General features: G+C 72.3%; 81 protein-coding genes and 1 pseudogene (1 of these 82 only partly in view). 38 read left to right on the forward strand and 44 right to left on the reverse strand.

The window, feature by feature from the left end; genetic code table 11:
• On the reverse strand, window positions 1-724 hold the 5' portion of the coding sequence (locus ACGFRG_RS13560) for a VOC family protein (protein ID WP_361433027.1). 65 nt of this gene lie to the left of the window's left edge; the window shows 724 of its 789 coding nt (coding positions 1-724); it begins with the start codon at window positions 722-724; its stop codon lies off the left edge, out of view.
• Window positions 725-1,041: 317 nt separating this feature from the next.
• Between ACGFRG_RS13560 and ACGFRG_RS13565 the strand changes: the two genes are divergently transcribed.
• Window positions 1,042-1,689: a TetR family transcriptional regulator gene (locus tag ACGFRG_RS13565; RefSeq protein ID WP_067162989.1), complete on the forward strand. Its 648-nt coding sequence runs from the start codon at window positions 1,042-1,044 to the stop codon at window positions 1,687-1,689.
• Window positions 1,690-1,790: 101 nt separating this feature from the next.
• Here the strand turns inward: ACGFRG_RS13565 and ACGFRG_RS13570 are convergent, their stop codons facing one another.
• Window positions 1,791-2,351: a nitroreductase family deazaflavin-dependent oxidoreductase gene (locus ACGFRG_RS13570; RefSeq protein ID WP_393263671.1), complete on the reverse strand. Its 561-nt coding sequence runs from the start codon at window positions 2,349-2,351 to the stop codon at window positions 1,791-1,793.
• A complete protein-coding gene (locus ACGFRG_RS13575; protein WP_393263673.1) occupies window positions 2,348-3,592 on the reverse strand; it encodes an acyl-CoA dehydrogenase family protein in 1,245 nt (414 codons plus the stop codon). The genes ACGFRG_RS13570 and ACGFRG_RS13575 overlap by 4 nt, the downstream gene beginning before the upstream one ends.
• 186 nt (window positions 3,593-3,778) lie before the next feature.
• Between ACGFRG_RS13575 and ACGFRG_RS13580 the strand changes: the two genes are divergently transcribed.
• The 4 genes from ACGFRG_RS13580 (at window position 3,779) to ACGFRG_RS13595 (ending at window position 8,336) form a co-directional block, all read left to right on the forward strand.
• Window positions 3,779-4,948 carry an acetyl-CoA acetyltransferase gene (locus ACGFRG_RS13580; RefSeq protein ID WP_393263675.1) on the forward strand — a complete coding sequence of 390 codons (1,170 nt, stop codon included), beginning with the start codon at window positions 3,779-3,781 and terminating at the stop codon, window positions 4,946-4,948.
• Window positions 4,949-5,225: 277 nt separating this feature from the next.
• A complete protein-coding gene (locus tag ACGFRG_RS13585; RefSeq protein ID WP_393263677.1) occupies window positions 5,226-6,008 on the forward strand; it encodes a 2OG-Fe(II) oxygenase in 783 nt (260 codons plus the stop codon).
• Window positions 6,009-6,016: 8 nt separating this feature from the next.
• Complete coding sequence (locus tag ACGFRG_RS13590; protein ID WP_393263679.1) at window positions 6,017-6,724, forward strand: tRNA-dependent cyclodipeptide synthase; 708 nt, start codon at window positions 6,017-6,019, stop codon at window positions 6,722-6,724.
• Window positions 6,725-6,860: 136 nt separating this feature from the next.
• Entirely contained in the window at window positions 6,861-8,336 is a 1,476-nt protein-coding gene (locus tag ACGFRG_RS13595) for an MFS transporter (protein ID WP_393263681.1), read from the forward strand.
• Here ACGFRG_RS13595 and ACGFRG_RS13600 read toward each other — a convergent pair.
• Window positions 8,311-8,754 (reverse strand): Zn-ribbon domain-containing OB-fold protein, encoded by a 444-nt coding sequence (locus ACGFRG_RS13600; protein ID WP_393263774.1) that lies wholly within the window; start codon window positions 8,752-8,754, stop codon window positions 8,311-8,313. The two genes, ACGFRG_RS13595 and ACGFRG_RS13600, sit on opposite strands and share 26 nt — an antisense overlap.
• A 342-nt stretch (window positions 8,755-9,096) precedes the next feature.
• On the opposite strand from ACGFRG_RS13600, the gene ACGFRG_RS13605 reads away from it, so the two are divergent.
• The 4 genes from ACGFRG_RS13605 to ACGFRG_RS13620 all read left to right on the forward strand — a co-directional run bounded on the left by ACGFRG_RS13605 (window position 9,097) and on the right by ACGFRG_RS13620 (window position 14,244).
• Window positions 9,097-10,236, forward strand: coding sequence for a flavin-containing monooxygenase (locus ACGFRG_RS13605; protein WP_393263683.1), 1,140 nt, complete (start codon window positions 9,097-9,099; stop codon window positions 10,234-10,236).
• A gap of 239 nt (window positions 10,237-10,475) precedes the next feature.
• On the forward strand, window positions 10,476-12,701 hold the full coding sequence (locus ACGFRG_RS13610) for an acetate--CoA ligase family protein (RefSeq protein WP_393263685.1): 2,226 nt from the start codon (window positions 10,476-10,478) through the stop codon (window positions 12,699-12,701).
• Between the two features lie 71 nt (window positions 12,702-12,772).
• Window positions 12,773-13,570 carry an enoyl-CoA hydratase/isomerase family protein gene (locus ACGFRG_RS13615; protein WP_393263687.1) on the forward strand — a complete coding sequence of 266 codons (798 nt, stop codon included), beginning with the start codon at window positions 12,773-12,775 and terminating at the stop codon, window positions 13,568-13,570.
• A 77-nt stretch (window positions 13,571-13,647) separates the two neighbouring features.
• The gene (locus ACGFRG_RS13620) at window positions 13,648-14,244 is read left to right on the forward strand and encodes a flavin reductase family protein (RefSeq protein WP_361433060.1); all 597 of its coding nucleotides are present in this window, start codon (window positions 13,648-13,650) and stop codon (window positions 14,242-14,244) included.
• 51 nt (window positions 14,245-14,295) lie between these two features.
• Here ACGFRG_RS13620 and ACGFRG_RS13625 read toward each other — a convergent pair whose 3' ends face one another.
• Entirely contained in the window at window positions 14,296-15,183 is an 888-nt protein-coding gene (locus ACGFRG_RS13625; protein ID WP_361433003.1) for a sigma-70 family RNA polymerase sigma factor, read from the reverse strand.
• A gap of 107 nt (window positions 15,184-15,290) precedes the next feature.
• Between ACGFRG_RS13625 and ACGFRG_RS13630 the strand changes: the two genes are divergently transcribed.
• A complete protein-coding gene (locus ACGFRG_RS13630; RefSeq protein ID WP_393263689.1) occupies window positions 15,291-16,052 on the forward strand; it encodes an SDR family oxidoreductase in 762 nt (253 codons plus the stop codon).
• Between the two features lie 177 nt (window positions 16,053-16,229).
• Here the strand turns inward: ACGFRG_RS13630 and ACGFRG_RS13635 are convergent, their stop codons facing one another.
• Window positions 16,230-16,934, reverse strand: a complete 705-nt coding sequence (locus ACGFRG_RS13635; protein ID WP_393263691.1) for a hypothetical protein — start codon at window positions 16,932-16,934, stop codon at window positions 16,230-16,232.
• 27 nt (window positions 16,935-16,961) lie between these two features.
• The gene (locus ACGFRG_RS13640; protein WP_393263693.1) at window positions 16,962-18,257 is read right to left on the reverse strand and encodes an MFS transporter; all 1,296 of its coding nucleotides are present in this window, start codon (window positions 18,255-18,257) and stop codon (window positions 16,962-16,964) included.
• Between the two features lie 294 nt (window positions 18,258-18,551).
• On the opposite strand from ACGFRG_RS13640, the gene ACGFRG_RS13645 reads away from it, so the two are divergent.
• The gene (locus tag ACGFRG_RS13645) at window positions 18,552-19,544 is read left to right on the forward strand and encodes a helix-turn-helix domain-containing protein (protein WP_361432993.1); all 993 of its coding nucleotides are present in this window, start codon (window positions 18,552-18,554) and stop codon (window positions 19,542-19,544) included.
• 38 nt (window positions 19,545-19,582) lie between these two features.
• Here ACGFRG_RS13645 and ACGFRG_RS13650 read toward each other — a convergent pair whose 3' ends face one another.
• From ACGFRG_RS13650 to ACGFRG_RS13660, 3 genes are all read right to left on the reverse strand, one after another.
• Window positions 19,583-20,632 (reverse strand): Zn-dependent alcohol dehydrogenase, encoded by a 1,050-nt coding sequence (locus ACGFRG_RS13650; RefSeq protein WP_393263695.1) that lies wholly within the window; start codon window positions 20,630-20,632, stop codon window positions 19,583-19,585.
• A complete protein-coding gene (locus ACGFRG_RS13655) occupies window positions 20,629-21,765 on the reverse strand; it encodes an acyl-CoA dehydrogenase family protein (protein ID WP_361432988.1) in 1,137 nt (378 codons plus the stop codon). The genes ACGFRG_RS13650 and ACGFRG_RS13655 overlap by 4 nt, the downstream gene beginning before the upstream one ends.
• Before the next feature lie 437 nt (window positions 21,766-22,202).
• Window positions 22,203-23,114 carry an SDR family NAD(P)-dependent oxidoreductase gene (locus ACGFRG_RS13660; protein WP_361431430.1) on the reverse strand — a complete coding sequence of 304 codons (912 nt, stop codon included), beginning with the start codon at window positions 23,112-23,114 and terminating at the stop codon, window positions 22,203-22,205.
• An 85-nt stretch (window positions 23,115-23,199) separates the two neighbouring features.
• On the opposite strand from ACGFRG_RS13660, the gene ACGFRG_RS13665 reads away from it, so the two are divergent.
• Window positions 23,200-24,126: a cyclase family protein gene (locus ACGFRG_RS13665; protein WP_393263698.1), complete on the forward strand. Its 927-nt coding sequence runs from the start codon at window positions 23,200-23,202 to the stop codon at window positions 24,124-24,126.
• Window positions 24,127-24,449: 323 nt separating this feature from the next.
• Here the strand turns inward: ACGFRG_RS13665 and ACGFRG_RS13670 are convergent, their stop codons facing one another.
• From ACGFRG_RS13670 to ACGFRG_RS13680, 3 genes are all read right to left on the reverse strand, one after another.
• Window positions 24,450-24,965, reverse strand: a complete 516-nt coding sequence (locus tag ACGFRG_RS13670; protein WP_361431425.1) for an ATP-binding protein — start codon at window positions 24,963-24,965, stop codon at window positions 24,450-24,452.
• Window positions 24,966-25,414: 449 nt separating this feature from the next.
• Window positions 25,415-26,299, reverse strand: coding sequence for an acyl-CoA dehydrogenase family protein (locus ACGFRG_RS13675; protein WP_393263700.1), 885 nt, complete (start codon window positions 26,297-26,299; stop codon window positions 25,415-25,417).
• Window positions 26,299-27,432, reverse strand: a complete 1,134-nt coding sequence (locus tag ACGFRG_RS13680) for an acyl-CoA dehydrogenase family protein (RefSeq protein WP_393263702.1) — start codon at window positions 27,430-27,432, stop codon at window positions 26,299-26,301. Before ACGFRG_RS13680 ends, ACGFRG_RS13675 begins: the two co-directional genes overlap by 1 nt.
• 161 nt (window positions 27,433-27,593) lie before the next feature.
• Here ACGFRG_RS13680 and ACGFRG_RS13685 point away from each other — a divergent pair, with 161 nt between their 5' ends.
• On the forward strand, window positions 27,594-29,132 hold the full coding sequence (locus ACGFRG_RS13685) for an AMP-binding protein (RefSeq protein ID WP_393263704.1): 1,539 nt from the start codon (window positions 27,594-27,596) through the stop codon (window positions 29,130-29,132).
• A 200-nt stretch (window positions 29,133-29,332) separates the two neighbouring features.
• Here ACGFRG_RS13685 and ACGFRG_RS13690 read toward each other — a convergent pair whose 3' ends face one another.
• Window positions 29,333-29,707, reverse strand: coding sequence for an STAS domain-containing protein (locus ACGFRG_RS13690; protein ID WP_361431414.1), 375 nt, complete (start codon window positions 29,705-29,707; stop codon window positions 29,333-29,335).
• A 230-nt stretch (window positions 29,708-29,937) separates the two neighbouring features.
• Between ACGFRG_RS13690 and ACGFRG_RS13695 the strand changes: the two genes are divergently transcribed.
• Together ACGFRG_RS13695 and ACGFRG_RS13700 are read left to right on the forward strand one after the other, a co-directional pair.
• Window positions 29,938-30,519 carry a sigma factor gene (locus ACGFRG_RS13695; protein WP_361431411.1) on the forward strand — a complete coding sequence of 194 codons (582 nt, stop codon included), beginning with the start codon at window positions 29,938-29,940 and terminating at the stop codon, window positions 30,517-30,519.
• Window positions 30,520-30,626: 107 nt separating this feature from the next.
• Entirely contained in the window at window positions 30,627-31,778 is a 1,152-nt protein-coding gene (locus ACGFRG_RS13700) for a zf-HC2 domain-containing protein (RefSeq protein ID WP_393263777.1), read from the forward strand.
• A 4-nt stretch (window positions 31,779-31,782) separates the two neighbouring features.
• Here ACGFRG_RS13700 and purU read toward each other — a convergent pair whose 3' ends face one another.
• Window positions 31,783-32,634, reverse strand: a complete 852-nt coding sequence (gene purU, locus ACGFRG_RS13705) for a formyltetrahydrofolate deformylase (RefSeq protein WP_361431405.1) — start codon at window positions 32,632-32,634, stop codon at window positions 31,783-31,785.
• Window positions 32,635-32,744: 110 nt separating this feature from the next.
• The gene (locus tag ACGFRG_RS13710; protein WP_393263707.1) at window positions 32,745-33,182 is read right to left on the reverse strand and encodes a hypothetical protein; all 438 of its coding nucleotides are present in this window, start codon (window positions 33,180-33,182) and stop codon (window positions 32,745-32,747) included.
• Between the two features lie 182 nt (window positions 33,183-33,364).
• Here ACGFRG_RS13710 and ACGFRG_RS13715 point away from each other — a divergent pair, with 182 nt between their 5' ends.
• On the forward strand, window positions 33,365-34,702 hold the full coding sequence (locus tag ACGFRG_RS13715; RefSeq protein WP_361431403.1) for an ABC transporter substrate-binding protein: 1,338 nt from the start codon (window positions 33,365-33,367) through the stop codon (window positions 34,700-34,702).
• 138 nt (window positions 34,703-34,840) lie between these two features.
• Here ACGFRG_RS13715 and ACGFRG_RS13720 read toward each other — a convergent pair whose 3' ends face one another.
• Both ACGFRG_RS13720 and ACGFRG_RS13725 read right to left on the reverse strand, forming a co-directional pair.
• Window positions 34,841-36,412 (reverse strand): hypothetical protein, encoded by a 1,572-nt coding sequence (locus ACGFRG_RS13720; RefSeq protein ID WP_393263709.1) that lies wholly within the window; start codon window positions 36,410-36,412, stop codon window positions 34,841-34,843.
• Between the two features lie 193 nt (window positions 36,413-36,605).
• A complete protein-coding gene (locus tag ACGFRG_RS13725) occupies window positions 36,606-37,988 on the reverse strand; it encodes a transcriptional regulator (protein ID WP_361431398.1) in 1,383 nt (460 codons plus the stop codon).
• Between the two features lie 327 nt (window positions 37,989-38,315).
• Between ACGFRG_RS13725 and ACGFRG_RS13730 the strand changes: the two genes are divergently transcribed.
• The 4 genes from ACGFRG_RS13730 to ACGFRG_RS13745 all read left to right on the forward strand — a co-directional run bounded on the left by ACGFRG_RS13730 (window position 38,316) and on the right by ACGFRG_RS13745 (window position 42,442).
• A complete protein-coding gene (locus tag ACGFRG_RS13730) occupies window positions 38,316-38,993 on the forward strand; it encodes a bifunctional DNA primase/polymerase (RefSeq protein ID WP_361431395.1) in 678 nt (225 codons plus the stop codon).
• A 55-nt stretch (window positions 38,994-39,048) separates the two neighbouring features.
• The gene (locus tag ACGFRG_RS13735) at window positions 39,049-39,876 is read left to right on the forward strand and encodes an ABC transporter ATP-binding protein (RefSeq protein WP_361431461.1); all 828 of its coding nucleotides are present in this window, start codon (window positions 39,049-39,051) and stop codon (window positions 39,874-39,876) included.
• Complete coding sequence (locus ACGFRG_RS13740) at window positions 39,873-41,498, forward strand: transporter (protein ID WP_361431392.1); 1,626 nt, start codon at window positions 39,873-39,875, stop codon at window positions 41,496-41,498. Before ACGFRG_RS13735 ends, ACGFRG_RS13740 begins: the two co-directional genes overlap by 4 nt.
• Window positions 41,499-41,602: 104 nt before the next feature.
• Complete coding sequence (locus ACGFRG_RS13745) at window positions 41,603-42,442, forward strand: polysaccharide deacetylase family protein (protein ID WP_393263712.1); 840 nt, start codon at window positions 41,603-41,605, stop codon at window positions 42,440-42,442.
• 40 nt (window positions 42,443-42,482) lie between these two features.
• Here ACGFRG_RS13745 and ACGFRG_RS13750 read toward each other — a convergent pair whose 3' ends face one another.
• A complete protein-coding gene (locus ACGFRG_RS13750) occupies window positions 42,483-43,364 on the reverse strand; it encodes an alpha/beta hydrolase (RefSeq protein WP_361431389.1) in 882 nt (293 codons plus the stop codon).
• 638 nt (window positions 43,365-44,002) lie between these two features.
• Window positions 44,003-44,695 carry a metal-dependent transcriptional regulator gene (locus ACGFRG_RS13755; RefSeq protein WP_361431387.1) on the reverse strand — a complete coding sequence of 231 codons (693 nt, stop codon included), beginning with the start codon at window positions 44,693-44,695 and terminating at the stop codon, window positions 44,003-44,005.
• Between the two features lie 161 nt (window positions 44,696-44,856).
• Between ACGFRG_RS13755 and ACGFRG_RS13760 the strand changes: the two genes are divergently transcribed.
• Window positions 44,857-45,612: an SIS domain-containing protein gene (locus tag ACGFRG_RS13760; protein WP_361431386.1), complete on the forward strand. Its 756-nt coding sequence runs from the start codon at window positions 44,857-44,859 to the stop codon at window positions 45,610-45,612.
• 147 nt (window positions 45,613-45,759) lie between these two features.
• On the opposite strand, the gene ACGFRG_RS13765 is transcribed toward ACGFRG_RS13760, so the two are convergent.
• Window positions 45,760-47,142 carry a PAS domain-containing protein gene (locus ACGFRG_RS13765; RefSeq protein WP_393263714.1) on the reverse strand — a complete coding sequence of 461 codons (1,383 nt, stop codon included), beginning with the start codon at window positions 47,140-47,142 and terminating at the stop codon, window positions 45,760-45,762.
• Between the two features lie 272 nt (window positions 47,143-47,414).
• Between ACGFRG_RS13765 and ACGFRG_RS13770 the strand changes: the two genes are divergently transcribed.
• Window positions 47,415-47,795 (forward strand): VOC family protein, encoded by a 381-nt coding sequence (locus tag ACGFRG_RS13770; RefSeq protein WP_361431380.1) that lies wholly within the window; start codon window positions 47,415-47,417, stop codon window positions 47,793-47,795.
• A gap of 127 nt (window positions 47,796-47,922) precedes the next feature.
• Here the strand turns inward: ACGFRG_RS13770 and ACGFRG_RS13775 are convergent, their stop codons facing one another.
• Entirely contained in the window at window positions 47,923-49,023 is a 1,101-nt protein-coding gene (locus ACGFRG_RS13775; RefSeq protein WP_361431378.1) for a citrate synthase 2, read from the reverse strand.
• 305 nt (window positions 49,024-49,328) lie between these two features.
• Between ACGFRG_RS13775 and pdxH the strand changes: the two genes are divergently transcribed.
• Window positions 49,329-50,018 carry a pyridoxamine 5'-phosphate oxidase gene (pdxH, locus tag ACGFRG_RS13780; RefSeq protein ID WP_393263717.1) on the forward strand — a complete coding sequence of 230 codons (690 nt, stop codon included), beginning with the start codon at window positions 49,329-49,331 and terminating at the stop codon, window positions 50,016-50,018.
• Between the two features lie 244 nt (window positions 50,019-50,262).
• On the opposite strand, the gene iscB is transcribed toward pdxH, so the two are convergent.
• From iscB to ACGFRG_RS13795, 3 genes and pseudogenes are all read right to left on the reverse strand, one after another.
• Window positions 50,263-51,609, reverse strand: a complete 1,347-nt coding sequence (gene iscB / locus ACGFRG_RS13785; protein ID WP_393263719.1) for an RNA-guided endonuclease IscB — start codon at window positions 51,607-51,609, stop codon at window positions 50,263-50,265.
• 563 nt (window positions 51,610-52,172) lie between these two features.
• Window positions 52,173-52,295: a hypothetical protein gene (locus ACGFRG_RS13790; protein ID WP_393263779.1), complete on the reverse strand. Its 123-nt coding sequence runs from the start codon at window positions 52,293-52,295 to the stop codon at window positions 52,173-52,175.
• Between the two features lie 37 nt (window positions 52,296-52,332).
• Window positions 52,333-52,503: pseudogene (locus ACGFRG_RS13795) on the reverse strand (kinase); the annotation flags it as partial.
• 23 nt (window positions 52,504-52,526) lie between these two features.
• Here ACGFRG_RS13795 and ACGFRG_RS13800 point away from each other — a divergent pair.
• A complete protein-coding gene (locus ACGFRG_RS13800) occupies window positions 52,527-52,811 on the forward strand; it encodes a hypothetical protein (protein ID WP_393263721.1) in 285 nt (94 codons plus the stop codon).
• Between the two features lie 52 nt (window positions 52,812-52,863).
• Here ACGFRG_RS13800 and ACGFRG_RS13805 read toward each other — a convergent pair whose 3' ends face one another.
• Genes ACGFRG_RS13805 through ACGFRG_RS13840 form a run of 8 tightly spaced genes read right to left on the reverse strand, consistent with a single transcriptional unit; the run spans window position 52,864 to window position 62,978 of the window.
• On the reverse strand, window positions 52,864-53,454 hold the full coding sequence (locus ACGFRG_RS13805) for a TetR/AcrR family transcriptional regulator (protein ID WP_361431366.1): 591 nt from the start codon (window positions 53,452-53,454) through the stop codon (window positions 52,864-52,866).
• Window positions 53,451-54,185: an enoyl-CoA hydratase family protein gene (locus ACGFRG_RS13810; protein WP_393263723.1), complete on the reverse strand. Its 735-nt coding sequence runs from the start codon at window positions 54,183-54,185 to the stop codon at window positions 53,451-53,453. Before ACGFRG_RS13810 ends, ACGFRG_RS13805 begins: the two co-directional genes overlap by 4 nt.
• Entirely contained in the window at window positions 54,182-55,774 is a 1,593-nt protein-coding gene (locus ACGFRG_RS13815) for a 4-coumarate--CoA ligase family protein (protein WP_393263725.1), read from the reverse strand. Before ACGFRG_RS13815 ends, ACGFRG_RS13810 begins: the two co-directional genes overlap by 4 nt.
• 20 nt (window positions 55,775-55,794) lie before the next feature.
• Entirely contained in the window at window positions 55,795-56,946 is a 1,152-nt protein-coding gene (locus ACGFRG_RS13820) for an acyl-CoA dehydrogenase family protein (RefSeq protein WP_393263727.1), read from the reverse strand.
• Window positions 56,943-58,853 (reverse strand): biotin carboxylase N-terminal domain-containing protein, encoded by a 1,911-nt coding sequence (locus ACGFRG_RS13825; protein ID WP_393263729.1) that lies wholly within the window; start codon window positions 58,851-58,853, stop codon window positions 56,943-56,945. Before ACGFRG_RS13825 ends, ACGFRG_RS13820 begins: the two co-directional genes overlap by 4 nt.
• 8 nt (window positions 58,854-58,861) lie before the next feature.
• Window positions 58,862-60,463: a carboxyl transferase domain-containing protein gene (locus ACGFRG_RS13830; RefSeq protein ID WP_361431356.1), complete on the reverse strand. Its 1,602-nt coding sequence runs from the start codon at window positions 60,461-60,463 to the stop codon at window positions 58,862-58,864.
• Window positions 60,460-62,184 (reverse strand): acyclic terpene utilization AtuA family protein, encoded by a 1,725-nt coding sequence (locus tag ACGFRG_RS13835; RefSeq protein ID WP_393263731.1) that lies wholly within the window; start codon window positions 62,182-62,184, stop codon window positions 60,460-60,462. The genes ACGFRG_RS13830 and ACGFRG_RS13835 overlap by 4 nt, the downstream gene beginning before the upstream one ends.
• A complete protein-coding gene (locus ACGFRG_RS13840) occupies window positions 62,181-62,978 on the reverse strand; it encodes a TIGR03084 family metal-binding protein (protein ID WP_393263733.1) in 798 nt (265 codons plus the stop codon). The genes ACGFRG_RS13835 and ACGFRG_RS13840 overlap by 4 nt, the downstream gene beginning before the upstream one ends.
• Window positions 62,979-63,272: 294 nt before the next feature.
• Here ACGFRG_RS13840 and ACGFRG_RS13845 point away from each other — a divergent pair, with 294 nt between their 5' ends.
• On the forward strand, window positions 63,273-63,803 hold the full coding sequence (locus ACGFRG_RS13845) for a DUF6879 family protein (protein WP_393263735.1): 531 nt from the start codon (window positions 63,273-63,275) through the stop codon (window positions 63,801-63,803).
• A gap of 24 nt (window positions 63,804-63,827) precedes the next feature.
• Window positions 63,828-64,676, forward strand: coding sequence for a helix-turn-helix transcriptional regulator (locus tag ACGFRG_RS13850; protein ID WP_361431347.1), 849 nt, complete (start codon window positions 63,828-63,830; stop codon window positions 64,674-64,676).
• 114 nt (window positions 64,677-64,790) lie between these two features.
• On the opposite strand, the gene ACGFRG_RS13855 is transcribed toward ACGFRG_RS13850, so the two are convergent.
• Both ACGFRG_RS13855 and ACGFRG_RS13860 read right to left on the reverse strand, forming a co-directional pair.
• Window positions 64,791-65,735 (reverse strand): DMT family transporter, encoded by a 945-nt coding sequence (locus tag ACGFRG_RS13855; RefSeq protein ID WP_393263737.1) that lies wholly within the window; start codon window positions 65,733-65,735, stop codon window positions 64,791-64,793.
• Between the two features lie 152 nt (window positions 65,736-65,887).
• Entirely contained in the window at window positions 65,888-68,752 is a 2,865-nt protein-coding gene (locus ACGFRG_RS13860) for an FAD-binding and (Fe-S)-binding domain-containing protein (protein ID WP_393263739.1), read from the reverse strand.
• 120 nt (window positions 68,753-68,872) lie between these two features.
• Between ACGFRG_RS13860 and serC the strand changes: the two genes are divergently transcribed.
• On the forward strand, window positions 68,873-69,991 hold the full coding sequence (gene serC / locus ACGFRG_RS13865; protein WP_361431456.1) for a phosphoserine transaminase: 1,119 nt from the start codon (window positions 68,873-68,875) through the stop codon (window positions 69,989-69,991).
• A gap of 59 nt (window positions 69,992-70,050) precedes the next feature.
• On the opposite strand, the gene ACGFRG_RS13870 is transcribed toward serC, so the two are convergent.
• Window positions 70,051-71,034 (reverse strand): WD40 repeat domain-containing protein, encoded by a 984-nt coding sequence (locus ACGFRG_RS13870; protein ID WP_393263741.1) that lies wholly within the window; start codon window positions 71,032-71,034, stop codon window positions 70,051-70,053.
• Between the two features lie 69 nt (window positions 71,035-71,103).
• Between ACGFRG_RS13870 and ACGFRG_RS13875 the strand changes: the two genes are divergently transcribed.
• From ACGFRG_RS13875 to ACGFRG_RS13885, 3 genes are all read left to right on the forward strand, one after another.
• Window positions 71,104-71,784 carry an SGNH/GDSL hydrolase family protein gene (locus tag ACGFRG_RS13875; protein ID WP_361431454.1) on the forward strand — a complete coding sequence of 227 codons (681 nt, stop codon included), beginning with the start codon at window positions 71,104-71,106 and terminating at the stop codon, window positions 71,782-71,784.
• Between the two features lie 106 nt (window positions 71,785-71,890).
• Window positions 71,891-72,511, forward strand: a complete 621-nt coding sequence (locus ACGFRG_RS13880; protein WP_393263743.1) for a Uma2 family endonuclease — start codon at window positions 71,891-71,893, stop codon at window positions 72,509-72,511.
• Between the two features lie 69 nt (window positions 72,512-72,580).
• Window positions 72,581-73,579 carry an aldo/keto reductase gene (locus ACGFRG_RS13885; RefSeq protein WP_393263745.1) on the forward strand — a complete coding sequence of 333 codons (999 nt, stop codon included), beginning with the start codon at window positions 72,581-72,583 and terminating at the stop codon, window positions 73,577-73,579.
• 153 nt (window positions 73,580-73,732) lie between these two features.
• Here ACGFRG_RS13885 and thpR read toward each other — a convergent pair whose 3' ends face one another.
• The 3 genes from thpR to ACGFRG_RS13900 all read right to left on the reverse strand — a co-directional run bounded on the left by thpR (window position 73,733) and on the right by ACGFRG_RS13900 (window position 76,253).
• On the reverse strand, window positions 73,733-74,308 hold the full coding sequence (gene thpR / locus ACGFRG_RS13890) for an RNA 2',3'-cyclic phosphodiesterase (protein ID WP_393263747.1): 576 nt from the start codon (window positions 74,306-74,308) through the stop codon (window positions 73,733-73,735).
• A gap of 123 nt (window positions 74,309-74,431) precedes the next feature.
• Entirely contained in the window at window positions 74,432-75,778 is a 1,347-nt protein-coding gene (locus tag ACGFRG_RS13895; protein WP_361431444.1) for an MFS transporter, read from the reverse strand.
• 31 nt (window positions 75,779-75,809) lie between these two features.
• Window positions 75,810-76,253 (reverse strand): MarR family transcriptional regulator, encoded by a 444-nt coding sequence (locus ACGFRG_RS13900; RefSeq protein WP_361431441.1) that lies wholly within the window; start codon window positions 76,251-76,253, stop codon window positions 75,810-75,812.
• Window positions 76,254-76,365: 112 nt separating this feature from the next.
• On the opposite strand from ACGFRG_RS13900, the gene ACGFRG_RS13905 reads away from it, so the two are divergent.
• Window positions 76,366-76,566, forward strand: a complete 201-nt coding sequence (locus tag ACGFRG_RS13905) for a ribbon-helix-helix protein, CopG family (RefSeq protein WP_361431439.1) — start codon at window positions 76,366-76,368, stop codon at window positions 76,564-76,566.
• Window positions 76,567-76,575: 9 nt separating this feature from the next.
• Here ACGFRG_RS13905 and ACGFRG_RS13910 read toward each other — a convergent pair whose 3' ends face one another.
• Complete coding sequence (locus ACGFRG_RS13910) at window positions 76,576-78,024, reverse strand: NCS2 family permease (RefSeq protein WP_361431436.1); 1,449 nt, start codon at window positions 78,022-78,024, stop codon at window positions 76,576-76,578.
• 224 nt (window positions 78,025-78,248) lie between these two features.
• Between ACGFRG_RS13910 and ACGFRG_RS13915 the strand changes: the two genes are divergently transcribed.
• The gene (locus tag ACGFRG_RS13915; protein WP_361431434.1) at window positions 78,249-78,521 is read left to right on the forward strand and encodes a DUF2530 domain-containing protein; all 273 of its coding nucleotides are present in this window, start codon (window positions 78,249-78,251) and stop codon (window positions 78,519-78,521) included.
• Window positions 78,522-78,639: 118 nt separating this feature from the next.
• On the forward strand, window positions 78,640-81,057 hold the full coding sequence (locus ACGFRG_RS13920; RefSeq protein WP_361431432.1) for a cation-translocating P-type ATPase: 2,418 nt from the start codon (window positions 78,640-78,642) through the stop codon (window positions 81,055-81,057).
• 424 nt (window positions 81,058-81,481) lie between these two features.
• On the opposite strand, the gene ACGFRG_RS13925 is transcribed toward ACGFRG_RS13920, so the two are convergent.
• Window positions 81,482-84,589, reverse strand: a complete 3,108-nt coding sequence (locus tag ACGFRG_RS13925) for a sacsin N-terminal ATP-binding-like domain-containing protein (RefSeq protein WP_361434105.1) — start codon at window positions 84,587-84,589, stop codon at window positions 81,482-81,484.
• Window positions 84,590-85,134: 545 nt separating this feature from the next.
• Window positions 85,135-86,049: a DUF3027 domain-containing protein gene (locus ACGFRG_RS13930; RefSeq protein ID WP_361434103.1), complete on the reverse strand. Its 915-nt coding sequence runs from the start codon at window positions 86,047-86,049 to the stop codon at window positions 85,135-85,137.
• A 292-nt stretch (window positions 86,050-86,341) separates the two neighbouring features.
• Here ACGFRG_RS13930 and ACGFRG_RS13935 point away from each other — a divergent pair, with 292 nt between their 5' ends.
• The 4 genes from ACGFRG_RS13935 to ACGFRG_RS13950 are packed head-to-tail and all read left to right on the forward strand — an operon-like array spanning window position 86,342 to window position 89,703.
• Window positions 86,342-87,694, forward strand: coding sequence for an MFS transporter (locus ACGFRG_RS13935; RefSeq protein ID WP_361434101.1), 1,353 nt, complete (start codon window positions 86,342-86,344; stop codon window positions 87,692-87,694).
• A gap of 27 nt (window positions 87,695-87,721) precedes the next feature.
• A complete protein-coding gene (locus ACGFRG_RS13940; protein WP_361434099.1) occupies window positions 87,722-88,216 on the forward strand; it encodes a DUF2771 domain-containing protein in 495 nt (164 codons plus the stop codon).
• A gap of 1 nt (window position 88,217) precedes the next feature.
• On the forward strand, window positions 88,218-88,859 hold the full coding sequence (locus tag ACGFRG_RS13945; protein ID WP_361434097.1) for a futalosine hydrolase: 642 nt from the start codon (window positions 88,218-88,220) through the stop codon (window positions 88,857-88,859).
• Window positions 88,852-89,703, forward strand: coding sequence for a 1,4-dihydroxy-6-naphthoate synthase (locus ACGFRG_RS13950; protein WP_361434095.1), 852 nt, complete (start codon window positions 88,852-88,854; stop codon window positions 89,701-89,703). The genes ACGFRG_RS13945 and ACGFRG_RS13950 overlap by 8 nt, the downstream gene beginning before the upstream one ends.
• 81 nt (window positions 89,704-89,784) lie before the next feature.
• Here ACGFRG_RS13950 and ACGFRG_RS13955 read toward each other — a convergent pair whose 3' ends face one another.
• Complete coding sequence (locus ACGFRG_RS13955; protein WP_067162767.1) at window positions 89,785-90,168, reverse strand: cold-shock protein; 384 nt, start codon at window positions 90,166-90,168, stop codon at window positions 89,785-89,787.
• Window positions 90,169-90,348: 180 nt separating this feature from the next.
• On the opposite strand from ACGFRG_RS13955, the gene ACGFRG_RS13960 reads away from it, so the two are divergent.
• A complete protein-coding gene (locus ACGFRG_RS13960) occupies window positions 90,349-90,600 on the forward strand; it encodes a hypothetical protein (protein WP_361434093.1) in 252 nt (83 codons plus the stop codon).
• A 16-nt stretch (window positions 90,601-90,616) separates the two neighbouring features.
• Here ACGFRG_RS13960 and ACGFRG_RS13965 read toward each other — a convergent pair whose 3' ends face one another.
• The gene (locus ACGFRG_RS13965) at window positions 90,617-91,249 is read right to left on the reverse strand and encodes a haloacid dehalogenase-like hydrolase (RefSeq protein ID WP_361434091.1); all 633 of its coding nucleotides are present in this window, start codon (window positions 91,247-91,249) and stop codon (window positions 90,617-90,619) included.
• Window positions 91,250-91,380: the final 131 nt, after the last annotated feature.

The following is a 91,380-nucleotide window of genomic DNA, read 5'->3' on the forward strand; positions in this document are numbered from 1 at the left end:
CCATGCGCCCGTACGGGATGTCGAACGGCTCGGCGGCGATCCGGCCGCCCAGGTTGACGCAGGACGCGGCGCTCGCGTCGCAGTCGCCCACCGCGAAGTAGACCAGGAAGTGGTCGGGCATCTCCGCCGGGAAGCTGTCGCCCAGCAGACTGCGGCCGCCGAACGCGGTGTCGGGGCCGGGCTCGGCGCCCGCCGGGGACCAGGTGCGGAAGTCCCCGTCCGTCCCGTCCAGATCCTGGCCCTCGAAGCCGAAGACCGCCTCGTAGAACGCGTCCGCGCGCGCCGGGTCGCGCGCGTAGACCTCGGTCCAGCAAAAAGCGCCCGGCTCGCCCGTCTTCTCGAAGCCGGTGTGGCTGCCCGCCTGCCAGAGCCCGAAGACCGCGCCGCCGGGGTCGGCGGCCACCGCCATCGTCCCGTACGGAGGAACCGCGACCGGGTCCGTCACCAGCTGGCCGCCCGCCGCCCTGATCCGCACGGCCAGGGCCGCGGCGTCGGGGGTCGCGAAGTAGACGCCCCAGGCGGTGGGCATACGGCCGTCGCGCTTGGGGACGAGGGCGGCCACGCGCTTGTCGCCGCTGAACGCGTTCGTGTAGAAGCCGTACTTCTCCTCGGCGTCGTCGTCGAACGTCCAGCCCATCAGCGCGCCGTAGAAGCGCTTGCCCGCCGCGAGGTCGGGCAGCGTCACATCGGCCCAGCACGGCGCGCCTTCCGGAAATCCGCCCATGCGCCTGGTTCCTTCCTGGGGTGGCCCGGCTTCAGGTGCCTGTCACGCCGTGCCTCTACGCGGCGAAGTTAACGGCCCCTCCCCCGTATCGCAGCGGCATTAATCGAACACGCGATCTACTCCGCGACCACTTTAGCCGCCTACGCCCTTTTCCCGTACGGGTTGTCCACAGAACATGTCCACAGGCTGTTGATAACACCATTCGAGTGGCGGACGCCCTCTCGAACCGGCGGCCCGCTCACCGCCCCCGTCAACCCCCGGCCCCCATTTGCAGTCGGCCGAATCGCGCTCCGATCACCCCTCGGTAAGCTGACGGCATGACAGGACAAGTACGCACCGTCGACGGCCGCGTGGCCGGCCGACGCGGCCAGGCGACGCGGCAGAAGCTGCTCGACTGCCTCAGCGAGATGCTCAGCTCCTCGCCGTACCGGGACGTCAAAGTCATCGACGTGGCCCGGAAGGCGGGTACTTCACCCGCGACCTTCTACCAGTACTTCCCGGACGTCGAGGGCGCCGTCCTGGAGATCGCGGAGGAAATGGCCAAGGAGGGCGCGGCGTTGACCTCCCTCGTGGAGGGCCGCTCCTGGGTCGGCAAGGCCGGCTGGCAGACAGCGGAGGAACTGGTCGAGGGATTCCTCGACTTCTGGCGCAAGAACGACGCGATCCTGCGGGTGGTGGACCTGGGCGCGGCCGAGGGCGACAAGCGGTTCTACAAGATCCGCATGAAGATCCTCAACTCCGTGAACAACTCCCTTACGGACGCGGTGAAGGAGCTCCAGTCGAAGGGCAAGGTCGACAAGGACGTCAGCCCCGCGGCGATGGCGGGCTCGATCGTCGCGATGCTCGCGGCGGTGGCCTCGCACCAGAAGGGCTTCCAGACCTGGGGCGTCAAACAGGCCGAGCTGAAGCCCAACCTTGCGCTGCTCGTGCATCTGGGCATCACCGGCAAGAAGCCTACGAAGTAGGCGAAGCGGCCGATGCGGCAGTAGGAGCAGCAGCGATCACCCCGGCGCGCACACGGACGGCCGCGCGGTGATCCCCGGGGGCCTTTCACCCCCAAGTCCTGTCACGCCGGCGGTGGTTCACCAAGGTGAGCCCCGCCGGCGTTCTCCTGTCCGGACACCAGCCCGGCCTCCCGCCCGACCAGCCTGAAGAGCCGGATCTCGCGCTCGACACGGGCCTGATACGCGGCGTACGGCGGCCAGAACGCCAGCACGGCCCGCCAGGCGTCCGCCCGCTCCTCCCCCGCGAGCAGCCGCGCCCGTACGGGAATGTCCCACCCCCTCCAGCTGATCGAGGCGTCCGGGTGGGCCAGCAGGTTGGCGGTCCAGGCCGGATGCCCCGGGCGCCCGAAGTTGGACCCGACGAGCAGCCAGGTGCCACCCTCCTCCGGCATACAGGCGAGCGGAGTCGTGCGCACAAGCCCCGACTTGGCGCCGCGCGCGCTGAGCACCACCCCGGGCAGCATCCGCGCGCTGGGCAGCACCCGGCCCCGGGTGAGCCGGTGGACCGCGCGGTCCATCGCCGGGACGACGTGGGGCGCGACCTTCGCGAACGCGCGCGTGGCGGACACCTTCTGGACGAGGCGGGCGGCGAAGCCCGTCGACGGCCGCCCCGCCGCCCTCACAGGGCCGCCCTCGCGCGCGTGGCCGTCGTGAACAGGCCCGCCCCGGCCGCCGCGTGCGCGCGCAGTGCGTGGACCGGGCCGAACAGCAGCTCGTCGCAGGCCGCGCGCTTGAAGTACAGATGAACCTCGTGCTCCCAGGTGAAGCCGATGCCGCCGTGCAGCTGGATCGCCTCGGCGGCGCTCGCCCGCAGCGCCTCCAGGGCCTGGGCGAGCGCCAGGCCACCGGCGGACGGGTCCCAGGTCGCGTAGTACGCGGCCGAACGGGCCGCCTGCACCTGGACATACCGGTCGGCCAGGCGGTGCTTGACCGCCTGGAAGGACCCGATGGGGCGCCCGAACTGCTCGCGCTCCTTCACATACGCCACGGTCCGCTCCAGCGCCTGCGCGGCGGCCCCGACGGCCTCGGCGGCGAGAGCGCAGGCGGCGGTGCGGCCGGTGTCGGCGAGGGCGGCGAGGTGATCGCGCCCGCCCGCCGACCCTCCCGAACCCTGCGACCCTCCCGAACCCTCCGCGCCCTCTGCCCCCTCCCCGCCCAGCAACTCCGCTTCCACATCCCTGAGTTGCACCCGCGCCTGCGCGCGCGTCTCGTCGAGCGCGGTCCTGCGCACCCGGCGCACCCCGGCGGCGTCCGGCCGTACGAGGAAGAGGCGGGCGCGGCTGCGGGCGAAGCCGCCGGTGTGGGCGGCGACGACCAGGAGGCCGGCGGTGTGGCCGTCGAGGACCTGATCGGCCTCGCCGTACAGCCGCCAGCGCCCGTCCTCGGTCCGGCGCGCCTGTACGCCACCGGAGCGCCCACCGCCCGCCCAGTCACCGTCGGCGTTCTCGCCGGTCAGGCCGAGGGCCAGGGCGAGGCTTGCGCCCGGGACCACGAGGGTGGCGGTGAGCTCGCCCCGGGCGAGAGCGGGCAGGTGGGCGCGTTTCTGCGGCTCGGTCCCGAGGGCCAGGAGCAGGGGTGCGGCGAGGGCGGCGGTGGCGAGCAGGGGCGAGGGCAGCAGGGCGCGGCCGGTCTCCTCGCAGGCGAGGGCGAGTTCGGCGGGGCCGCAGCCGACTCCGCCGTACTCCTCGGGCACCGCGAGCCCCGGCAGCCCGAGCTCGGCGGAGAGCCGGTGCCACAGGGCCGTGTCGTGGCCGGGGGCGGTGCGCACGGCGGCCTTGACCTCGTCCGGGCCGCAGCGCTTGGCCAGCAGATCGTGGAGGGTGCGGCGGATCTCCCGCTGCGGCTCGGTGAAGTCGACGTCCATGGGCGGTCACTCCTCCCGGAGGCGGGCCGCTCCGGCGCGGTGCGGGGCGGCGCGGAGGTGGCCCGGCTCGACTCGGCGAATCGATCTGACGGTACATCAGCTTCACTCGCCCGACCCCCGCCGACGAGGCATCGGATTCCCTCGTCCGGCCCCCGCCGACGGCGCATCTGATGTACCGTCAGATTCATGGCTGGAGCCTTCCCCCGCAAGGTCGCCGTCGTCGGCGTGGCCCTCTCCGACACCGGCCGCGTGGACGACGTGACCCCGTACGCCCTGCACGCCCAAGCCGCCCGCCGGGCGCTCGCCGACTCCGGGCTCGACCGGAGCGTCGTCGACGGCTTCGGCTCGGCGGGCCTGGGCACCCTCGCGCCCGTCGAGGTGGCCGAGTATCTGGGGCTGCGGCCCACCTGGCTGGACTCGACCGGCGTCGGCGGCGCCACCTGGGAGGTCATGGCCGCGCACGCCGCCGACGCGATCGCCCTCGGGCACGCCGACGCCGTCCTGCTGGTGTACGGGTCGACGGCCCGGGCCGACATCAAGGCCGGGCGGCGCACGTCCAACCTGTCGTTCGGCGGGCGCGGACCGCTCCAGTTCGAGGTGCCGTACGGGCACACGCTGATCGCCAAGTACGCGATGGCCGCGCGTCGCCACATGCACCAATACGGCACCACCGTCGAGCAGTTGGCGGAGGTCGCCGTGCAGGCGCGGGCGAACGCGGCCACCAACCCCGACGCGATGTTCCGCGACCCGATCACGGTCGACGACGTGGTGTCCGGCCCGGTGATCGCCGACCCGTTCACCAAGCTGCACTGCTGCATCCGGTCGGACGGCGGGTGCGCGGTGCTGCTCGCGGCGCAGGAGTACGTGGCCGACTGCGCCAAGTCGCCTGTGTGGGTGCTGGGTTCGGGGGCGGCGATGTCGCACACGACGATGTCGGAGTGGGAGGACTTCACCGTGTCCCCGGCGGCGGTGTCCGGGCGTATCGCCTTCGAGAGGGCGGGAGTTCGGCCCGCCGACATCGACATCGCCGAGATCTACGACGCCTTCACCTACATGACGCTGGTCACCCTCGAAGACCTCGGCTTCTGTGCGAAGGGCGAGGGCGGCGCGTTCGTGGAGAAGGGGCGGCTGCTGCGGGACGGTTCACTGCCGGTCAACACCGACGGCGGCGGCCTTTCCGCCTGCCACCCCGGGATGCGCGGCCTCTTCCTGATCGTCGAGGCGGTGCGGCAGCTTCGCGGGGAGGCGGGCCCGGGGCAGGTCCGCAAGGCCGACGGCCGCCTTCCGGAACTGGCCGTGGCGTCGGGTACGGGCGGCTGGTTCTGCTCGTCGGGAACGGTCGTCCTCGGGCGCTGAGCGCCGCGCGCCGGGTGCGGCGATTCGGCCGCGGACGACCGCCGACCGGACGGCCGGGCGGGTCCCAATGAGCCGTCGAATTGCCGCAGGCGTTTGGATCGCAACAACAGAGTCTCGGCCGGAACGGCTCGTTCCGGCCATCCTTCTTTACGTCTGCATTGCACGGGACAGAGGGCGGTTGACGTGGCCGACAAGAAGCATGTGTAGTTGCCACGTAACAACGCGGGGCGATCAGCTAAACCGGTCGTCCGCTCTTTTCCGTATTCAGAAGGCAGGCATGACCCTTATCAGGCGCACCACGGCACGACAGTTCTCGCACGAGGACATTCTCGCTCTGGTGGAAGGAACGGCACTGGGCGTACACATACCGGGCTTCATACCCCCACAGGCGCTGGCGTCGGCACGCGAACAGCTCTTAGACCACCCGGACCGGGGCGGGCTCAGCCAGGACACCGCGTTCAAGCGCATCGGCTTCGCCTACTCGGAGATCAGCGACGAGGCCTCGCGCGACCAGTACCACTCGGAAGCCCGGGCCAATATCCAGCGGATGCGCGATCTCTTTTCCCCGTACGCGTCGCCGAGTGATGTATTCCGGGCGCTGGTCGAGGAGACCTGGAAGCCCGGAGCCAATCTGCTGAACATCAATGGGCGCAAGGCGTTCATCGGCATCTGCCGCTACCAGGACAAGGACGTGGACCTCAATCCGCACACCGACGCCCTGGAGCGCAATCTGCCCGCCGAGCACTCCGTCGAGCAGTTGGCGCAGCTCTCGGCCAATATCTACGTCAACATCCCGCAGACCGGCGGCGAGCTGGAGCTGTGGGGCACCGAGCCGGGCGAGGACGCGTACAACGAGCTCAAGGGCGAGCGCGTCTGGGGCCTGGAGCGCGAGCTGCTCGGGCCGCCCAAGGAGGTGATCAAGCCGTCGCCCGGCGATCTGCTCCTGCTCAACCCCCGCCAGATCCACGCGGTGCGCCCGTCCGGCGACGAGCCCCGCATCACCCTCGGGCACTTCCTCGGCTACTACGGCGCCGACCGCCCGCTGGCCCTGTGGAGCTGAGCGCGGCCATGAGCACCTACACCATCGACGGCCGTACGAAGGCGAACTTCGGCGAGGCGGCCAAGCAACTGACCCTCGCCGACACCCGGGCCGTTCTCCTGGTGAGCGTCGGCCAGCGTTACCACGAGGGCGATAAACTCCGCGCCACCGTGGAACTCGTGAACCGCAGTGGATTCGCGCATCTGACCATCGCGGTCGCCGACACCCTGCAACGCACCAACAATCTCGGCATCTCGCCCGAGGACGCCTACGCCAAGGCGCTGCGCGAGGGCGACGAATGGCTGGAGCGCAATGACAAGACGCTCGGCCAACTGTCCGTACCGCATGAGGTGTTGCGCTGGGACGAGGCACTGGAGGATCCCGACTACGCGGGATTCAGGCAGCGCGTCGAGCACGCCTACGAGAACGATCCGCGCTATCGGCAGGCAGTCGACGCCACCATCGGTAAATTCGTCGACCGGCTCACTCTCCGGGATCCGGGCGCGGACACCGAATTGGCGTTCCGGCGGTGCCGGGAATATCTCATCGAGGAATGCCCCATCATCATGCCGATGTGGGCGCATCAGGGCTACGACCACATCATCTATCCGCAGCCGATGACGGTCGCCATGGCCGACACCCAACGGCTCTTCGTCACCGAGGAATTCCCGGGCAAGGGCGGCTGGCTGTCCTTGAGGTTCAAGAAGCGGGCGGCGGCTCCCGAGCAAGCCGCCTGAACCCTTCGCCAACGCCACTATCCGGTATAGAGGACACGACACTGTGACGCCATCAACGACGCCATCGACCAAGGCAACGACTTCGACGGCTTCGACGAATTCCGCACCCGACCGCAAATGGTGGGCGTTCGCCGGGGTGAGCCTGATCAGCTTCCTCGGCTGCATCGACCTCACCATCGTCAACACCGCCGCCCCGCAGATCCAGGCCGACCTCGGTGCGTCCGTCACCGATCTGCAGCTCATCGTCAACATGTTCATCGTCGCCCTGTCGATGTTCATGGTGACCATGGGGCGGCTCGCCGACACCTACGGCCGACGTCGTGTCCTCTATATCGGCACCGTCGCCTTCGGACTCGCCTCGCTGGGGGCCGGGTTCGCCACCACGACCGGCTGGCTGATCGCCTTCCGGTTCCTGCAGGGCGCCGCCGGGGCCATCCTGTACACGTCCACCGGCGCCATCGTGCAGAACGCGTTCCCCGAGTCCCAGCGCGGCCGCGCGATCGGCGCGCTGTACGGGGTCAACGGCGTGGGCCTCGCCATCGGGCCGCTGCTCGGCGGTGTCATCGTCTCCGCCATCGGCTGGCACTGGGTGTTCTGGATCAACGCCCCGCTGATCGCCCTCGCCCTGGCGCTGTGCTCGTTCAGCGTGCGCGAGTCGCGCAACGAGGAGGCGACGGCGGGCGTCGACTGGCCGGGGCTCGTCCTGATCAGCCTCGGCATTCCCTCGGTGGTGCTCGCCTTCACCCTCGGCGGCACCTGGGGCTGGTCCAGCGGCCGCACCCTCGGGCTGCTCGGCTTCGCACTGGTCGCGCTCATCGCGTTCTACGCCGTGGAGCGCCGCGCCACCGACCCCATCATCAGCTTCGGACTCTTCCGGCACCGGGCGTTCCTCGCCGCGATCGTCTCCGACTTCGCGCTGGCGTGCTTCTACACCACGGTCCTGTTCCTGCTGCCGCTGTACCTCAACGAGGTGCGGGGATACGGCGGTTACGCCACCGGCGCGATGCTGCTGCCGTGCACCGCGGTGATGGCGGCGCTCTCCCCGTTCGTGGGACGGCTGACCGACCGCTTCGGGCCCAGGAAGCTGCTGATCGCCGGGTTCGGCGCGTTCACCGTCTCGGCGCTGCTGCTCACCCGGATCAGCGCGGACGCCTCGCTCGCCTTCCTGGTGGTGGCGCTGGTCGCGATGGGCCTCGCCTGGGCCTGTGTGCTCGGCCCGGCCACCGTCTCCGCCCTGTCCTCGGTGCCGGAGCGGCAGGCCGGACTGGCGATGGGCTCCTCCTGGACCTTCCACAACCTCGGCGGGGCCATCGGTCTCGCGGCGGGCATCGTCCTGTACCGCTCGCAGGCCGACTCCAGTCTCACCTCGGCGCTGGCCGACCGGGGCGCGGCCACCGGCTCCTGGACCAAGGACGCGGTGGCCGACCCCGAGCGCGCCACGGAGCTGCTGCGGTCCCACACCTCGCTGGGCAACGCCGAGATCACCGACGTGTTCGACCGGATGTTCACCCACGGCACCCAGGCCGCGATGTGGATGGTGGCGGCCACCTCGTTCGCCGCCCTGCTCGTCCTGAGCCTGCTGAGCCTCACCGGTCGGCGCCGGACCGCCTGATCCGCGAGGGGGTCGGGCGGAACACCGGAACGGCCACCCCGTCCCCCTCCCGGCGGAACGCCACCTCCAGCGGCATCCCGACGCGGAGTTCGGCCTCCTCGCACTCCACCACCTCGGTCATCATCCGCACCCCCTCCACCAGGTCCACCACCGCCGCCGCGTACGGGACCCGGGCGTCGAAGGGGGGCAGGTCGTTGCGGTGGACCACCGACCAGGTGTACAGCGTGGCGCGGCCGCTCGCCCGCTCCCAGGCGACGTCCTCGCTCCAGCAGTGGGGGCAGAACTCGCGCGGGTAGTGATGCGCCCGCTCGCACGCCGCGCAGCGGCGGATCAGCAGACGGCCGGCGGCCGCCGCGTCCCAGTACGCGCGCGTGAAGGCGTCGGTCTCGGGCACGCTCGCGTCGGGGAACGGCATCATCGGCATGGGCATCAGAAGAGTCCGATCGTGTGGTCGGGTGACCAGGTCTGTGGACAAGTTTCAGGATCAGGCCGCCCGCCGGCGCCACGGGGGCCGGGAAACCCGCGGATCGCGTCCATCCGCGGCCCCCTCCCCTGATTCTGACGGTACGTCAGTTCAGCGGACACCGACGGCTCGCGCAAGGGTGCGCGCGGCGCCCGCCCTTCGCGGCGTCGCGCACACCGTCCGGCCACCACCCTCCCACCCCCCGACCACCGTGGACTGCGGAGCGTGATCGATTCGTAACCGATTCAGATCTTGACCGAGACCCATCAAGTAGCTGCGCCGTTACGCTCAGCTGTCATGGCCACCAACGACCCCACTCGTCCTGTGTACGTCATCGGAGGCGGCCCCGGCGGGCTCGCCGTCGCTGCCGCGCTGCGCGGCAGGGGCGTACGGGCCGTCGTCCTGGAGCGGTCCGACGTCCTCGGGTCCTCCTGGCGCCGCCACTACACCCGCCTTCACCTGCACACCACCCGGCGGCTCTCCGCGCTGCCGGGCCTCAAGATGCCGCGCGCGTTCGGGCGCTGGGTCTCCCGGGGCGACCTGGTGCGCTATCTGGAGAAGTACGCCGAGTTCCACGAACTGGAGACCGTCACCGGTGTGGAGGTCTCCCGTATCGAGCGGGCCGACGGCGGCTGGCTGCTGCACGCCACCGGCGGGCGGCGGCTGACCGGGCGGGCGGTCGTGGTGGCGACCGGGTACAACCACACGCCGTATCTGCCCCAGTGGCCCGGCGCCGACACGTACACCGGCGAGCTGCTGCACGCCGCCCACTACCGCGACCCGGCCCCGTACGCGGGCAAGGACGTCCTGGTCGTCGGCGCCGGCAACACGGGCGCCGAGATCGCGGTCGACCTGGTCGAGGGCGGGGCCGGGCGGGTGCGGCTCGCGGTGCGGACCGCGCCGCACATCCTGCGCCGCACCACGGCGGGCTGGCCCGCCCAGGCGTCCGGCATCCTGGTGCGGCGACTGCCGGTGCCGGTGGTGGACCGGGCCGCCGACGCGGTCCGCCGCCTGTCGGTGCCGGATCTGTCGGAGAAGGGGCTGCCCCGGCCCACGAGCGGCCTCTACGCGCGCGTGCGCGAAGGCGCGATCCCCGTGCAGGACGTCGGCCTGATCGCCGCCGTGCAGAGCGGCCGGGTGGAGCCGGTCGCGGCGCTGGAGTCGTTCGAGGGCGCCAAGGCCGTCCTCGCCGACGGCACAGTGCTCTCCCCCGAGGTCGTCGTCGCGGCCACCGGCTACCGGCGCGCCCTGGAGGGCCTGGTCGGCCACCTCGGCGTGCTCGACGGCCGGGGCCTGCCCACCGTGCACGGCCGCCGCACCGCGCCCGACGCCCCGGGCCTGCACTTCACCGGGTTCACCAACCCCATCAGCGGCATGCTCCGCGAGCTCGGCATCGACGCCCGCAAGATCGCGAAGGCGATCGCGAAGGCGCCCTGACACCCCGGGCCGCCCTCGCCGTAGTTGGCGCAATGCCGACGGGTATCCGGCACCCGGGCGGGTACGGGATCCGTACCCGGCGGGACCTCCGCGTGTTCCGGAGCCTTCGGTGAGCCTTCGCAGCCTTTGCCCGCACGACGGTTCCTGACTGGTCGTCAGGTCTGTAATCTGACTATGCGTCAGTTACTTGCCAGTTACGCAAGAGCCATGTTGGCCATCGACCAGGAGCGGGCGGAACGATGCTTGGATCGACTCACGGCACCCTCACGACCGACTTCCGCGCACGGGTGGTCGCCTGCGGCGAACAGCCCAAGAACGGCGCCGTCCACGGCACGGCCGCGGCCGAAGGCGACCTGGACGTCAGCGGCCGCCCGCTGTACGCACCCGTACCCGACCTGGACCGGTTCTTCCGGCCCGAGTCGCTGGCCGTGATCGGCGCCTCCGACGCCGAGGGCCGCCCCAACACGGGAATCACCCGCCAGCTGATCGCCTGGGCCGAGCGGGTCGGCGCCCGGGTCCACCCCGTACACCCCTCACGCGACCGTGTCTTCGGGCTGACCTGCGTGCCGTCCGTCGCGGACCTGCCCGAGCAGGTGGACCTGGCCGTGCTCCTGGTCGCCGACCCGCTGCCGCTGATCGACGAACTCGCCGAGGCCAAGGTGAAGTTCGCGGTCGCGTTCGCCTCCGGGTTCGCCGAGACCGGCGAGGACGGCGCCGCCGCGCAGGCGAGACTGGCGGCCGCCGTGGCGCGCTCCGGAATACGGCTGCTCGGGCCGAACACCAATCTCAACGCCTTCGAGCGCTTCCGCGACGACCTCGACGGTCCCGCGATCGCCCTGATCACCCAGTCCGGCCACCAGGGACGCCCGCTCTTCGCCCTCCAGGAGCTCGGCATCCGCCTCTCCCACTGGGCCCCGACCGGCAACGAGGCCGACCTCGAAACCGCCGACTTCATCTCCTACTTCGCCGAGCGCCCCGAGGTCGGGGCCATCGCCTGCTACCTGGAAGGGCTCAAGGACGGGCGCTCCTTCCTGCTCGCCGCCGACCGGGCGGCGCGGGCGCGGGTGCCGGTGGTCGCGGTCAAGGTCGGCCGCACCGAGACCGGCGCGCGCACGGCCGCCTCCCACACCGGCAAGCTGACCGGCGCGGACCAGGTGGTGGACGCGGCGATGCGGCAGTACGGCGTGATCCGCGTCGACGGGCTCGATGAACTCCAGGACACCTCGGCCCTGTTGGCGCGGGCCCGCAAGCCGGTCGCCGACGGGGTCGTGGTCTATTCGATCTCGGGCGGGACGGGCGCGCACTTCGCCGACCTCGCCACGGCGGCGGGCCTCAGCCTGCCTACTCTCTCGGACGCCAAGCAGGCCGAGCTGCACGAGTGGATACCGTCGTACCTGAACGTGGCCAACCCGGTCGACAACGGCGGCCACCCGGTGGGCGACTGGCGCGGCCCGAAGATCATCGACGCGATCCTCGCCGACCCGGCGGTGGGCGTGCTCATCTGCCCCGTCACCGGCCCGTTCCCGCCGATGAGCGACAAGCTGGTGCGGGATCTGGTGGACGCGGCGGAGCGGACCGACAAGCTGGTGTGCGTCGTGTGGGGCTCGCCGGTCGGGACCGAGGCCGCCTACCGCGAGACCCTGCTCGGCTCCTCCCGCGTCGCCACCTTCCGTACGTTCGCCAACTGCGTCGGAGCCGTACGGGCCTACCTCGCGCACCACCGGTTCACCGCCGCCTACCGCTCGCCCTTCGACGAGGCCCCGCGCGTGCCGTCCCCCTCGTTCCGCAAGGCGCAGGCGCTGATGCGGCCGGGCCGGCAGCTGAGCGAGCACGCGGCGAAGCAGCTGCTGCGGGCGTACGGGATCCGGGTGCCGCGCGAGCAGCTGGTGACCAGCGCGGCCGCCGCCGTACGAGCGGCCGGGCAGGTCGGCTATCCCGTGGTGATGAAGGCCTCCGGCACCCGCCTCGCCCACAAGACCGAACTCGGCCTGGTCAAGGTCGGGTTGACGTCGGCGAGCCAGGTCCGCGACGCGTACCGCGAGCTGACCGACATCGCCCGGTACGAGGAGGTCGACCTGGACGGCGTCCTGGTCTGCCAGATGGTGGCGCGGGGCGTGGAGATGGTCGTCGGCGTCACCCACGACCAGTTGTTCGGCCCGACCGTGACGGTGGGCCTCGGCGGGGTCCTGGTCGAGGTCCTGGGCGACGCGGCCGTGCGCGTACCGCCGTTCGGCGAGGAGCAGGCCCGCGACATGCTCGCCGAGCTGCGCGGCCGCGCCCTTCTCGACGGAGTGCGCGGCGGACCACCGCTCGACGTCGACGCGCTGGTGGAAGTGGTGCTGCGGGTGCAGCGCATGGCGCTGGAACTGGGCTCGGACATCCACGAGCTGGACATCAACCCCCTGGTCGTCCTGGAGCGCGGGCAGGGCGCGGTGGCGCTGGACGCGCTGGTGGTGTGCTCGTGAGCGCCGCCGCGCCCGAGGGCTCTCCCGACGGCTCTCCTGGGGGACTTCGTCCCCCCGTACCCCCCACGGACATGGTCCTGCACACCACTGACAACGGCGTCTCGTGGATCACGCTCAACCGGCCAGAGGCGATGAACGCCGTCACCTGGGACCAGCGCGAACGCGTGATCGCCCTGCTCGCGGAGGCCTCGGCCGACCCAGCCGTGCGGGCGGTCGTGCTCACCGCGACGGGCAAGGGGTTCTGCGCGGGGGCGGACCTGCGGGGCGCGGGGGCGGGCGGGGGCTCTTCCGAGGGCGGTGAGCGCGTCCCCGGTGACGTTGCCCGCACCATCCGGCTCGGGGCCCAGCGCCTGATCGCCGCCGTGCTCGACTGCGAGAAGCCGGTGATCGCTGCCGTCAACGGCACGGCGGCCGGCCTCGGCGCGCATCTGGCGTTCGCCTGCGATCTGGTGCTCGCGGCCGAGTCGGCCAGGTTCATCGAGGTGTTCGTACGGCGTGGGCTCGTCCCGGACGGCGGCGGCGCGTATCTGCTGGCCCGGCTCGTCGGGCCGCAGCGCGCCAAGGAGCTGATGTTCTTCGGGGACGCGGTGCGGGCGGTGGACGCGGAGCGCATCGGCCTGGTGAACCGGGTGGTGCCCGACGCCGACCTCGCCGCCGTCGCCGGGGAGTGGGCCCAGCGCCTGGCCACCGGCCCGACCCGGTCGATCGTCCTCGCCAAGCAGCTGGTGAACGCGTCCCTGGACAGCGACCGTACGACCGCCTTCGCGGCGGAAGCGGCGGCCCAGGAGATCACCATGACCACCCAGGACGCCCAGGAGGGCGTGGCCGCTTTCGTGGAGCGCCGAACGCCCGAGTACCGGGGCCTGTGAGGGTTTCCGGGGCGGCTCCGAGGGTTCCAATCTGACGAACCGTCAGGTTCAATGAAAAGGTGATGGGACACGAAGGGATGGCGGCGACCGTCGTCCGATACCTGCGGTCCGTCGGCGCGGCCGCCACCGCTGTCGCCGAGCCCGTCGAAGCCCTGCCCCGGCCCGCGTTACGGGCCGTGCGCGACGGGGAGCGGCCGCCTGTCGACCCCGCCGAGTTCCGTGGCGTACTGGGCCACTTCGCGACCGGCGTCACGGTCGTCACCGCGCACGACGACGCCGGGCCCACCGGCTTCGCCTGCCAGTCCTTCGCCTCCCTCTCCCTCGACCCGCCGCTGGTGGTCTTCATGGTGGGGCGTACGTCGACGACCTGGCCGCGCATCGCGCGCGCGGGCGTGTTCTGCGTCAACATCCTGGGCGCCGAACAGGGGCCGCTGTGCCGGGCGTTCGCGGTCAGCGGCGCCGACAAGTTCGCGGGCGTCGGCTACGACGCGGCCCCCGTGACCGGCTCCCCGCGCCTGCACTCCGTACCGGCGTGGGTCGACTGCCGGATCCAGACCGTGCACACGGGCGGCGACCACTTGATCGTGGTGGGCCGCGTGGAGGCGCTTGGCGGCACGGCGGAGGGTGAACCGCTCCTGTTCCATCGGGGCAGGTTCGGGCGGTTCACCCCCTAGCGGTTCACCCCCTGGCGATACACCGCTTTACGGGCCGACGCCTCAGACGCCTCAGACGTCGAGTACGGCGACCTCGGTCTCCGCGATGCGGTCCGGGTCCGCGACGACCTCGATGCCGGTGATCACGTCGTCCACGATCGTGAAGCGGAGCACGATGACCAGACGGCCGTACGGCGCCATCGCCAGGCCGACCGAGCCGTCGACCAGGGCGAGCCCGGTGTACTGGGCCCGGCCTATGGCGGCCATCGCGGCCTTGGCCACGGTCTGGGCGCCGCCGAGGACGACGGGCGCGGGGGTGGGGCCGACCCAGCGGTCCGCGTTCAGCACCACGTCCGGGTGGAGCAGGGTGACCAGCGCCTCGAAGTCCCCGCCGCGCGTGGCGGCCAGGAAGGCGTCGACGACCGTACGCCGACGGGCCAGGTCGGTCGCGGGCGCCGGGCTGCTCCCCTTGACCCGGCGGCGGGCGCGGCTGGCCAGCTGGCGGGCGGCGGCCGGGGTGCGCTCGATCATCGGGCCGATCTGGTCGAACGGTACGGCGAACATGTCGTGCAGGACGAAGGCCAGCCGCTCGTCCGGCGCCAGCGTGTCCAGCACCACGAGCAGCGCCAGGCCCACCGACTCGGCCAGCACCGCCTCCTGTTCGGGGTCGACGCGCTCCTCGGGACCCGCCGCCCGGTCGGCCACGGCGGCCCCTTCGTAGGACTCCTCACGCCGTGACCTCCGCGCGCGCAGCACGTTGAGACATACCCGGGCCACCACCGTCGTCAGCCACCCGCTGATGTTCTCGACATCGCTCACATCGGCCCGGCTGACGCGCAGCCAGGCGTCCTGCACGGCGTCCTCGGCCTCGCTCAGCGAGCCGAGCATCCGGTAGGCGACCGCGCGCAGATGTGCCCGGTCGGCCTCGAAACGCTCGGCCGGCAATGCGTGCTCGTCCATCGTCACATTCCTCAATCGGGGCGTGTCAGAAAAGCAGAACCCCGAAAACGTACCGACCACGACCGGACGCGCGACGCCCCCGGTCCGCACAACTCCCGGAGAACGCAATGACGTCAACGATCCTGGTCACCGGCGGCACCGGCACCCTCGGCCGGCACATCGTCCCGCTGCTCGGCGACGCCGGCCGCAAGGTGCGGGTGCTCACCCGGCACGGCCGCGAGGCCGCGGACGGCGTCGAGTACGCGACCGGCGACCTGCTCGCCGACGAGGGCGTCGAGGAGGCGGTGGCCGGGGCCGACGTCGTACTCCACCTCGCGGGCGGCCCCAAGGGCGACGCCGAGGCGACCGCCAACCTGACGCGCGCCGCCGCGCGGGCCGGGGTGGGGCACCTGGTGTACATCTCGGTCATCGGGGCGGACCGGGTGCCGCTGGGGTGGTTCAGGTCCAAGCTGGAGGCGGAACGGGCGGTTTCCGGGTGCGGGGTGCCGTGGACGACGCTTCGGGCCGCCCAGTTCCACGACCTGGTGCTGACCATGATGGAGAAGATGGCGAAGCTGCCGGTGGTTCCGGCGCCGGGTGTGCGGCTTCAGCCGGTCGACTCCCGGGAGGTCGCCGCCCGCCTCGTCGAGCTCGCTCTCGGCGCACCGGCCGGTCTTGTCCCCGACCTGGCCGGGCCCGAGGTGTACGGGATGGGTGAGCTCTGCCGCACGTATCTGAAGGCGGTCGGCAAGCGGCGGGCCGTGCTGCCGGTGCCGATGCCGGGGCGGGTGGGGCGGGCCTATCGGGCCGGGGAGAACCTGTGCCTCGACGGGACGGCGGTGTTGGGGCGGCGGACTTGGGAGGCGTTCTTGGCCGAGCGGGTGGGGTAGCGAGTTCGGGTGCGGGCCGGTGGGGGCTGGTCGCTCCCCCAAGTTCTCGACTCCGCTCGAACAGGGGGCACCCCCATCGCGGCGGAGCCGCACATGTCACAGCCCCGCGCCCCTTGTAGGGCGCCCGGTGCCGAAACGCGCGTGTACGGCGCACCCGTAGCCGGACCGTGTGCGTGCTCACCAGTCCTTCGCGCTCAGCTGCTTACCCTCCCGCGTCACCACACTCACCGTGCCGTGGTCGCCGTACACCTCTGTGCGCCAGGTCGCGAAGACCTCGGCCACCCGGTCCGCGGCGTAGGTCGCCTCGGGGCGGAAGTCGGTGGTCACCACGGCCACCGCCATGTCCGCCTTGCCCGCGATGCGTACGCGTACGTCCGTGACCGAGCCGAGTTGGCCGTCGTCCGCCTTGGTGGCGTGGGCGGTGTAGTACGCGAGGAAGTCCTTGGTCATACCGAACCACCCCGCCTCCCCGCACGGCCCGGCCCCGTCCGTGACCTGCCCGTCGGTGGGCGGCCCGGGAGTGCCGGTGTCCTGGTCGGTGGGCGGGCCCGGGGTGCCGGTGTCCTGATCGGTCGGCGGGCCGGGCGTGCCGGTGTCCTCGTCCGTGGGCGGCCCGGGGGTGCCCGTGTCCTCGTCCGTCGGTGGGCCCGGCGTGCCCGCGCCGTCGTCCGTCGTCTCGTCCGTGGTCTCGTCCGTCGTGCCGGACGCACCGCAGTTCGTCGGGGACGCCGAGGTCCGGACCGGGGACGGGGGCGCGGCGCCGGCGGCGCCCGCGTCCGCGCGTTCCGTGCCGCAGCCCGCCAGCGCGGCGCAGGCGAGCAGGCCCGCGAGCAGGCGTCCGGTCGAGCGGACCGTCCCCGTACGTATCCTCTGTGTCCGCATGCGCGCACCCCCTCCCTCAAGAGGGGATCACGCGACCGCGGGTTCCGGCAAAGACGGGGTCCGGGAGCCGGGGCGGCGGATGACCAGGGCCATCAGCGCGGCCACGGCGCACAGCGCGCCCGAGCCGTACCAGACCATGTCGTACGAGCCGAAGGCGTCGCGCGCCAGGCCCCCGAGGAAGGCGACCACGGCCGCGCCCACCTGGTGGGAGGCGAGCACCCAGCCGAAGACGATCGCGCTGTCGTCGCCGTAGTGCTCACGGCAGAGCGCGAGCGTCGGCGGGACGGTGGCGACCCAGTCCAGGCCGTAGAAGACGATGAAGAAGAGCATCGGCGGGTGGATGGAGGGCGCGAGCAGCATCGGCAGGAAGAGCAGCGAGATGCCGCGCAGGGCGTAGTACGTGGCGAGCAGACGGCGGGACTCGAAGCGGTCGGTCAGCCAGCCGGAGAAGATCGTGCCGGCCACGTCGAAGACACCGATCACCGCGAGCAGTCCGGCGGCGGCCGTCACCGGCATCCCGTGGTCGTGGGCGGCGGGCACGAAGTGCGTCTGGATCAGGCCGTTGGTGGACGCGCCGCAGATCGCGAACGTGCCCGCGAGCAGCCAGAACGGTCCGGTGCGCACCGCCGAGACGAGCACCTTCACGGCGCGGCTCGCCGCCCCGGAGACGGGCGCGGGCTTCTCGACATACGTGTCCGAGCCGTACGGGGCCAGGCCCACGTCCGCCGGGTGGTCGCGCAGCAGCAGCCACACGAACGGCACCACCGCGAGCGCGGCGAGCGCGACCGTGATCGCGGCCGGACGCCAGCCATGGTGCTCCACCAGCCAGGAGAGCACCGGCAGGAAGATCAGCTGCCCGGAGGCGGAGGCGGCGGTCAGGATGCCGGTGACCAGGCCGCGGCGGACGGTGAACCAGCGGTTGGTGACGGTCGCGGCGAACGCCAGCGCCATCGATCCGCTGCCGAGGCCGACGAGCAGGCCCCAGTAGAGCATCAGCTGCCAGGCGGAGTGCATGAAGACGGTGAGCCCGGACCCGGTCGCGATCACGGTCAGGGCGACCGCCACGACCCGGCGGATACCGAACCGGTCCATCAGCGCGGCGGCGAAGGGCGCGGTGAGCCCGTACAGCGCGAGGTTCAGGGACACCGCCGCGCCGATCGTCCCGCGCGACCAGCCGAAGTCGTCGTGCAGCGGATCGATCAGCAGCCCGGGCAGCGAACGGAAGGCGGCCGCGCCGATGATCGTCACGAAGGTGACGGCGGCGACGAACCAGGCGCGGTGGATACGGGACGGGCGGCGGGCAGCCACGGTTGTCTGGTGCATGCCACCCAGCTTCCCGGCGGCGACCGGCACGAACGAGTGGCCGGATGGCCACGGTTCGCAGGGATCGGGCCAAGCACATCGACACAGCCCCGCGCCCCTGATGAGGGCCCGAAGGGCCCACCAAGGGGCGCGGGGAACTGCGCGAGCAACCAAGCACGGTCCGCAGACAAACGACTCCCCTCGGAGAGTTTCGGGAAGGGGCGGGGTGGGGGAACTCACCCCGCCCCCGGGAATGCCGCACCCCACCCACGGACTTGTCCGTCACGCACGCCCCCTCGGAAGGAGCCGCCGCCCATGCCGAACCCCCGCCCCCACCGCGTAGTCGTGCTCGCCCTCGACGGACTGCTCCCCTTCGAGCTGGGGATCCCGCAGCGGATCTTCGGGCGGGCGCGGGCCCAGGACGGGGCGCGGGAGTCGCTCTACACCGTCACCACCTGCTCGATACGGCCGCCGGGGCCCGTCCGGACGGACGCCGACTTCGCCGTGCTCGTCGAGAACGGGCCCGAGGCGCTGGCCGAGGCCGACACGGTCGTGGTGCCCGCGTCGCACGAGCTCGGGCCGGTGTACGAGGAGGGCGTGCTCACGCCCGAGCTCGCCGACGCCCTCGCGCGCGTACGGCCCGGCACCCGCATGGTCTCCATCTGCACCGGCAGCTACGTACTGGCCGCCGCCGGATACCTCGACGGGCGGCCCGCCACCACCCACTGGCTGCACGCCGAGCACTTCCAGGAGCTCTTCCCGTCCGTGGACGTCGACCCGGACGTCCTGTTCGTCGACGACGGGGACGTGCTGACCTCGGCCGGGGTCGCCGCCGGGATCGATCTGTGCCTGCACATCGTGCGGCGCGACCACGGCGCGGCGGTCGCCAACGCCGTGGCGCGCAGCACGGTGGTGCCGCCGCACCGCGACGGCGGCCAGGCCCAGTACATCCAACGCCCGCTCCCCGAGCCGCAGGTGGCGACCACCACCACCGCGCGGGCCTGGGCGCTCGGGCACCTGGAGGAACCGATCCAGCTGCGCGACATGGCCGAGCAGGAGGCCATGTCCGTACGGACGTTCACGCGCCGGTTCCGTGAGGAGACGGGCCTGAGCCCGGGCCAGTGGCTCACCCAACAGCGCGTGGAGCGCGCCCGGCACCTCCTGGAGTCGAGCGACCTGTCGGTGGACCGGATAGCGCGCGCGGCCGGATTCGGCACGGCGACCTCGCTGCGCCAGCATCTGCAGGCCGCGCTCGGTGTCCCGCCGACGGTCTACCGGCGTACGTTCCGGGCCGGAGCGCCCACCTGACGCGCCCGAGAGGCTTCCCCAAAGGCTCCGCGAGGCGATCAGAACGTCAGCACCCCCCGCGCCACCCGCCCCTGCCGCGCGTCCTCGACCGCCTTGGTGAAGTCCTCGACCGCGTACACCTCGGTGACCAGCTCGTCCAGGAGCAGGGCGCCCGAGCGGTAGAGGTCGGCGTAGCGCGGGATGTCGCGCTGGGGGCGTGAACTCCCGTACCGGCAGCCCAGGATGGACTTGTCGAGGAACATCGCGGCCGGTGCGAACGTCGCCTCGGCCGTGGGCGCGGGCATGCCGAGCAGGACCGCCTGGCCGCGCCGGTCGAGCAGGTCGACGGCGCTGCGGACGAGCGCGGGGTGGCCGACGCACTCGAAGACGTTGTCGGCGCCGGTCGGCAGCACCTCGCGCACGCCGTCCGCCGACGGCAGGAAGTGGGTCGCGCCGAACGTGCGGGCGGCGCTCTCCTTCGCCGGGTTGGTGTCGACCGCGACGATCGTGCGCGCGCCCGCGATCCGGGCGCCCTGGATCACGTTGAGGCCGATGCCACCGGTGCCGATGACCACGACGGTGTCGCCGTGCTCGACCCGCGCCCGGTTCAGTACGGCCCCCACGCCCGTCAGGACCGCGCAGCCGATCAGCGCGGCCGAGGTCAGCGGCACGTCGTCGGGGATCCGCACCGCCTGCACGGCCTTGACCACCGTGCGCTCGGCGAACGCGGAGTTCGCGGCGAACTGGTGGACCGGCTCCCCGCCGCGCGAGAACGGCCGCCCGGGCCGTCCGATCGCCCTGCGGCACATCGTGGGCCGCCCCCGGTCGCAGTCGGCGCAGGCGCCGCAGTTGGCGAGCGTGGAGAGCGCCACGTGGTCGCCGGGCGCGACATGGGCGACGCCCTCGCCGACCGCCTCCACCACGCCCGCGCCCTCGTGGCCGAGCACCACGGGCACGGGGAAGGGGATCGTCCCGTCGATCACGGAGAGATCGGAGTGGCAGAGCCCGGCGGCGGCGATCGCCACCAGGACCTCGCCGGGCCCCGGGTCCCGTATCTCCAGATCGTCGACCACCCGCGCCCGCACTCCGTCGAACAGAACACCTCTCACTGACCCCGGGCCTCCCTCGGCAGGCCGAGCACGCGCTCGGCGATGATGGTGCGCTGAATCTCGTCCGAGCCGCCGTAGACGGTGTCGGCCCGGGAGAAGAGGAACGCCCGTTGCCGCGCGTCGAGTTCGTAGGGACGGTCCTCGCTCCAGTCGTACGGGCCGAGGGCCGCCTCGGCGCCCCGTACGGCCATCGCGAGCTCGCCCAGGCGCTGGTGCCAGCCGCCCCAGAGCAGCTTGGCGACGCTGGGCGCGGCGGCGTCCGGCCGCCCTCCCAGGGTCCGCAACGCGTTCCAGCGCATGACGCGGAGCTCGGCCCACTGCCGTACGAGCCGTTCGCGCAGCACGGGATCGACGCCGCGTGCCGCGTCGCGCAGAACCCTCTCCAACTCCTCGGCGAATCCGATCTGTTGGACGAGCGTCGACACTCCCCGCTCGACCGCGAGCAGCCCCATGGCGACGCGCCAGCCGTCGCCGTCGCCGCCGACGACGTGGTCCGGTCGTACGTGTGCCCCGTCGAAGAAGACCTCGTTGAACTCGCTCGTCCCCGTCATCTGCCGGATCGGGCGGACCTCGATCCTGCCCGGCTGGTCCATGGGGACGAGGAGGAAGGAGAGCCCGTGGTGGCGGTGCGAGCCCGGTTCCGTGCGGGCCAGGACGAAGCACCAGTCCGCGTCGTGCGCGTGCGAGGTCCAGATCTTCTGGCCGGTGACGCGGTACGCGCCGGTGGCGTCGCGGGTGGCTTTCGTGCGTACGGCGGCGAGGTCGGAGCCGGCGCCGGGTTCGCTGTAGCCCTGGCACCAGAGCTCCTCGCCGCGGGCGATGGCGGGCAGGAACCGGTCCTTCTGCCGGCTGCTGCCGTACGCGATGAGGGTCGGGGCGAGCAGGTTCTCGCCGATGTGGCCGAGGCGGGGTGGGGTGTGGGGGGTGCGGGCGTATTCCTCGGCCCAGACGACCTGTTGGGTGAGGGTGGCTCGGCGGTTGCCGTGCGCCTCGGTCCAGCCGAGGCCGATCCAGCCGGCTGCGCCGAGCGTGCGCTCCCATTCGCGGGGCGTCGGGTCGGGGGGATGCGCGTCCAACCAGGCCCGCGCGTCCGCCCGGAACGCCTCGTCCTCTGCGGAGAACCCAAAGTCCATACGATCGCCTCCCGTTCCGGAAATTTCCCCCACCCCGCCCCTCCCCGGCTGTGACATTTTGCGGCTCCGCCGCGTGGCTCCGGCGGTTGTCGTTCGGCTGCGGGTGGGTGGGGGTTGCTCGCGCAGTTCCCCGCGCCCCAAAAAGCGGGCCGTCGGTTGTGTGCGGGCTGTCTTGGGCTGGTCGCGCAGTTCCCCGCGCCCCTTGATGGGCCCTGCGGGCCCTCCTGGAGATGGGCCCGGAGGGCCCTCTTAGGGGCGCGGGGAACTGCGCGAGCAACCCAGCACGGTCCGCAGACGAAACCGGGGTCCCGGGCGGAGCCCCAAGCGGGGTGCAGGGGGCGGAGCCCCCGCCCGGGGGTCCGGGGGCGTAGCCCCCGGGAGACCACCTCCGCCCCCACCCACCCCCGGAGGGTTGAGGGAACGGGCGGGGTGGGGGCTCAGCCGTTTGGGCGGTCGCCAGACCTCGCCGCCCGCTCCATCTCCTCCAGCCGCGCAAGCAGCGGCATCGGATCCACCCCCACCGTCCCCGGCAGGAATTCCGCGATCCGGGACGGAGTCCACGCGCCCTCCACATACCCCGCCCGCACCTCCCGCGGCTGCGCCCACACCGCGATCTTGGGCCCCGCGACCGTGTACACCTGCCCCGTGATCCCCTCCTCGCGGGCGCGTTCGCTCAGCAGGTAGACCACGAACGCCGCCACGTCCTCCGGCGAGCCGATCTCGGTCAGCTCCATCGGCACGTTGGCGGACATCCGCGTACGGGCCACCGGCGCGACCGCGTTCGCCGTCACGCCGTACTTGTGCAGACCGAGCGCCGCACTGCGCACCAGCGAGATCACCCCGCCCTTCGCGGCGCTGTAGTTGGCCTGGGCCACGCTGCCCTGGTGGTTGCCGCTGGTGAAGCCGATCAGGGTGCCCGAGCCCTGCTTGCGCATCACCGCCGAGGCGGCGCGGAAGACGGTGAAGGTGCCCTTGAGGTGGGTGGCGACCACCGGGTCCCACTCCTCCTCCGTCATGTTGAAGAGCATGCGCTCGCGCAGGATCCCCGCCACGCACACCACCCCGTCCACCCGCCCCCACCGCGCGAGCGCGGTGTCGACGATGCGCTGGCCGCCCGCCATCGTCGAGATGTCGTCGGCGATGGCGACCGCCTCGCCGCCCGCCGCCTCGATCTCCTTGACCACCGCGTCCGCGACCGTACTGCTCGGCTCGGCGCCCTCGACCGAGACGCCGTAGTCGTTGACGACGACCCTGGCCCCCTCGGCCGCCGCCGCCAGCGCCACCGCGCGGCCGATGCCGCGCCCCGCGCCGGTCACGGCCACCACCTTGCCTGCCAAGAAGTTCCCCATGCCGGCCCCTTCCCGCGGTTTCTGACGGACCGTTAGATTTTATGGCCCGGCGGACGCCGGAAGACAAGCCCCGGGGAGGACTCTTATGCCGATGCCCGCCGAGTTCCACGAGATCGCCAAGCGCGTGAACAACTGGGGGCGTTGGGGATCAGATGACGAAATCGGGGCACTCAATCTCGTCACCGACTCCGTCGTCCGCGACGCCGTCGCCACCGTCCGCACCGGGCGCCGCATCCCGCTCGCGCTGCCCCTGGAGCAGAACGGCGTGCAGACCGGGCTGATCCCCGGCCGGGTCAACCCGCTGCACACCATGGTCCAGATCAACCAGCAGATCTTCGGCCCCGGCACCGTCGCCACCAGCGACGACGTCGTCACCTTCGGCCTGCAGGCGGCCACCCACTGGGACGCGCTGACCCACGTCTCGCACTCCGGCCGCATCTACAACGGCCGCCCCGCCGACACCATCACCGCCCACGCGGGCGCCGAGTTCAGCGGCATCGACAAGCCCCGCCACATCCTCTCGCGCGGCGTGCTGCTCGACGCGGCCCGCGCCCACGGCCTCGACCGGCTGCCCGGCGGCCACGCCGTCACCCCCGAGGACCTGGACGCGGCCGAGGACCTGGCCGGGGTGACCGTGCGCGCGGGCGACATCGTCCTCGTACGCACCGGGCAGATCCAGCTCTGCCTCGGCGGCGACAAGCACGGTTACGGGTTTCCGTCGCCGGGGCTCTCGATCCGTACGCCCGAGTGGTTCCACGCGCGCGATGTGGCGGCCGTCGCCAATGACACGCTCACCTTCGAGATCTTCCCGCCGGAGATCGAGAACCTGTGGCTGCCGGTGCACGCCCTCGACCTGGTCGAGATGGGCATGCTTCAGGGGCAGAACTGGAACCTCGAAGAGCTGTCCACGGCCTGCGCGGAGGAGGGGCGGTACGCGTTCCTGCTGTCGGCGATGCCCGAGCCGTTCGTCGGCGCCACGGGGACGCCGGTCGCGCCCGTCGCCGTTCTCTAGCGGAACCGATGGGGAAAGCGATACGGACCGAGGCGTGATCCGACATCCCTTGCCCTCCACGGGTGGCGGCGCGTCATGCGCACCCCGAGCACGGCACGGCGGCCGCCACCCGGCTCCGCGCGCATGCCCAGCTCCTCATGCCCTGAAGAGCGTTGCCCTGAGCCGACGCCGAGCCACGACCCGCACTCGCCGAGGAGAACCAGGACCGACCCGCAGCGGAACATGGACCAGTCCATGCCCTCGGCGTCCCCTCGCGACGAATCGCTCATCCAAGGGTGATCAGAGCACCACTACGCGTCAACACCTAGCGAAAGCTTTGTCGCTTACGCCCGATTTGTGACGGCGCACGACGGCTCATACACGCCCGGCTCGAACGCCCCGCCCGCGAGCTCCGGCGCGCCCCGGTCGGCCTCACAGCCGCCCCCCGCGCCACAGCCCCGGTCCACCTCGCACCAGATCGACTTGCCCGCGCCCTCCGGCTGCCAGCCCCAGCGGTCGGCGAGGCCGTCGACCAGCTCCAGGCCGCGGCCGTTGGTGTCGTCCCCGTCCGCGTGGCGCGGCCTGGGCGCGCGTGCGCTGCTGTCGGCCACCTCCACGCGGACGGTTCCGCCGTCGGCCGGCCCGCCGACGGGACCGAAGAGCATCCGCAGCACGGCCGGACAGCCGGTGTGCACCACGGCGTTGGTCACGAGCTCCGAGATCAGCAGAATCAGGGTCTCGGCGAGCGGCTCGTCGAGCCTTATCCCGGACCCGGCCAGCCGCGAGCGGGCCCATCTGCGAGCGCGCCCCACCTCGGCGGGGTCGGCTCCGACCTCCAACTGAACCTGAAGCACCTGCACCGCTCACACCATCCGAACCGGCGGACACATCGCCTCGCGCCTCGTGAAGCTCACAGAACGTGATTTCCGTACGAGACAGCATGGTTGACGTACAGTCACCGCAACAAGCGCTTCGGGCATATTCCAGCGCGAAGGAGTACGCGTGGTGCATACTGTGCGACGCACATTGCGGGGGGTCGAACAAGGGCACGCTGGATGCCTGGGGGATCGCACCCAACGGAGGGTACCCGAGGGCGGCCCCGACTCCGGGCTGTGACGAGTCCCTTGAAGGACACAACCCGATATCGACGCTCGGTGACGATCCATCACCCTTCGGCCAATGCTCCGTCAGACTCCGGCCACGACCGCGTGTATCAGCGCTTCCGGACGCCTTACGAGACACACCGTATCGCCTTACGAGACACGCCGGTTCGCCATCCGGGGCGTCCCGCGAGACACGCCGTTCCGTCCTACCCGACCCCGGTCGCCGACTCCTCCAGCGCCCGCGCCTGAAGTTCGAGCGCGAGCGCCGTGGGAGGCCATCGCTCGCGCCGCACCCACGCCCGCTTCAGATGCAGATGGACGTCCGCCTCCCAGGTGAAGCCCATCCCGCCGTACACCTGAAGGCAGTCGCGCGCGCACTCCACGGCCGCCTCGTCGGCGAGCAGCTTGGCGCCCACGGTCTCCACCGGATCCCCGGTGACGGCGGCGGCGTAGACGGCCGCGCGCGCGACCTCCGTACGGACCAGCATCTGCGCGCACAGATGCTTGACGGCCTGGAACGCGCCGATGGGCTGCCCGAACTGCTCGCGCTCCCGGGCGTGTTGGACCGCCATCTCGGTGGTGCGGCCCGCGCTGCCGAGCTGTTCGGCGGCGGTGAGCAACGCGCTCTCCGTGCTGCCGCCAGCGCCCTCGCCCGCCAGTCGGTGCAGGGGGGTGAGCGGGTCGGCCGAGCGGACGGGCTCGGCACCGGCCGCGTCTCCCCGTACGACGTCGGCCTCCGCCAGCCACTCCACCAGGACCCCGTCGAGCGCGGCCACCACCGTCTCGCCCTCCGCCGCACCTTCGACGGCCCCCGCCGCCAGATGCGTGGCGATCAGCGGCCCGGGCAGCAGTGCCCGTCCGGCCTCCTCGAAGAGCAGTACGGCCTCGGGCAGCCCGAGACCGACCCCGCCGTCCTCCTCCGGCAGCCGCAGCGCGAAGAACCCGGCCTCGCCGAGCGCCCGCCACAGCCCCCGGTCGAGGCCGCCCCCGTCGACGGCGCCACGCAGCGCCTCGCGGTCGAACCGCCGGGCGAGGAGCGCGCGCAACCCCGACCTCAAGGCCCGCTGTTCGTCCGTGAGTTGGAAGTCCATCAGCGCCCCTTCGGCAGGCCGAGGATCCGCTCGGCGACGATGTTCCGCTGGATCTGCGAGGTGCCGGCGGCGATGGTGTACGAGAGGGAGGACAGACGCTCCAGGCTCCACGGGCGGTCCAGGTCGAGCGCGTCGGGGCCGAGGACGGCGGCGGCGGCTTCGTACAGGTCCTGGCGCGCGTGTGAGTAGCGGAGTTTGAAGACCGAGCCGCCGACGCCGGGGGCGCCGCCGATACGCTCGGACTCGCTGACGTTCCACTGGATCAGCCGCCAGAGCGCGCCGAACTCCGCGTACATGCGGCCCAGTCGGCGGCGGATCACCGGGTCGTCCCAGCTGCCGTTCTTGCGCGCCTCGGCGGCGATCTCCGTGAGCACCCGGCGGCAGGCGACGACCTCGCCGACGAAGGCCGTGCCCCGCTCGTACGACAGCGTCACCATGGTCACCCGCCAGCCGTCGTTCTCGGCGCCGACCCGGTTGGCGAGCGGAACGCGCACCTCATCGAGGAACACCTCGGCGAACTCGGCCGACCCGGCGAGGGTGCGCAGCGGACGCACGGTCACGCCGGGCGCGTCCATCGGCAGGGCGAGCCAGGTGATGCCCCGGTGCCTGGGCGCGTCCGGGTCGGTCCGTACGAGCAGTTCGCACCAGTCGGCGACCTCCGCGTGGGAGGTCCAGATCTTGGCGCCGGTCACCACGTACGCGTCCCCGTCCCGCACCGCGCGCGTGCGCAGCGACGCCAGGTCCGAGCCCGCGTCCGGCTCGCTGAACCCCTGGCACCACACCTCGTCCCCGCGCAGCACCGGCGCCAGCCACCGCGCCCGCTGCTCGGGGGTGCCCTCGGCCGCGATGGTGGGGCCCGCGTGCAGCAGCCCCACGAAGTTCGCGCCGACATAGGGCGCCCCGGCCCGCTCGGTCTCCTCCAGGAAGATCAGCCGCCGGGTGGGCGAGGCGTCCCAGTGCACGTCCGCGTACCCGGCGTCGTACAGCGTCCGCTGCCAGCCGGTGTCGTACGCGCGCCGCCCGGGCCAGTCCGAGGGGTCCGGCCGGTCCGGCAGCCCCGGCAGCACGGCCGCGAGCCAGTCCTTCAGACGGGCCCGGAACTCCTCGTCCTCGGCGCTGTACGTGAGGTTCACCGGCGCCCCCTCATGGGCTCGTCCGCTACCTGATGGACCGTCAGATACCAGGCTAGCCGCGCGCCTATGGACCGACAAGCGGTGCGGGCCTACGCTCTCGGCACGATCTGACGATCCGTCAGTTACGAGGTCCACGTTTCCGGGAAACGAGGAGAACGGCGATGACCGACACCGCACACGTCGACACCGCACACGAGCTCGGCGCCTCCCGCACGCTCTGGGAGCTCGTCGAGCGCCGCGCCGCCCTCACCCCCGACCGTCCCGTATTCCTCCAGGACGGCCTCCAGGACGACCTCCGGGGCAACCGCGTCCTGACCTTCGGCGGGCTGCGCGAGCGGGGTGAGCGGGTGGCGGCCGGGCTGTACGGGATGGGGGTGCGGGCCGGGACCGTGGTGGCGTGGCAGCTGCCGACCCGGATCGAGACCGTGCTGCTGTCGTTCGCGCTGGCCCGGCTCGGGGCCGTGCAGTCACCCGTCATCCCCTTCTACCGGGACCGTGAAGTGGGGTTCGCGCTACGGGAGTCGGGGGCGGAGTTCTTCGCGGTGCCGGGCGTGTGGCGCGGGTTCGACCATGCCGCGATGGCGCGGCGGCTGGGGGCGCGGGGGGTGTTCCCGGCGTACGACGTGCTGCCGGACGGCGATCCGGCCGTGCTGCCGCCGCCGCCCGCCTCCGGCACGTCGGTGCGCTGGATCTACTGGACCTCGGGGACCACGTCCGCGCCCAAGGGTGTGCTGCACACCGACCGTTCGCTGCTCGCGGGCGGGTCGTGTCTGGCGCACGCGCTGCGGCCGTCGGCCTCGGACGTCGGCTCGGTGGCGTTCCCGTACGCCCATATCGGCGGGCCCGACTACACCGTGATGCTGCTCCTCTACGGCTTTCCCGCCGTCCTGTTCGAGCACTTCGCGCTGCCGGACGCGCTGGACTCGTACCGTCGGCACGGTGTGACCATCGCGGGCGGGTCGACCGCGTTCTACTCGATGTTCCTCGCCGAGCAGCGCAAGCGGCCGGGGGTGCCGATCATTCCCACGTTGCGGCTGCTCGCGGGTGGGGGTGCGCCGAAGCCGCCGGAGATCTACCACGCGGTGGTACGGGAGTTGGGGTGCCGGCTGGCCCATGGGTACGGGATGACCGAGGTGCCGATGATCACGATGGGGTCGCCGGACGACACGGCGGAGGATCTGGCGACGACGGAGGGGCGGCCGCCGGAGGGGATGGAGATACGGATCGTGGACGGGGAGGTGCGGTTGCGGGGGGAGGCGGTGTGCCGGGGGTATCTGGATCCTTCGCATCACGCTTCCGCGTTCGACGCGGACGGGTTCTTGATGACCGGGGATCTTGGCCATCTGACCGCGAGCGGGCATCTCGTGCTTACGGGGCGGCTTAAGGACGTCATCATCCGCAAGGGCGAGAACATCTCCGCGAAGGAGATCGAGGATTTGCTGCATCGGCATCCGGGGGTGGGGGATGTGGCGGTGGTGGGGGTGCCGGATCCCTCTCGGGGGGAGCGGGTGTGTGCGGTTGTCGAACTGCGTGCGGGGGCTTCGGGGTTGACCCTCGCCGGGGTCGTGGCGTTTTTGCGGGGGGAGGGGCTGGCCACGCACAAGTTGCCGGAGCAGTTGGAGGTGGTGGATGCGTTGCCGCGTAATGCCGCGTTGCGGAAGGTGTTGAAGTATGAGTTGCGGGAGCGGTTTGGGGGGTGACGGGTTGTGTGCCGGGTGCGGGTTGTGTGTGGCTGGTCGCGCAGTTCCCCGCGCCCCTGGGGGTATGGGGCTGATGTCTCGTCTTCGCGTGCGGGCCGTCCTGGGTTGCTCGCGGCCACGCGGCGGAGCCGCAAATCGACACAGTCCCGCGCCCCTGAAAGCGTGGGTGACCCTCGACGTAAGCGAACCCCGGCGTCGCCTCACGCCGACAGTGGTTCGGCCTCGTCTGTCGCCGCTGCCTCCACGTCGCCGTACACCTCGAACAGGCGGCGGACGCCCAGGGCCGCCAGGACTCGGTTCACGTGGGAGCCGTCCACCGCTCCCCTGGCCGGGAGGATCAGGCGGAGCCTGCCCTGGCAGGAGCGGATCAGGCGGCGGGAGGCGATGAGGACGCCGACGCCGCTGGAGTCGCAGAAGAGCACTCCGGACAGGTCCAGGACCAGGTCGCGGCGGCCCGCCGCCACCGCCTGGTGCACGGCCTGGCGTACCTGCGGCGCCGTCACCAGGTCCAGTTCGCCGCGCACGCGCACCACGGCCCATCCGCCCTGCTCGGTCTCGTTCACCATCAGCGTCACGCGTCCGGACCTCTCTGTGCAGTCGGCCCCCGTCCGTCCCTTGCGCGACTGCCCGGCCGGGGCCGTACGAAACCCCCCGCGCCCTACCACGACCAGCCCTTTCGGGAGCGCACTTGCCGCAAACGAGCGCGTCTTTCGGACCCCCGCACTACATTCGAAGGGACACGAGTGCACAGGGGCACGGACAAAAGGTACGGAACGGGCAACACGGCACACGGTTGGGGAGCCGCATGGCGAAGGACGCACCACCGCGCTGGGATCGCAGGATGCAGCAGCGACTGGCGCGCGGCGAGGCGGCCGCGCTCGGCGAGCTGTACGACCGGTTCGCCTCGCTCGTGCACAGCCTGGCCCACCGCGTCCTCGGTGACGAGTCCGCCGCCGACCAGATCACCCGCGAGGTGTTCGGTTACGTCTGGGAGAACCCGGACGCGTACGACCCCAAGCAGGGTTCCATGCGGTCCTGGGTCGCCAAGCTCACCCAGCGCCAGGCCGTACTGCGGCTGCGCCAGTCCGAGGCGGCGCAGTACGCGGAGCGCGGCGGCGGCTCCGCCGAGGAGCTGGAGGCGAAGGTCCTGCGCGCCTCGGCCGCCGCCCGCGCCGACTACATCGTGACGTCGATGCCCGCACCCCTGCGCCAGGCCCTCGAACTCGCGTACCACGGCCGCCGCGACTACCGGCAGGCCGCCGCCGACCTCGCCATCACCGAGGACGAGGCCCGGCGCAGACTGCGGCTCGGGCTCCAGCTGCTGTCCACCGCCAACACCCGTCCGCCGGAGGGCGCCTCGCCGCCCGGTTACGGACGTGCCCGGTGAACGGGCCGGTGGAGCAGGGACCGGCGCTGCCCGACGACGAGAACGGCACGCCGCGCATACCGCCACCGCGCCGCGCGGCCGACGACATCGAGGAGCTGCCCCCGGCCATGCCCGAGCCGATGCCGACGCGGGCCCCCGAGCCGGTGCGGGCCGAGCCCGTCGTCCGCTCGCACGCCGTGCTCAAGTCCCTGCTCGGGGCGTGGGCGCTGGCCGCGTGCTCGACCGAGGAGACCGAGGCCGTCGAGGCGCACCTCACCGAGTGCGCGCCCTGCGCGGAGGAGGCGCTGCGGCTGCGGGACGCGGTGGGGCTGCTGCACACCGACCGCAGCCTCGACCTGGACCCGCTGCTGCGCTCCCGGGTCCTGGAGAACTGCCTGGGCCGCCGCCCGGCCCGTATCCCGGTGCCGGACTGGGCCGCTCCGTACGACGCGGAGACCGCCCGCCTGGACTCGCTGCTCAATGACTTCGGCGAGGCGGAGTGGCACGCGCCGGTGCGGCTGAAGTGGTTCGAGCACGAGCGGCAGGTGAGCCGCCGCACGACGGTCGCCGGGGTGATCGGGCACCTGATGGCGGTGGACGGGCTGGTCGCGGCCGCGCTCGGCCTGGAGGACCCGGCGGGCGCCTCGCTGCCGGCCGGCCCGACCGCGCGCACCGAGGCGTTCTGGACCGCCACCAGGTTCCCGCTGACGCGCGCGGTGCGCGAGCCGTGGCGCGAGCACAGCCACACCCTGATCCGCACGGTGTCGTTCGCGGGCCGGGGCGTGGCCGAACTGGACGTCCCGTACGGCGAGTTCGCCCTGCCGCTGCGGGACGCGTTCCTCGACCGCGCCTTCGAGTGCTGGATCCACGCGGGCGATATCGCGGACGCGGTCGCCTACCCGTACGAGCCGCCGTCCGGGGCGCATCTGCACAAGATGATCGACCTGGCGGCGCGGATCCTGCCGAGCGCGCTGGCGGCCCGCCGCCGCGCGGGCCTAGCGGCTCCGGCGCGCGGTCTGGTGTCGGCCGGAGCGCCGGGCCGTTCGCTGCGCCTGGAGATCGAGGGCGCCGGCGGCGGCGAGTGGTTCATCGCGCTCGACTCCCCCGCCGCCAAGGGCTCGCCCGACCACGCGGTGGCCCATATCGCCCTGGACGGCGTGGAGTTCTGCCGCCTGGCGGCAGGCCACATCCCACCGGATGACGCGGCGGTGGGTCGCCGAGGCGACCGGGAGGCGGTCAGGGATGTCCTTTTCGCGACGGCGTCACTGAGCAGGCTGTAGTTCGCTACGCGAAAACGACCGTACGCCGACCGTTGAGCAGGATCCGATGCTCCGCATGCCACTTCACGGCCCGCGCCAGCGCCTGGCACTCCACGTCGCGGCCGATGGCCACGAGCTGGTCGGGGGTGACCTCGTGGCCGACCCGCTCGACCTCCTGCTCGATGATCGGGCCCTCGTCGAGGTCCGCCGTCACATAGTGCGCGGTGGCACCGATCAGCTTCACCCCGCGCGCGTGCGCCTGGTGGTACGGCTTCGCGCCCTTGAAGCTCGGCAGGAACGAGTGGTGGATGTTGATGATCCGGCCGCTCAGCTGCTTGCAGAGGTCGTCCGAGAGGACCTGCATATAGCGGGCGAGCACGACGAGCTCGACGCGCTCCTCCCGTACGAGATCGAGCAGCTGGCCCTCGGCCGCCGCCTTCGTCTCCTTCGTCACCGGAATGTGGCGGAAGGGAATGTCGTACGAGGACACCAGCTCGGCGAAGTCGGTGTGGTTGGAGACCACTGCCGCGATCTCCACCGGCAGCGCGCCGATCTTCGAGCGGAACAGCAGGTCGTTGAGGCAGTGGCCGAACTTGGAGACCATCAGGACGATCCGCATGCGCTCGTCCGCGCGGTGGATCTGCCAGTCCATCTGGAAGGAGTCGCCCACGGCCGCGAAGCTGGCGCGCAGCTTCTCCACCGTCACCGGAGCCTCGGCCGAGAAGTGGACGCGCATGAAGAAGAGACCCGAGTCGCGGTCTCCGAACTGCTGACTGTCCTCGATATTGCAGCCGGTGATGAAGAGATAGCTCGACACGGCGTGCACGATGCCCTGTTTGTCCGGGCAGGAGAGCGTGAGGACGTACTGGTCAGTCATCCAGGCAGGATGCCACAAGCGGCCGGTCCCCCCGGTCACCGCTCAGGATGCGGACCCGTACATGGACGTACGCGAGGTACGAGGCGTACGCCACGTCCGTGACGGGCGGCTCACGCCGAGCGCGTCAGGATCCGCAGGACCTCCAGCGAGCGGGGCGCCGCGTCCGGGTCGTCCGCGTCGTTCACCGCCAGCCGCACATGCGCCTCGCGGGCCGCGCGGACCGCCTCCGGCCAGGCGTGGTGGGCCAGGAACGCCGAGATCGGCGCGTCCGCCCCCACCTGGTGCATGATCCGCAGCACCCGCAGCACCGCGACGTCCACCAGCGCGGCCTCGCCCGAGTCGCGGAAGACGGTCCCGACGTACTTCTCCGCCGACCAGTTGTCCAGCCAGGTGTCCTCGACCAGCCGGTAGACGGCGTCGGTGATGTCCCCGTACCCCTCCCGCCCGGCCAGCCAGGTGTCCTGGTGGAAGGACTCGTCGGAGAGCATGTGCAGCGCGGAGCGCACGTTCGCGCGCCAGCGCCACCACGGCATGTCATTCAACGGCATGCCGCCCATGGTGGAGGAGCGACGGCCGCGACGGGAAGAGCTGGCTGAACCTTGCTGCACGCGTTCGATCGTACGTTCCCCTTGTTCGGGGCGCCCGAGGCCCCCGTAATTCACCTGCGCGTCACCCAGCGTTGACCAATGCCCACTGTGCCGTTACCCATGAGGCGGAATTGTGCAGGGACATGACCGGATGGCGCAGCTCCTCCTCCTCCCGCCCCTGGAAGTCCGTGACGGCCGTCTTAGCCGTCGCGTCAACGGCGGCCGGGGCCGCGCTGTTCTCCGGCTGTGGCGCACTCCCTGGAGCCGCGGGGGGCTCCAGGGAGCCTGTCACCGTGATGACCTGGGCCCCCGAGGGCACCCGTGCGACCAATATGCCCGGAATGCCGTCCATGGCGAAGGCGTACGCGCGCTGGGTCAACGCGCGCGGCGGCATCGACGGCCACCGCCTCCAGGTGGTCACCTGCAACGAGCAGAACACCGCGACCGGCGCCGCCGAGTGCGCGCGCCAGGCCGTCAAGGAGAACGCGGTCGCGGTCGTCGGCTCCTACAGCCAGTACGGCCGTGCCTTCATGTCCCCGCTCGAAGCCGCCGGCATCCCCTACATAGGCGGCTACGGCGTCTCCGACGAGGAGTTCTCCAGCGCGCTCTCCTACCCCGTCAACGGCGGCCAGGCGACGCTCCTGGCGGGCAGCGGCAAGCAGTTGGCGCTGTGGTGCGACAAGGTGGCGCTGGTGCGGCCCGACACCGTCTCCGGCGACCTGCTGCCCGAACTCCTCAACGAGGGGCTGTCCCCCGGCCATCGCCGCCAGGCCGCCGACATCCGCACGGCCGACGACGCCGGCGACTACACCCAGCAGGCCCAGGACGCGCTCGTGAAGGCCGGGGCGGACCCCGCACTGCCCGACCGCATCGGCAAGAAGGCGGCCGCCGACCGGGCGCGCAAGGGGTGCGTGACGGCGGTCCTCGGCGATCACACCGAGACGTTCTTCGACTCCTTCCGGCGCGTGGAGAGCGACGACCAGAAGGTGCAGGTCGCCTCGGTGCTCGGCTCGGTCGGCCAGCCGCTGGTGGACCGTACGGGCGGCAAGGACGGCCCGTTCGAGGGCGCGTACGTCACCGGCTGGTACCCGGAGGCGGGCGACCCGCGCTGGGAGCCGATGAAGCAGGCCATCCGGGAACAGGCGTTCCGGGACGAGACGATCAACGCGGCGGACGCGGGCGTCGAGACGACCTGGATCGCCTACACGGTCCTCAACAGGGTCATCGAGTCCCTGGACCAGAACGACATCGCCGCGCACGACCTGATCCGCGCGCTCAACAAGGGCGTCAGCGTGGACACGGGCGGGCTGACGCCGACGCTGCGGTGGAAGTTCGAGGACATGCTGGCCGCGCCGGACTTCCCCCGGATCGTCAACCGGGACGTGACGTTCCAGGTGGTGCGGGACGGGCGCCTGGTGGCCGCGAAGAAGGGCTTCACGGATGTGAGCGCCACGCTGGAGGATGCGTCGGTCCGGAGCTGACGCGCGCCGTCCGTACGGGTCGGCCGCGACGGCCCGTACGGACGGGAGCCTCGCGGCCCGGCGCTTCGGCCGGAAGCCTCGGAGCCGGAAGCCTCGGAGCAGGGAGCCTCAGCGCCGGAAGCCTCAGAGCAGGGAGCCTCAGAGCTGGGCCGACGAGCGCTTCGTCAGGCCGTACTTGCCCGCGATGGCGTTCCACAGGCCCGACGCCTGCTGCTTGGCGATGGTGGCCTCGCCGCTGGCGCGGTCGCCCTGGGCCTCCTCCGCCGTGTGGCGGGAGTGGCCGTGCTTGCAGCCCTTGCCCTTGCCGTTCTGGTCGGCCCAGCCGGCGTAGTGGTTGTCGGCGGAGGCGGACGCCTGCCACGCCTTGGTGAGCTGGGCGGTGAGCTTGGCGTTGTTCGGCAGCTTGTCGACGGCCACCTTCTGGAGCCGGGTGACCAGGTCGCCGCGCTGCTTGGCGGCGTCGCGCAGCGTGGACGCGGCGACGTCCAGCTTGTCGCAGCTGCGGATGTTGGAGACCGCGCCGATGACCGCGTCGCGGCTGTTGTTGCTGTCGGCCAGGAGCTTGTCGAGCTCGACGGCCTGCGCCTTGGCGGGGTCGTCGCCCGGCTTGGCACCGCCGTCGGTGCCCGCGGTCGGCGTGGTCGCGGCGATCGGGGTGTTGCCGTCCTTCTTGCCGTCGTCGCCGCCACCGCCGCTGAGGAGGTACCCGGCGCCGAGTCCGACGACCGCGAGGCCGACGCCGACGGCGGCGATGACGCCGAGGCGCGAGCGGCGCCGGGGCTCGTCGTCGTAGGAGTCGTACGCGTACGCGTCGCCGGGCGGGGGCTGCTGCTGGTACTGCTGCGCCGACGGCGGGGCCTGGAAGTGCGGCGGCTGCGACTGCGGCTGCACCTGGACCGAAGGAGACGTGCCGAACCGGCCCAACTGCTGGGTCTCGCCGCCGCGTTGGGGCTGCTGCGGCCCGTCGGCGCGGAAGAGGCTGTCGAACTCGGCGGGCGGCTGCCGCTCCCCGGGCGCGCCCGGGCGTATGCCGTACGGGGCGTCCTGCGGGGGCGCGGGGACCGGCGGGGCGGCCGACGCGGCCGGGACCGGCGGCAGGTACTGGGTGGCCCCGTCGCCGCCGGGGGCCTCCGGCGGCAGGGCGCCCGGGGGCGCGGCGGGCACGGGCGCGAGGAACTGGGTGGCCTCCGCGCCGCCGGGGGCCGGGGGCACGGGCTCGATGAACCGCGTCGCGTCCGAGGCACCGGCCGGGCCGGGGACGGGGGCGATGTACTGCGTGGCGTCCGAGGCGCCGGCCGGGGGCGCGCCGATGTACTGCGTCGCCTCCGAACCGCTGTCGGCCTGCGGCAGGGGCGCGATGTACTGGGTCGCCTCCGAGGCGCCGGCCGGGGGCGGGCTCAGGTACTGCGTCGCCTCCGAACCGCTGTCGGCGTGCGGGACGGGCGGGATGTACTGGGTCGCGTCCGTGGTCTCGGCGGGCAGCGGCTGGGCCCAGACGGTCGCCGGTCCCTGCGCGGGCGGACCCTGCGGCGCCGGGGCCTGCCCGGGCCGGTCCGGGCCCCACGGCTGGCCCCAGGACTGCCCGGCGGGCGGGGCCGCCTGCGGGGCCGGGGGCCAGGGGGCGGATCCTTCGGCGGGCAGCACGACGCCCTCGTGTGCGGGCCGTGCAGCGGGCAGCTGTGGCTCGTCACCCTGTCGGCTCTGCGTCACCGGGGACTCCTACGCGTGGGATCTACGGAACGTCGGGTCACGCTACCGGGTCCCCCCGTCGGGGTGCCACGCCCACCCGTCCGGGGACGTCCGGCGTGCTCCCCGCGGTTCCCACCGGCGCGCTCCCCATGCCGACTTGTGCCCCCGCTCACATCGACGCGAGCCGCGCCCCGTTCGGGGCGCGGCCCCCGCCTCACGCCGCCTGCATCTCCAGGCGCGCCCCGAACTCCCGTACCGAGGGCTCGTCCGCGTACGGCTCCAGGCGCTGCTGGAGGTCGTCCAGATAGTCCGCGCCCCGGTTGGTGCGCAGGGTGGCCAGCAGGTCCACCGCGCGCGTGCCGGTGGCGCAGGCCAGTTCCACCTCGCGCTGCTGCACCTGTGCGGTGGCCAGCAGGACAAGACCGATCGCCCGGCGCCGGGCGCGGGTCTCGGGGTGGCCCGCCAGCGACTCCTCGGCCCGCCGTGCCGCGGCCTCGGGCTGGCCGAGGTCGCGGTGGCAGTGCGCGAGTTCGTCGGAGAGGTAGGCGTGGTCGAAGTGGGCGATCCAGGACGGGTCGTCGCCGGAGTCCGCCGACGCCGCCTCCATCGCCGCGAGCGCCCGCCCGGCCACGGTCTGGCAGGTGCGCGCGTCGCCGAGGAGCGCGTGCCCGCGTGCCTCGGCGGCGAAGAACATCGCCTCCGCGCGCGGGGTGACCCGGCCCCGGGATCCCTCCTGGGCGGCCCGGGCCAGCTGGGCGATCTCGCGCGGGTTGCCCAGCTGCGCCGCGAGGTGGCTCATGGAGGCGGCGAGCACGTAACCGCCGTAGCCGCGGTCCCCGGCCGCCTGGGCGAGCCGCAGGGCCTGGATGTAGTAGCGCTGGGCCAGGCCCGGCTGGCCGGTGTCGACGGCCATGTAGCCGGCGAGCTCGGTGAGCCGCGCGACCGCCGCGAACAGCTGGCGCCCGACCGTCTCGCGGTAGGAGCCCGCGAGCAGCCCGGAGACCACGCTGTTGAGGTAGTGCACGACGACCGGGCGCACATGCCCGGAGCCGAACCGGTGGTCGAGCTCGACCAGCGCCTCGGTCATCGCCCGTACCGCGTCGACGTCCGCGACCCCGACCCGCTGCCCGGCGCTCCGCGCGACCTGCGCGTCGGCCCCGGTGATCAGCCAGTCGCGGCTCGGCTCGACCAGCGCGGAGGCGGCGACCGTGGAGCCGGTCAGGAAGTCGCGGCGGCCCACGTCGCTGCGCCACAGCTCGCAGACCTGCTCGATGGCGCCGAGGACGGTGGGCGAGAACTGCAGGCCCACCCCCGTCGCCAGGTTCTTGCCGTTGGCCATGCCGATCTCGTCGATCGTCACCGTCCGCCCGAGCTTGCGCCCGAGCGCCTCGGCGATGATCCCCGGCGCCCGTCCCCTGGGCTGCTGGCCACGGAGCCAGCGCGCCACCGATGTCTTGTCGTAGCGAAGGTCGAGCCCGCGTTCGGCGCCGACCATGTTGACGCGCCGGGCGAGACCCGCGTTGGAGCACCCGGCTTCCTGGATGAGCGCCTGCAGCCGTTCATTGGGCTGGCGGGCGACTAGAGGCCTGGCTGCCATGTGAACCCCCTGAAGCGGCAGTTGATCACTCCCGTGATCACTGCCCTGCGAAAAGGCAGAGAATGCGAAGGAACCGAAGGAAAGCGATGGAACCCGGAAATGCACGGGAAATCGGACGACTTGTCGCATGAGTGGACGAGCCGTCGTACTTCTGTGGCATTGCCTTGTTTCTGTGGGATCCCCCCGCATGTGCCTACCCGCGACGAGAGGTGCGACCTCGCGCGCGCCCCCGTCCATGCACCCATGCGCCCCGGATGCAGGATCGATGCTCCTGCGCCGCCCGCCGCGCGCCCGTAACCCGAGGTGGTGGTGGTAGTTGAGTTCTGCGTGGAAGAGACCATCACAGGCACGGAAGCCGCACAGATCCCCAAGCAGCGCGGCGACCAGCTCCTCGACAGCGCGGTGCGGTACGCGGAAGAGCGGCACTGGGACGTGTTCCCCGGCACCTGGCTGGAGGCGGCCGAAGGCGTCGAGCGCTGCTCGTGCGGCGACGCCGCCTGCCCGTCGCCGGGGGCGCACCCGTCCCGGCCGGACTGGGCGACCCAGGCCACCGGGAGCGCCGTCGCCGCGCGCCGGCTGTGGTCGAAGCAGCCGAAGGCGTCGATCCTGCTGCCCACCGGACGGACCTTCGACGCGATCGACGTCCCCGAGTCGGCCGGGTTCCTGGCGCTGGCCCGGATGGAGCGGATGGAGCTCACCCTCGGCCCGGTCACCTGCACCCCCGACCGCCGGATGCTCTTCTTCGTGCTGCCCGGAGCCGGGGTGAAGGTCCCCGACCTGGTGCGCAAGCTCGGCTGGACGGCGGCCTCGATCGACCTGATCACCCGGGGCGAGGGGCACTACGTGGCGGCCCCGCCGACCCGGGTCGGCGGCCATGGCGCGGTCCAGTGGGCGCGGCGCCCCACCCCGGCCAACCGCTGGCTGCCGGACGCGGAGGAACTGATCAGTCCGCTTGCCTACGCCTGTGGGCGCGAGGCCGCCGCCGCCCGGGTGCGCCACTCGTAGGCTGGTCCCCGTGGCCGTACGGACAGACGTACGGACGGGGACGAAAGGCAGCACCATGCCGAACCAGACATTCGGTGACTCTTCCGCCACCGCGGGCGGTGTACCGGGCGCGCCGCCCGCTGTCCGGGTACGGGGCCTGTGGAAGCGTTTCGGCGAGCAGATCGCCGTGGCCGGGATCGATCTGGAGCTCCCGGCGGGGAAGTTCATCGGCCTCGTGGGGCCCAACGGAGCCGGCAAGACCACCACGCTGTCGATGGTGACCGGGCTGCTCAGGCCCGACATGGGCAGCGTCGAGATCGGCGGCCACGACGTGTGGCGGGACCCCGTCGCCGTGAAGGCCCGGATCGGCGTGCTGCCGGAGGGGCTGCGGCTCTTCGAGCGCCTCTCGGGACGCGAACTGCTCGCGTACACCGGGCGGCTGCGCGGGCTGCCCGGCGCCGAGGTCGACAAGCGGGCCACCCAGCTCCTCGACGTCCTGGACCTGGCGGGCGCCCAGCACAAGCTCGTCGTGGACTACTCGACCGGCATGCGCAAGAAGATCGGGCTCGCGGCGGCCCTGCTGCACAACCCCGAAGTGCTGTTCCTGGACGAGCCGTTCGAGGGCGTCGACCCGGTCTCGGCCGCCACGATCCGCCGCGTCCTGGAGCGCTACACCGCCTCCGGCGCCACCGTCGTCTTCTCCAGCCACGTCATGGAGCTCGTGGAGTCGCTGTGCGAGTGGGTCGCGGTGATGGCCGCCGGACGCATCCGCGCGCAGGGCACGCTCGCCGAGGTGCGGGGCGGCGCCGACTCCCTGCAGAACGCTTTCCTCGAACTCGTGGGCGCGGGCAGCTCGAACGCCGGCGACGCGCTCGACTGGCTCGGCGGCGGTGCGGCCCGATGAGCGCCCCGGCAACGACCACCCCGGCGACGGCCGCTCCCGTGGGCACGGTCCCGCTCACCCCCGTCTTCGTACGGCTCAAACTCTCGCTGCTCAAGAACGGGCTGCGGCAGTCCGGCGGGCGCCGCACCGCCTACATCGTCTCGGCCGTGCTCGCGCTGCTCTTCGCGGCCCTCCAGCTGATCGGCCTGCTCGCGCTGCGCGGCAACGCCCACGCGGGCACGGTCGCCGTGCTCGCCACCGCCGTCCTCGCGCTCGCCTGGACGGTGATGCCGCTGTTCTTCCCCAGCGGCGACGAGACCCTGGACGCGACCCGCCTGGTGATGCTGCCGCTGCGGCCGCGCCCGCTGATCGTGGCGCTGCTGGCAGCCTCCCTGGTCGGCATCGGGCCGCTGTTCACGCTCTGTCTCACCCTCGGCTCGGGCATCGCGGTCGCGCACAGCGCGGCCGCCGCGGTCGTCGCGGTCCTCGCCGTGCCGCTGACGATCCTGGTGTGCGTGGCGCTCGCGCGGACGGTGGCGGCGGCCAACACCCGGCTGCTCACCTCCCGCAAGGGCCGCGACCTCGCGGTGCTCAGCGGCCTGGTGATCGCGGTGGGCTTCCAGTTCGTCAACTTCGGCATGCAGAAGCTCGGCGACTCCGGCGGCCTCTCCGCGCTCGACCCGGCCGCGAAGGTCGTCCGCTGGGTGCCGCCGGCCGCCGCGATCGGCGCGGTGGACTCGGCGAGCCAGGGCGCGTACGGCCGGATGGCGCTCCAACTCCTGCTCACCGCCGCCGCGTTGGCCGCCCTGCTGTACGCCTGGCAGCGCTCGCTCACCCAGCTGATGACGACCCCGGACGGCTCCACGCTGCGGCCGGACGCCGCCCGCAAGGAGTCCCGGCCGGGTCTCGCCGGACTGCTGCCGCAGAACCGCACGGGCACCGTCATGCTGCGCACCCTGCGGTACGTGTGGCGCGACCCCAAGACCAAGGCGTCCTGGATCACCTCGCTCGCCATCGGCCTCATCGTGCCGGTCTTCAACGCCCTCCAGGGCCACGGCTCGGTGTACTTCGCCACCTTCGGCGCGTTCATGCTGGGCGCGCAGATGTACAACCAGTTCGGCCAGGACACCTCGGCGTTCTGGATGGTCGTGCAGACGATCTCGGGCTCCCGGGACGCCTATCTGGAACTGCGGGCCCGCGCCCTGGCGATCCTCCTGGTGACCGCCCCGTACACGGTCCTTGTCGCGGTGGTGACGGGCTCGCTGACCGGCCGGTGGGACGCGTTCCCGGAGGCGCTGGGGCTCTCCTTCGCGCTGCTCGGCGCGATGCTGGCGACGGGCGCGTTCGCCTCGGCGACGTTCCCGTACTCGATCCCCCAGGACAGCCGCAAGAACGTGGCGCCCGGCCAGGGCGGCATCGCCTTCCTCGCCATCATGGGCGGCATGATCACCAGCGGTCTGCTCTGCCTGCCGATGATCGCCCTGACGATCTGGGTGCATGTCTCCCAGCGCGGCGCCCTGTGGACGCTGCTGCCGGCCGGTGCGCTCTACGGGGTGCTCATCGCGTACGCCGGGCTGCGCGCGGCCGCGCCGCGCACGGCGAAGCGGCTGCCGGAGATCCTGCTCGCGGTCAGCCGGGGCTGACGCCCGTCCCCGCCGGGCCGCCTTCGTGGCCCGGCGGGGCCCCCGGTCACTCCGCCGGGTGACGTCCGCATGCGCGCCGGGACGAGCCTGGGTAGATCTTTTGTGTGACCGCGTATCGACTGTCCCCGAGAGCCCTGATCGCCGGGCTGGCCGCCTCCATACTGCTGTTCGGCGTGGGCTGCGCCACCGGCGAGCGGGTCGCGGACGCGCCGAAGGCCGACGCCGCACAGCATGTGCACGAGGGCGACGAGAGCCCCGCCTTCCACGACCGGGCCGAAGCCCAGGGCCCGGGCCCGCTGCCGTACACCCCGCTGTGCCGCGCGGCCAAGTGCATCGCGCTCACCTTCGACGACGGGCCCGGCCCGTACACGGCCTCGCTGCTCGACATACTCGGCAAGGAAGGCGTGCGGGCGACGTTCTTCCTGGTCGGCGACAAGCCCGTGCACACCTATCCCGATCTCGTACGGCGGATCGCCGCCCAGGGCCATGTGATCGGCAACCACACCTGGACGCACCCGGTCCTGACCGGGCTGCCCGAGGCCGAGGTGCTGCGCCAGCTGAGCCGCACGCAGTCGGTGATCCAGCAGCTGACCGGCCACAAGCCCACACTGATGCGGCCGCCCAAGGGCCTCACCGACACCCGCGTCACCGGCGCCACCCGCGCGCTCGGGCTCTCCCAGATCCTGTGGAACGTGACCGCGACGGACTACCACAACCGCACCACCGAGCTCGTACGCAAACTCGTCCTGGAGCGGGCCCGGCGCAACGGCGTGGTCCTGCTGCACGACGTCCTGCCGTGGACCGTGCCCGCCGTGCCCGGGATCATCACGGGCCTGCGCGCCGCGGGCTACACCCTGGTGACGGTCCCCCAGCTGTACGAGAACATGCAGCCGGGCGAGCAGTACCCGGTGTGGGCGACACCCGCGCCCAAGCCGCACAGCTGACGTCGCGCCGGGCGCCGACCGCCCTACGCCCGGCGGCTGTTCAGGGCGACGACGGGACCGGGTGCCCGGCCGTCTCCTCCAGGAACGGCTCGACCACCTCGCGCCAGCCCTCCGGCCGGTCGTAGTGGACGAGATGGCCGGCGTCGGCCACCTCCGCGTACTGCCCGAGCGGCAGCACCCGGACCATCTCCTGGGCCTCGGCCCGGCCGAGCTCGCCGTCCAGGCCGCGCACCACGAGCGCCGGGCAGCGCACCTGCGCCAGCTCCTCCCAGTGCGCGTCGTACACCCAGGTCGCGCGGGTGCGCAGCATCTGGCGGCGGGAGAAGAGGGGGCGCCAGCCGTCGGCGCGCTCGGCCATCACCTCGGCGAAGAAGTCGCCCCGGGCGGGAGTGGGCCGCTCGACCCAGGGATCGTCCTCGCCGAACCACTTGCGTACGTCCGCGAGCGTCGCGAACGGGACCGGCCAGGACTTGAACCAGTCCTCCCACTCGCGCTGGGAGGCCGCGCCGAGCGACGAGGCGCGCATGTCGCAGATGACCAGGGCCCGTACGAGATCGGGGCGCTTCGCCGCGAGCTGCCAGGCGGTGAGGGCGCCCATGGAGTGGCCGACGAGGGTGACGGGGGCCAGGCTCAACTGTTCGATCGCGGCCTCGGCGTCCGCCACGTACGCCTCGCGCGTGAAGGGGCCTTCGGCGGGCTTGTCACTGCGGCCGTGGCCGCGCTGGTCGAGGGCGATGGCGCGGTGCCGCTCGGCGAGCCAGCGGGCCGTGGCCGCCCAGTGCGCCGCGCGGCCCATCAGCCCGTGGAGCAGCAGCACCCCGGGCGCCCGGTCGGACTCCCGGAGGCCCTTGGGCGGGTCCGCGAACTCCCAGGCAGCGAGGCGTACGCCATCGGATCCCGTCACGTCGATGCGTCGCACCATGTGTCCTGGCACCCCCTTCAGCCCCGAGCTCCGAGGTCAGTTCACGGCAGGGTATCGAACCTCTATTCGAAAACTGGCGTCTCTCGCGCAACACCCCTCGTTCGAGTGACCGGACTCAAGGATTGACGGCCCGCGCCGAGGGGAGATCTTCTGCGGGAGGCGGGCGGCCATCGGGAAACCGGACGGCCGACCCGAGGGGGCTGACCCCGAGAGCTCGGGGCTCCGGGTCAGCACCGGGGAGGGCAGGCCCCGGCGCCGCAGGGCGCCGGGGCCCTCTGCGTCACGGCTCTGCGTGTTCGGGCCTTCTGCTTCCGGGCCCCGCGCGCACCCGCCGAAGACAGGAGCAGCCGGGATGAGCCGCACGATCCCCTCACCTCCCCGGCCGTACACCCTTCAGGTCATATGCCTCAAGACAGCCTGGCACGCGATCCGCCCGACCGCTGCCGTTCCGACCGGAAATCGTGGGCACGCGCCCAGGACCGGACACCTACTCAACTCCCTTGCGCCCCAGGGGAAACGGGGGCGGGGCCGGGAATCACTCCCCGGCCCCGCCCGACGCACACGGCTTGTCGTACGCGCCCCACCGCTCGATCACGTACGTACGCGGCCCACGACCCCGGCCACGTACCCCTCGCGGCCTACCGCTTGGCCACGAAGACGTGCGCCGCCACGTCCGCGCCCAGCTCGGCCGCCTCGCCGCTGCTGCCGACCAGGACGCCGCCCGGGGACGCGGTCACGCTGACCACGGCGCCCGGCTGCACGCCCGCGCGGCGCAGCGTGTACATCAGCTGCGCGTCCGTCTGGATCGGCTCGCCGATCCGGCGCACGACCACGGTCATGCCGTCGGCCGTCGCCTCCAGCTCGTTCAGGCTGATGATCCCGTCCTCCAGGAACGCGTCGGCCTCGGCCTTCTCGCCCAGCTCCTCCAGGCCCGGGATCGGGTTGCCGTACGGCGACTCGGTCGGGTGGCGCAGCAACTCCAGGACGCGGCGCTCGACCGCCTCGCTCATCACGTGCTCCCAGCGGCAGGCCTCGGCGTGCACCTGCTCCCACTCCAGGCCGATCACGTCGACGAGCAGGCACTCGGCGAGGCGGTGCTTGCGCATCACCCGGGTCGCCAGGCGGCGGCCCTCGTCGGTCAGCTCCAGATGCCGGTCCCCGGCGACCTGGACCAGGCCGTCGCGCTCCATGCGCGCGACCGTCTGGCTCACCGTCGGCCCGCTCTGGTCGAGACGCTCGGCGATCCGGGCGCGCATGGGGACCACACCCTCTTCCTCAAGTTCGAGGATGGTGCGGAGATACATCTCCGTCGTATCGATCAGTCCGGACATACGTGCCCCTCGGATATTTCGTGCGCTGGCCCTGCCCCAATTCTGACGCATAGCACTGACAACCGTCCCGTTCCCGGGGAGCGCCGTATTGACAGGGGAATGGTCCAGACCGCAACGTGATCCGCGGCACGGACACTCCCGCCACCGGAAAGGGCCCAGCGATGAGCGAGAGCAAACTGGCCGGTCAGTTCTTCGACGCCGCCATCGGGCTGCTCCAGCGGGTACGGGACGAGGAGGCCGGGAACATCGCCGCCGCCGGGACCGCGATCGCCGACGCGGTCGCCTCGGGCGGCCGCCTCTTCGCCTTCGGCGCGGGCCACTCCTCGCTGCCCGCCCAGGACGTCGTCTACCGGGCCGGCGGACTCGCCCTGATGAACCTGCTCGCGGTGCCCGGCACCGTCGGCGTCGACGTCATGCCCGCGACCCTCGGCTCCGCCCTGGAGCGCGTCGACGGCCTGGCGAGCGCGGTCCTGGACTCCAGCCCCGCCCGGCCCGGCGACGTCGTCGTGATCATCTCCCTGTCCGGCCGCAACGCGCTGCCGGTCGAGATGGCCGTGAACGCGCGCGCCCTGGGGCTCAAGGTCATCGGCGTCACGTCGGTGGCGTACGCCGAGGGCACGAAGTCGCGGCACGTCTCCGGCACGTTCCTGCGCGACCACTGCGACATCGTCCTCGACAGCAAGATCGCGATCGGGGACGCGGAGCTCACCCACGAGGGCGTCGAGGCCCCGTTCGGACCCGCCTCGACCGTGGTCACCAGCGCGCTGATGCAGGCGGTGATGGCGGCCGCCGCCGAGTCCCTGGCCGAACGCGGCATCGAGCCGCCGCTGCTGCGGTCGGGGAACGTGGACGGCGGGCACGAGTGGAACGGGCGGGTCATGGCGGAGTACCGGGACCGGATCTTCTTCCGGCCGTAGCCTGCCGGGCCGTCCACAGGGTGGGGACGGAGGGGCTCGGCCCGACGGACCACCTCTCGGCGGGGCCGAAGGACTCAACCCGGCGGACCGCCTCTGCGACCGGGCCCGCAGGGCCGACGCCGGCCCCCGCCACCGGTGACCCGCCGCTCAGCCCCCCAGCGCCTCCCCCAGGTCCAGCGACACCGCCACCCGTACCGCCAGCGTCTCCGCGTACACGGCGTCCGGACGTTCGAAGGCCGGGCGGATCGGGCCGCGCAGGAACGTGAGGACCCCCAGCGTGCGGCCCCGGCTGCGCAGGACCGTGCACAGCGCGTGGCAGGCGTCCGGCGGCCACTGGCGCTCCCGCGCCCAGGACGCCGCCCCCGCGCCCCCGCTCGCCCGCACCGAACCGACCCGGTCGAGCGACTGCAGGGCCGGGTGGCCCGGCGCGTACCCGACCGGGATGCCGCCGCCCGCCACCTGCGCGACCGGGCCCGGCTCGTTCGCCGGGGACGCCGCCATCCGCAGCAGCCGGTCCTCGCCCACCACCAGATCGAGCAGCGCGTGATCCGCGAAGCCCGCGAGCGCGAAGTCCAGATACGACGTCGCCGCCTCCACCGGGTCCTCGCACTCCGCCGCCGCGCGCGACGCCCGGTACAGCTGGTTCCAGCGGAACCGCAGCCGGTCCGACTCCTGCTCGGCGAGCTTCGCGTCCGTGACGTCCTGGAACAGCCACGCCACCCCGAGCGGCACCGGCTCCTCCGCCAGCGGCGAGGCGAGCCGCAGGAACCCGCTTCGCCAGCAGCGCCGCCGCTCGCCCTCGGCCGTCCGCAGCGTCACCCACAACTCCGTCGGCGACGTCGGCGCGCCCTCCGACAGCACATGGTGCAGCGCGCCCTCCAGCTCCTCGACGCCCCGCACGATCAGCTCGCCCAGCGGCCGCCCCAGCACCGTGACCCGCCCGGTCCCGAGCGCGCGCGCCGCGTACGCGTTGACGACGGTGGGCCGCAGGTCCACATCGACCAGGACCACACCCCAGGACCCGTCCTCGAACAGCGCCTCGCTCAGCGCGATCGAGCGCTCCAGGTCGATCTGCGCGTGCACCTCGCTGAACGCGCAGTACACCCCGGCCGGTTTGCCGTCCCCGCCGCGCACCCCGGCCGACTGCGTCCGTACGAGAACGCGCCCGCCGTCCTTCTTCAGCAGCGCGAACTCGTGCACCTGGCGGCCCGGCGCGTCCATGGCGGCCATCAGCCGCCCCTCCACCTCACCGGCGTCCGCGGCCCGCACCGCCCACCCGGCGAAACCCTGCCGCCCGACCGCCTCCTCGGCGCTCCAGCCGAGGATCCGCTCGGCCTCGCGGTTCCAGTGCGTCACCGCGCCGCCCGCGTCGAACGCGCACAGCGCGGCGTCCATGCCGTCGAGCAGCGCGGCGAGCAGATCGCCGCCGTGCTCGGGTTCGGCCGTCGGCGGGCCGCCGGGGCCGCCGCCCTCCCGGTCCGGTTCGTCGGGACCGAGTGCGTTGGTGGTCTCGCTCCGGGAAGCACTCATCCTGGCACCCCCTGCAGGACGTGTCGCCGCGTCACACCGACGCACCGACGCGCGTCAGATCATTCAACTGGAACGTGACGCATCCCACACCGAGTTCGGGGAAATCACTTCACGGGAGGGATCGTTTTCCGTCGCGGAAACGATTCACGTGCCCACGCCCAGGGCGTTTCGCACGCCCGCGCACCTCCCCGTCCGGCCGAGCCCGTTGATCGCCTGGAAGGCCGGAAACAAACGTCTTTCCAGACCCGTCCGCCGCGCACATAGTGACGCCCATGACCTCTCTGATACGCCATGTGACGTTCGACTGCACCGACGCGTACCGCCTGGCCACGTTCTGGGCCGCGGTCCTCGACGGCAGCCTCTCCGACGAGGACTTCCCCGGCGACCCCGAGGCCCTGGTGACGGCCGGGTCCACGGCCCTGCTCTTCGTCACGGTCCCGGACACCAAGTCGGTCAAGAACCGCGTCCACCTCGACGTCCAGCCCGAGGACCGCACCCGCGACGAGGAGGTCGCCCGCCTGCTCGCGCTCGGCGCCACCATCGCCGGCGACCACCGCCGCCCCGACGGCACGGGCTGGGTCACGATGGCCGACCTGGAGGGCAACGAGTTCTGCGTGGAGCGCAGCGCGGCGGAACGGGCGGGCACCCGGTAGGCGCCCGTACGCGCGCGTGGCGCCACCCCCGTCCCCGGGGCGGCGCCACGCGCGCGTACGACGTCCGTACGGAACAAGCCGGTACGACGGTCGTACGGATCAAGGCCGCACGGCCACCCGACGGGCCTCAGCCCACGATGCCCTCGTACCCCTCCACCGCGCGCGGGTCGCGCGGGCCCGGGCCGATGTAGCGGGCCGACGGGCGCACCAGGCGGCCCGTCCGCTTCTGCTCCAGGATGTGCGCCGACCAGCCCGCCGTACGGGCGCAGGTGAACATCGACGTGAACATGTGCGCCGGGACCTCCGCGAAGTCCAGCATGATCGCGGCCCAGAACTCGACGTTCGTGGCCAGTACGCGGTCGGGGCGGCGGGCGTGCAGCTCCTCCAGGGCGGCCTTCTCCAGCGCCTGGGCGACCTCGAAGCGGGGCGCGCCCAGCTCCTGGGCGGTGCGGCGCAGCACGCGCGCGCGGGGGTCCTCGGCGCGGTACACGCGGTGCCCGAAGCCCATCAGGCGCTCGCCCTTGTCGAGGGCCTTCTTCACGTACGCGGTGGCGTCGCCGGTCCGCTCGATCTCCTCGATCATGCCGAGGACGCGCGAGGGCGCGCCGCCGTGCAGCGGCCCGGACATGGCGCCGACCGCTCCGGAGAGCGCGGCGGCCACGTCGGCGCCGGTGGAGGCGATGACGCGGGCGGTGAACGTCGAGGCGTTCATGCCGTGCTCGGCGGCCGACGTCCAGTACGCGTCGACGGCCTTCACGTGCTTCGGGTCGGGCTCACCGCGCCAGCGGATCATGAACCGCTCGACGATGGACTCCGCCTTGTCGATCTCCCGCTGCGGCACCATCGGCAGCCCCTGCCCGCGGGCCGACTGGGCGACGTACGACAGCGCCATGACGGCGGCGCGCGCGAGGTCGTCGCGGGCGGTGCGCTCGTCGATGTCGAGCAGCGGCTTCAGCCCCCACACCGGCGCGAGCATCGCGAGCGCGGACTGCACGTCGACGCGGATGTCACCCGAGTGGACCGGGATCGGGAACGGCTCGGCCGGCGGCAGGCCCGGGTTGAAGGCGCCGTCGACGAGCAGGCCCCAGACGTTCCCGAACGACACATGGCCGACCAGGTCCTCGATATCGACGCCTCGGTACCGAAGGGCGCCCCCCTCCTTGTCGGGTTCGGCGATCTCGGTCTCGAACGCGACGACTCCTTCAAGTCCGGGTACGAAGTCGGACATCAGGCGGCTCCTCATGATGCGAGATGATGCGAGCGACAGCAGCGGAACGGGTCGGGCAGGGGGCGCCCCTTCCCCCGTGATGCCCCGTGCGGCGGCGAAATCACCCACCGGGTCGTAGGGGGGCCACAGTGGCCCAGCGGAGAGTTTGGCGGGTTCGACGGGTGCGGGGAAGCGTGACATCCGGCACACTGCCCCATTTGCCGCGCGAAGGGTTGACGACCCTCCGTGCCGGGAAAACTGACACGCCGTGCCATGGATGGAGCACGCCGGACGACGACCGCCGTGCCGTCGACAGATCCGGCCGGATGACACCCCCGCCCCCGACGGGGGTGCGGCAGGATGACGCCGTGACCGACCACGACCCCGCCGCCATGCGCCGCCAGTACCGCACGACGCTCCTCGACGAGGCGGACCTCGCCGCCACCCCCATGGCCCAGTTCGCACACTGGTTCAAGGAGGCCGTCACCGCCGGACTGCACGAGCCGAACGCCATGGTCGTCGCCACGGCGACCCCCGACGGCCGCCCGTCGACCCGCACGGTCCTGCTGAAGGCGTACGACGAGCGAGGCTTCGTCTTCTACACGAACTACGCCTCCCGCAAGGCGCGCGAGCTGGCCGCGAACCCGCACATCTCGCTGCTCTTCCCCTGGCACCAGATCGCCCGCCAGATCATCGTCACCGGCACGGCGGCCCCGGTCCCGCGCGAGGAGACCGAGGCGTACTTCCGCACCCGCCCGCACGGCTCCCAGCTCGGCGCGTGGGCGAGCGCGCAGTCGACGGTGATCACGTCACGGGACGAACTCACCCTCCAGTACGAGGAGTTGTCGTCCCGCTACCCCGAGGGCACCGAGGTCCCGGTCCCCCCGCACTGGGGCGGCTACCGGGTGACCCCCGAGACGGTCGAACTCTGGCAGGGCCACGAGAACCGCCTGCACGACAGGCTGCGCTACGTCACGGAGGCCGGCGCCTGGCGAGTGGAACGCCTCAGCCCATGAGACGTCCGGTCCGGGCATGCAGAAGCCCGCGGGCTCGGGTTCCTCCGAAGAGGAGCCGGCCGGACGTACCGGCGAGCCCGCGGGTCGGTGACTGCTGGGAATTCGGCCGGCGGTCAGCCGGCACCGCACAGAGTGCGACGACGGGCCGCTAGCCCGCAGTCACCTCACGCGTCCGGTATGAAATCACTTCCGGATCACCTCCTCTCGTGTGTGCTCGAAACACTAAGCAGCACGTTGACGGAGCTCAACTGATTTTCGGTGTCTCTTTTTTCGAGGCGTAGGCGTAGCCGTCCGCCCTTTGGAGAAGCCGGAGATTGCGGTGCAGGACGTTGAAGCGGCCCGCCGATGTGGTGAGGCTGTGCTGGCCTCTGGTGCGGACGGAGACGCGTCCGGTCCAGGTGCCCTTCCATCTGCCGCTGGGCATGATGGCTCGTACGAGATCGCCGGTGATGAATCCGTGGTGCAGCTTGGCGCGTGGCCGTTGCAGGCGGGGGAAGCCGAAGCGGTCCGGGGTCGTGCGGGCGTATGACCCACGCCCGGTCGCTTTGATCACGTGGATCTGGTGCGGTACGCGGACGATCACGTCTCCCTGTTCGTGGTCGAGGGGGCCGACGCAGAGCGCGTCCAGTGTGTGGGTCTTGGTCAGCCTCATGGCGTTCCGGTTTCCCTTCGTGCCACGGCCGGACCAGGTGTGTACGGGCACACCGAGCACGCCGAGGGAGTCGGTGAGCTGCTGGCGGGTCGCGTTCACCGCGGCAGCGTCCCGGAGGGGCGCCTTCGTGTGGCTGAGGATCTCCGCGAGGCGGGCGGGGTCATGCGCGAGGAATTCCTCGATGGAGCGGGACCCCTTTGCCTGATTGCAGCCGACACACGCAAGCACCAGGTTGGACACGCGGTCGGATCCGCCGTGGCTGCGTGGGCGAATGTGATCGATGTTGAGTGCCACGCCGGCGGTGCCGCAGTACGCGCAGGTTCGGCTCCATAACTCGCGTAAGTATTCGCGGACGTCGGTTCCGGCGAGGAGGCCCTGTTGGTACTCGACACCGTGGAGCGGCTTCCCCACGCTCATCACGTGCATATCGAATGCGACCGACTCGATGTGGATCTCGGCGACTGGGGCGTAGCGGCACAGTCTCCGGACGGTCGAGACGGTGGTGTCGACGCGGTGCCGTAGCGATGGCGGCAGCCAGCCTTCGCGATAGGTGCGGTTGGCGGAACGTCGGGCCCTGTAACGGCAGTTGTCCGATCGACGTCGGCGCCGGTAGCCCGCGCGTTGCTGCATGCAGCGGTGGATCTGGTCACCCCGGTGCTGGAGTTCGGCGGAGACGAGCCCTCGGCGGACCGTGACTGTGGGGCCGCCCCGCGCCGCCTCCTTCCGTTCGTCGGTGAGGCACAGGCCGGTGCCTTTCGAGCCGGGGTCGACGCGTAACTGCACTCCGTCGATCTCCGAGTCGGCGAGGCTCCGGTCCCGCAGCCGAATGGCGAAGGGAGCCTGCCGGGCCACGACCGCCCGACCCTTGGCCAGGAGCTCGCGGGCGCGGGCAGGATGGCACGGCATGAGCGGTTCGCCGCCCTTGGCCAGGACGAACACTCGCCCCGCGCCCAGACCCCAATGGGGAACGTCACCGTCCCCGCTCTCTACCGTCACCGCCGAAGCGGCGGATCCGGTGTGACGCCGACGGGGCTCGGTGCGGGCCCTGCCGGTCTCCCCTCGCCCATGTCTCCTGCCGGTGCCCCGCGCTGCTGCGAGGTGTCCGTGAGCCGTTTCGTCCCTGCTCCCAGGGGTGTCTGCTCTCACGGATTCCAGAGCGGGCTGCTGAGGAAGCACAGCCCGGTGGGTCGGCTCGCCTGCGGGAAACGTAGTCATCGGAGGGCACCTGCCTTGATCGAGTGATCGTGATGACTGGAGCTGTTCACTCGGAGCCCCGCCAAGAGGCCCGGGAGCGAGTGATCTCCCTTCTTCGTGTTCAAGAGACGCTAGCCGTCTCCGCTCGCCCCCATCGCCGCGATCACTGCAATAGCGCACAAACGTGTGATCACGCCGCGAACGTCGAACACTTGGCTACGATCCGTGTTAGTAGAGATGCCGCATACCGTGCGAGCCGCCCGCCCCGGCCCTCGTCCACCCACTGGACCGGTCCGTACCGTCCCGCTCTACGAGCGTTCGGTGAGCACCTCCGCCAGGCGGTCGGCGAATACGGTGAGCCGGTTCAGTCTCGGTCCGCTGCGGGCGATGCGAAAGCCGCTCGCGGCCGGCACGCAGGATGTTGCGGGCATGGAAGTCGCCATGGATGAGGGTGTCCGGCTGGCTGCGGCCCAACTCCCGGACTGTCGCCACGGCGGCATCCAGCACCCGACGCGGCAACGCATGCGTCAACTCCTCGGCGTCCTTGCACAGCTGCTCCTTCCAGGCGTCGGCCTGCTCACGCGGCCGGGGCAGGCCGGGCGGTGCGGGGACGGCCAGGCGGCGGTAACGGGCTTTCACAGCCCGGTATTTGGAGTACGACGATGCGCCGCACCGTGACCACCGTCCTCGCCGCCGCTCTGCTCGCCGGTGGCACAGCCGTCACCGCCGCCCCCGCTCAGGCCACCACCGGCAAGGTCGTCGCCGTGGCCAGTGGGCCGATCACCTGTGAGCCGGCGAAGCTGCGGCAGCAGGCCGCTCAGCCCGACCGGAAAGCCGACGGGCTCAACGCGCTGGGCGACCACGCGGCCGCCGCCAAGACGCATCAGCAGGCCGAGGACCTGCGCCGGAAGGCCAAGGCCTGCGAGGATGCCGAGAACAACGCGTAGGGAGTGAAGGGTTGGGGGGGCTCAGCTCCCCCAACCCCCTAGGCCCCACCCCTCACGCCAGGGCCGACTCCACCAGCCTCGACCACTGCGCCACGACCCGCTCCCTGCGCGCCCCGTCGTCCGTGAGCAGGTTCGCCAGGCCCAGGCCCCGGGCCATGTCGAGGAGGCCCTGGACCGTTTCGCGTACGCCCGGGACCGACTCGTCCGCGCCCAGCAGTGAGATCGCGATGCGGTGCGACTCGCGGCCCACCCTCGCCTCCAACTCCCGTACGCGCGCGTGTAGTTGGGGCTCGTTCGAGGCCGCCACCCACAGGTGCAGGGCCGCGCGGAACAGTGGGCCCGTGTAGAGGTCGACCAGGCGGGCGACCACCGTGGGGCGGTCCGTGGGGCCCAGGGCCCGCAGGGCCGTGGAGCGCTCTTCCGCCACGTACTCGACCGCCGCGGTGAACAGGTCCTCCCGGGTCGGGAAGTGGTGTTGCGCGGCGCCGCGCGAGACTCCGGCCCGTTCCGCCACCACCGAGACCGTCGAGCCCGCCCAGCCGCGTTCGGCCAGGCAGGCCACCGCCGCCTCCAGGAGGCGCTGCCGGGTGGCCCGGCTGCGGTCCTGCTTCGGCTCTTTGGCCGAGGCCGCGGCGGACGTCATCGCACCCATTGTGGATCCCGTCGTTCCAGGAACGCCGTCACGCCCTCCTTCGCCTCGGCCGAGGCGAACAGGGCCGCCGAGCGCGCGCTCAAGTCTTCCGTCCAGCGGTCGAACATCTCCACCACCGTAGCCGTGACCAGCGCCTTCGATGCCGCCAGGCCCCCCGGGGATGCCCTTCGCAGCCCCTCCAGGATGGGGTCCAGCGCCTTGTCCACATCCTGCGCCGACTCCGTCAGCAGGCCCGCCCTCGCCGCCTCCGCCGGGCCGAAGCGCTCCCCGGTGAGGTAGTAGCGCGCCGCCGCCCTCGGGTCCATGCGCGGCAGCAGCGGCATGGAGATCACGGCGGGGGCGAGCCCGAGGCGGGACTCGGTGAAGGCGTACGTGGACTCCGGGCCCGCCACCGCGATGTCGCAGGCGCCGAGCAGCCCGAGGCCGCCCGCCCGGACATGGCCGGTCACCCGCGCCACGACCGGCTTGGGCAGCTCCACCACCGCCCGCATCAGCGCCACGAACGCGGCCGGGTCCGGCGGTGCCTTGAGGTCGGCGCCCGCGCAGAAGGTGTTGCCGGTGTGGGTCAGCACCACCGCCCGTACGTCGGGGTCGGCCGCGCAGCCCGCCAGCGCCTCACGCAGCTCGCCGACAAGACCGGCCGACAGGGCGTTGCGGTTGGCGGGCGAGTCGAGCGCCAGTGTGCGCACGCCCCGGTCCTGCGCAACCTCTATGTACGTCACGCCTCACCCTTCTGACGGTCCCTCAGCTCGCGCCGCAGGATCTTTCCCGTCGACGCCCGGGGCACCTGCCCGATGAACTCCACCCGGCGCACCTTCTTGTACGGCGCCACCCGCTCGGCCACATACGTCATGACCTCGTCCGCCGTCAGGTCCGGCGCTGCGGGCGCGCGGACCACGTACGCGCACGGCACCTCCGTGCCGTCCTCGTCGTACACCCCGATCACCGCCGCGTCCGCGATCGACGGATGGGTCAGGAGCAGGGCCTCCAGCTCCGCCGGGGCGACCTGGAAGCCCTTGTATTTGATCAGCTCCTTCACTCGGTCGACGACGAACAGCCAGCCGTCGGCGTCCACTTGACCCACGTCCCCTGTGTGCACCCACCCCTCCGCGTCGATCATCGCGGCGGTGGCGTCGGGGCGGCCGAGGTAGCCCTTCATCACCTGCGGGCCCCGGATGGCGATCTCGCCGGGCTCGTCGACGCCCACGTCCTTGCCGGGGTCGTCGAGGGAGAGGAGGCGCATCTCGGTGCCGGGCAGCAGTTTGCCGACCGAGCCCGGCGGCGGGTTCGCGGCGGCGAGCGGGACGACGTGGGTGCCGGGCGAGAGTTCGGTCATGCCGTACGCCTGGCGCACCGGCGGGAGTTCGAGGCGGGCCGAGCAGGCGGCCGCCAGCTCGGCGTCCAGCGGGGCGGCGGCGCTCACCACGTACTCCAGCGAGGACAGGTCGTACTGCGCCACCGCGGGGTGTTTGGCCAGCGCGAGCACGATCGGCGGGGCCACGTACAGGCCCGTGATGCGGTGGCGCTCGATCGCCGCCAGGAACTGGTCGAGGTCGAAGCGCGGCAGCACCACGACCGTGGCGCCGTACCGCAGCGGCGCGTTGAGCAGGGCGGTGAGGCCGTAGATGTGGAAGAAGGGGAGGACCGCGAGGATGCGGTCGCCGGGCTTCATCGGGAACACCGGGGCGAGCTGCGCCAGGTTGGTGGCGATGGAGCGGTGGGTGAGCATGACGCCCTTGGGGACGCCGGTGGTGCCCGAGGAGTAGGGCAGTACGGCGATGTCCTCGCCGGGGTCGATCGACACCCCGGGTTCGGGCGCTGTGGAGGCGAACATGTCGAGGACCGAGCGGTGGCCGTCGGCCCGGTCGCAGACGAATATCTCGGCTATGGACCCGCTGAGTTCGGCCGCCCGGCGGGCCGTCTCCAGAAGTGGCGCGATCGTGACGATCCAGCGGGCCGAGGAGTCGGCGATCTGTTGGGCGAACTCCTCGGCCGTGGCCAGCGGGTGGACGGTGGTCACCGACGCCCCGGCCCTGGTGGCGCCGTAGAACACGGCCGGGAACAGCACCGAGTTGGGGCTGTGCAGGGCGAGGACGTCACCCTTGGCGAGCCCGGCCTCGGCGAGCGCGGCGGCCACCCGGCGGTGCTGGACGTCCAGCAGGGCGTACGAGACGGACGTGGCGCCCGTCGGGTCGGTGCCGTCGATCAGGGCGGTGGCGTCGCCGTGCCGGGGCACGGCGTGCCCGAGGACCGCCTGGTGGATGGGTTCGTCGACGGCCGGAACGGCCGGGTACTCGCTGTGGAAGACCATGGGGGCACGTCCTAGTACGGCTAGTACGACTTGGGAAGCCCCAGCGTCTGATGCGAGACATAGTTGAGGATCATCTCGCGGCTGACCGGCGCGATCCTGGCCACGCGCGCCGCCGTGACGAGCGCGGCGAGCCCGTACTCGCGGGTGAGGCCGTTGCCGCCGAGGGTGTGCACGGCCTGGTCGACGGCCTTGACGCAGGCTTCGGCGGCCGCGTACTTGGCCATGTTGGCGGCCTCGCCCGCGCCCGCGTCGTCGCCCGCGTCGTACAGCGCGGCCGCCTTCTGCATCATCAGCCGGGCGAGCTCCAGCTCGATGTGGGCCTGGGCGAGCGGGTGGGCGATGGCCTGGTGGGCGCCGATGGGCGCCTTCCACACCTGCCGCTCGCACGCGTACGCGATCGCCTTGCCCAGCGCGTAGCGGCCCATGCCGATCGCGAAGGCGGCGGTCATGATGCGCTCGGGGTTGAGCCCGGCGAAGAGCTGGAGCAGGCCCGCGTCCTCGTCGCCGACCAGGGCGTCGGCGGGCAGCCGCACCTCGTCGAGAACGAGCTCGAACTGCTTCTCCTGCGCCTGGAGTTCCATGTCGATCCGCGAGCGCCCGAAGCCGGGGGCGTCGCGCGGGACGATGAACAGGCACGGCTTGAGGCTGCCGGTCCTCGCGTCCTCGGTGCGGCCGACGATGAGGGTGGCGTCCGCGATGTCGACGCCGGAGATGAAGACCTTGCGGCCGGTGAGGATCCAGCCGCCGGTCTCCGCGTCGCGGCGGGCGGTGGTGGTGATGCGGTGCGAGTTGGATCCGGCGTCGGGCTCGGTGATGCCGAAGGCCATGGTCAGCGAGCCGTCGGCCAGCCCCGGCAGCCACTTCTGGCGCTGCTGGTCGGTGCCGAAGCGGGCGATGACCGTGCCGCAGATCGCGGGCGAGACGACCATCATCAGGAGCGGACAGCCCTCCGCCCCCAACTCCTCCAGAACTATGGAGAGTTCCGTCATCCCGCGCCCTCCGCCGCCGTACGCCTCGGGGAGGTTCACGCCGAGGTAGCCGAGCTTGGCGGCCTCGGCCCACAGCGCCTCGCGGTCGTGTCCCCGGCCGTGCCGCCGGCCGAGCGCGGCCACGGCGGCCCGCAGGTCCTGGTGCTCCTGGCTTTCGACGACACTGCCTTTGACTGGGCTCATGACGGCTGGTCCTCCTGTGCGACGGTTGCGTCCTGGACGACGGCGAGCAGGGCGCCGACCTCGACCTGGCGGCCGGGGACGGCGTGGAGCGCGGTGAGCGTGCCGGCGGTGGGGGCCGTGACGGGGTGGGTCATCTTCATGGCCTCCAGCCACAGCAGCGGCTGCCCCGCCCGCACCCGGTCCCCCTCGGCGAGCCCGTCCGCGACCCGGACGACGACGCCCGGCATGGGCGCGAGCAGCGATCCGGGGGCGACGAGTTCGGCGGGGTCGGTGAAGCGGGGGTGTGCGGTGAGGGTGTACGCGCCGGATGCGGTGTCGACGTACACCTGGTCGCCGTGGCGCGCGACCGCGAAGTCCCGTACGACCCCGTCGACTTCGAGGCGTACGCGGCCGGGCTCGGCGCTCTCCAGGCGTACGCCGGGGAAGCCTTCGGCGACGAGCCCGTCCCGGGTGAGGCGGTAGCGGATCTCGTGCTCGCCGAACCGCTTGACCTGCGGCTGGGAGGGAAGGTTGCGCCAGCCGCCGCCGAACCGGGAAGCGCTCCGGGAGGCGTCGGCCAGGGCTGCCGCGAGCGCCGCGCAGGGCTCGCCCTCGCGCGGCTCGGTGAGGGCGCTCAGGTGCCGGTCGTAGAAGCCGGTGTCGAGGCGCCCGGCCGTGAAGTCCGGGTGGCGCAGGGTGCGTACGAGCAGGTCGCGGTTGGTGGTGGGGCCGTGGACGCGGGCGCGCTCCAGGGCGCGGGCCAGTTTGCGGACGGCGGCGGCGCGGGTCGGGGCGTGCACGATCGCCTTGGCGAGCATGGCGTCGTAGTGGACGCCGATGGTGTCGCCGTCGTCATAGCCCCGGTCCAGGCGTACGCCCGGGATGTCGAGGCGATGCAGGACGCCGGTCTGCGGGGTCCAGCCGTGGGCCGGGTCCTCCGCGTAGAGCCGGGCCTCGACCGCGTGCCCGGACGCCTGGGGCGGCTCGGCGGACAGGGCGGCGCCCTCGGCGACCTGGAGCTGGAGCGCGACCAGGTCGATCCCGAACACGGCTTCGGTGACGGGGTGTTCGACCTGGAGGCGGGTGTTCATCTCCAGGAAGTACGCCCGCCCACAGGCGTCGACCAGGAACTCGACCGTGCCCGCGCCCCGGTACGACACGGCCCGGGCGGCGGCCACGGCGGCGGTGCGCAGCCGGGTGCGCAGCGCCTCGGGCAGCCCGGGCGCGGGGGCCTCCTCGATCACCTTCTGGTGGCGGCGCTGGAGGGAGCAGTCGCGGGTGCCGAGCGCCCAGACGGTGCCGTGCGCGTCGGCCATGATCTGGACCTCGACGTGCCGCCCGCGCGTGAGGTACGGCTCGGCGAACACCTCGCCGTCCCCGAAGGCGGACCGGGCCTCGGCGGATGCGGCCGCCGACTCGGCGGGCAGGTCTTCGAGTTCACGTACTACTCGCATACCGCGCCCGCCGCCGCCCGCCGCCGCCTTCAGGAGGAGCGGGAGGTCGGCGGCGGTGGCCTTCGCCGGGTCGACGGGGGCGAGCAGCGGCACTCCGGCGGCGGCCATCAGCTCCTTGGCGCGGGTCTTGGAGGCCATCGCCTCGATGGCGGCGGGCGGCGGGCCGACCCAGGTCAGGCCGGCGGCGACGACCGCCCGGGCGAAGTCGGCGTTCTCGGAGAGGAAGCCGTACCCGGGGTGCACGGCGTCCGCGCCCGCCGCGAGCGCCGCCTTCACGATCAGGTCGCCGCGCAGATACGTCTCGGCGGGCGCGGCCCCCGGCAGCCGCACCGCCGCGTCCGCCGACCGTACGTGCGGGCTGTGCGCGTCGGCGTCGGAGTACACGGCGACGGTGGAGATGCCCAGCTCACGGCAGGTGCGAAAGACCCGGCAGGCTATCTCGCCCCGGTTGGCCACAAGGAGTGAAGTGATCATCTGGGGGCTCACATCCGGAAGATGCCGAAGCCGCCGCGGGCGCCTTCGACGGGGGCGGTGTGGACGGCGGACAGGCACAGGCCGAGGACGGTTCGGGTGTCGCGGGGGTCGATGACGCCGTCGTCGTAGAGCCGCCCGGAGAGGAACATCGGCAGCGACTCGGCCTCGATCTGCTGCTCGACCATGGCCCGCAGCCCGGCGTCCGCCTCGTCGTCGTACGGCTGCCCCTTGGCCTGCGCCGAGGCGCGCGCGACGATCGACAGCACCCCCGCCAGCTGCTGCGGCCCCATGACGGCGGACTTGGCGCTCGGCCAGGCGAAGAGGAAGCGGGGGTCGTAGGCGCGCCCGCACATGCCGTAGTGCCCGGCGCCGTAGGAGGCGCCCATGAGGACGGAGAGATGCGGCACCTTGGAATTGCTGACCGCGTTGATCATCATCGCCCCGTGCTTGATGATCCCGCCCTGCTCGTACTCCTTGCCGACCATGTAGCCGGTGGTGTTGTGGAGGAAGAGGAGCGGGATGTCGCGCTGGTTGGCGAGCTGGATGAACTGGGCGGCCTTCTGCGACTCGGCGCTGAAGAGGACACCCTGGGCGTTGGCGAGGATGCCGACGGGGTAGCCGTGCAGGGCGGCCCAGCCGGTGACCAGGCTCGTCCCGTACAGCGGCTTGAACTCGTCGAAGTCGGACCCGTCGACGATCCGGGCGATGACCTCGCGCGGGTCGAACGGGGTCTTCAGGTCCGCCGGCACGACCCCGAGCAGCTCGTCCTCGTCGTACTTGGGCGGGTCATACGGGGTGGACGGATCCGGGTGCGCCTTGCGGTGGTTGAGGCGGGCGACGATGCGCCGGGCCTGGCGCAGGGCGTCGTGCTCGTCGACGGCGTAGTGGTCGGCGAGCCCGGAGGTGCGGGCGTGCATCTCGGCACCGCCCAGCGACTCGTCGTCGCTCTCCTCGCCGGTGGCCATCTTCACCAGCGGCGGCCCGCCGAGGAACACCTTCGACCGCTCCTTGATCATTACGGTGTGGTCGGACATCCCGGGGACGTACGCGCCACCGGCGGTGGAGTTCCCGAACACCACGGCGATCGTCGGGATCCCGGCGGCCGAGAGCCGGGTGATGTCGCGGAACAGCGCGCCGCCCGGGATGAAGATCTCCTTCTGGGAGGGCAGATCGGCGCCGCCGGACTCGACGAGGCTGATGCACGGGAGCCGGTTGGCGTACGCGATCTCGTTGGCGCGCAGCGCCTTCTTCAGCGTCCACGGGTTCGAGGCCCCGCCGCGCACGGTCGGGTCATTGGCGGTGATCAGGCACTCGACACCTTCGACGACCCCGATCCCGGTGACCATCGAGGCGCCGACCGGGTACTCGCTCCCCCAGGCGGCGAGCGGCGACAGCTCCAGGAACGGGGTGTCGGGGTCGACCAGCAGCTCGATGCGCTCCCGGGCCGGCAACTTGCCCCGCTTGTGGTGGCGTTCGGTGTACTTGGCGCCGCCGCCCGCGAGCGCCTTCGCGTGCTCGGCGTCGAGCTCGGCCAGCTTGCCGAGCATGGCCTCGCGGTGGGCGGCGTACTCGGGCCCGGCGGTGTCGAGGGCGGTGGGCAGGACGGTCACAGCAGTGCCTCCGGGATGTCCAGATGCCGCGCGCGCAGCCATTCGCCGAGCGCCTTGGCCTGCGGGTCGAAGCGGGCCTGCGAGGCGACGCCTTCGCCGAGGAGGCCGTGGAGGGTGAAGTTGAGGGCGCGGAGGTGGGGCAGGACGTGCCGCTCGACGTCCAAGTCGGCGCATTCGGGCAGCAGTTGCCTCAGCAGATCCGTGGTGAGGGTGTGCGCGATCCAGGCCCAGGCGTCGTCGGTGCGCGCCCATACGCCGATGTTCGCGTCCCCGCCCTTGTCACCGCTGCGGGCGCCCGCGACCAGGCCGAGGGGGGCCTTCTTGGTCGACCCGGGGGGCGGGGGCGCGGGGAGGGGCGGCTCGGGGACGTCCGCGAGGGAGCGGGTACGTGAGGCGGGTGGTATCGACTCCCGTGTTCCGTCGGGGAGTACGGCGGTATGGGCGACCTCGTCCGGTGCGACGACGTCCGCCTCGAAGATCCCGTACGGGGTGCCCTTGGCGGGCGGGGCGGTCACATGGAAGCCCGGGTAGCTGCCGAGCGCGAGCTCGATGGCGGCGCCGCTGACCGTACGGCCGACGGCGTCCGGGTCGCTGTCGCGCACGACGAGCCGGAGCAGGGCGCTGGCGCGCTCCTCGGTGTCGGCGTCGGGTCGGTCGGTGCGGGAAAGCTCCCACTTCACCTGGCCGGGCCGGGACTTGGCGCGGGCGAAGACATCCTCCACCTGCTCCCGCACGAGGGCGGCCTTGGCGTCGATGTCGAGTCCGGTGAGGACGAAGACGACCTCGTTGCGCCAGCCGCCGAGGCGGGTGCGGCCGACTTTGAGGGTCGGGGGCGGGGCCTCGCCGCGTACTCCGCTGATCCGCACACGGTCGGGTCCGTCCTGGTCGAGCCGTACGCTGTCGAGCCGGGCGGTGACGTCGGGTCCGGCGTAGCGGGCGCCGCCGGTCTCGTACAGGAGTTGCGCGGTGACGGTGCCGATGTCGACGACGCCGCCGGTGCCGGGGTGTTTGGTGATGACCGAGGTGCCGTCGGCGTGGATCTCGGCGAGGGGGAAGCCGGGACGGCGTAGACCATGGCCGCCGAAATCCCCGAAGAAGGAGTAGTTGCCGCCGGTCGCCTGGGTGCCGCACTCCAGGACGTGCCCGGCGACGACCGCGCCCGCGAGCCGGTCGTACTCCTCGGGCCCCCACCCGTGCCACCACGCGGCGGGCCCGGTGACCAGGGCCGCGTCGGTGACGCGGCCGGTGACGACGACGTCGGCCCCGGCGGCGAGGCAGGCGGTGATGCCGGTGCCGCCGAGGTAGGCGTTGGCGGTGAGGGCGCCGGGGGGCAGGGGCAGGCTGTCGCCTTCAACGTGCGCGACGCGCGCGGGTACGCCGACGCGGACGGCCAACTCCTTGATGGCGTCGGCGAGTCCGCCCGGGTTCAGCCCTCCCGCGTTGGCGACGATCCGCACCCCGCGCTCGTGCGCGATCCCCAGGCACTCCTCCAGCTGGCGCAGGAACGTCTTGGCGTAGCCGAGGCGGGGGTCCTTGAGGCGGTCGCGGCCGAGGATGAGGAGGGTGAGCTCGGCGAGATAGTCCCCGGTGAGCACGTCGAGGGGCCCGCCGGTCAGCATCTCGCGCATCGCGTCGAAGCGGTCGCCGTAGAAACCGGAGGAGTTGCCGATACGGAGGGGACGGCGCGGCGGGGTCACGGGGCCGGTCGCCGGGCCGGTCATCGGGCCCCCTTGGGCACGCGCCCCAGCCCGGGCGGGCCCGCGAAGGCCTGGGCGATGCCGAGCCAGCGTTCGGCGTCGGGGCCCACGGCCTGGATGGCGGTGTCCGTGCGGTGGACGCGCTGGGTGACGAGGAGGCAGAAGTCGAGGGCGGGCCCGGTGACGCGCTGTTCCGCGTTCTCGGGCCCGTATGTCCAGAGGGCCTGGCCGTCCGGGGCGACGAGCTCCACCCGGAACTCCTCTGTCGGCGCGGCGAGCCCCCGCACGGCGAAGGCGAAGTCCCGGGCCCGGACCCCGATCCGCGCGACGTGCCGCAGCCGGGCGGTGGGCTCGCGGGTGCGGCCGAGGGCGTCCCATACGTCCTGGCCATGGGCCCAGGTCTCCATGAGCCGTCCGGTGGCCATGGAAGCGGTGGACATGGGCGGGCCGTACCAGGGGAAACGGGCGGCGGGGGGTGCGTGGCGCAGGGCGTGGTCGAGCCGGGCCCGCCCGTCCCGCCAGCGCCGGAGGACTTCGGCGGGGGCGAGCCGAGCCCCTTCCTCAGCACCCTCGTCGACGAAGGTGTCGGGGGCGGCGGCGGCCTTCTCCACCTCGGCGGCGAAGGCGTCCGGGTCGGTGACGGCGAGCAGGGCGGCCCGGTCGGTCCAGGCCAGATGCGCGATCTGATGGGCGACGGTCCACCCCTTGGCGGCGGTGCCGCGCCCCCACTCGCCCGGGTCCAACTCGCCGACCAGCCGGTCGAGTTCATCCCCTTCGTCGCGCAGATCGTCGAGCACGGCGGTCGTCGGATCGGGCACGGGTGCGGGTCCCTTCGGGGGGCGGGATACGGCTGTGCGTGTCGGGGAGCATGGCAGCGCCGCGCAAAACAAGCAAGCGTGCTTGCATTGTTTTTTGCCAGGGGGTGTGGGGGGTGGTGCGGTGGGTCAAGTTCCGTGCGGGAATGCGCCCTTGACGGGGGTGGCGGGGCGGCGGGATGGTCCTTCGTGCAAGCTGGCGCAACTACTCGACGTTCATGGCGCCCGGGATCCCGCCGCATGAGTCGGTGGCCCTGATCCCGTTCCGCATGGCGCCGATGCTGAGGGAGGCGTGCGATGCCGCAGAGCGGTCCGGGCTTCTTTGACCTGGTGGAGACGGCCCGGCTCCAGGCCGTACACCTCGAAATGCGGGACGTGTACGGCGTCGGCAACGAGTCCGAGGACTTCGCCACCTGGAAGCGGACGGGCGTGTGCGACACGGACCCGGCGTCGGAGCGCTGGGCGCCCTGGGTCGACCTGGTGCACAGGACCGTCGGCCGGGGCGTCGCCATGCGCCGCGCGCGCATCGTCTCCGAGCCGGTAACGGACTACATCAAGTACGAGCACGCCATCACCCGGGTCAACGTCCACGCGGGCGAACAGGTCCGCTGGCTGCCCCGGCGGCTGGCCTCCGACCTGGCCCTGCCGGGGAACGACCTCTGGCTGTTCGACCGGACGACGGTCCTGTTCAACCACTTCACCGGCGACGGCGAGTGGGCCGATCCCAAGTGGGAGGTGCGCACCGAACCGGATGTCGTCCAGCTGGTCTCCACCGCCTTCGAAGCGGTGTGGGAACGTGCGCTCCCGCACGAGAAGTTCACGGTCTGATCCCGTCAGGCGCGACGAACCGCCATGTCCGCCTCGCCCTCCTCCGGAGCCCAGGCCGCCCGCGAGGCCGTCGCCGCGCGGCTGCGCGAGCTGCGGCTGGACGCCGAGCTCACCGGGCGGGACGTGGCCGCGCGGGCCGGCTGGAGTACGGCCAAGTCGTCCCGTATCGAGAACGCGAAGACACCACCGTCGGACGCCGACATCCGCGCGTGGTGCCGCGCCTGCGGCGCCGAGGAGCAAGCAGCCGACCTGGTCGCGGCCAACCGCACCGCCGACTCGATGTACGTCGAGTGGCGGCGCAAGCAGCGGACCGGGCTGCGCAGGCTCCAGGAGTCCGCCGTCCCGCTGTTCGAGCGCACCCGGCACTTCCGCGTCTACTGCTCGAACGTGGTCCCCGGCCTGATCCAGACGGACGGCTACGCCCGGGCGCTGCTGACCGCGATCACCGAGTTCCGTCAGATTCCCGATGATGTGGCGGAGGCTGTCGATGCGCGCATGGGCCGGTCCCATGTGATCCGCGAGGGCGATCACCGCTTCGCCCTGATCATCGAAGAGGACGTGCTGTACTACGGCTTCGGCGACGCGCAGGTCATGGCGGGACAGCTCGGCTATCTGCTGGCCGTCATGTCGTTCCCCTCCGTGTCGCTCGGAATCATTCCCAGGACGGCGCAGCGTCGCATGTGGCCCATCGAGACGTTCATGGTGTTCGACGATCAGCGGGCCGCGATCGAGTTGCTGTCCGCCGACGTGACGGTCACCGCCCCGACCGAAGTCGGCCTGTACATCCGGGCGTTCGCCGAGTTGGCCGAGATGGCTGTCCACGGATCCAAGGCCAGGGCTTTGATCACCGAGGCGATTACCTCACTCGGGTGAGCCGGACGTAACCCCGTGCAACAACCTGGCCCCGCCCCCACGGCCGGGCGACCGCCGCCCGGGAGCTCTTCGACGGGCGGCCCGGCGTGACCGTCGTCGTCGGCCCGCCCTGGGCTACCGCCCCCGCCCCACCTGCGACCGCACCGCCCCCACACTCGCCCCGATGACCAGCGCGATCGCCAGCGCGTCCGTGGCGGACAGGGACTGGTGGAGGATCAGGAAGCCCGCCGTCGCGGCGATGGCCGGTTCCAGGCTCATCAGGACCGCGAACGTGGAGGCGGGCAGGCGGCGCAGGGCCAGGAGTTCGAGGGTGTACGGGAGGACCGAGGACAGCAGAGCCACCGCCACGCCCAGGCCGATCGTCGACGGCACCAGCAGCTTCGAGCCCGACTGCATCGCCCCCAGCGGCAGCGACAGGACCGCCGCGACCGCCATGGCCAACGCCAGCCCGTCCGCCTGCGGGAAGCGTCGGCCCGTACGGGCGCTGAACAGGATGTACACCGCCCAGCACGCCCCCGCCCCCAGCGCGAACGCCGCCCCGAGCACATCCAGCGACCCGAATCCCCCACCCCCGCTCAGGAGCGCCACACCCGCGAGCGCGAGCGCGGCCCAGACGAGGTTCACCAGGCGCCGGGACGCGAGTACCGACAGCGCCAGCGGGCCCAGGACCTCCAGGGTCACCGCCGTGCCCAGCGGGATGCGGTCGACCGCCTGGTAGAAGAGGCCGTTCATCCCGGCCATCGCGACGCCGAAGGCGACCACCGTGCCCCAGTCCGCGCGCGCGTACCCGCGTACCTTCGGGCGGCAGAGGGCCAGCAGGACCAGCGCGGCCGCCGCCAGACGCAGGGTGACCACGCCCGCCGCGCCCGCCCTCGGCATCAGCATCACGGCGACGGCCGAGCCGAACTGGACCGATATGCCCGCCGAGACCACCAGCGCGACAGGGGCGAGCGCCACCGCGCGCCCGCGTCCGCTACCGTGCCCGCCCGCCGCCTCCGGGGTGGAGACGGTCGCCGCCGTCGTGGCGTTCGGCTCTGCGGCGGCGCACGGACTGGTCACCGGGACTCCCGAGTAGTTCACTACAATGGACTGGATAGATAAAATATTGCACCAGTCATCGTCACTCGCAAAGTCATTTCTCCGCGCGAGCGGAATGGTGCGTTCCCTCCACTGTAAGCACCCGCGTAAGTGGCACCCCAGACACCTGGTCCCTACCCCAGGTGCTCCGCCAGCACCTCCGCCAGGTGCCGCGCCCGGCGGCCCGCCAGCTGGTCCAGTTGCGTACGGCAGGAGAAGCCGTCCGCCAGGACCTCCGTGCCGGGTGCCGCCGCCCGTACCGCCGGCAGCAGTTCGTCCTCCGCGCAGGCCAGCGACACCTCCCAGTGGCCCCGCTCGAAGCCGAAGTTCCCGGCGAGTCCGCAGCAGCCGCCGCTCAGCTCGCCCGTCAGCCCGGCCCGCTCGCGCAGCCGTCGCTCGGCGGCGTCGCCCAGGACCGCGTGCTGGTGGCAGTGCGTCTGGCCGACGACCGCCCGCCCGACCACCGGCGGCGCCCAGTCCGGCGCGCGCTCCTCAAGGACCTGCGCGAACGTACGCACCGACGCCGCCAGCCGGGCCGCCCTCGGGTCGTCCGGCAGCAGCTCCGGCAGATCGGTCCGCAGCGCCGCCGCGCAGCTCGGTTCGAGGACGACGACCGGCAGGTCGCGGGCCAGCAAAGGCTCCAGCACCCCCAGCGTGCGGCGCAGGACCGCTCGCGCGCGGGTGAGCTGGCCGGTCGACACGTACGTCAGGCCGCAGCACACCCGCCCCCGGGGCGCCACCACCCCGAGCCCCGCCGCCTCCAGAACCCGTACCGCCGCCCGGCCGACCTCCGGCGAGAGGTGGTCGGTGAAGGTGTCCGGCCAGAGAATCACCGAGGCCGGGAAGCCCGCGTGCCCCCGCAGCCACCCCCGCAACGTCCGCCTCGCGAGCACTGGCAGCGCCCGCTCCGGCGCGATCCCGGCCAGGCGTTTCGCGAAGGCCGCCAGCGGACGCACCCGCGCCAGCGCGTTGATCACCCGCGCCCACGGCGCCGCGAGCCGCAGCCAGCGGGGCAGCCACCCCAGCGCGTAGTGGGACGCGGGCCGCGGCCGCCCCCGGTAGTGGTGGTGCAGGAACTCCGCCTTGTACGTGGCCATGTCCACCCCGACCGGGCAGTCGCTGCGGCAGCCCTTGCAGGACAGGCAGAGGTCGAGCGCGTCCCGTACCTCCGTCGAGCGCCAGCCGTCCGTGACGATCTCGCCCGCCAGCATCTCGTGCAGCAGCCGCGCCCGCCCCCGGGTCGAGTGCGCCTCCTCGCCGGTGGCCCGGAAGGACGGGCACATCACCCCTGAACCAGCGGACGTGGTACGGCACTTGGCGACCCCCACACACCGCCGCACCGCCGCCGAGAAGTCGCCGCCGTCGTGCCGGTAGCCGAACTCCACGTCCACCGGACGCCTCGGCAGCACCTCGAAGCGCAGGTTCTCGTCGAGCCGGGCCGGACGGGCCAGGATGCCGGGGTTCATGATGCCCGCCGGGTCCCACAGGTCCTTGAACTCGCCGAACAGACCCACCAGTTCGTCGCCGTACATCGCCGGAAGCAGTTCCGCCCGCGCCTGCCCGTCGCCGTGCTCGCCGGAGAGCGAACCGCCGTGCGCGACCACGAGCGCGGCCAGGTCGGCGGAGAACCGCCGGAACCGCGCGATGCCCGCCGGGCTCATCAGGTCGAAGTCGATACGGACATGGACGCAGCCGTCGCCGAAGTGCCCGTACGGAGTGCCGCGCAGGCCGTGTTCGCCCAGCAGGGCCCGGAACTCGCGCAGATACGCGCCGAGCCTCGCGGGCGGTACGGCGCAGTCCTCCCACCCGGGCCACGCCTCGCTGCCGTCCGGCATCCTGGTCGCCGTCCCGGCCGCGTCCTCCCGGATGCGCCACAGGGCCCGCTGCCCGGCCGGATCGGTGACGACGGCCGCGTCCAGCGGGTCGGCGACCCGCACCAACTCCCGAGCCCGGGCCGCCGCTTCGGCCGTCGAGTCGCCGCCCGTCTCCACGAAGAGCCAGGCCCCGCCGCGCGGCAGCCCGGCGTGGCCGCGCACCAGGTCGGCGGCCATGCCCTCGACGGTGAGCGGCCCTCCCCCACTCTCGGCTTCGCTCGACCGGGGGGACCCCCATGGCAGCAGCGCGGGCGCGGCCTCGGCCGCCGCGCTCTCGTCCGGGTACCCGAGCACGGCCAGCGCCCGCGCCGTCGGCGCCCGCACCAGGCGTACGGTCGCCTCGGTCACCACCCCGAGCGTGCCCTCGGAGCCGCAGAACGCGCGCGCCAGATCGGTCCCGCGCTCCGGCAGCAGCGCGTCCAGGGCGTACCCGGAGATCCGGCGCGGCAGGTCCGCCGGGAAGCCGGTGCGAAGCGCGGCCAGATTGCTCCCGACGAAGTCGCGCAGACCGGCCGGGGCGCCGCTCCACCCCTGCCCCAGCCGCAGCGGCTCGCCGCTCCCGCTCACCACGCTCAGCGCCCGTACGTTGTCGGCGGTCGTCCCCCAGGCCACCGAGTGCGCCCCGCAGGCGTTGTTGCCGATCATCCCGCCGAGCGTGCACCGGCTGTGGGTCGACGGATCGGGCCCGAAGGTCAGCCCGTACGGCCTCACCGCCTCCCGCAGCACGTCCAGGACGAGGCCGGGCTGGACCACCGCCGTACGCGCCTCGGCGTCCACCGACAGCAGCCCCCGCAGGTGCCGGGTGAGGTCGAGCACCACACCCGTCCCGGTCGCCTGCCCCGCGATCGACGTGCCGCCCCCGCGCGGCACCACCGGCACCCCGTGCTCCCGGCAGACCGCGAGCACGGCCGCCACGTCCTCGGCGTCCCGGGGCGCCACCACCCCGAGCGGCACCCGCCGGTAGTTGGACGCGTCCATGGTCACCAGCGCCCGCGCGCCCGCCGAGAAGTCCACCTCCCCGCGCACGGCCTCGCGCAGCGCCCGTGCCACCTCGCCCGATACCGCGGAAGTACCCGTAGCACCCGTAGTACCCGTACGTTCCGAATCGCCCCTGGGGATCGCCATGGGGAACAGCCTGCCCCCGCGGACCCGCCGCGGACCGGCGCCCGGCGGCCACGGCTCGCGGCGCGTCTCGCGGGGTGGACCCGGGCCGCGCGCTCCCCCGCGTGCCGATACCCTGCGCTCGTGGCTGAGATCCAGATTCCCGCTGACATGAAGCCCGCCGACGGCCGTTTCGGCGCGGGCCCCTCCAAGGTGCGGACCCAGGCGCTGGACGCCCTGGCCGCCACCGGCACCTCCCTGCTCGGCACCTCCCACCGCCAGGCCCCGGTCAAGAACCTGGTCGGCGAGGTCCGCCAGGGCGTACGGGACCTCTTCTCGCTGCCCGAGGGATACGAGGTGATCCTGGGCAACGGCGGCTCCACCGCCTTCTGGGACGTCGCCACCCACGGCCTGATCGAGAACCGGTCCCAGCACCTGAACTTCGGCGAGTTCTCGTCCAAGTTCGCCAAGGCCGCGAAGCTCGCGCCGTGGCTCGCCGAGCCGAGCGTGATCGCCTCCGAGCCCGGTACGCACCCGGACCCGGCCGCCGAGGCGGGCGTCGACGTCTACGCCCTCACCCACAACGAGACCTCCACCGGTGTCGCCGCCCCGATCAAGCGGGTCGCGGGCGCCGACGAGGGCGCGCTGGTCCTGGTCGACGCGACCTCGGGCGCGGGCGGGCTGCCCGTCGACATCACCGAGAGCGACGTCTACTACTTCGCGCCGCAGAAGTCCTTCGCCTCCGACGGCGGCCTGTGGCTCGCGGTGTTCTCGCCCGCCGCCCTTGAGCGTGCCGCCCGGATCCACGCGTCCGGCCGTCACATCCCGGAGTTCTTCAGCCTGCCGACCGCGATCGACAACTCGCTGAAGAACCAGACGTACAACACCCCGGCCCTCTCCACGCTCTTCCTGCTCAACGAGCAGCTGAAGTGGATCAACGGCCAGGGCGGTCTGGCGTGGTCGAGCGGCCGCACCAAGGACTCCTCGACGCGCCTGTACACCTGGGCGGAGGAGTCCAAGCACGCGACCCCGTTCGTCACGGACCCGGCCAAGCGGTCGCAGGTCATCGGCACGATCGACTTCGCGGACGAGATCGACGCGGCCGCGATCGCCAAGGTGCTGCGCGCCAACGGCATCGTCGACACCGAGCCGTACCGCAAGCTCGGCCGCAACCAGCTGCGCATCGCGATGTTCCCGGCGATCGACCCGGCGGACGTCGAGGCGCTGACGGCCTGCATCGACTACGTGATCGACCAGCTCTGACGCGAGGGCCGAACGGAGGAGGGGCGGGCCTTTCGGCCCGCCCCTCCTCTGCTTTCCGGCTACTTCCGGCGCAGCAGCCGCCGTCCCCCCAGCCACAGAGCGGTGGCCCCCGCGAAGACGAGCGCCCCGTACACAAGGTTGGTGCTCCCGGAGCCGCCGGCCGCTGAACTCCCCTTCCCGGACGGGGGCTTCGCGCCCGCCCCGGTCACCACCGGCACCCGCGCCACCGGGCTCGACTCCCCCTCCGACCCGAAGAGCAGCGCCGTACCGTCCAGCGTGTACGTGACGGACTCCGACTGCCGCATCAGCGGTGCCTCGACGGCGTGCCGGGTGCCGAGCCTGCCGTTGACCCAGTCGTACTCGGCGGCCCAGTAGTACCCCCGCAGCGCGAGCTTCGTCCCGTCCGGCGAGAAGGCGCCGTCGGTGACCCACGGCACCTCGTCGGTCCGGCGGAACACGTTCGTGCCGGAGGCGGAGAGCCGCTCGGGCCCTTCGTAGAGCCCGCCGCCGCCCTCCTTCTTGGAGGCGATGTAGATGCGGCCGGTCTTGGGGTGGACCATCAGCGACTCGGCGTCGCGCGGCCCGTCGGCGTACGTCACGACGTACTGCGCGGCCCGCACGGTGGCGTCCCCGAGCGCGGCGGGCTCGGGGAACTCGTAGATCCAGACGTGGTCCCACTTGCCGCCCAGGTTGTCGCCGATGTCCCCGACATAGATGTTCCCGTCGGTGCCGACGGAGATCGCCTCGACGTCACGCGGGTGCCCGACGCCGGTCATGGTGATCGTGGCGACGGTCTCGCCGGTCTTCGAGTCCACCGCGTAGACGTACGGGCCGTCGCCGCTGTCGTTGTGCGTCCAGTAGACGCCCGGGTGGGCGCGGCTGGCGGCGAGGCCGCTGGACTCCGTGATGCGGGGGTCCTTGATGGTGAACCCGCCGTCCCCGCCGTCGGCGAAGGCCGGTCCACCGGCGACCGGCACGAGGAGCCCGGCGGCGACGGCGGCCCCCAGGAGCGACCTCATCGGGAACATCATCGGCACACGCATGCCCCCAAGTGTCCATCGTCACGTCGCGGCCCCTCGAAGGCCCTCCAAGTGATCCGACATCATGACCCCATGCGTTTCATGTTCGTCGGCGACTCCATGACCATCGGACGCGCCGGCGACTTCACCTGGCGCTATCGGATGTGGCAGCACCTGAGCACGTCCTTCGACGGCCCGTACGAGATCGTCGGCCCGCGCACCGAGCTGTTCGACACGACGGCCGCGGCGCCGGTGTCGTACGAGTACGGCGACCCCTCCTTCCCGGCCGACGCCCGGCGCCACCTGTCCGGGTGGGGCGAGGGCTGGCTCCACATGGCGCCGCTGATCCGCGAGGCGGCGGCGGGGGCGGGCGCGGACGTGCTGCTGGTGTCGCTCGGCCTGATCGACCTCGGCTTCTACACGGACAGCGGGCAGACGGCCGAGAACGTCCGCCGCTTCGTGGCGCAGGCGCGAGCCGCGAACCCGTCCATACGCATGGTCCTGCTGCCGGTCATACCGAACGTACGGGCCGACACGGACGCCCCCTTCGCCGCCGAGGTGGCCCGCTTCAACGAACTCCTCGCGAAGGCGGTCGCCGACCTGGACGAGCCGTCCTCACCGCTACTGCTCGCCTCGGTCCCGCCGTCGTACGACATCCACCACGACACGTACGACGGTACGCACCCGGCGGCGTCCGGCGAGCACAAACTGGCGGCGGCGTTCGCGGACGCGATGCACCAGGCGTGGGGGCTGGGCGGGGCGTACGCACACTGACGGGTACGCGCTACATATGTTCGACAGCCCGTGACCTGATCGCCGTGCGTATCGTTGTACCGGGTGGCTGGCCGCCGGGGAGCGACGGCCGGGGAGGAGCGCCACGATGACGTCCCCCACTGCCTTAAGGGCGTGGGAGGTGCCCCCAGACACCGACAGGATCGCGATGGCCGAGAGCGACGAAGAGCTCACTTTGGACACCATGTTCGAGTGGCTCGAAAAGATGCCCATCCCCGAGGGTTACAAATCCGAGATCGTCGGGGGGAATATCTTCATGGCGCCGCAGCGGGACACCCATTGGGAGATCATCTTCGCCCTCGCCCAGCAGCTGAATGCCAAGTACTCAAGGTCGCACATCAAGTCCGACGTCCGCATCGACTTCCCCGGCCACCTCAACGGCTTCGCCTGCGATGTCGTGGCGCTGAAGGACGACGCGGTGCGGGACGACAAGGGTCGTTGGCGCTACGAGGACATCGAATTCGTCGCCGAGGTGATTTCCAAAGGCACCGCCTCGAACGACTACGGCCCCAAGAAGGCCGCGTTCGCCAGCGCCGGCGTCCCGGTCTATCTGATCGTCGACCCGTACACCGGCGAGTGGCATCTGCACACGCTGCCGAAAGGCGACGAATTCCACGGCACGGTGACATTCGGCTTCGGGGAGGAGATCGACCTCACGCACACCCCCGTCGGTCTCACCCTCACCACCGACGAGTTCCCCAGGGACTGAGGCCCCGCCGACCTCGTCCAGCCCAACTCCCTTGCCTTGAGCGCACTTCAAGGCGTTCGCTAGTGCCCCATGAAGTACACACAGCTCGGACGCACCGGACTCAAGGTCAGCCGACTCGTCCTCGGGACGATGAACTTCGGGCCGCAGACCGGCGAGGCCGACAGTCACGCGATCATGGACGCCGCGCAGGACGCCGGTATCAACTTCTTCGACACCGCCAATGTCTACGGGTGGGGCACCGAGAAGGGCCGCACCGAGGAGATCATCGGCAGCTGGTTCGCGCAGGGCGGCGGGCGGCGCGACAAGACCGTCCTGGCCACGAAGGTGTACGCGAACATGGCCGCCGACGGCGCCCCCGCCTGGCCGAACCACGACAAGCTGTCGGCACTCAACATCCGCAGGGCCGTGGACGCCAGCCTGAAGCGGCTGGGGACCGACCACATCGACATCTACCAGTTCCACCACGTCGACCGTCAGACCCCCTTCGAGGAGATCTGGCAGGCGATGGACGTACTCGTACGGGAGGGGAAGATCCTGTACGTCGGGACGTCCAACTTCCCCGGGTACAAGATCGCGCAGGGCAATGAAGTGGCCGCGCGGACAGGGCGGTTGGGGCTCGTCAGCGAGCAGTGCCTCTACAACCTCGCCGAGCGGCGCGCCGAGATGGAGGTCATCCCGGCCGCGCAGGAGTACGGGGTCGGCATCATCCCCTGGTCCCCGCTCCACGGCGGCCTCCTCGGCGGCGCCCTGCGCAAGGAGCGCGAGGGCGGCGGCTCCCGCTCCACCGGTGGCCGCGCGGCCCAGTCGCTGACGGATCCGGCGGTACGGGCGCAGATCCAGGCGTACGAGGACCTGCTGGCCAAGCACGGCCTTGAGCCGGGGGAGGTCGGGCTGGCGTGGCTGCTCACCCGGCCGGGCGTGACGGGTCCGATCGTCGGCCCGCGCACCGCCGAGCAGCTGGAATCCGCCCTGCGGGCGGTGGAGCTGGAGCTCGGCGAGGAGGTACTGGCCGGGTTGGAGGAGATCTTCCCCGGGCCGGGGCCGTCTCCGGAGGCGTTCGCCTGGTAGGCCCCTCGTAGGCTCCTGGTGGGGAAACGTCCTAGCCGCGGGCCGCCGCCACCGCCACCACGACGAACATCAGCACGAGCACACCGGCCATGATCCGGTTCCTGGTCTTCGGGTTCACGCCCATGAGCGTAACGAACACCCGCGCGGACCGGTTCAGGCGCCCTGCCCGGGCCCCAGTGGCCACACCCCCACCGGCTCGTACCGCGGCCGCTCCCCCGCCACCCCGGCGACGGGGAGCCGGCTGCGGACCAGGACGAGTTCGCCCACCTGCCACCCCGCGCCCTCGAAGGCCCCCAGGGACTCGGTGTACGGGTGCAGGTCGAGGCCCGCGCGGCTGCGGGCCAGGGTGAGGTGGGGGTGGTAGCGGCGGTGCTCGTCCATCGGCACGCCCGCCCGCCGGGCCGCCGCGTCCGCCCGCTCGGCCAGCAGCCGCAGCGTGTCGAGCGCGCCCGCGACGCCCGCCCACAGCACCTTGTCGCCGAACCGGCCGCCCCCGTGCAGGCGCAGCTCGAAGGGCGGGGTGCGGTGGGCGGCGCGGGCCAGGCGGTCGTGCAGGTCCGCCAGCACCGCCTCGTCCACCTCACCGAGGAAGGCGAGCGTGAGGTGCCAGTCGTCGCGGTCCGCCCAGCGCAGCCGGTCCGCGCCGGGCAGGGTCTGCAACTCGTCCACCGCCAGGCCGAGTTCGGCCAGCCTCGCGCTCGGGGGCAGCACGGCCACGAAGAGTCTCATGGGGCCAGTCTCGCCCCGGCCCCCGCCTCTGGGCACGCCCGAAACACGCCCAGCCGCGGTCCCGCACCCGACGCACGCCGGGCGCACGCCCCGCCCGGGCCCCACCCCCCGTGGAACCCGCGCTCACGCCGCCGTGGCCAGCTGCTCCCTGGGGACGAACTCCACATGCCGCCGCCCCCGCCGCAGGTCCACCTTGAGCCGCAGGTTCGCCGCGCGGGCCAGCATCAGGCCGACCCCGACCGCCGCGAACGCGCAGACCAGGCCGCCGAGCGCGAGGCTGACACGGACGCCGTACACGTCCGTCAGCCAGCCGAAGAGCGGGCCGCCCAGCGGGGTGCCGCCGGTGAAGACCATCATGAACAGGCTCATCACCCGGCCGCGCATCTCCGGGTCGGTGGCCATCTGGACGGACGCGTTCGCCGTCACGTTCACCGTCAGGCCGAGGATCCCGATCGGGATCAGCAGCATCACGAACACCGACATGTCGGGTGCCAGCGCCGCCACCGTCTCCAGGACCGCGAACGCGCCCGCCGCGCCCGCCAGCAGCCGCAGCCGGGTCGTGCCCCGGCGGGCCGCGAGCAGCGCGCCCATCAGGGAGCCGATCGCCATCAGGCTGTTGAACAGGCCGTACATCCCGGAGCCGCCGTGGAACTCGTCCCGGGCGAAGGCGCTCAGCCAGATCGGGAAGTTGAAGCCGAAGGTGCCGATGAAGCCGACCAGGACGATCGGCCAGATCAGTTCGGGGCGCTCGGAGACGTAGGCAAGGCCCTCGCGCAGCTGGCCCTTGCCGCGCGGCGCGAGCTTCGTGGGACGCAGCTCCGCCGTACGCATCAGGGCCAGGCCGGTCAGCGGAGCCAGGAAGGAGAGGCCGTTGGCGAGGAACGCCCAGCCGGGGCCCACCGCCGCCATGACCGCGCCCGCGACCGCCGGGCCGACGAGCCGCGCCGACTGGAAGTTCGCCGAGTTCAGGCTGACCGCGTTGCGGACCTGGTCGGGGCCGACCATCTCGGAGACGAAGGACTGGCGGGTGGGGTTGTCGACGACCGTCACCAGGCCGGTGAAGAACGCGGTCAGGTAGACGTGCCAGACCTGGACGTGGCCCGACAGCGTCATCGCCGCCAGGAACAGGCCGCCGAGGCCCATCGCGCTCTGGGTCACGAAGAGGATGGTCCGCTTGGCGAAGCGGTCCGCTATGACTCCGCCGTACAAGCCGAAGAGCAGCATCGGCAGGAACTGCATGGCGGTGGTGATGCCGACCGCCACGGACGAACCGGTGATCTGGAGGACCAGCCAGTCCTGGGTGATCCGCGCCATCCAGGTACCGATGTTGGAGACGATGGCACCGGAGAAGAACAGCCGGTAGTTGCGGATGGCGAGGGAGGAGAACGTCCCCCGCCCGCTGCCGGCGGCAGCGCTGTCGTGGGTGGATATCGGTGCGGGGGCGGAGTCTGCTCCGGATCCCGTACTCAAAGGGGTTCGCCTCCTAGCATGCGCGGTCAGTTCACAGGTGTGCGAGCTTCTCCAGTACGGGTGCGGCGGCGCGCAGCTTCGCCCACTCGTCCTCGTCCAGGCCCTCCGCGAGGGTCGTCAGCCAGGCGTTGCGCTTGCGGCGGCTCTCTTCGAGCATCGCCTCGGCCTCTTCGGTCTGGCTGACCACCTTCTGGCGGCGGTCGTCGGGGTGCGGCTCCAGCCTGACCAGGCCCTTCGCCTCCAGCAGCGCGACGATTCGGGTCATCGACGGCGGCTGGACGTGCTCCTTGCGGGCCAGCTCACCGGGGGTGGCCGAGCCGCAGCGGGCGAGGGTGCCGAGCACCGACATCTCGGTGGGGCTCAGCGACTCGTCGACGCGCTGATGCTTCAGGCGCCGGCTCAGCCGCATGATCGCCGAGCGGAGGGAGTTCACGGCCGCGACGTCGGCGTCACTGCCGTGGGACAGGTCAGACATGTTCATTAGACTAACTCATTACTCTGGCTAAATACCACTCGCATCACCCATACGAGTGAGACGCATCCGGAAAGTGACGCACGGGGGCCGTGCGTGCGGCGACCCTCGTCCCATGGGGACCAGCGTGCTCAGCCTGCGGATAGACGGTGAGCTGCTCGAACGGCTCCGGCAGCATGCCGCCAAACGCGGAATGAGCGTCCAGGACTATGTGGTCCGGACGCTCATTCGCGACGACTTCGACGAGCGGCTCCAGGCCGCCACCGCCGAGACGGAGAAGCTGTACGGGGTGGCCCAGGGCCTGCCCGTCACGTAAGACCCGGCGTTACGTAAGACCCAGCGCCGGCATCATGTAGTAGAAGGCGAACACCGCCGACACCACGTACATCGCGACCGGCACCTCGCGGCCCCGCCCCGCCACCAGGCGCAGCACCGTGAAGGTCAGGAAGCCCATCCCGATGCCGTTGGTGATGGAGTACGTGAACGGCATCATCACCATCGTCACGAACGCCGGGATCGCGATCGTCCAGTCGTCCCAGTCGATCTGCCGGATCGAGCCGGACAGGATCAGGAAGCCCACCGCGAGCAGCGCGGGCGTGGCCGCCTGGGACGGGACCATCGTGGCGATCGGCGTGAGGAACAGCGCGACCGTGAAGAGCGCGCCGGTGACGACGTTCGCGAAGCCGGTACGGGCCCCCTCGCCCACGCCCGCCGTGGACTCCACGAAGCAGGTGGTGGCGGAGGAGGACGAGAAGCCGCCCGCGGCGACCGCGATGCCGTCGACGAACAGGACCCGGTTGATGCCGGGCATCTGGCCCTCGGCGTCGGTCAGGCCCGCCTCGTCACTGATGCCCATGATCGTGCCCATCGCGTCGAAGAACGTCGAGAGCAGGACCGTGAAGACGAAGAGGGTGCCGGTCAGCACGCCGACCTTGTCGAAGCCGCCGAAGAGGCTGATCTTGCCGATGAGCCCGAAGTCGGGGCTGGCGACCGGGTTGCCGGGCCACTTCGGGGTGGTCAGACCCCAGGACGGCACGGTGGCGACGGCGTTGATGATCATCGCCAGGACCGTCATCGCGACGATGGAGATCAGGATCGCGCCGGAGACCTTGCGGACCAGCAGCGCGAGCGTGAGCAGCACGCCGAGGATGAAGACGAGCACCGGCCAGCCGAGCAGATGCCCGGTGCCGCCGAGCTGGAGCGGGACCGTGGTGTGGGCGGCGTCCGGGATACGGGAGACGAAGCCCGAGTCGACCAGGCCGATCAGCATGATGAACAGGCCGATGCCGATCGCGATGCCCTTGCGCAGGCCGAGCGGCACGGCGTTCATCACCCGCTCGCGCAGCCCGGTGGCGACCAGGAGCATCACCACGAAGCCCGCGAGGACGACCATGCCCATCGCGTCCGGCCAGCTCATCCGGGGCGCCAGCTGCAGCGCGACCACGGTGTTCACGCCGAGCCCGGCCGCCAGCGCGATCGGCACGTTGCCGATGACCCCCATGAGCAGGGTGGTGAACGCGGCGGTGAGGACGGTCGCGGTGACCAGCTGCCCCCCGTTCAGCTGGTGCCCGTACATGTCCTTCGCGCTGCCCAGGATGATCGGGTTCAGCACGATGATGTAGGCCATCGCGAAGAAGGTGGCGAAGCCGCCGCGGATCTCCCGGGCGACGGTGGAACCCCGCTCGGTGATCTTGAAGAAGCGGTCGAAGCCGTTGACCGGCGGCGTCGGGGCCGGCGGCGGGGAGTCGACCTGGGCGGTCGCCGAGGGGGACATGCGGAACCTCAGTCGTCAGACGGGGCGGGCGGGGAGAGAAAAACGGAAATCTGGCCTTAACCCGAACTTCTTTGGACGTTTCAACGAACAAAACGAGTCAGCCATAAGCCGTTTCAGTATGAATACATAAGGCGAAGATCGCTATCTCCGCGCGTAGACGCAAGGGGCGTCTGGCCCGACGACGGCCGGGGACCGCCAAAACCCCGTCCCCCTACACTGATCGCATGGCGAAGTGGACACCGAAACACGAGGCACCCGAGCCCTTGGAAGGGCCCGTCGTCGCCACCATCACCGGCGGCACGATCCTCTGGTTCGTCCTCTTCCTCGTCCAGCTCCCGTTCTACGGCTGGTTCGACGACCACGGCCATCTGTGGTGGCTGTGGACCTGCCTGGCCGGCGGCGGTCTGGGTCTCATCGGCATCTGGTACGTACGCGGCCGGGACGCGGCGCTGAAGCGGCACGCGGCCGAGCTGGCCGCAAGGGCCGAAAGTCAGTAGGTCCCTGGCCAGGTAGGAGCCCCGGCATACCGCCGCAGGACCATTCGTCTCCTCCCTGGGTCTGATGTTCGACGTTCCCGGCAGGTGAAGCGGGTATTACCGCCGTACCGTCGAAAACATGACGCAGCGCGCCAATATCGACGCCGGGGCCGAACTCGACCCCGTCCACCCCATGCGGCCGCCGACGGCGCCCGGCCGGGCCACCGGGCTGAGCACCGCCGAGGTCGCCGAACGCGTCGCCCGGGGCGAGGTCAACGACGTACCCGTCCGCAGCAGCCGCTCCACCACCGAGATCGTCCGCGCCAACGTCTTCACCCGGTTCAACGCGATCATCGGTGTGCTCTGGCTGATCATGCTCTTCGTGGCGCCGCTCCAGGACAGCCTCTTCGGGTTCGTGATCATCGCCAACACCGGCATCGGCATCATCCAGGAGCTGCGCGCCAAGAAGACCCTGGACGGGCTCGCGGTCATCGGCGAGGCGAAGCCGACGGTCCGGCGCGACGGGCGCGCCGCCGAGATCTCCACCTCCGAGATCGTCCTCGGCGACCTGGTGGAGCTCGGGCCGGGCGACAAGGTCGTCGTCGACGGCGAGGTGGTCGAGACGGACGGCCTCGAAGTGGACGAGTCACTGCTGACCGGTGAGGCCGACCCGGTCCTGAAGAAGCCCGGCGACAGGATGATGTCGGGCTCGTTCGTGGTCGCGGGCGGCGGCGCGTTCACGGCCACCAAGGTCGGGCGCGAGGCGTACGCGGCGCAGCTCGCGGAGGAGGCCAGCCGGTTCACGCTGGTCCACTCCGAGCTGCGCACCGGCATCTCGATGATCCTCAAGTACGTGACCTGGCTGATGATCCCGACCTCGATAGGGCTGGTGATCAGCCAGCTGGTGGTCAAGGACGACAACTTCAAGCAGTCGGTGGCGTACACGGTGGGCGGAATCGTCCCGATGATTCCCGAGGGCCTGGTCCTGCTGACCTCCGTGGCCTTCGCGATCGGGGTGATCCGGCTCGGCCGCAAGCAGTGCCTGGTGCAGGAGCTGCCCGCGATCGAGGGCCTCGCGCGCGTGGACGTCGTCTGCCTGGACAAGACGGGCACGCTGACCGAGGGCGGCATGGACGTCACGGAGCTGCGGCCGCTGAACGGCACGGACGAGGCGTACGTACGGAAGGTGCTCGGCGCGCTGGGCGAGTCGGACCCGCGGCCGAACGCCTCGCTCCAGGCGATCATCGACGCCTATCCGGACAGCGAGGAGTGGCGGTGCACGGAGTCGCTGCCGTTCTCGTCGGCGCGCAAGTACAGCGGGGCGGCGTTCAGCGAGGGGGACGGCGAGAACTCGACGTGGCTGCTCGGCGCGCCCGACGTACTGCTCCCGCCGGGCGATCCGTCACTCTCGGAGATCGACTCCCTCAACGAACAGGGCCTGCGTGTGCTGCTGCTGGCGCGGGCGGGGCGCGAGCTCGACGATCCCCGGGTCGCGACGGACGCGCGGGCGGCCGCGCTGGTCGTGCTCGAACAGCGGCTGCGGCCGGACGCGGCGGACACGCTGCGGTACTTCGACGAGCAGAACGTCCACGCGAAGGTGATCTCCGGGGACAACGCGGTGTCGGTGGGCGCGGTGGCGGGGAAGCTGGGGCTGCCGGGCGCGCAGAACACGGTGGACGCGCGCCAACTGCCCGCCGAGCGGGACGCCATGGCTTCTGCCCTGGACGAGAACGCGGTGTTCGGGCGGGTGACACCGCAGCAGAAGCGGGACATGGTGGCGGCGCTCCAGTCGCGGGGCCACACGGTGGCGATGACGGGCGACGGCGTCAACGACGTCCTGGCGCTGAAGGACGCGGACATCGGCGTCTCGATGGGGTCGGGCTCGGAGGCGACGCGGGCGGTGGCCCAGATCGTCCTGCTGAACAACAGCTTCGCGACGCTGCCGTCGGTGGTGGCGGAGGGGCGCCGCGTGATCGGCAACATCACGCGGGTGGCGACGCTGTTCCTGGTCAAGACGGTGTACTCGGTACTGCTCGCGCTGCTGGTGGTGTGCACGCAGGTGGAATACCTGTTCCTGCCCCGCCACCTGACGCTCCTGTCGACCCTGACGATCGGCATCCCGGCGTTCTTCCTGGCCCTCGCGCCGAACACGGAACGGGCGCAGCCGCACTTCGTACGCAGGGTGATGCGGTACGCGATCCCGGGCGGCGTGATCGCGGCGGTAACGACCTTCGCCACGTACTTGCTGGCCCGCCACTACTACGTGGGTGACGGCGCCAGGGAGGCGGAGACGAGCGCGGCGACGCTGACGCTGTTCCTGGTCTCGATGTGGGTCCTGGCGATCATCGCGCGCCCGTACACGTGGTGGCGGATCTGCCTGGTGGCGGCGATGGGTGTCGCCTTCCTGCTGGTCCTCGCCGTGCCGTGGCTCCAGTCCTTCTTCGCCCTGAAGCTCGTCGGCACGACGCTGCCGTGGGCCGCGGTGGGGATCGCGGCGGTGGGGGCGGTGGGGTTGGAGTTCGCGTGGCGGTGGGTGGACCGGAGGTGGGCGGCGTAGCCGCGGCTGTGGGGGCGAGGGGCTTCCGCGTGCGGGTGGTTCGTCTGCGGCTCGGTGGGGGCTGACGCCGGTCTTTCCCCACCCCGCCCCTTCCCGGCTGTGACATTTTGCGGCTCCGCCGCGTGGCTCCGGCGGATGTCGGTCGGCTGCGGGTGGGTGGGGGTTGCTCGCGCAGTTCCCCGCGCCCCTAAGAGGGCCCTCCGGGCCCATTTCCAGGAGGGCCCGCAGGGCCCATCAAGGGGCGCGGGGAACTGCGCGAGCAACCCAGCACGGTCCGCAGACGAAAACGGGGTCCGGGGCGGAGCCCCAAGCGGGGTGCAGGGGGCGCAGCCCCCGCCAAGGGGTCCGGGGGCCCCGCCCCCGGGAGAACCACCTTCCCCCCCCACCCACCCCCGGAGGGTTTAGGTGGAGGGGCGGGGTGGGGCTAGTCGAACCAGCGGGACTGGGCCAGTTCTGACGTTCGCGTCGGGTCTTCCAGCAGCGCCGCCACCTCGAAGCGGCGGGGCCACTGGGTCGTCGCCCAGGACAGGCCCGCCGCCACACCCTCCAGCGTCGCCGCGTGCACCGTGCCGTCAGGCGTACGGCGCCAGTCCAGCTCGACACCGCCCGCCAGCAGTTCCTCGTGCTCCAGGTACGCGGCCGGGGTCGAAGGCCCCAGCAGGACCCGCACCGCCTCCGGCACCTCCCGCTCCGTCCCCTCCGTGGACACCTCCGCCGACACCGTCTCCCCGAGCCGGGGGACCTGCAACAGCTCCGCCAGGTCCGCGGCCCGGGCCGGGGCGACCGGAATCAGCGGCACCCCGGACGTCAGCGGCAGCAGATCCGGCGCGTCCGCCACCACCGCGTCGCCCGCGTCCACGACCCGCACCTCCCCGTCCACCACCGCCCGCAACTCATCGGGAAGGGTGACCTGGTCGGGGTCCAGGTACGCCAAGGCCGTGTACAGCGCGTGCAGTTGGGCCGCCGACACCGGCCGGTCGGCGTCCGCCAGCCGCGACAGCAGCTCCGCCGCGCCGCCCGGCTCGTCGAGCAGCGCCGCCACCGACGTCCGTACGCCCAGCGCCCGCAGCACCTGCTCGTCCTCGAACCCGGTCGCGTCCGCCGACTCGTACAGGCCGAGCAGGAGCGGGTCGGACCCGGCCGCGCGCAGGCCCGCCGGGCGGCGGCCGCCCAGGACGGGGTGGCCGCGCAGCCACCACGCCGTGTACGGGCGCACGCTCTCGGTGGTGCCGTCCGGCAGCAGGATCCGTACGGGCTGGGTCAGCGCGTCCCGCAGCGGCGGCCGGGCGAGCAGCGCCAGCGCGCGCGGCCAGGCGTCGTCGTCGACCAGGTCGAGGTCGCGTACGGCCACGATCTCGGTCGCCACCGGCGGCACCGGCGTGTGCGGCAGCCGGTCCAGTACGTCCTCGCACCACACGTCGACCGCGTCCAGAAGACCGGCGTCGTCGGGCTCGGCGAAGTCGCCGTCGCGCGGCTCCAGTTCGTCCGGGTCGAGGACGACGTCGGTCGTCCGTACGAGGGCGAACGTGGCGAGCACCCCGCACGCGGCCAGCGGCTGCTCGCCCCAGCGTTCGGCGAGCTCGCGGTCGACCTCGGCGAGTTCGCCCGCGCGGATCACCGAGGCGAACGCGCTGCCGGGCAGGACGAGTTCACCGGCGGGCGCGAGCTCGCCGTCCTCGTCGGGGAGCGCGAGGGCGCCCAGCCAGGGCTCGTCGCCGGGTTCGAGCGCCGCGTCGCGCACCAACGCGAGGACGGCGTCGGCGAGTTCCTCGGCGTCGAGCGCGTCCTCGTCCCAGATCTCGCCGCCGTCGAGCGAGGCGGCGACGGCGGAGCGCACCTGGGGGGTCGTCAGGACCGCCCGGGGCGTCGCCGGGAGGGCGCCCAGCTTCTCCAGGAGCGGGTGCGCGGCGTCGCGATGCGCGACCTTCAGGCCGAGGCGGGTCAGGTCGGCGGGGGTGTCGGGCAGCGGCAGCAGGATCTGGCGGGGCCCCACGGCCGTACGCCCGTCGCTGAGCGGGACCGGGAGGCCGGAGAGGCGGTCGGGGTCGACGCCGGCCAGGGTCTCGTACAGCCGGTACCACCACTCGGGGGCGCGTTCGGCGCCGCCGATGCGCTCGATCGCGTCGCCCAGCGGGAGCCGGCCGACGCCGAGCGTACGCAGCTCGGCCCGGCGTTCGAGCCCGGCGGGCAGCAGCGTCGGCAGCACCTCGGCGAGCACCTTTACCGTGTCCGCGCCCGCGCCCTCGACCACCTCGGCCTCGAACGGCCGCAGCGCGGTGAGCTCTTCGGAGGGGACGGCCGGGGCGAGGAAGGCGACGCGGGGCAGCCGCTCCAGGATCGCCGCGCGCAGCGCCCCGTCCAGCTCGCCCCGGCCCAGCGGGCCCGGCACGAGGTCGACGGTGCCGGTCGAGACGGGCCGCCAGTCGCCGAGCAGCCGTGCGTACGCGTCGGCGGCGCGCTGCACCAGGAAGTCGGTGAGCGGGCCGGGCGCCGGGTGGCGGCGGGCGGTGTCCAGCGGCAGCGAGGCGATGAGCAGCGCGGGCACGCCCAGGGGCTCGTCGGTGGGCGTGGGGGCGTGCACGACGGGGGCCGTGCGCGGGCGCTGGGGCGCGCCGTCCAGGTCGACGGGCACGGCCCAGGTGACCGACCAGTGCGGGCGCAGCCGCTCCTCGACGGGGCGGTCGGCGAGGAGGTCCGGGCCGAGCGGGCCGTGGTCGGTGACGGTCCGCCAGCGGTTCAGGCCGTCTCTGGTGTCGTCGATGTGTACGTAGCCGTCGTGCTCCGAGCGGCGCAGTACGCGGGACCCGTCCGGGGTCTCGACGACGACCTCGACGAGTCCGGGCAGGGTGAGGAGAAGCGCGTCGTCGATCCCGGCGAGCAGGCGCTGGACGAGGTCTTCGGCGGGCTCGTCGCGCAGCGGCAGCACGACCACGGTGTCGTAGCCCTCGGGGGCGGTGCCCTCGGCGGGCAGCGGGAGCCGCAGCAGGGGTACGTGGCCGTCGCGGCGGCGCAGTTCGTCGCCCAGGCCCGGGCTGAACCGGGCGGCCTCGGCGGCCAGGTCGCGGGCCTCGGCCAGGGACCAGCGCACCCCGCCGGTACGGCCGACGACGGCGGGCTCGTCGCTGACGGCCAGGACGGCGGCGAAGCCGACGCCGAACCGGCCCACGGCGCCGGTCGCCGCGTCGGTGTCCTGGCGCTTGGCCGAGGCGCGCAGGGTGGAGAGGGATTCGACGCCGGTCGCGTCCAGGGGGGCGCCGGTGTTGGCGGCGGCGAGTACGGGCTGTTCGCCGGGGGCGCCGGGGTGCAGGGTGAGGCGCAGGCGGCCGGGGACGCGGGCTCGGGCGGCGGCGTCGGCGGCGTTCTGGGCCAGCTCGACGACCAGGCGGTCCCGGTAGCCGCCCAGGGCGAGGTCTTCCTCGGCGTTGGCGTCTTCGCGGAAGCGGGCGGGTGCCGTGGCCCAGGAGTCCACTACGCCGCGCCGCAGCCGCGCCGTTCCGAAGGGATCGGCCCCTTCGACCCCCGTCGCCTTCACGATCACGCGCCCACACTCCGCTTCTGCCTTCTCGGGAACCGTGGGGTGAAGGTACCGCGTCGCGCCCCACCCAGGTTTTCCCCCCACCCCGCCCGTTCCCTCAACCCTCCGGGGGTGGGTGGGGGCGGAGGTGGGTCTTCCCGGGGGCTCCGCCCCCGGACCCCTTCGCGGGGGCTCCGCCCCCTGCACCCCCTGGGGGCTCCGCCCCCGTGCCCCCGGCGGGGCCTGCGGCCCCTGCACCCCGCTCCGGGGCTCCGCCCCGGACCCCGGCTGGGGTGGGTGGGTGCGCGGGGCTGCGCCCCCGCACCCCGGTTCGTCTGCGGACCGTGCTGGGTTGCTCGCGCAGTTCCCCGCGCCCCTAAGAAGGCCCGAAGGGCCCATCTCCAGGAGGGCCCGCAGGGCCCATCAAGGGGCGCGGGGAACTGCGCGACCAGCCCCCACCGGGCCGCAGACGACCGACATCCGCCGGAGGCTTTCGGGAAGGGGCGGGGTGGGGAAAAACGGGCGTCAGCCCCCACCGGCCCGCAGCCGGGAAGCGCGCCCCCCTACGAGTGACCCAGTTCCTCCGTCGGCGCGTCCGGCGTCTCCGGGACCGAGCCGCTGTCCGGGGACGGGCGCAGGGGGAGGGTGTCGGCGCCCAGGGTGTCCAGGACCGGGGGCGACGGGCGCGGGGGCTTCGGCATGACCGCCGCCTCCGAGTGACCGCCGCAGCCGTAGGAGAGGGAGACCACCCGGCCGTCCGCCGGGCCGAATTCGTTCGCGCAGATACCGAAGGCCTGCCGAAGCGATCCCGCCACCGGAACCAGGAACGCGCACGTCATGCACGACGCCGGTGCCGCCTGAGCCATCGGCGTCTTCGCCCCGAACGCCTCGTCCCAACGGTCCGCCGCCGCATGCAGGCCATAGCGGGACAGGACACGCGCCCGGCGCATGCCGAGTTCCTCGGCCAGCGCCGCGATCGAGCCGCGCTCCGTACCGGGCCGCGTCACCAGCTCCGCGTCCTCCGCCTCGACCCGCTCGGCCAGCTCTCCGGACACGGTGACCACGGAGTTCGGCGGCGGGGCGTCCTCGCCCGAGTAGCCGGGCTCCAGGCGCAGATCGTCCGCCTCGGTGGGCAAAAGGTCGCCGGGGCCCATGTCGCCGGGGCGCAGCCGCTCGCTCCACGGCACCCATTCGGGCGCCTGGAGCGCGTCGGGCCCGGGCAGCAGGACCGACTCGTCGAGAGTGACCTGCTTGGAGCGGGAGGCCCGGGCGACCGTCACCGCCCAGCGCCAGCCCCGGTACCCGGGCTCCTTGCACTCGAAGAAGTGCGTGACTACACGGTCACCCTCGGCCACGGCCGATACGTGCTCGCCGACCACGCCGGGCGCGGCGGCTTCCTCCGCCGCCTCCCGGGCCAGGTCGACCGCTTCGGCGCACAGGCGGTCAGGGGTACGGCTTCGCGTCGTCGCAGCACTCACAGGTCTCGCTTCTCTCCTACGCCGTCTCACGGGTGCGCCGGGGACCGCGTACGTACGAGTCGCGGACGGAGCGGACCAGGGGGCCGCGTCGACGTCCGCGCCCGAGCCGTAGAGCTGTCAGGGGCGCGCCTTCTGCCATCCATTCTGCGGGATCGCGGAGAGGCGCGCGGCCATGAGCAGCCGCGGGCGGCGCGCCTGTCACGCTACCCCCTTCGTGGCCCGTGGCCCACCTGCCGGTCCGAATCCCCGCTCGGTCCGCACAGGTCGTACGGGCTTGGGGCACTATGACTGGGTGGCAACGGCAAGGTCCACGGACGGAACCAGTCCCCTGCGCAAGGCGGGCCGGAGGGTCGGCCATGCGCTGCATCTGCCCTTCACCGGAACCGCGCGCTCCATCCGCAAGGCGACGCACGCGCACGGCGCCGGTGAGTCGGGCCTGGGCAAACTGATCGAGCTGCACGCCGTGAACGGCGCCGGTGACGTCATGATCACCGTGGCTCTCGCCTCCACCGTCTTCTTCTCCGTCCCCACCGACCAGGCCCGTGGGCGCGTCGCGCTGTATCTGGCGATCACCATGGCCCCGTTCACCCTGCTGGCCCCGGTGATCGGCCCGCTCCTGGACCGGATGCCGCACGGCCGGCGCGCCGCGATGGCGGGCGCCATGCTCGCCCGCGCGCTCCTCGCGCTGACGATGGCGGGCGCGGTGGCCACCGGCGGCCTGGAGCTGTATCCGGCGGCGCTCGGCGTCCTGGTGGCGTCGAAGGCGTACGGAGTGGTGCGCAGCGCGGTCGTGCCGAGGCTGCTGCCGCCACGGATCTCGCTGGTCAAGGCCAATTCGCGGGTCACACTCGCGGGGCTGCTCGCGACGGCCGCGGCCGCCCCGATCGGCGCGGGGCTGCACCACATCGGGCCCGAATGGCCGCTCTACGGGGCGTTCTGCGTCTTCGTGACGGGCACGTTCCTGGCGTTCACGCTCGACCACAAGGTGGACTCGTCCTCGGGCGAGCGCAAGGCGCAGCTGGTCGACCACGGCGGCACGCCCCGCAAGCCGGGCCTGCGCACGGTCGGCACGGCCGTGCAGAACGGCCTGGTGGCCAACGCCGCCCTGCGCGCCCTGTCCGGCTTCCTGATCTTCTTCCTGGCGTTCCTGCTGCGCGAGCACCCGCTGGCCGGGCAGAGCGCCGCCGTCTCGCTCGGCGTGGTCGGCGTCTCGGCGGGCGTCGGCAACGCGCTGGGCACGGCCGCCGGGTCGCTGCTGCGCTCCCGGGGCCCGGAGGTCATCATCGTGATGGCGCTGACGGCCGCGCTGGGCGCGTCGGTGTGCGCGGCGGCGTTCTTCAGCGGCGTGCTGATGGCGGTGCTCGGCGCGACCGCCGGGTTCACCCAGGCGCTCGCGAAGCTGTCCCTGGACGCGATGATCCAGCGGGACGTGCCCGAGGAGGTGCGCACCTCCGCCTTCGCCCGGTCCGAGACCGCGCTCCAGATGGCGTGGGTGCTCGGCGGCGCCATAGGGATCGCGCTGCCGCTCAACGGAGTCGTCGGCATGGCGGTCGCGGCGGGGCTGCTCGCGGCCGGCGGGGCCACGTCCGTACGAGGGCTGCTGACCGCCGCTCGGCGCGGCACGCCACACCCGCGCGTGGCGTGATCACGGGGGACCGATAGCCTTCGGCTCATGACCGTTGCGTTCACCTCTGGTAAGGCCCGTCGGGCCGGCATCGCCCTCGGCGCTGTCTCCGCCGGACTCCTCGTCCTCTCCGCCTGCGACAAGCCGACGCCCCTCGCGACCGTGACGGTCGGGAACACCTCGGTGAACGCCGAGGCCACCTGCCGCAACGACGGCAAGGTCCTGTCGGACGTCAAGCTCACCACCTGCCTGAGCAATGTGAAGACGTCGAAGACGATCAAGTACTCGCCGGGCTCCACGCTGCGCCTGGGCGTGGACCCGGCCGTCGTCGAAGACGGCGACAAGTGGGTGGCGCTCCTGGACGGCTCCCCCATCACCGAGCCGTCCAACAAGACGTACCGCTCCTTCCCGAACGCGGACGTGTTCGCGACCGGCGGGCAGAGCGCCGCGCCGAAGAGCAAGAAGATCAACATCATTCAGGTGAACGACAACAACAAGCCCAAGTCGGTCTGGAGCTTCACGCTCAAGCGCGACGACAGCTGACATGCGCGTCCTGGTCGTGACCGCGGTTCCCGCCGAGCGGGACGCGGTCACCCGCGCGTGCCCCGGCGTCGACACCGTCGTCGGCGGGGTGGGCCCGGCCGCTGCCGCCGCCGCGACCGCCACCGCGCTCGCCCGGACGCCGTCCCCGTACGACCTGGTCGTCTCGGCCGGGATCGGCGGCGGGTTCGCACCGCTGGCCCCCGTCGGGTCCCTGGTCGTCGCCTCGCGCATCGTCGCCGCCGATCTGGGCGCCGACACGCCCGACGGCTATCTCGATGTCGAAGAGCTCGGATTCGGGCGCTCGGTCCATCTGCCGCCCGCCGCCCTCGCCCAGGCGATCGCCGCCGCGACCGGCGCCGCGTACGCGCCCGTGCTCACCGTCTCCACCGTCACCGGCACCGCCGAGCGCGCCGCCGCGCTGACGCGCCGCCACCCCGGCGCCGGGGCCGAGGCGATGGAGGGCTTCGGCGTCGCCGAGGCGGCGGGGCTGCACGGCGTCCCCGTCGTCGAGATCCGGGCCGTGTCCAACGCCGTGGGCCCGCGCGACCGTTCCGCCTGGCGGATCGGGGACGCGCTCGCGGCCCTCGGCGACGCCTTCGGGAAGCTCCCGCCCGTACTGGAGAGTTGGAACGGTCATGACTGAGCCGCTGCGCATCGCCTACTCGCCCTGCCCCAACGACACGTTCGTCTTCGACGCGTGGGCCCACGACCGGGTGCCGGGCGCGCCCCGCATCGACGTCACCTTCGCCGACATCGACATCACCAACGGCCTGGCCGAGCGCGGCTCGGACGACTTCGACGTGCTGAAGGTCTCGTACGCCGTACTGCCCTGGATCCTCGACGAGTACGCGCTGCTGCCGTGCGGCGGGGCGCTCGGCCGGGGCTGCGGCCCGCTGGTGCTGACCAGGGAGCCCGGCGTCGACCTCACGGGCAGGACCGTCGCGGTGCCGAGCGAGCGCTCGACCGCGTATCTGCTCTTCCGGCTCTGGGCCGCCGACGTGGTGCCCGGCGGGGTCGGCAAGGTCGTGGTGATGCCGTTCCACGAGATCATGCCCGCCGTACGGGACGGCCGGGTGGACGCCGGACTCGTCATCCACGAGGCCCGGTTCACGTACCAGGAGTACGGGCTGCACTCGCTGGCCGACATGGGCGAGCACTGGGAGAACACCACCGGGCTGCCCATCCCGCTGGGCGCGATCGTCGCCCGCCGCTCGCTCGGCGAGGAGCGGCTGCGCCAACTGGCCGCCGTCATCCGCTCGTCCGTCCGGATGGCCTGGGACGACCCGGAGCTCTCACGTCCGTACGTACGCGAGCACGCCCAGGAGATGGACCCGGCGGTGGCCGACCAGCACATCGGGCTCTACGTCAATGAGTTCACGGCCGACCTCGGCGAGGACGGCTACGCGGCGGTGCGCGGACTGCTCACGCGCGCCGCGGCCGAGGGACTTGTTCCGCCCCTCGGCCGCGATGCGCTGAGTTTCGTTTAAACGGTCGTCCAACTCGTCATGCGCATTACGCGTTTACGGGTCGGACTGTGTCGGGCTCGGTCTGGCTCTGTCGGGCCGGGGTCACACGTCGAGCTGGTCCGCGACCGCCCGGAGCAGGCCGGCGATCTTCTTTCCGGCGGCCTTGTCGGGGTAACGGCCGCGCTCCAGCATCGGCGTGATGTTCTCCAGGAGCGTCGTCAGGTCCTGGACGATGGAGGCCAGTTCGTCGGGCTTGCGGCGCTGCGCGGCCGCGACCGAGGGCGCCGGGTCGAGGACCGTCACCGAAAGAGCCTGGTCACCGCGCTGGCCTGCCACTACGCCGAACTCGACGCGCTGGCCGGGCTTGAGCGTCTCCACCCCGGAGGGGAGCACGGACGAGTGCACGAAGACGTCACCGCCGTCGTCGCGGGAGAGAAAGCCGAAGCCCTTCTCGCTGTTGAACCATTTGACCTTGCCGGTAGGCACGTCTGTCCTCGTCCTCGTACTCGTCGTTGGGTGCGCGGGTCGCCGCAATCGCAAAAAAACGGCTCTGGATAGCACTGCAGCGGGTCGCCTTCGGACCCGCCGAGACCAAGGCTAATGGTCCAGAGGCTGCTGACAAGACGTCCCGGCCGGTCCTTACGGGCAGGGAACTACCCTGACCGAGTGAGTAACGAAACCCAAGCGAATTCGGCCAGGGACGAGTCGAACACCGGGGACCGGCTGGTTCGCGCCGGTGTCATCGTCTTCTTCGTCGGCGCGCTCGCCACGCTGGTCACGGTGGCGCCGCTGTTCCTGCACACGAAGCCCTTCCCGCCGATCGCGTACGCGGTGTGCATGCTGATGGGCGTCGGCTTCCTGATCGCGGCGGCGGGTGTGGTGACGTCGGTACGGATCGGGCGCCGGGCGGCGGACTAGTCCCATGTGCGGCGGGCTAGTCGCGCGTGCGGCCGTCCGCCACGTAGGCCTTCCACCACGGGCGGAAGTGCGTGAGGTCGGCGAGGAGTACGTCCGCGCCCGCCGCGCGCAGTTCGTCCGCGCCGATGGGGCCGGTCGGTACGGCCACCGAGAGCGCGCCCGCCGTGTGCGCCCCGCGTACGTCGCCGGTGTGATCGCCCACGTACACCGAGGCGCCGTGCGCGCGCAGCGCTTCCGCCTTGGCCTCCGCCCACAGGCCGCCGATCAGTTCGTCGGGCTCGATGCCGAGGTGGGTGAGGTGGAGGCCCGCCTGTGGCGCGTTCTTGGCGGTGACGACGATCGCGCGCCCGCCGAGCTCCCGGACGGCGCGGATCGCGTCGGCGGCGCCGGGGAGGGCGGGGCTGCGGGTGATCGCGTATGTGGGGTAGATCTCACGGTAGCGCCGGGCCATCTCCCCGACCTGGTCCTCGGGGAACCAGTGCCCGAGCTCCCATTCGAGCGGCGGCCCGAGCCTGCTGACGGCGGCGTCGGCGTCTATGTAGGTGCCGGTGTCGGCGGAGAGCCGGGTGTAGACGGCGTGGATGCCGGGGCGGGAGTCGATGAGGGTCATGTCTAGGTCGAACCCGACGGTGGGGGTGCGCGAGGCCATGCCCCCCATTCTGCCGAGCCCCACCCCGCCCCTTCGCCTGAACCCTCCGGGGGTGGGTGGGGGTGGAGGCGGTTTCCCGGGGGCGGGGCCCCCGGACCCCTGGGCGGGGGCTGCGCCCCCTGCACCCCGCT

The organism is Streptomyces sp. NPDC048696 (genome assembly GCF_043198895.1).
Taxonomy (GTDB): domain Bacteria; phylum Actinomycetota; class Actinomycetes; order Streptomycetales; family Streptomycetaceae; genus Streptomyces.

What these genes read in the sequence shown, in the direction of transcription:
- ACGFRG_RS13565 (WP_067162989.1), top strand. Translation starts at nt 1,042, where the DNA reads ATGACAGGACAAGTACGCACCGTCGACGGCCGCGTGGCCGGCCGACGC.
- ACGFRG_RS13575 (WP_393263673.1), bottom strand. Translation starts at nt 3,592, where the DNA reads ATGGACGTCGACTTCACCGAGCCGCAGCGGGAGATCCGCCGCACCCTC.
- ACGFRG_RS13580 (WP_393263675.1), top strand. Translation starts at nt 3,779, where the DNA reads ATGGCTGGAGCCTTCCCCCGCAAGGTCGCCGTCGTCGGCGTGGCCCTC.
- ACGFRG_RS13585 (WP_393263677.1), top strand. Translation starts at nt 5,226, where the DNA reads ATGACCCTTATCAGGCGCACCACGGCACGACAGTTCTCGCACGAGGAC.
- ACGFRG_RS13590 (WP_393263679.1), top strand. Translation starts at nt 6,017, where the DNA reads ATGAGCACCTACACCATCGACGGCCGTACGAAGGCGAACTTCGGCGAG.
- ACGFRG_RS13600 (WP_393263774.1), bottom strand. Translation starts at nt 8,754, where the DNA reads ATGATGCCGTTCCCCGACGCGAGCGTGCCCGAGACCGACGCCTTCACG.
- ACGFRG_RS13605 (WP_393263683.1), top strand. Translation starts at nt 9,097, where the DNA reads ATGGCCACCAACGACCCCACTCGTCCTGTGTACGTCATCGGAGGCGGC.
- ACGFRG_RS13610 (WP_393263685.1), top strand. Translation starts at nt 10,476, where the DNA reads ATGCTTGGATCGACTCACGGCACCCTCACGACCGACTTCCGCGCACGG.
- ACGFRG_RS13615 (WP_393263687.1), top strand. Translation starts at nt 12,773, where the DNA reads ATGGTCCTGCACACCACTGACAACGGCGTCTCGTGGATCACGCTCAAC.
- ACGFRG_RS13620 (WP_361433060.1), top strand. Translation starts at nt 13,648, where the DNA reads ATGGCGGCGACCGTCGTCCGATACCTGCGGTCCGTCGGCGCGGCCGCC.
- ACGFRG_RS13625 (WP_361433003.1), bottom strand. Translation starts at nt 15,183, where the DNA reads ATGGACGAGCACGCATTGCCGGCCGAGCGTTTCGAGGCCGACCGGGCA.
- ACGFRG_RS13630 (WP_393263689.1), top strand. Translation starts at nt 15,291, where the DNA reads ATGACGTCAACGATCCTGGTCACCGGCGGCACCGGCACCCTCGGCCGG.
- ACGFRG_RS13635 (WP_393263691.1), bottom strand. Translation starts at nt 16,934, where the DNA reads ATGCGGACACAGAGGATACGTACGGGGACGGTCCGCTCGACCGGACGC.
- ACGFRG_RS13640 (WP_393263693.1), bottom strand. Translation starts at nt 18,257, where the DNA reads ATGCACCAGACAACCGTGGCTGCCCGCCGCCCGTCCCGTATCCACCGC.
- ACGFRG_RS13645 (WP_361432993.1), top strand. Translation starts at nt 18,552, where the DNA reads ATGCCGAACCCCCGCCCCCACCGCGTAGTCGTGCTCGCCCTCGACGGA.
- ACGFRG_RS13655 (WP_361432988.1), bottom strand. Translation starts at nt 21,765, where the DNA reads ATGGACTTTGGGTTCTCCGCAGAGGACGAGGCGTTCCGGGCGGACGCG.
- ACGFRG_RS13660 (WP_361431430.1), bottom strand. Translation starts at nt 23,114, where the DNA reads ATGGGGAACTTCTTGGCAGGCAAGGTGGTGGCCGTGACCGGCGCGGGG.
- ACGFRG_RS13665 (WP_393263698.1), top strand. Translation starts at nt 23,200, where the DNA reads ATGCCGATGCCCGCCGAGTTCCACGAGATCGCCAAGCGCGTGAACAAC.
- ACGFRG_RS13675 (WP_393263700.1), bottom strand. Translation starts at nt 26,299, where the DNA reads ATGGACTTCCAACTCACGGACGAACAGCGGGCCTTGAGGTCGGGGTTG.
- ACGFRG_RS13685 (WP_393263704.1), top strand. Translation starts at nt 27,594, where the DNA reads ATGACCGACACCGCACACGTCGACACCGCACACGAGCTCGGCGCCTCC.
- ACGFRG_RS13695 (WP_361431411.1), top strand. Translation starts at nt 29,938, where the DNA reads ATGGCGAAGGACGCACCACCGCGCTGGGATCGCAGGATGCAGCAGCGA.
- ACGFRG_RS13700 (WP_393263777.1), top strand. Translation starts at nt 30,627, where the DNA reads ATGCCCGAGCCGATGCCGACGCGGGCCCCCGAGCCGGTGCGGGCCGAG.
- purU (WP_361431405.1), bottom strand. Translation starts at nt 32,634, where the DNA reads ATGACTGACCAGTACGTCCTCACGCTCTCCTGCCCGGACAAACAGGGC.
- ACGFRG_RS13710 (WP_393263707.1), bottom strand. Translation starts at nt 33,182, where the DNA reads ATGCCGTTGAATGACATGCCGTGGTGGCGCTGGCGCGCGAACGTGCGC.
- ACGFRG_RS13715 (WP_361431403.1), top strand. Translation starts at nt 33,365, where the DNA reads ATGACCGGATGGCGCAGCTCCTCCTCCTCCCGCCCCTGGAAGTCCGTG.
- ACGFRG_RS13725 (WP_361431398.1), bottom strand. Translation starts at nt 37,988, where the DNA reads ATGGCAGCCAGGCCTCTAGTCGCCCGCCAGCCCAATGAACGGCTGCAG.
- ACGFRG_RS13735 (WP_361431461.1), top strand. Translation starts at nt 39,049, where the DNA reads ATGCCGAACCAGACATTCGGTGACTCTTCCGCCACCGCGGGCGGTGTA.
- ACGFRG_RS13740 (WP_361431392.1), top strand. Translation starts at nt 39,873, where the DNA reads ATGAGCGCCCCGGCAACGACCACCCCGGCGACGGCCGCTCCCGTGGGC.
- ACGFRG_RS13750 (WP_361431389.1), bottom strand. Translation starts at nt 43,364, where the DNA reads ATGGTGCGACGCATCGACGTGACGGGATCCGATGGCGTACGCCTCGCT.
- ACGFRG_RS13755 (WP_361431387.1), bottom strand. Translation starts at nt 44,695, where the DNA reads ATGTCCGGACTGATCGATACGACGGAGATGTATCTCCGCACCATCCTC.
- ACGFRG_RS13760 (WP_361431386.1), top strand. Translation starts at nt 44,857, where the DNA reads ATGAGCGAGAGCAAACTGGCCGGTCAGTTCTTCGACGCCGCCATCGGG.
- ACGFRG_RS13765 (WP_393263714.1), bottom strand. Translation starts at nt 47,142, where the DNA reads ATGAGTGCTTCCCGGAGCGAGACCACCAACGCACTCGGTCCCGACGAA.
- ACGFRG_RS13770 (WP_361431380.1), top strand. Translation starts at nt 47,415, where the DNA reads ATGACCTCTCTGATACGCCATGTGACGTTCGACTGCACCGACGCGTAC.
- ACGFRG_RS13775 (WP_361431378.1), bottom strand. Translation starts at nt 49,023, where the DNA reads ATGTCCGACTTCGTACCCGGACTTGAAGGAGTCGTCGCGTTCGAGACC.
- pdxH (WP_393263717.1), top strand. Translation starts at nt 49,329, where the DNA reads ATGACACCCCCGCCCCCGACGGGGGTGCGGCAGGATGACGCCGTGACC.
- ACGFRG_RS13790 (WP_393263779.1), bottom strand. Translation starts at nt 52,295, where the DNA reads ATGCCCGCAACATCCTGCGTGCCGGCCGCGAGCGGCTTTCGCATCGCC.
- ACGFRG_RS13800 (WP_393263721.1), top strand. Translation starts at nt 52,527, where the DNA reads ATGCGCCGCACCGTGACCACCGTCCTCGCCGCCGCTCTGCTCGCCGGT.
- ACGFRG_RS13805 (WP_361431366.1), bottom strand. Translation starts at nt 53,454, where the DNA reads ATGACGTCCGCCGCGGCCTCGGCCAAAGAGCCGAAGCAGGACCGCAGC.
- ACGFRG_RS13815 (WP_393263725.1), bottom strand. Translation starts at nt 55,774, where the DNA reads ATGGTCTTCCACAGCGAGTACCCGGCCGTTCCGGCCGTCGACGAACCC.
- ACGFRG_RS13820 (WP_393263727.1), bottom strand. Translation starts at nt 56,946, where the DNA reads ATGAGCCCAGTCAAAGGCAGTGTCGTCGAAAGCCAGGAGCACCAGGAC.
- ACGFRG_RS13825 (WP_393263729.1), bottom strand. Translation starts at nt 58,853, where the DNA reads ATGATCACTTCACTCCTTGTGGCCAACCGGGGCGAGATAGCCTGCCGG.
- ACGFRG_RS13835 (WP_393263731.1), bottom strand. Translation starts at nt 62,184, where the DNA reads ATGACCGGCCCGGCGACCGGCCCCGTGACCCCGCCGCGCCGTCCCCTC.
- ACGFRG_RS13845 (WP_393263735.1), top strand. Translation starts at nt 63,273, where the DNA reads ATGCCGCAGAGCGGTCCGGGCTTCTTTGACCTGGTGGAGACGGCCCGG.
- ACGFRG_RS13850 (WP_361431347.1), top strand. Translation starts at nt 63,828, where the DNA reads ATGTCCGCCTCGCCCTCCTCCGGAGCCCAGGCCGCCCGCGAGGCCGTC.
- ACGFRG_RS13860 (WP_393263739.1), bottom strand. Translation starts at nt 68,752, where the DNA reads ATGGCGATCCCCAGGGGCGATTCGGAACGTACGGGTACTACGGGTGCT.
- ACGFRG_RS13870 (WP_393263741.1), bottom strand. Translation starts at nt 71,034, where the DNA reads ATGCGTGTGCCGATGATGTTCCCGATGAGGTCGCTCCTGGGGGCCGCC.
- ACGFRG_RS13875 (WP_361431454.1), top strand. Translation starts at nt 71,104, where the DNA reads ATGCGTTTCATGTTCGTCGGCGACTCCATGACCATCGGACGCGCCGGC.
- ACGFRG_RS13880 (WP_393263743.1), top strand. Translation starts at nt 71,891, where the DNA reads ATGACGTCCCCCACTGCCTTAAGGGCGTGGGAGGTGCCCCCAGACACC.
- ACGFRG_RS13885 (WP_393263745.1), top strand. Translation starts at nt 72,581, where the DNA reads ATGAAGTACACACAGCTCGGACGCACCGGACTCAAGGTCAGCCGACTC.
- thpR (WP_393263747.1), bottom strand. Translation starts at nt 74,308, where the DNA reads ATGAGACTCTTCGTGGCCGTGCTGCCCCCGAGCGCGAGGCTGGCCGAA.
- ACGFRG_RS13900 (WP_361431441.1), bottom strand. Translation starts at nt 76,253, where the DNA reads ATGTCTGACCTGTCCCACGGCAGTGACGCCGACGTCGCGGCCGTGAAC.
- ACGFRG_RS13905 (WP_361431439.1), top strand. Translation starts at nt 76,366, where the DNA reads ATGGGGACCAGCGTGCTCAGCCTGCGGATAGACGGTGAGCTGCTCGAA.
- ACGFRG_RS13910 (WP_361431436.1), bottom strand. Translation starts at nt 78,024, where the DNA reads ATGTCCCCCTCGGCGACCGCCCAGGTCGACTCCCCGCCGCCGGCCCCG.
- ACGFRG_RS13915 (WP_361431434.1), top strand. Translation starts at nt 78,249, where the DNA reads ATGGCGAAGTGGACACCGAAACACGAGGCACCCGAGCCCTTGGAAGGG.
- ACGFRG_RS13920 (WP_361431432.1), top strand. Translation starts at nt 78,640, where the DNA reads ATGACGCAGCGCGCCAATATCGACGCCGGGGCCGAACTCGACCCCGTC.
- ACGFRG_RS13940 (WP_361434099.1), top strand. Translation starts at nt 87,722, where the DNA reads ATGACCGTTGCGTTCACCTCTGGTAAGGCCCGTCGGGCCGGCATCGCC.
- ACGFRG_RS13945 (WP_361434097.1), top strand. Translation starts at nt 88,218, where the DNA reads ATGCGCGTCCTGGTCGTGACCGCGGTTCCCGCCGAGCGGGACGCGGTC.
- ACGFRG_RS13950 (WP_361434095.1), top strand. Translation starts at nt 88,852, where the DNA reads ATGACTGAGCCGCTGCGCATCGCCTACTCGCCCTGCCCCAACGACACG.
- ACGFRG_RS13965 (WP_361434091.1), bottom strand. Translation starts at nt 91,249, where the DNA reads ATGGCCTCGCGCACCCCCACCGTCGGGTTCGACCTAGACATGACCCTC.